This window comes from Ralstonia sp. UBA689 (assembly GCF_002298975.1).
Classification (GTDB): domain Bacteria; phylum Pseudomonadota; class Gammaproteobacteria; order Burkholderiales; family Burkholderiaceae; genus Ralstonia.
In genome coordinates this window covers 1-83,581 of the sequence record NZ_DBMV01000038.1, presented here as the reverse complement: position 1 = coordinate 83,581, position 83,581 = coordinate 1, and the positions used below count along the sequence as shown (strand labels likewise).

76 protein-coding genes and 1 pseudogene are annotated in these 83,581 nt (G+C 64.7%); 28 read left to right on the top strand and 49 right to left on the bottom strand.

Annotated features, from left to right (window positions below; translation table 11 throughout):
• Nucleotides 1-182: 182 nt before the first annotated feature.
• From mdcE to mdcA, 5 genes are read right to left on the bottom strand one after another with little or no spacing between them, the layout of a single operon-like run.
• Entirely contained in the window at nucleotides 183-1,013 is an 831-nt protein-coding gene (gene mdcE / locus B4F51_RS18130) for a biotin-independent malonate decarboxylase subunit gamma (protein WP_296227828.1), read from the bottom strand.
• Nucleotides 1,010-1,858, bottom strand: coding sequence for a biotin-independent malonate decarboxylase subunit beta (locus B4F51_RS18125; RefSeq protein WP_296227827.1), 849 nt, complete (start codon nucleotides 1,856-1,858; stop codon nucleotides 1,010-1,012). Before B4F51_RS18125 ends, mdcE begins: the two co-directional genes overlap by 4 nt.
• Nucleotides 1,859-1,868: 10 nt before the next feature.
• On the bottom strand, nucleotides 1,869-2,168 hold the full coding sequence (locus B4F51_RS18120) for a malonate decarboxylase subunit delta (RefSeq protein WP_296227826.1): 300 nt from the start codon (nucleotides 2,166-2,168) through the stop codon (nucleotides 1,869-1,871).
• Nucleotides 2,155-3,072 (bottom strand): triphosphoribosyl-dephospho-CoA synthase, encoded by a 918-nt coding sequence (locus B4F51_RS18115; RefSeq protein ID WP_296227825.1) that lies wholly within the window; start codon nucleotides 3,070-3,072, stop codon nucleotides 2,155-2,157. The genes B4F51_RS18120 and B4F51_RS18115 overlap by 14 nt, the downstream gene beginning before the upstream one ends.
• Nucleotides 3,072-4,733 carry a malonate decarboxylase subunit alpha gene (mdcA, locus tag B4F51_RS18110; RefSeq protein ID WP_414706787.1) on the bottom strand — a complete coding sequence of 554 codons (1,662 nt, stop codon included), beginning with the start codon at nucleotides 4,731-4,733 and terminating at the stop codon, nucleotides 3,072-3,074. The genes B4F51_RS18115 and mdcA overlap by 1 nt, the downstream gene beginning before the upstream one ends.
• A 176-nt stretch (nucleotides 4,734-4,909) precedes the next feature.
• On the opposite strand from mdcA, the gene B4F51_RS18105 reads away from it, so the two are divergent.
• The gene (locus B4F51_RS18105; RefSeq protein WP_296227823.1) at nucleotides 4,910-5,815 is read left to right on the top strand and encodes a LysR substrate-binding domain-containing protein; all 906 of its coding nucleotides are present in this window, start codon (nucleotides 4,910-4,912) and stop codon (nucleotides 5,813-5,815) included.
• A gap of 153 nt (nucleotides 5,816-5,968) precedes the next feature.
• The gene (locus B4F51_RS18095) at nucleotides 5,969-6,406 is read left to right on the top strand and encodes a hypothetical protein (protein WP_296227822.1); all 438 of its coding nucleotides are present in this window, start codon (nucleotides 5,969-5,971) and stop codon (nucleotides 6,404-6,406) included.
• Nucleotides 6,407-6,857: 451 nt separating this feature from the next.
• Here B4F51_RS18095 and B4F51_RS18090 read toward each other — a convergent pair whose 3' ends face one another.
• Genes B4F51_RS18090 through B4F51_RS18080 form a run of 3 tightly spaced genes read right to left on the bottom strand, consistent with a single transcriptional unit; the run spans nucleotide 6,858 to nucleotide 14,986 of the window.
• Nucleotides 6,858-7,253: an immunity 50 family protein gene (locus tag B4F51_RS18090; protein WP_296227821.1), complete on the bottom strand. Its 396-nt coding sequence runs from the start codon at nucleotides 7,251-7,253 to the stop codon at nucleotides 6,858-6,860.
• Nucleotides 7,250-12,028: an RHS repeat-associated core domain-containing protein gene (locus B4F51_RS18085; RefSeq protein WP_296227819.1), complete on the bottom strand. Its 4,779-nt coding sequence runs from the start codon at nucleotides 12,026-12,028 to the stop codon at nucleotides 7,250-7,252. The genes B4F51_RS18090 and B4F51_RS18085 overlap by 4 nt, the downstream gene beginning before the upstream one ends.
• Nucleotides 12,029-12,079: 51 nt before the next feature.
• Nucleotides 12,080-14,986: a type VI secretion system Vgr family protein gene (locus B4F51_RS18080; RefSeq protein WP_296227818.1), complete on the bottom strand. Its 2,907-nt coding sequence runs from the start codon at nucleotides 14,984-14,986 to the stop codon at nucleotides 12,080-12,082.
• Between the two features lie 624 nt (nucleotides 14,987-15,610).
• On the opposite strand from B4F51_RS18080, the gene B4F51_RS18075 reads away from it, so the two are divergent.
• Nucleotides 15,611-15,919 (top strand): hypothetical protein, encoded by a 309-nt coding sequence (locus B4F51_RS18075; protein WP_296227815.1) that lies wholly within the window; start codon nucleotides 15,611-15,613, stop codon nucleotides 15,917-15,919.
• 93 nt (nucleotides 15,920-16,012) lie between these two features.
• Here B4F51_RS18075 and B4F51_RS18070 read toward each other — a convergent pair whose 3' ends face one another.
• The 3 genes from B4F51_RS18070 to B4F51_RS18060 all read right to left on the bottom strand — a co-directional run bounded on the left by B4F51_RS18070 (nucleotide 16,013) and on the right by B4F51_RS18060 (nucleotide 18,111).
• The gene (locus tag B4F51_RS18070) at nucleotides 16,013-16,612 is read right to left on the bottom strand and encodes a J domain-containing protein (RefSeq protein WP_296227813.1); all 600 of its coding nucleotides are present in this window, start codon (nucleotides 16,610-16,612) and stop codon (nucleotides 16,013-16,015) included.
• 159 nt (nucleotides 16,613-16,771) lie between these two features.
• Complete coding sequence (locus B4F51_RS18065; protein WP_296227809.1) at nucleotides 16,772-17,149, bottom strand: cupredoxin domain-containing protein; 378 nt, start codon at nucleotides 17,147-17,149, stop codon at nucleotides 16,772-16,774.
• 2 nt (nucleotides 17,150-17,151) lie between these two features.
• Nucleotides 17,152-18,111, bottom strand: coding sequence for a metallophosphoesterase family protein (locus B4F51_RS18060; RefSeq protein ID WP_296227807.1), 960 nt, complete (start codon nucleotides 18,109-18,111; stop codon nucleotides 17,152-17,154).
• A 208-nt stretch (nucleotides 18,112-18,319) separates the two neighbouring features.
• Between B4F51_RS18060 and B4F51_RS18055 the strand changes: the two genes are divergently transcribed.
• The 9 genes from B4F51_RS18055 to B4F51_RS18015 all read left to right on the top strand — a co-directional run bounded on the left by B4F51_RS18055 (nucleotide 18,320) and on the right by B4F51_RS18015 (nucleotide 28,896).
• Nucleotides 18,320-18,964, top strand: a complete 645-nt coding sequence (locus tag B4F51_RS18055; protein ID WP_296227804.1) for an RNA polymerase sigma factor — start codon at nucleotides 18,320-18,322, stop codon at nucleotides 18,962-18,964.
• Complete coding sequence (locus B4F51_RS18050) at nucleotides 18,954-19,799, top strand: anti-sigma factor family protein (protein WP_296227802.1); 846 nt, start codon at nucleotides 18,954-18,956, stop codon at nucleotides 19,797-19,799. The genes B4F51_RS18055 and B4F51_RS18050 overlap by 11 nt, the downstream gene beginning before the upstream one ends.
• Before the next feature lie 285 nt (nucleotides 19,800-20,084).
• Nucleotides 20,085-21,761 carry a methyl-accepting chemotaxis protein gene (locus tag B4F51_RS18045; RefSeq protein ID WP_296227800.1) on the top strand — a complete coding sequence of 559 codons (1,677 nt, stop codon included), beginning with the start codon at nucleotides 20,085-20,087 and terminating at the stop codon, nucleotides 21,759-21,761.
• A 36-nt stretch (nucleotides 21,762-21,797) separates the two neighbouring features.
• Nucleotides 21,798-22,289 (top strand): chemotaxis protein CheW, encoded by a 492-nt coding sequence (locus B4F51_RS18040; protein WP_296227797.1) that lies wholly within the window; start codon nucleotides 21,798-21,800, stop codon nucleotides 22,287-22,289.
• Between the two features lie 5 nt (nucleotides 22,290-22,294).
• Nucleotides 22,295-23,707: a CheR family methyltransferase gene (locus tag B4F51_RS18035; protein ID WP_296227796.1), complete on the top strand. Its 1,413-nt coding sequence runs from the start codon at nucleotides 22,295-22,297 to the stop codon at nucleotides 23,705-23,707.
• Complete coding sequence (locus B4F51_RS18030) at nucleotides 23,688-24,392, top strand: chemotaxis protein CheW (protein WP_296227794.1); 705 nt, start codon at nucleotides 23,688-23,690, stop codon at nucleotides 24,390-24,392. Before B4F51_RS18035 ends, B4F51_RS18030 begins: the two co-directional genes overlap by 20 nt.
• Complete coding sequence (locus B4F51_RS18025; RefSeq protein WP_296227792.1) at nucleotides 24,389-26,752, top strand: hybrid sensor histidine kinase/response regulator; 2,364 nt, start codon at nucleotides 24,389-24,391, stop codon at nucleotides 26,750-26,752. The genes B4F51_RS18030 and B4F51_RS18025 overlap by 4 nt, the downstream gene beginning before the upstream one ends.
• The gene (locus B4F51_RS18020; RefSeq protein ID WP_296227790.1) at nucleotides 26,749-27,774 is read left to right on the top strand and encodes a chemotaxis response regulator protein-glutamate methylesterase; all 1,026 of its coding nucleotides are present in this window, start codon (nucleotides 26,749-26,751) and stop codon (nucleotides 27,772-27,774) included. The genes B4F51_RS18025 and B4F51_RS18020 overlap by 4 nt, the downstream gene beginning before the upstream one ends.
• 30 nt (nucleotides 27,775-27,804) lie before the next feature.
• Entirely contained in the window at nucleotides 27,805-28,896 is a 1,092-nt protein-coding gene (locus B4F51_RS18015; protein WP_296227789.1) for a diguanylate cyclase domain-containing protein, read from the top strand.
• Between the two features lie 6 nt (nucleotides 28,897-28,902).
• Here B4F51_RS18015 and B4F51_RS18010 read toward each other — a convergent pair whose 3' ends face one another.
• From B4F51_RS18010 to B4F51_RS17985, 6 genes are all read right to left on the bottom strand, one after another.
• Nucleotides 28,903-31,527 (bottom strand): bifunctional diguanylate cyclase/phosphodiesterase, encoded by a 2,625-nt coding sequence (locus B4F51_RS18010; protein WP_296227832.1) that lies wholly within the window; start codon nucleotides 31,525-31,527, stop codon nucleotides 28,903-28,905.
• Between the two features lie 223 nt (nucleotides 31,528-31,750).
• A complete protein-coding gene (locus B4F51_RS18005; RefSeq protein WP_296227788.1) occupies nucleotides 31,751-32,077 on the bottom strand; it encodes a fatty acid desaturase in 327 nt (108 codons plus the stop codon).
• Nucleotides 32,040-32,240, bottom strand: coding sequence for a hypothetical protein (locus B4F51_RS18000; RefSeq protein WP_296227787.1), 201 nt, complete (start codon nucleotides 32,238-32,240; stop codon nucleotides 32,040-32,042). The genes B4F51_RS18005 and B4F51_RS18000 overlap by 38 nt, the downstream gene beginning before the upstream one ends.
• 30 nt (nucleotides 32,241-32,270) lie before the next feature.
• Nucleotides 32,271-34,397, bottom strand: a complete 2,127-nt coding sequence (locus tag B4F51_RS17995) for a 3-hydroxyacyl-CoA dehydrogenase NAD-binding domain-containing protein (RefSeq protein ID WP_296227786.1) — start codon at nucleotides 34,395-34,397, stop codon at nucleotides 32,271-32,273.
• A 13-nt stretch (nucleotides 34,398-34,410) separates the two neighbouring features.
• Nucleotides 34,411-35,616, bottom strand: a complete 1,206-nt coding sequence (locus B4F51_RS17990; protein WP_296227785.1) for an acetyl-CoA C-acetyltransferase — start codon at nucleotides 35,614-35,616, stop codon at nucleotides 34,411-34,413.
• A 25-nt stretch (nucleotides 35,617-35,641) separates the two neighbouring features.
• On the bottom strand, nucleotides 35,642-36,784 hold the full coding sequence (locus B4F51_RS17985) for an acyl-CoA dehydrogenase family protein (protein WP_296227784.1): 1,143 nt from the start codon (nucleotides 36,782-36,784) through the stop codon (nucleotides 35,642-35,644).
• Between the two features lie 88 nt (nucleotides 36,785-36,872).
• On the opposite strand from B4F51_RS17985, the gene B4F51_RS17980 reads away from it, so the two are divergent.
• Nucleotides 36,873-37,895 (top strand): GlxA family transcriptional regulator, encoded by a 1,023-nt coding sequence (locus tag B4F51_RS17980; RefSeq protein ID WP_296227783.1) that lies wholly within the window; start codon nucleotides 36,873-36,875, stop codon nucleotides 37,893-37,895.
• A 5-nt stretch (nucleotides 37,896-37,900) separates the two neighbouring features.
• Here the strand turns inward: B4F51_RS17980 and B4F51_RS17975 are convergent, their stop codons facing one another.
• The 7 genes from B4F51_RS17975 to B4F51_RS17945 form a co-directional block, all read right to left on the bottom strand.
• On the bottom strand, nucleotides 37,901-38,041 hold the full coding sequence (locus tag B4F51_RS17975) for a hypothetical protein (protein WP_296227835.1): 141 nt from the start codon (nucleotides 38,039-38,041) through the stop codon (nucleotides 37,901-37,903).
• A gap of 48 nt (nucleotides 38,042-38,089) precedes the next feature.
• Nucleotides 38,090-38,482, bottom strand: a complete 393-nt coding sequence (locus B4F51_RS17970; protein WP_296227782.1) for a tautomerase family protein — start codon at nucleotides 38,480-38,482, stop codon at nucleotides 38,090-38,092.
• Between the two features lie 53 nt (nucleotides 38,483-38,535).
• Entirely contained in the window at nucleotides 38,536-38,952 is a 417-nt protein-coding gene (locus B4F51_RS17965; protein ID WP_296227781.1) for a MarR family winged helix-turn-helix transcriptional regulator, read from the bottom strand.
• A 132-nt stretch (nucleotides 38,953-39,084) separates the two neighbouring features.
• Nucleotides 39,085-40,209 carry a porin gene (locus B4F51_RS17960; RefSeq protein ID WP_296227780.1) on the bottom strand — a complete coding sequence of 375 codons (1,125 nt, stop codon included), beginning with the start codon at nucleotides 40,207-40,209 and terminating at the stop codon, nucleotides 39,085-39,087.
• Between the two features lie 263 nt (nucleotides 40,210-40,472).
• Nucleotides 40,473-41,441: an MBL fold metallo-hydrolase gene (locus tag B4F51_RS17955; protein ID WP_296227779.1), complete on the bottom strand. Its 969-nt coding sequence runs from the start codon at nucleotides 41,439-41,441 to the stop codon at nucleotides 40,473-40,475.
• 1 nt (nucleotide 41,442) lies between these two features.
• The gene (locus B4F51_RS17950; RefSeq protein WP_296227778.1) at nucleotides 41,443-42,387 is read right to left on the bottom strand and encodes a quinoprotein relay system zinc metallohydrolase 1; all 945 of its coding nucleotides are present in this window, start codon (nucleotides 42,385-42,387) and stop codon (nucleotides 41,443-41,445) included.
• A complete protein-coding gene (locus B4F51_RS17945; RefSeq protein ID WP_296227777.1) occupies nucleotides 42,384-43,172 on the bottom strand; it encodes a quinoprotein dehydrogenase-associated SoxYZ-like carrier in 789 nt (262 codons plus the stop codon). Before B4F51_RS17945 ends, B4F51_RS17950 begins: the two co-directional genes overlap by 4 nt.
• Before the next feature lie 280 nt (nucleotides 43,173-43,452).
• On the opposite strand from B4F51_RS17945, the gene B4F51_RS17940 reads away from it, so the two are divergent.
• The 4 genes from B4F51_RS17940 to B4F51_RS17925 all read left to right on the top strand — a co-directional run bounded on the left by B4F51_RS17940 (nucleotide 43,453) and on the right by B4F51_RS17925 (nucleotide 49,756).
• Complete coding sequence (locus tag B4F51_RS17940) at nucleotides 43,453-44,973, top strand: aldehyde dehydrogenase family protein (RefSeq protein WP_296227776.1); 1,521 nt, start codon at nucleotides 43,453-43,455, stop codon at nucleotides 44,971-44,973.
• Between the two features lie 113 nt (nucleotides 44,974-45,086).
• Complete coding sequence (locus B4F51_RS17935; RefSeq protein WP_296227775.1) at nucleotides 45,087-47,378, top strand: TonB-dependent receptor; 2,292 nt, start codon at nucleotides 45,087-45,089, stop codon at nucleotides 47,376-47,378.
• A gap of 203 nt (nucleotides 47,379-47,581) precedes the next feature.
• The gene (locus tag B4F51_RS17930; protein WP_296227773.1) at nucleotides 47,582-49,336 is read left to right on the top strand and encodes a PQQ-dependent methanol/ethanol family dehydrogenase; all 1,755 of its coding nucleotides are present in this window, start codon (nucleotides 47,582-47,584) and stop codon (nucleotides 49,334-49,336) included.
• 87 nt (nucleotides 49,337-49,423) lie between these two features.
• Entirely contained in the window at nucleotides 49,424-49,756 is a 333-nt protein-coding gene (locus tag B4F51_RS17925) for a c-type cytochrome (RefSeq protein ID WP_296227831.1), read from the top strand.
• Nucleotides 49,757-49,833: 77 nt separating this feature from the next.
• On the opposite strand, the gene pqqE is transcribed toward B4F51_RS17925, so the two are convergent.
• The 5 genes from pqqE to pqqA form a co-directional block, all read right to left on the bottom strand.
• Entirely contained in the window at nucleotides 49,834-51,015 is a 1,182-nt protein-coding gene (gene pqqE, locus B4F51_RS17920; protein WP_296227771.1) for a pyrroloquinoline quinone biosynthesis protein PqqE, read from the bottom strand.
• Complete coding sequence (gene pqqD / locus B4F51_RS17915; RefSeq protein WP_296227770.1) at nucleotides 50,987-51,259, bottom strand: pyrroloquinoline quinone biosynthesis peptide chaperone PqqD; 273 nt, start codon at nucleotides 51,257-51,259, stop codon at nucleotides 50,987-50,989. The genes pqqE and pqqD overlap by 29 nt, the downstream gene beginning before the upstream one ends.
• Complete coding sequence (gene pqqC / locus B4F51_RS17910) at nucleotides 51,240-51,947, bottom strand: pyrroloquinoline-quinone synthase PqqC (RefSeq protein WP_296227769.1); 708 nt, start codon at nucleotides 51,945-51,947, stop codon at nucleotides 51,240-51,242. Before pqqC ends, pqqD begins: the two co-directional genes overlap by 20 nt.
• Nucleotides 51,944-52,861 carry a pyrroloquinoline quinone biosynthesis protein PqqB gene (gene pqqB, locus B4F51_RS17905; protein WP_296227768.1) on the bottom strand — a complete coding sequence of 306 codons (918 nt, stop codon included), beginning with the start codon at nucleotides 52,859-52,861 and terminating at the stop codon, nucleotides 51,944-51,946. The genes pqqC and pqqB overlap by 4 nt, the downstream gene beginning before the upstream one ends.
• A gap of 142 nt (nucleotides 52,862-53,003) precedes the next feature.
• Entirely contained in the window at nucleotides 53,004-53,078 is a 75-nt protein-coding gene (gene pqqA, locus B4F51_RS17900) for a pyrroloquinoline quinone precursor peptide PqqA (RefSeq protein ID WP_012355514.1), read from the bottom strand.
• Nucleotides 53,079-53,183: 105 nt separating this feature from the next.
• On the opposite strand from pqqA, the gene B4F51_RS17895 reads away from it, so the two are divergent.
• Complete coding sequence (locus B4F51_RS17895) at nucleotides 53,184-54,185, top strand: alpha/beta fold hydrolase (RefSeq protein WP_296227767.1); 1,002 nt, start codon at nucleotides 53,184-53,186, stop codon at nucleotides 54,183-54,185.
• Here B4F51_RS17895 and B4F51_RS17890 read toward each other — a convergent pair.
• A complete protein-coding gene (locus B4F51_RS17890; protein WP_296227766.1) occupies nucleotides 54,117-56,141 on the bottom strand; it encodes a sigma-54-dependent Fis family transcriptional regulator in 2,025 nt (674 codons plus the stop codon). The two genes, B4F51_RS17895 and B4F51_RS17890, sit on opposite strands and share 69 nt — an antisense overlap.
• A 282-nt stretch (nucleotides 56,142-56,423) precedes the next feature.
• Here B4F51_RS17890 and pedF point away from each other — a divergent pair, with 282 nt between their 5' ends.
• Nucleotides 56,424-56,909, top strand: a complete 486-nt coding sequence (pedF, locus tag B4F51_RS17885) for a cytochrome c-550 PedF (RefSeq protein WP_296227765.1) — start codon at nucleotides 56,424-56,426, stop codon at nucleotides 56,907-56,909.
• A gap of 4 nt (nucleotides 56,910-56,913) precedes the next feature.
• The gene (locus B4F51_RS17880; RefSeq protein WP_296227762.1) at nucleotides 56,914-57,795 is read left to right on the top strand and encodes a substrate-binding periplasmic protein; all 882 of its coding nucleotides are present in this window, start codon (nucleotides 56,914-56,916) and stop codon (nucleotides 57,793-57,795) included.
• A 57-nt stretch (nucleotides 57,796-57,852) separates the two neighbouring features.
• Here the strand turns inward: B4F51_RS17880 and B4F51_RS17875 are convergent, their stop codons facing one another.
• The 8 genes from B4F51_RS17875 to B4F51_RS17840 all read right to left on the bottom strand — a co-directional run bounded on the left by B4F51_RS17875 (nucleotide 57,853) and on the right by B4F51_RS17840 (nucleotide 63,187).
• Nucleotides 57,853-59,472 (bottom strand): PepSY-associated TM helix domain-containing protein, encoded by a 1,620-nt coding sequence (locus tag B4F51_RS17875; RefSeq protein WP_296227760.1) that lies wholly within the window; start codon nucleotides 59,470-59,472, stop codon nucleotides 57,853-57,855.
• An 18-nt stretch (nucleotides 59,473-59,490) separates the two neighbouring features.
• Nucleotides 59,491-59,766 (bottom strand): hypothetical protein, encoded by a 276-nt coding sequence (locus tag B4F51_RS17870; RefSeq protein ID WP_296227758.1) that lies wholly within the window; start codon nucleotides 59,764-59,766, stop codon nucleotides 59,491-59,493.
• A 5-nt stretch (nucleotides 59,767-59,771) separates the two neighbouring features.
• Nucleotides 59,772-60,056: a hypothetical protein gene (locus B4F51_RS17865; protein WP_296227756.1), complete on the bottom strand. Its 285-nt coding sequence runs from the start codon at nucleotides 60,054-60,056 to the stop codon at nucleotides 59,772-59,774.
• Between the two features lie 167 nt (nucleotides 60,057-60,223).
• The gene (locus B4F51_RS17860; protein ID WP_296227755.1) at nucleotides 60,224-60,742 is read right to left on the bottom strand and encodes a hypothetical protein; all 519 of its coding nucleotides are present in this window, start codon (nucleotides 60,740-60,742) and stop codon (nucleotides 60,224-60,226) included.
• Nucleotides 60,724-61,248, bottom strand: coding sequence for a hypothetical protein (locus tag B4F51_RS17855; protein WP_414706786.1), 525 nt, complete (start codon nucleotides 61,246-61,248; stop codon nucleotides 60,724-60,726). Before B4F51_RS17855 ends, B4F51_RS17860 begins: the two co-directional genes overlap by 19 nt.
• A 127-nt stretch (nucleotides 61,249-61,375) precedes the next feature.
• Nucleotides 61,376-61,693, bottom strand: coding sequence for a putative quinol monooxygenase (locus B4F51_RS17850; RefSeq protein ID WP_296227754.1), 318 nt, complete (start codon nucleotides 61,691-61,693; stop codon nucleotides 61,376-61,378).
• A 43-nt stretch (nucleotides 61,694-61,736) separates the two neighbouring features.
• Nucleotides 61,737-62,540, bottom strand: coding sequence for a helix-turn-helix transcriptional regulator (locus B4F51_RS17845; RefSeq protein ID WP_296227753.1), 804 nt, complete (start codon nucleotides 62,538-62,540; stop codon nucleotides 61,737-61,739).
• A 71-nt stretch (nucleotides 62,541-62,611) separates the two neighbouring features.
• The gene (locus B4F51_RS17840; protein ID WP_296227752.1) at nucleotides 62,612-63,187 is read right to left on the bottom strand and encodes a substrate binding domain-containing protein; all 576 of its coding nucleotides are present in this window, start codon (nucleotides 63,185-63,187) and stop codon (nucleotides 62,612-62,614) included.
• Here B4F51_RS17840 and B4F51_RS17835 point away from each other — a divergent pair.
• Complete coding sequence (locus tag B4F51_RS17835; RefSeq protein WP_296227751.1) at nucleotides 63,186-63,449, top strand: SDR family NAD(P)-dependent oxidoreductase; 264 nt, start codon at nucleotides 63,186-63,188, stop codon at nucleotides 63,447-63,449. The genes B4F51_RS17840 and B4F51_RS17835 overlap by 2 nt on opposite strands.
• A gap of 16 nt (nucleotides 63,450-63,465) precedes the next feature.
• On the opposite strand, the gene B4F51_RS17830 is transcribed toward B4F51_RS17835, so the two are convergent.
• Complete coding sequence (locus B4F51_RS17830) at nucleotides 63,466-64,269, bottom strand: AraC family transcriptional regulator (RefSeq protein ID WP_296227750.1); 804 nt, start codon at nucleotides 64,267-64,269, stop codon at nucleotides 63,466-63,468.
• A gap of 98 nt (nucleotides 64,270-64,367) precedes the next feature.
• On the opposite strand from B4F51_RS17830, the gene B4F51_RS17825 reads away from it, so the two are divergent.
• From B4F51_RS17825 to B4F51_RS17815, 3 genes are all read left to right on the top strand, one after another.
• Nucleotides 64,368-65,261, top strand: coding sequence for a DMT family transporter (locus B4F51_RS17825; protein ID WP_296227749.1), 894 nt, complete (start codon nucleotides 64,368-64,370; stop codon nucleotides 65,259-65,261).
• 99 nt (nucleotides 65,262-65,360) lie between these two features.
• On the top strand, nucleotides 65,361-66,401 hold the full coding sequence (locus tag B4F51_RS17820; RefSeq protein WP_296227747.1) for a LacI family DNA-binding transcriptional regulator: 1,041 nt from the start codon (nucleotides 65,361-65,363) through the stop codon (nucleotides 66,399-66,401).
• A 442-nt stretch (nucleotides 66,402-66,843) separates the two neighbouring features.
• A complete protein-coding gene (locus B4F51_RS17815; RefSeq protein WP_296227746.1) occupies nucleotides 66,844-68,085 on the top strand; it encodes a hypothetical protein in 1,242 nt (413 codons plus the stop codon).
• 60 nt (nucleotides 68,086-68,145) lie between these two features.
• Here B4F51_RS17815 and B4F51_RS17810 read toward each other — a convergent pair whose 3' ends face one another.
• The 5 genes from B4F51_RS17810 to B4F51_RS17790 all read right to left on the bottom strand — a co-directional run bounded on the left by B4F51_RS17810 (nucleotide 68,146) and on the right by B4F51_RS17790 (nucleotide 73,314).
• Complete coding sequence (locus tag B4F51_RS17810; protein WP_296227745.1) at nucleotides 68,146-69,072, bottom strand: NAD-dependent epimerase/dehydratase family protein; 927 nt, start codon at nucleotides 69,070-69,072, stop codon at nucleotides 68,146-68,148.
• 313 nt (nucleotides 69,073-69,385) lie between these two features.
• Nucleotides 69,386-70,585 carry a sugar ABC transporter permease gene (locus B4F51_RS17805; RefSeq protein WP_296227744.1) on the bottom strand — a complete coding sequence of 400 codons (1,200 nt, stop codon included), beginning with the start codon at nucleotides 70,583-70,585 and terminating at the stop codon, nucleotides 69,386-69,388.
• Between the two features lie 6 nt (nucleotides 70,586-70,591).
• Nucleotides 70,592-72,139 carry a xylose ABC transporter ATP-binding protein gene (locus tag B4F51_RS17800; RefSeq protein WP_296227743.1) on the bottom strand — a complete coding sequence of 516 codons (1,548 nt, stop codon included), beginning with the start codon at nucleotides 72,137-72,139 and terminating at the stop codon, nucleotides 70,592-70,594.
• Between the two features lie 35 nt (nucleotides 72,140-72,174).
• Nucleotides 72,175-73,182, bottom strand: coding sequence for a D-xylose ABC transporter substrate-binding protein (gene xylF / locus B4F51_RS17795; protein WP_296227742.1), 1,008 nt, complete (start codon nucleotides 73,180-73,182; stop codon nucleotides 72,175-72,177).
• A gap of 30 nt (nucleotides 73,183-73,212) precedes the next feature.
• Nucleotides 73,213-73,314 (bottom strand): carbohydrate porin, encoded by a 102-nt coding sequence (locus B4F51_RS17790; RefSeq protein ID WP_296227741.1) that lies wholly within the window; start codon nucleotides 73,312-73,314, stop codon nucleotides 73,213-73,215.
• 339 nt (nucleotides 73,315-73,653) lie between these two features.
• Between B4F51_RS17790 and B4F51_RS17785 the strand changes: the two genes are divergently transcribed.
• Nucleotides 73,654-74,733, top strand: coding sequence for a porin (locus B4F51_RS17785; protein WP_296227740.1), 1,080 nt, complete (start codon nucleotides 73,654-73,656; stop codon nucleotides 74,731-74,733).
• A gap of 184 nt (nucleotides 74,734-74,917) precedes the next feature.
• Here the strand turns inward: B4F51_RS17785 and B4F51_RS17780 are convergent, their stop codons facing one another.
• Nucleotides 74,918-75,196, bottom strand: a complete 279-nt coding sequence (locus B4F51_RS17780) for a hypothetical protein (protein ID WP_296227833.1) — start codon at nucleotides 75,194-75,196, stop codon at nucleotides 74,918-74,920.
• Nucleotides 75,185-75,478, bottom strand: a pseudogene (locus tag B4F51_RS17775) (ATP-binding protein); the annotation flags it as partial. The gene B4F51_RS17780 and the pseudogene B4F51_RS17775, both read right to left, overlap by 12 nt.
• Nucleotides 75,479-75,866: 388 nt before the next feature.
• Between B4F51_RS17775 and B4F51_RS17770 the strand changes: the two are divergent.
• Nucleotides 75,867-76,271, top strand: coding sequence for a hypothetical protein (locus tag B4F51_RS17770; protein ID WP_296227738.1), 405 nt, complete (start codon nucleotides 75,867-75,869; stop codon nucleotides 76,269-76,271).
• Between the two features lie 66 nt (nucleotides 76,272-76,337).
• Complete coding sequence (locus tag B4F51_RS17765; protein WP_296227736.1) at nucleotides 76,338-76,841, top strand: YMGG-like glycine zipper-containing protein; 504 nt, start codon at nucleotides 76,338-76,340, stop codon at nucleotides 76,839-76,841.
• 246 nt (nucleotides 76,842-77,087) lie between these two features.
• Here B4F51_RS17765 and B4F51_RS17760 read toward each other — a convergent pair whose 3' ends face one another.
• On the bottom strand, nucleotides 77,088-79,949 hold the full coding sequence (locus B4F51_RS17760) for an AMP-binding protein (RefSeq protein WP_296227734.1): 2,862 nt from the start codon (nucleotides 79,947-79,949) through the stop codon (nucleotides 77,088-77,090).
• A 106-nt stretch (nucleotides 79,950-80,055) separates the two neighbouring features.
• Nucleotides 80,056-80,592, bottom strand: coding sequence for a hypothetical protein (locus tag B4F51_RS17755; protein WP_296227733.1), 537 nt, complete (start codon nucleotides 80,590-80,592; stop codon nucleotides 80,056-80,058).
• A 284-nt stretch (nucleotides 80,593-80,876) separates the two neighbouring features.
• Here B4F51_RS17755 and B4F51_RS17750 point away from each other — a divergent pair, with 284 nt between their 5' ends.
• Nucleotides 80,877-82,379 carry a sigma-70 family RNA polymerase sigma factor gene (locus B4F51_RS17750; protein ID WP_296227730.1) on the top strand — a complete coding sequence of 501 codons (1,503 nt, stop codon included), beginning with the start codon at nucleotides 80,877-80,879 and terminating at the stop codon, nucleotides 82,377-82,379.
• Between the two features lie 177 nt (nucleotides 82,380-82,556).
• On the opposite strand, the gene B4F51_RS17745 is transcribed toward B4F51_RS17750, so the two are convergent.
• The gene (locus tag B4F51_RS17745; RefSeq protein WP_296227728.1) at nucleotides 82,557-83,348 is read right to left on the bottom strand and encodes an Hsp20/alpha crystallin family protein; all 792 of its coding nucleotides are present in this window, start codon (nucleotides 83,346-83,348) and stop codon (nucleotides 82,557-82,559) included.
• Nucleotides 83,349-83,581 lie beyond the last annotated feature (233 nt).

The window sequence follows — 83,581 nt, the reverse complement described above, 5'->3', positions numbered from 1 at the left end:
CCGAGATGGCGACTTCCCCTTGAATTTCTGTCGCAGGGAGGGGAAGGAGGCAAACTCGCTGCGCTCAGACAGGCCTCCTTCCTTTTTCCTCCCTGCAACAGAAATTCAAGGCGCCATCTAGGGCAGGTGGGGCCAAACCATCGGGGCGCATGTGTTTGCGCTGCGACGGAATCCTCTGAGTGTTAAGCCCCCTCCGTCTGTGTGTTCCATTGCGCGCGCAGGCGTTCGCGCACCTGCGACGAGGCTTGCCGCAGCGGCGCTCCGAGCCGGCTTTCCAGCCCGCGCGACGGGTCGGCTGCAATGTCGGCCAGCGCGGCGGCCAACGCGGTCTGCACGATGTCGATATCGCCCGCGTCTGGCACTTGCGCGGATTTGACCTTCAGCAGGCGCCACAGCAGACCAAGCGACGCAAAGCTGCCGATGTCATAAGCCATGGGCGGAATCTCCTGCGCGAGGCGTTCCAGGTCGGCCACCGAGCGCAGCGTGACGCGTGCGGCGGCGGCCTTGCCCATCGCATGCACCATCACTTCGGCATCGTCCAGTGCGAGCAGGCGGTTGGCCTGATAGCCGTGCGCCAGCAGCGCGCCTGACATGGCCCGTCCCACGATCAATCCGATGACGGGGTGGCCTGCCAAGCGTGCAGCGGCATAGGCATCGGCTGCTGCAGCCAGCGCGAGGTGAATGCCATAGGCTTCTTCACGGCGCCCGTAGGCCTGGCTTGCCACGTCAATGACGGCGACGATGGCGCGCTTGTTCTCGCGCCCGGCGTCTCCCGCCATGGCATCGCGTACCGCGCGTGCGAGTTGCCAGCCTTCGATGAGGCCGACCTCACCGCTGCGTGCACGCGGAAAGCGGTTGTCGGCATCCGGCACGACGGCGATGTAGCGGGCAGGGCGGTCGGCCAATGTGGCGTCAATGACTTGCACCGTGCCGCTGTAGCCCGCAACGGGTGTGCCGTTGGCGAGCGCGCGCAGCCATGTCGCGCCTCGCATGGAAAGTTCGTTCTGGCTCATGCTCGATCCTTTGCTACGTAGTGCGTGCGCACATCTTCGGCGGTTGCCTGGCGTGTGGTGTCGACGGCGGCGAGGCATGCGAGGTAGTGGTCGACCTGCTCGCTGCGCTGGTGCTTGGGCGCGCCCGTGCACAGCCATTCGATTACCTGCGCGCGGATGGCGACGGAGTCGTCTTCGATGCAGGCATCGGCCAGGCCGGTGGCTGCGCGCTGTTCGCCGCCGGTCAGGCTCCAGATGAAGGGGCGGTCGCGCGAGTCGTATTCCTCAATGCCGGCTTCCTGTTCGATCACCTGCGGGCCGTTCAGGCCGAGGCGCGCCTCGCGCGTCATCAGCAGGTAGCTGCACAGCCCGGCCGCGATGCTCATGCCGCCAAAGCAGCCGACCACGCCCGCCGTGATGCCGATCACCGGCCCATACGCCCGCAGCGCGCAGATGGCAGCGTGGATCTCGGCAATGGCGGCCAGCCCAAGGTTGGCCTCCTGCAGCCGCACGCCGCCGGTCTCGAAGACGATCACGGCGCGCGTGGGGATGCCGTTGCGGTTGTCTTCCGCCGCCAGCTCCAGCGCCCCGGCAATCTTGGCGCCGGACACCTCGCCCATGCTGCCGCCCTGGAACGCGCCTTCAATGGCGAGCACCACGGCGGGTTGCCCGCCCAGCGTGCCGCGCGCCACCACCGCGCCGTCGTCGGCCTGCGTGACGATGCCCTGGCGCGGCAGCCACGGCGAGGTCAATTGCTCGAACGGGTCGAGCAGCTCTCGGAAGGTACCGGGGTCGAGCAGGGCGATGGCGCGTCGGCGCGCATCGCGTTCGATAAAGCTGTCTCGTTCAATCGGGTTGCGCGACATGCTCGTCTCCTTACGGTTGGGCAATCGCTTCGAGCGCTTGCTCGAGCCGCAACCGCACCACGGCCGGTGTCGCGCCGAAGTCGTTGATGGTGATGTTGGCCGCGGGCCATGCATGCGAGCCGAACACGCGCGCAAGCTGCGCCTGCCACGTCGCCGCCATGCCGTTGACCGACGTCGTGATGGCCACGTCGATGCGGCCGGCGCTGCCCGGGGTCAGCAGCACTTCCAGGTCGCCCGAGCCGACCACGCCGGCATATGCGCGCCGGCTGGCGGGTGCGCCGCCGCTGAACTGAAAATCAAGACGCTCCATGTTCGGTTTCCTGATGGATGGATTCGTGATCGGGCGCGGTGCGCGCGTGAGCGGGCAGCCGGTCGAGAAACAGCGCGGCGGCCAGCAGGTCGGCCGCGCCGCCCGGGGATACGTGTCGCGCCAGCATGTCTTTTTCGAGCAGGCGCAACGCGCGGCGGCCTTGCGCGGTGGCGAGGCCGCCTTCTGCGCGCACGGTGGCCGCGCCCGTCTGCACGACGCGCAGCGCATCGGCGCCGCCGCGTGCGAGTACGCAGGTGTCATCCAGCGTGGCCATGACGGCGAGCAGCGCGTCGACACGCGCGTGGTCTTCGCGGATGCCGGCCGCGCGTGCCTGGCGCAACGCCGGCAGTGCCACCTTGGTCACATGCGGGAAACCGGCGCACGCCTGGCCTTTCGCGCCGCCCACGCCGTAGTCGTTGCACGCGCGCTCGCCTTTGTGGCCGGTCGACACGGGGGCGAAGCGGTCCGGAATCGTGGCCAGGCGCGCGGCGCGGCTGGCGACAGGCGCTGCGCTCAATGCATGCGGCGCCTGCGCAGCGGCGGTCACGAGCAGGCCCAGTGCCCAGATGGCACCGCGATGCGTGTTGATGCCGCCGGTGGCATCCAGCATGGCCGCTTCGCCCTCGCGGCCCAGGCGGCCGATGCGTTCGCGCAGGGCCAGCGGCGCGTCGATCTGCGCGCCGGCCAGTGCCATGGCTTCGAATGCCGGGCGCAGGCTTTGCGCCGAGTGCACCATCAGCGCCCAGTCGAGATCGTGATGCGCGCCGTTGCCGCGCACGTCCACGAGGCCGGGTTTGGGGGAGAGCGTCACCTCGTCGATGAGCGCGGACTCCACCAGCGCCGCGAGCTTGCGGGCGCGCGCCTTGGGGCTTGCTGGCAGGGGGCGGGTCAATGTTTTTTCCATTACCAGCTCCGGAAGCGTGCGGGCGGGTCGTACAGGCCGCCGGACCATTCGACCAGATCGGCGATGCTCTTGGCGGCGAGCAGATCGCGGCTGGCGTCGCTGCGGCGCACGTCGAGGTCTTCGGGCAACGCGATCAGGCCGTCGCGACGCATCTGCTCGGTCTTGGACGGATCGTGGCGCAGGCCGATCGACGTCACGCCCGCCACGGCGGCAATCATGGCGCGCCGCTCTTCCAGCGAGCGCGCCTTGTAGAGATACGCGATGCCGTCTTCGGTCAGCAGGTGCGTGACGTCGTCGCCGTAGATCATGATGGGCGCGAGCGGCATGCCGCTTTGCTTGGCAACGGCCACCGCGTCCAGCGTGTCGACGAAGGTCGGCTTGCCGCCTTCTTGGAACGTCTCGACCATCTGCACGACGAGTTTCTTGCCGCGTTCGAGCATCGTCACCGGCTCGGTCATGTCGAGCCACGCAGGCGTGACGTGGCGGCGGCCGCGCGGGTCGTGGCCCATGTTGGGCGCGCCGCCAAAGCCGGCCAGGCGCCCGCGCGTGACGGTGGAGGAATGCCCATCGCCATCGACCTGCAGCGTCGCACCGATGAAGAGGTCGACCGCATATTGGCCGGCTAACTGGCACAGCATGCGGTTCGAGCGCAGCGAGCCATCATGGCCCGTGAAGAACACGTCGGGGCGTGCAGCCACGTAGCGCTCCATGCCGAGTTCCGTACCGAAGCAATGCACGCTTTCCACCCAGCCCGATTCAATGGCGGGGATCAGCGTCGGGTGCGGGTTGAGTGTCCAGTTGCGGCAGATCTTGCCCTTGAGGCCCAGGCGCTCGCCGTACGTCGGCAGGATCAGCTCGATGGCCGCCGTGTTGAAGCCGATGCCGTGGTTGAGTGACTGCACGTTGTGCCGCTGGTAGATGCCGCGAATGGCCATCATCGCCATCAGCACGTGCACAGGCTTGACGAGGCGCGGGTCGCGCGTGAACAGCGGCTCGATGTAGAAGGGCTTGTCGGCCTGCACGATGAAATCCACCCACGAGCCGGGAATGTCCACGCGCGGCAGGTCGGCCGGGTCATCGACGATCTCGTTGACCTGCACGATGACGATGCCGTCGGAAAATGCGGCGGGCTCGACCAGCGCGGGCGTGTCTTCCGTGCTCGGGCCGGTGTAGATGTTGCCGTTGCGGTCAGCCTTGAAGCCGGCCACCAATGCAACGTTGGGAATCAGATCCACCACCAGCCGCGCATACAGCTCGATGTAGGTGTGGATGGCGCCCACCTCGAGCAGCCCATCGGCCAGCAACTGGCTGATGCGCAGGCTCTGCGGGCCGGCAAACGAGAAATCGAGCTTGTGGGCGATGCCAGCTTCGAACAGGTCGAGGTGCTCGGCGCGACTCACGCTCGGCATGATCATGTGCAGGTCGTGCAGCCGCTCGGAGTTGACCTTGGCGAGCGAGCGCGAGAGGAAATCCGCCTGTTTCTGGTTGTCGCCTTCCAGCACCACGCGGTCACCCGGGGCGAGCAGCGCTTCCAGCGCGGCGACGATATCGGCGGTGGGAATGACCTTGCCGCTGGCAATGCGGCGGGCCGCGGCCAGGCGGCGTTCTTTTTCATCGCGCCGCCGGCGCCACTGGGCGGGGATGGCGGGGGTGGAGGACATCGCTTGCATCGTGGGCAGCTCCAGCCGTAATTGGGTCGTGCCCTGTAACGTAGGCGGGAACAACATGCGCTTCAATCAACTTAGACGCAGTTTCATTAACTTGAGGTTAATGAAACAATGGGCAAATCCGGGCAAGAATGCCGCCCAGCAAGCCCGCGCGGCGCAAAGGCACAACCATGGCAATCGATGAAGACATCACCCTGAAGAAGCTGGAGGTGTTCCAGTCCTTCATGACGCTGGGCAACATGGCGCGCGTGTCGGAAGCGCTTGGGCAGAGCACGGTGAGCGTGCACCGTGCGCTCCATTCGTTGGAAGAGGGGCTGCGCTGCCCGCTGTTCAAGCGCGACGGGCGCAAGCTGATTCCGCTGTCCACCGCCTACGTGTTTGCTGAGCACGTCGAGCGCGTTCTGGCCGAATGCGAGGCCGGTGTGCGCCGCACGCGCGAAGCGGCCGGGTTCTCGTCGACAACCCTGAAGATCGGCGGCCTCTACTCGATGACGGTGGGCACGTTGCCGCGCATCTTCGCCGGACTCAAGACGCGGCGCTCCGCACTCGACATCGAACTCACGCTGGGCTCGAACCGCAGCCTGCTGGCCAAGCTGGAAGACGGCCAGCTGGACGCCATCGTCATCGCGCTGGGCGAGCCGCTGCGCAACCCCGATCTGCTGACCGTGCCGATGTTCGACGATGAGATTCTGTTTGCCGCGCCGCTCGGCTCGCCGTATGCGGCGTCAGCGGAGATCGACTTGCAAACCGTGCGCAGCGAAAAGTTCGTCGCGCTCGGCGACGACTTTGCGACGTACCACGACTTCATGGCTGCCTTTGACAAGGCCGGGTTTGCGCCGCAAATTGCGCTGCGCGTAGGCGACATCTTCTCGCTCATGAACCTCGTGAGCGGCGGGATCGGCTACGCGCTGCTGCCGCGTCGCGTGGCGGATTTCAGCCCCAAGGTGCAACTCATTCCGCTGGCAGCACGTTACGCCATCAGCCAGCACATCATGCTGGTCATGCAGCGCAATCGGGAGCGCGATCCGAACCTGCTGGCGCTGTCGGCAGAGTGTCGGCTGCTGGGCGCGAGATAGCTCGCGCGCTCCCGGCTCACGTGTGGCGCACCACGTGGAAGCCTTCCACCGCCGAGGGCGCGACGAAGTAGCACGTGATCTCATCGAACTCTGCATCGCTCGGTGTGAACGGATGCGTGCCGGCCGCATTGCGGTCATGCAGGCGTAGTGCGCTTGCGAGCGCTTGACGGTGCGCCGGCCCAGGGCGTCGTATTGGTAGTGGACTTTGAATCGGGGGTTGATGTATTCGATCAGCCGGTTAAAGACATCCCAATGGAAGTATTCGTTCTGGCCGTTGACGATGCGCTTGGTGAGGTTGCCCCTGGCGTCCCACTCGTAGTGGGTCCCGGCGTATTGCTTGAGCAGGTTGTCGACCAGGGCGTTTCGGCCGTGCAGGCGGCTGCTGAACTCGGGCCTGGCTGCGCCCCGTCATCGACGAAATTCGGCAAACGCCAGACTATCAAACGGTTTGGGCTTGATTTCGTACTGCCACAGCGGGTCCTCATCAATATCGTATTCAGCCTCGGCATAGGCGGGCTGGCTGTGCAGGGGCAGCACCCGTGCGTGACGCCCTGGGCGATAGGAACGAAGCTGTTGGGTTCGTACAGGTAGTGCGTGGTGCGGGTGCTGCCGGGTGACGGGTGGTAGGCGCCCTGGCGCATGACGTCGGCGTCGCGCCGGGCTTCCCAGGCGAGGGTGTCGCCGTCCCAGCCGTAGAGCGTGAACCCACACCCCACTTCTTTGTTGACCCGGGCGCGTTCGTTGTGGATGTAGACGCTGCCTGCGCTATAGGGCTCGTGGTAGATGGCCTGTGCGTGTTTGGTGATACGCCGCCCGAGGGCGTCATATTGGTATGCCACGCTCAGGCGGTGGTCGCTGTAGCGGGTCAGGCGGTTGAAGGCATCCTGTCAACGCCGACTGAATCGGGCGGTCTGGCTGTTTCTTCCTTGCGCCAGCCTCCCTCGATGTGAATGGCATCTTCCGGTGACGAGGAAACAGGTTCAGGCGTTACGGCCTTGCGTCAGCCACTAACCTGCGTGCGTGGATTCTCCCGTTCGTCTACTTATGGGGTACCTATGAGCCCATAGTTAACGCTCTCAATTCGCATCCAATCGCACAAAAACTCCAATGCAGCCCCACTTTCGCACGAAATCCTCACAGAGGCGCGGTTGCCCGCGAAATCCAATTCGAATCTATCGATTGTGTTTTTATAGTCCCACTCCCGAAACAACAAGCGACGAACGCCTATGAAGGATAGTTCAATGATGACTTCATCATAGTGTTGAGGCCAACGTTTCGGACTCGCCCTGGGTTTTTCTCTGGTAACGAATTTGGCGGTTAACAGGGGTTCATTGCATTGAAAATTGGCATCAATAAGCTCGGCTCCATTGAGCGATGGGAAATCCCCGTAGAGAGACGTCAAAGCTTGCGGGTTCATCACCCTGTCGTGCGTGTTCATTTTTTGTTCCGGCAATCAAAGTAGTAATGATCGCTCATCCCATCTACTGAGCCTGTTCGAGGCCTGTCTTCCGGCCGAACGTTATGGTGTGATGGCTGATCGCCAACACCCCCTTCTCCAAACGAATGTCCGGCAGAGTGGTCCTGAATGATGACATTCTTGCCATTGACCCGATAGGTCAACTCCCTAGTCATAATTGGCCGTTTGTCATCGCCAAGGATCCGGGCGCCGGTCGAGTCAGTCAGTGGAACCATTTTTTGACTGATTGGCTGTTGCGACATCGGAATGGCGAGCTGACGACGAATGTCTCTCAGACTTGCTCTGCGGAACTTACTACATGGATCGCAGGGACAGCGCGCCAGCCCAAGTGGATCGACCCACCCGATCGGGTTTGGCGCGTACTGATATACGTTGAGCCCACCCGTCAGCCCAATTGGGTCCTTGCTGATAAACCGCCCGCTGGCCGGATCATAGTACCGATGCCGGTTGTAATGCAGCCCGGTCTCGTGGTCGAAGTACTGGCCCTGGAAGCGGATTGGGTTCTGGATACCGGCCTTTCTGGCTGCGTCGGTAATGACCTCCTGCGCTTGCCCCCACGCCTTGTAGTGCGCACTCCAGGCGATGTCTCCCTGTTCGTCGGTCAGCTCCTGCGGTGTTCCCAGGTGGTCACACTGGTACCACGCCAGGCTATCGAACGGTTTGGGTTCGATGGTCGTTGTCCACAATGGGTCGTCGTCAAGGTCGTATTCCGCCTCTGCGTATTCTGGCTGTTGGTGTAGCTGCATCGGGCCGTGACGCACGGCCTGCGCCAGCGGCACGAAGCTATTGGGCTCGTACAGGTAATGTGTGGTGCGGCTCGGGCCTTCCTCGGGCCAGATTCTGCCCTGCACTTCAACCTCGGCTTCCTGCCGGCACTCCCACGCCAGGGTGTCGCCATCCCAGCCATAGCGGGTGGTGCTGCAGCCTTCCTCGCGGTTGCGCCTGGCCTGACGTGCGGCATCAAAGCCATCCGCGTATTCCAGGTTTTGCTGGAAGTAGTGCGCCTGCGAGCGCTTGACGGTCCGCCGGCCCAGGGCGTCGTATTGGTAGTGGACTTTGAACCGGGGGTTGGTGTATTCGATCAGCCGGTTGAAGACATCCCAATGGAAGTATTCGTCTTGGCCGTTGACGGTGCGCTTGGTGAGGTTGCCCCGGGCGTCCCACTCGTAGTGGGTCCCGGCGTATTGCTTGAGCAGGTTGTCGACCAGGGCGTTTCGGCCGTGCAGGCGGCTGCTGAACTCGGGCCTGCCCGTGGCGGGGTCGGCCGGGAAGGTGCGCAGCGTCGGGTCTTCGAGCAGGTTGCCAGCGGGGTCGAAGTCGAAGGTTTCCTGGCCGAGCGCGCTGTTGGCTTGCAGCAGACGTCCCACTGGGTCGTAGCGGTAACTGAGTCCACCACGGCGGATGTCGTCGATGGCGGTGAGTTGCCCGGCTGTGTCGTAGCGGTACTTGCGGCGGTTCACATAGGCAGTGGTCCGGTCTAGGTGCGAGAGCGTTTGCTCTAGCAGTCTTCCTGCGGTGTCGTACTTCTGTGTCTGGGTAAGGCGGTTGCCTTGGGTGCGTTGGGTTTCGCGGTGCAGGTCGTCACGCTCGAAGCCGACGAGCTCTTGGCCGTCGAGGTGGATGCCGTGCACGTGGCCGCTGCCGTAGGTCAGCAGGTCAACGCGATGGCCGTCGGGACGAATGGTAGCGATGCGTCGGTTGAGTGCGTCGTATTCGTGACGCCAGACGGCGACGGTCTTATCTGCGGTGTAGTGCTGGTGCTCGCGCGTGACGTTGCCTGCGGCATCGTGGAACCACTGCAGGCTGCTGTGCTCATTCTTGGCCAGGGCCAAATTGCCGTTACCGTCATAGGCAAAGGTTTCTGTCTGCGTGACTTCGTATTTGTTGGTCTTGGGGTCGAGGATGCCGGCGCCGCGCTGGGTCAAGCGCCCCAGGGCATCAAACGCGTAGCCGGTGGCAAGTGTGTCGGCGTCTACGGTGGTTTTGAGGATGCCACTCGCGGCGTCGTAGTAATACTGGGTAGCGCGGCCGTCGAAGCCGGTTTGTTTGAGCAACCTGCCGACCGGGTCGTACTGGAAACTGATCTGGCGGGCGTTCTCGTTGGTGAGCCCCGTGAGGCGACCAAGCTTGTCCCACTGGTATTCGATGACACCGTTGGCGGCGTCGGTGCGACGGCTGATGAGACCGCCTTCGCTGTAGTCCCAGGTCGTGCGGCGGTGCAGCGCGTCGATGTGGGTGAGCAGGCGGCCTTCCGCATCCCGCTCAAAACGTTCCACTGTGTCGTCCGGGTGAATCAGGCGGGCTAGCTGGCCGGCGTCGTATTCGTATCGCGTGACACCGCCCGCCGCATCGGTAAATTTCTCCAATCGACCGCGCTCGCCGTACTTCCAGGCCGTCGTCTTGCCGGGGCAGTCTGTATAGGCGGTGAGCTGGCCGGCTGTGTTGTAGGCAAGCTGCTTCTTGCCGGCCTTGGCATCCGTGATTTCGGTAAGCAAGCCGGCCTTGTTGTAGCTGTATTCGGTCTTGTTGCCCAGCGGGTCGGATTCTTCGGTGAGGTTGCCACGGGTGTCGTAGTCGCGCTGCCAGAGGCCGCCTTCGGTGTCGCGGATCTTGATGAGCTGGTCGCGGTCGTCGTAGGCGTAGTGGATGGCGCTGCCATCGGCACGGGTGTGCTGAAGCAGGTTGCTTCTATCGTCGTAGATGAAGCGGTCGATGCTGCCATCAGTATGGATATGCTGGACGACGTTCTTTGCGTCATCGCGGAAGAGCCATTCGGAGCGGCCGTCCGGGTGCTGAATGCGGTAGGTGTAACCGAGGATGTCGTAGTAGTGCCAGGTTTCGTTTCCGAGTGCGTCCGTTACGTAGGTCAGGCGAATGTTGTCGTCCCAGCGCAGGCGGGTGTCGAAGCTGCCGTCGTCGGCCCATTCGCGGATGGCGTGGGCACTAGGGCTGTCACCATTCCATTGCAGGTTCATACCGCGACCGGTGCGATCGGTGTAACGCGTGACGAGGTGGTGCTGGTACGTGTAGTCCCAATGGGCGGCGTTCTCGTCCTGGGCGAGAGTGAGGTCGCCAGTTTCGTCGTACTGATAGCGGCTCAATTGCCGCAGCGGTTCGCCATCGGCCAGTTGCCACAACTCGGTGATGCGCCCGGCTTTGTCCACGCGTGTGGTGATGTGGCTGTGCGGGGTGTCGCCCTGCAATGTGACCAAATCCGAGAGGACAGTGCTGTCGCCCACGCGATGCTCGTAATGAAGCATGAGGCCAGCGCCGCTGCGCAGCCGGATGCCGGCTAAGCGGAAGGTCTGCCCATGCCGGCGGTAAATCTCGGTGTGGGCCTGGCCGCGGCTCAGTACAAGCTCGGTGTCGGTACGACGGACCAGGAGCAGTTCTTCAATCGCGTCCCGGTGGAACTGGCCCACGTCCGGCAGGGGATAGGCGTGGCTGCGGCCGTCTGCGTCGTGGTAGAGCAGGCTTGACTTGCCACCTTCCTGCACCAGGTCGAAGCGCATGGTGTAAGGCGTAATCCAGCGCGCGCCTTGTTCGCTTTTGTCGTAGGCCCCCAGACTGGAGCGGTAGGTGCGCGTCCACTCGATGGGGAACAGGCCGGGCAGGATGAAGTCGGTGTGCGAGAGGGTTTCGTCGCCGGTGGCGAAGCTGATGCTCGGCCCAGTGCCGGTGGGGGCAGGGCAGTTCTTGCAGCCGGCGCTGCCGGTGGCGTGGTGCTCCTTGTTGCGGCTCTCTATCGGCTGACCGGGCTGGGTCCTATGGGCACGGCCAGCTTGTTTGGCGGGGACATTGGTCGCCTGATGTGCGCGTGCAGCCTTCCACGTTTTGATAGCGGAGGCGAGCAGCACCAGCATGGCCATGATGCCTTGCTGCGTTTGGGGGGCGGCCAGCGTCTGCATGGCTTGGCGCACTTGGGGAGCGTACGCGCGCAGCTTGGCCAGCGTCGCCGTGAAGCGTGCGTGCGTGTCCTGCGTGAGGCCGATTCTGGCGGCCAAGTTGAGCACTTCTTTGCCGCCCGCCTTGTACGCCTCGTATTCGGCCTGCAGGAAGTTGACGATGGCCGTCTTGGGGTCGTGCAGCAGCGTCTCGCCGGCCACAGCCATGTGCTGGTTGGCATTGCGCACGTTGACCGAGCTGTCGAGCTTGCCGGAGACGGCCCGCTCCAGGCCGTTGGCGAGTTCCAGCAACATCTTCTCGCCTTGCTCGCCGGCGTCGTTGAGCAATTCGGTGAGCTTGGCCTGGCTCTGCGTGACGAAGTTCTCGATGTCACCGACGATGGTGGCGTTCAGGCTCGTGGCCAGCGCAGAGACGACGGCATGGCCCAGCTCGGCCTTGAGCCCCTGGCTGGCCTGGCGAATCATCTCCTCGCGAACCAGGGCCAGCATCGGCCGCAGGCTCATGCGCGCGGCGGCGGTGCCAGCGGGCAGTGGGACGACGCCAATCAGATTGATGCCCAAGCTTGCCCACATCAGCACGTCGGGTGCTTTGGGCGAGCGCATCATGGTGATGATGTCGTCCAGTACATCGGCCAGGGCGATGATGTTGCCCACCACAGGCAGGCCGCCTGCGACTGTCCGAATACGTTCCAGGGTCACAGCTCCACCAGTTTGCTCTTGCAGCCAGGCATCAAAACCTGCGGCTGAGGTGGCGAGGTCCTTCGGGTGGATGGTGTTGACCGGACCGATAGCGACTTGGGTCAGGTTGGCGTTCGATTGGGTAGCGGCCATGAAGCGAGAGGCGTGAGCAAACGGGATGGCTTGGCGGGAGCGACGCGGGCGTCAGGCAAAGCCGGGGGTGCGCAAGGCGGTCGACGCGTTGGCCGCGGCGGCGGGTGCCGGCAAAGCCAGTGCGCTCAGTTTCTGGCGGGCTGTACCGGCCATGGCCGTAGGTCCGGCATGCACGGCGTTACTGGCCTGCTGTACGACTTGCGCGAAGCGCATGGCTTCGTCGACGGCAGACTGAAGGTCGGCCAGAGTACCGGACCCGCCTTGTAGGGTGGGCTGGGTATCGGGCAGTGCATGGGTAGCAACGTGGCTGGACGGCGCCCAGGTGTCGACCTTGTCAGCGCCAAAGGTGACCTTGGCCGGGCCCGGAGAAATCCCAGCGACGGCTGCGAAGCCCTTGGCGTTGAGTACGCCCTTGACCACTTTGCCCAATGCGTCTTCGACGGTGAAGTCACCTTGCACGCCGTGTTGGTTGGTGTAGCTGTGCGTCAGCTCCAGGTTGCCCTGCGCAGGTTTGGGGTCCCCCGGGAACTGGGCAGCCTGCCTGGTGCCGGTCGTGACGGTGTAACTGCCGGTGTGAATCGTGTACGCCGCCGGTGTCTTGTGGGTAATGCCGCCCGCGTTATACGTGGTGCCGCTGCCGCCACCGCTGATGACCAACTCTTCCTTGGCCGAGATGGTGATGCGATTGGCCGTGGCATTGATGCTGAGTTTGGCCAGCAGATTGATGCTGGTCCGTAGCGCGCGCAGGTCGATGTCACCGCTGAAAGCGACCAGGCGCCAGCCCAGGCTCTGGATGAAGATACGCACACCACGGCTGGCGCTGACCAGCAGTTTCTGTCCGACCGCAAGGCTGGCATGGCCGGTACTGGAGACGGCGAAATGCTCTCCGGTCGCCAGGTGGATTGACTTGGGCGTGGTGGCTTCGATGCCCGCAGGGCTGGCCAGGACCAGATGCGGGGCAGATAGCTCGGGGAAGTTGCCGGTCTCGGGGTTGGCGGCGCCATTGCCGCGAATGTCGTCGTTCTGCGCCTTGATGGCGCGGGCGACATCAGCTTGATCGCCGGCTTCCTGGGCTTCGTGCTCTTGCGCGAGTTCGGCGAAGGTTTCCTGCTGGTCGCGGGCAACGGTGAGGCGTTGGACGGTTTCGGCCAAGTCCTTGTGGTGGGCTTGGGCGTTGGGCCGGGCTTCGGTGGTGAGCAGAAGGCCATTGGCGCGCACGACGCCCTGGGCGTCGGTGCGCAACTCGAAGCCTTCGCCGCGCTTGTCTTTGCGGCCGATACCTCGTGCGATGCGGGTGATGAAGCCCAAGCTCAGCCAGGAGCTTTGATGGTCGCTCTGGAGCTGCGTTTGTATCTGGCCCTCTGTGTCATCCTGGACGAAGGTGTTGGTGCGCCCTCCGTGCAGCTCCTTGCTGACAAGGCCAGAGAGTGCATGGTGCGCGGGCAGTGGCCACTGGGGCATGTTGTCCCGGTTGGGAACACGGCCAGTGATGATGGGACAGTCCGGGTCACCGTTCAGAAAGTCGACGATGACTTCCTGCCCGATGCGGGGAATCTGAATGGCGCCAAAGCGTTCGCCCTGCCAAGGAGACGATGCACGTACCCAGCAGGAGCTATTGGCATTGCGTCGGCCGATGCGGTCCCAGTGGAATTGCACCTTGACGCGGCCGTATTCGTCGGTCCAGGTTTCCTGATTGTCTGGCCCGACGACGGTCGCGGTCTGTGGCCCCGTCGTGTGGGGCTTGGGTTGGGTGTGCTCGGGGCGGAAGAGTTCGTTGCTGGGTTGGGCGGTAAAACTGACTTCGCAATGCCATGGCTGATTCGGTCCCGACGCTTCTGGCACGTCTTCGATGAGGAGTTGCGTGCCGAGAATCAGGTATTCGCGGTTGGCCTCATCGTGAAGAAAGTGTGTGAGCTTGAAAGTGCAGCCGGACACCATGGCGCGTACGTTGCCTGCACCACTGGCGCGCCGACCGTGCTGGCGCAGGGCTTCCATGCGCAGGCGCGCTATCTGGTTGCCTTCGGCCCACGGGTCATTGCCCGTGGTGGGCTGGCTGTGGTCGCCAGGCCATTCGCGCACTTCGGCGTTGGCGTGGGCCGTCTCCAATGGATCGGATGACTGTACCGTGAGGTCTGCGGTGGGCTTCACGAAGTCGTAGTCGGTGGCGGTCCATCGGCCGGACACGACTTTGTCGTGCAGCTCGAAGGCGTGCAGGTGCTCTTCGTCGATGCGGTCCGCTGACGGCTGCCAGCGGATGACTTGATACGCCGGGCTGGCGAACGGCGCGAAGGCGCCGTTGCCGTCGGTCAATACCAAGCGGTGCTTGCCGTTACTGTGCTCAATGTGCCAGGAGATGCCCCACTCTTGCGTGAGACGCTGGAAGAACTCGAAATCACTCTCGTTGTATTGGGCTTGGTACTCGCGCCTGGGGTAGCGCACAGCGTCCAGGCGACGCTCGACGGGAAAAACGTAAGCGTCAAGTAGGGTGTCGAGAATCTCGACGACGGTTTGTTGCTGAAAGATGCGCGTATCACGGTTCAGCGTTGCCAGCCAGAGCCAGGGGCGCAGGGTGAGGCGGTACTTGATTTGGCGGCCTTCTGGAATCGGGCCATGTATATCCGTGACGATACCGGTGATTTCGCGCTTGCCGGCGCCCATCCCTCCATCCAGCCCCGTGCCATTGCCGTCAAGCGCGATGGCAATCGTGAGTTCTTGGCCGCGCAGTGCGTTCGTGTCGAGATTGGCGGCCGGACCGTATAGTGCGTTGCGGTCGTCCGGGGTCTTGAGTTCGAGTTGGTACTCGAACAACTCGCACAAGCGCTCGGCGCCCGTCAGCTTGGAGAACACCAGGGCGGGCTCGCCCATGATGTCGGGCAGACCACTGCCCGTGACGGATACCGTGCGGGCGCTCGGGAGGGAGGGAAGGTTGCCCATGGGCGGCGTTCCAGCGAGAGTCATGGAATCCGCGCATGGCAACAACCTAACCGGCAGCCAACGCGGGGGAGCCAATAAGGCTAGCTTGCACGGTCCCCGCTTTCTATCGACCCAACAAGAGTTCACATATTGGCTGCGAGCCGACCGAACACCACCGAATGCGCTCGCATTGCATGTCCCGATGCAATGTTGGTTTACAGGCGGTTCTACGCCACGGGCGATTTCGATGAGATGGAAATCTGTTCTCTCTGGAAAGAGATTGTCGGCGCATCGCAGCGCGGCATGGAGGGCGATCTCGCCTTACTCCTCACTGTTGATGACTACATCAAGACATTCGCAACAACGAGTGCATAGAGACACGGGCAAGCGCATCGCAAATTAAGAATCTGCCGATTTCTCCATGCGCAGGCCGCCGATAGAATCGATGCTCCTTCGCACCTGCGAAGGTCTGGGTTTAGCGACCCTGTCGGGACAGTGAACATCCGTTCATTGTGTACACTCACGTCCGTTTTCAATGGCGGGCCGGGTGAGGAGACCGCAAGGTCTACTGGGTCCTGACACCAGTCGCTAACCTCGCCGTCGGGCCCGCCACCCTCGTTTAGCGACGAGGCGTGCGAGTCAATGATCGATGTGTCGTCAGGAGACGTCATGGCCATCCAGCAAAGCGGGCTTCGCCCCGCGTCGTTCCCCTCTCCTCCGCCAACCTCGCCCGTGTACCAAGCCGGCGCTCTGCGCGCGAAGCGGTTTCTGCGGATCACGCAGCGCACGCTGTCTCGGCATCGCACGTTTCAGCCAGTGCTTTTGCGCGAGACGCTGGATTACGTGCTCTGCGCGCATCCATTGGAATATCGGGCGGGTTTTCTCGATGCCATTGGCGCGTATGTCCTACTCGCGCTGGAGGGGTGCCAGTTGAGCCCAGATACATGGGACGTGCTGGCAGACGTTGAGCGCCGGTAGGCTCAACTGCAAAGAAAACGCCCTGACTCGTGCAGGGCGTCCAAGGTTTTGTCGGCGGCTTCAGTCCACCGTCGCCGTCCGGCATATCGGCAGCTACGGGCGCAGCCCGAACAAACCATGCCAGAACGACTCGAAGGCGCTGGGGTGCCGCCGGGGCGACGCCGCCTCGTCAGGCTTTGAATCCGGTGCTTCGTCGGGCGTCGGGACAGCCTCGGTGTCAGGCGCGTCTGCAGCGGTCTCATTCGCCCGCCGCGCTTCCTGCAACGCCCATGCGCTGTTCGCGATGCGCAGCTCTGTTTCGCAGTCCCGGCCGAGCAGCACGCCGAAGAGGATGTCCCGGTTGTGGCCGTCGTTGGCAAAGCGCATCGCGATGGCGACCATCTTTTCGTAGTGTTCCTGCGCAATGCGCTCACGCTCGCGTTGCGCTGCTTGCTCCTGTGCTTCCTGCGCCTCGCGCTCGGCCTGCCAGCGCTGCATCTCCTGCGCGAATACCTCGTCGTAGACCCGGCACTGTTCGGCATCGGAGAGGATGGCGTAGGCCTCGCGGATCTCCTGGAACGCCGTGTATGCCTCGGCCTCGCGGCCAGGATTGCGGTCGGGGTGCCACTTCATCGCGGCGCGGCGGTAGGTGCGCTCGATTTCGTCCAGGGTGGCGTCCGGTTGCACGCCGAGGGTCGCGTAGATGGTCGTCATGAGCGGTGGGGCGGCTGCCGGGGGAGCGGCCATCCTAGCATGTGGTCGTTTCTCCCTTGAGGCGGGTTTTCCGGTCATGGCCGTTTTGGGGCATGTCGGCCAACAACCAAGCAAAACGCCCTGAGCAGGTCAGGGCGTCCAAGGCTATCGCTGGCAGCTTCATACCACCGTCAACGTCCCATTCATCGTCTCGTGCCCTGAGCCGCAGAAGATGTCGCACAGGAAGTCGAATGTGCCGGTGCGGTCTGGCGTAAGCGCCAGTCGTGCCGTCTGGCCCGGCACTACGTCGGCGCGCACATGAAAATCCGGAATCGAGAAGCCCATCAGGATGTCCTGCCCGGTCAGCTCGAACACCACGGGCACGCCGCGCTTGAGCGTGATCTGATCCGGCGTGAAGGTAAATTTGCGCGCGTGCACGCGAATGACCTGTGGCCCTTCGCCGTGCGCAACGCAGGCCAGCGCGGCGCCGGCCGCGAGCACGGTGAACTGACGCAGCGCCAGGCGCCGCTCGCGGTCGTGAGCAATGGTCAGGTTCATGATCAGGTGGTCTCCGGGGTTGTTGCGGGGGCGGGGGCATCGGCACCGCTGTTGACCTGGATGGGCTGTTCGGCCAGCGCCCAGGTGGCGGTGTCCTGCATGCCGTGTTCGGTGATGCTGCGCCAGCCCAGGCCGCGATAAGGCTGTGCGGCATCCCACGGGAGCGGGTCGCGCTTCGGTTGCGAGCCCGGCGCTGGCAGCGGGAACATCAGCGAGCGCGCGGAGTGGTGCGCAATGTGCCCAGTCATGTGGTGATGTTCCTGATGGATGTGCCCGTAGAACACCGTGACGTTGGGGTGCGGCATGAGCAGGTCGACGACCTGCTGGCCGTCGCGCGTGGCCCAGTCCCATTGCGGGTACAGGTCGAACAGCGGCCGATGCGTGAACACCACGATGGGCGTGTGCGCCGGCACCGAGCGGATGTCCGCCGCCAGCCATGCCAGTTGCGCTTCGCCCACTTGCGCGCGCGGGTCCGAGACGTTGTCGATGGCGATGAAGTGCACGCCCTTGTGATCGAACGCGTAGTGCGTGCGGCCAAACAGCTCGCTGTAGACGGCACCGTTGTCGAGCGATGCATCGTGCTCGCCCGGGATGTAATGCACCACCGGCACCTTGAGCTGCGCGGCAATGTCGCGGAATTCCGCCAGGCGGCGCCGCCGTTCGTCGACGTTCTCGGTGATGTGGGTCAGGTCGCCCGTGAACACCACAAAATCCGGCGCTGGCGACAGGGCGTTCACCGCCGCAATCGCCTTGGGCAGCGTGCCGCGCGCATCCGGATTGGGCGCACCCTTGAAGCCCCAGTGACAGTCCGAGAGCTGAACGAAATAGAAGTCATCAGGCGCGCCGCCCGCTGCACGCGCGGTGGCCGCCATCGCTTGCCAGCCGCGCAGGCCGGAGGCGTACACCAGCCCGCCCACCGCTGCCAGTTGCATAAACTGGCGTCGCCCGGGTTGCTTGATCATGGGAATCCCCTGCAGTCAGGTTTGTGATTCCGCCTGGGCGCAATGTCGCAATATGCGCGCGTGGGGCGGTCCTGCCTGTCATACCGGGTGGGCGGCCCGGTTATTCCATGAAATTCGCGCAACTTCGCATGCGGGCGATTTTTTCTTGCGGACGGGAATAAACTGGATTGCCTCGCGGTATACGAGGCAACCCCACCTTCCGGCTGCCATGGCAGACCCCTCCGATTCGACCACCGACCTGCCCGACGATGCGCAGCGCTTTGCGCAGGCCGTGCTGCCGCATGTCGATGCCGCCTACAACCTGGCGCGCTGGCTTTCGGGCGACGCGCAGGACGCCGACGACATCGTCCAGGAAGCCTGCCTGCGCGCGTTCCGGTTGTTCGGCGGGTTTCGCGGCGGCGATGGGCGGCCGTGGTTGCTGGCCATCGTGCGCAACACGTGGTTTTCGGAATGCGCGCGCCGCAAGCAGGCACCTGCCCAGCCGTGGCAGGACGACGCCGAAACCGCTGCCGACACGCGTGGCGACGACGGGGCCGCCTATGGCGTCGATCCGGCCGCCTTGCTTGCCCGCATCGACGACGTGCGCCGCGTGCAGGCGGCGCTGGCGCAACTGCCGGTGCCGTATCGCGAGGTGATCGTGCTGCGTGAACTAGAAGACCTGCCGTACCGCGACATTGCCGACATCGTCGACATCCCGGTCGGCACGGTCATGTCGCGGCTGGCGCGCGCCCGGCAGCAGCTTGCGCGCCTGCTGGCAGAAGACACTGCGCCGCCGCGCACCAACGTCACGCCGATTCGCTCGTCGGCGGGTGCGTCAGGCGGCGTCACCAAGGAGCACCGCGATGAACTGTGACGACATCCGCGCCTTGCTGGCCGCGCGCGCCGATGGCGAACTCGGTGCGGCCGACAGCTTGCGCATGGAGGCGCATCTGACCACCTGTGCCGCCTGCGCTGACGTTGCCGCCCGCCACGATGCCGTGGTGCGCGTGCTGCGCCAGGGTTTGCGTGCACCGGCGCTATACATGAAGGCGCCGGTTGGCCTGGCTGAACGTGTACTGCACACTGTGAAGATCGAAGCTGAGGCGCAAGCCGCTGGTGCGAGGCCCGTCCTGACGCCGGCGCCGGCAGGCCCGCAGCGCAAAGGCACGCCATCTTTCTGGCAGCGGTGGGTAGGCTGGCTGGTCACGCCCGGCCGGGGCATTGGGCTGGGCCTCGGGGCGGGTGCTCTGGCGGCCTTGGCACTTGGCGTGGGCGTGCTGGTCGGCCGGCCCGATACCGCCGGGCTTACCGCGCACGACATCACCGCCAGCCACGTGCGGGCGCTGCTGGGGGCGCGCGAGACCGATGTACTGTCGTCGGATCGCCACACGGTCAAGCCTTGGTTTAACGGCCGCATCGATTACGCGCCGCCCGTGACCGACCTGGCCGCGCAGGGCTTTCCGCTCGTCGGCGGGCGGCTGGACTACGTCGACGGCCGCCCGGTGGCGGTGCTGGTCTACCGGTCCGCACAGCATCCGGTAGACCTGTACGTGCGCCCCGAGGCGGACGGCGATACCGAGCCCGCCCTGCGCACCGAGCGCGGCTACCAACTCCTGCACTGGCGCAATGCCGGCATGGGTTACTGGGCCATCACCGACGCCTCCGCCGACGTGGTGCAAGCGTTTGCGCGTGCTGTGCGCAGCGGCTGAAACGCGTCATTTCATTCGGGCGTTTGCCGGTTGCACCGGCGCGCTGCCACACTGCCACACGCTTGCTGCTCCTTGATTGCGGTTTCCTTGGCGGGCTGGTCTAAACCCACGCCGCACGCGTGCCATTTCATTTGTCGTGGAGCAAGGACTCACCCGCATCCACGCGCAATTGCAAAGGTTTCGGTTCCGGCGGCCGTTACCTTCCTTTACTATTCATCGCAGCCTGGAAGCGTGCTTTGCGAGTCGCTTCCATGTCTTTTTTTGTTCGTTCTATAGGCTTCAAACATGGTTTCTGCGACGCCACGCATCAGCAACGCAACCCTGGCAGGCATGCTTCGCGGCGGCCGGTCCACGCTCGGCAGCCGCATCGTCTTCAGCTTTGGCGTGCTGTTCGTGCTGATGGTGATCATGGCGGCGGTCTCGTACACCCGCCTGCACGTGATCGACGAAGAAGCCCTGAGCCTGGGGCATGACTCCGTGCCAGGCTTGTATCTGTCGACGGCGCTGCGCGCGTCGACACGCAACGCCCAAGCGACGCTTGAGCGTGCCCTGTTTGTCGACGCTGACGCAGATAGCGCCCGCCGTGATCTCGATCGTGCCGCCCAGACCGTGCGCGAGCTTGACCGGCACTCGACCGCCTACGAAGCCACCATCTATCGCAACGACGACCGCCAGCGCTTCCGCATCTACCGTGCTGCCATCGACAAGTACCTGCCGATGTTCAACGAGGCCATGCAACTGGCTCGCACATCCAGGCCGGCCGCACAGGCCGTCGTGCAGCGCGCCGTGCCGGTCTGGGAGGAAGCCACGGAGTTGGCCGACAAGCTCGTCGCCGATAACCGCACTGTGGCGGACGAGTCGGCCAAGCAGATCCGCACCTCCGTGCAGAGCACCGAGGTGACGCTGGCCGTGGCGCTGGGCGTCGTATTGCTGGCCGCGCTGATGCTGGGCTACGCGCTGTACAGGGCGGTTACCGTGCCGATGGCGCGGCTGGTGGAGGTGCACGACAACATGCGCACCGGCAATTTGTCCGGGCGCCTGGACCTGGACCGCACCGACGAGTTCGGCACGCTGGAAGAGGGCTTCAACCGCATGGCCGAAGAGTTGGCGAGCCTGGTGTCGCAGGCGCAGAAGTCTTCGTTGCAGGTGACCACGTCGGTGGCCGAGATTGCCGCCACCTCCAAGGAGCAGCAGGCCACCGCCGCCGAGACCGCCGCCACCACCACCGAGATCGGCGCGACCTCGCGCGAGATCTTCGCCACCTCGCGTGACCTGCTGCGCACCATGAACGAGGTGTCCACCGTGGCTGAGCAGTCCGCCACGCTGGCCGGTGCCAGCCAGAGTGGCCTTACGCGCATGGAAGACACCATGCGCGGCGTGATGGAAGCCGCCGGCTCGGTCAACGCCAAGCTGGCGATCCTCAACGAGAAGGCGACCAACATCAACCAGGTGGTGTCGACCATTACCAAGGTGGCCGACCAGACCAACCTGCTGTCGCTCAACGCCGCCATCGAGGCCGAGAAGGCCGGCGAATACGGCCGCGGCTTTGCGGTGGTGGCCACCGAGATCCGCCGCCTGGCTGACCAGACGGCCGTCGCCACTTATGACATCGAGCAGACGGTCAAGGAGATCCAGTCCGCCGTGTCGGCCGGTGTGATGGGCATGGACAAGTTCTCGGAAGAGGTGCGGCGCGGCATGCGCGACGTGCAGCAGGTCGGCACGCAGCTCTCGCAAATCATTATGGAAGTGCAAACGCTGGCGCCGCGCTTCCAGATGGTCAACGAAGGCATGCAGACGCAGGCGACCGGTGCGGAGCAGATCACGCAGGCGCTGTCGCAGCTCTCGGAGGCCGCGCAGCAGACGGCGGAATCGCTGCGGCAGTCGTCACAGGCCATCGACGATCTGACGCTGGTCGCCAACCAACTGCGTACTGGCGTTTCGCGCTTCAAGATCGAAGCCTGACGCCCATCGGATGTTTTTGCCGTAGCGAGAATCGCCATGCTTTACCTTCTGTTCGAGCTCGATAGCGACCGCTACGCGCTCGACGTGGCGCAGATTGCCGAGGTGCTGCCGCTGATGCCGGCCAAGACGATCCCCGGCGCGCCGGCGTGGATTGCCGGCGTGGTCGAGCGGCATGGCACGCCGGTGCCCGTGATCGACGTGTCGCAACTCGCGCTCGGGCGTCCGGCGCGGCTGCTGCGGTCCACGCGCCTGGTGCTGGTGCGCTATGCCGCAGACGGACGTGACGTGCTTGATGACAATCAGGCGCCGTTGCTTGGCCTGATTGTTGAGCGCGCCACGCACACGCGCCGTATCCAGGACACACAGTTTGCCGACAGTGGCGTTGCCACGCCCAACGCACGGTGGCTTGGTCCCGTGGCCAGCCTGGACGACGGCCTGGTCCAGCGCATCGAGGTGCTGGCGATGCTCGATGCCGAGGCCCGTGCGCTGCTGTTCCCGGCCAAGGCCGCGGCCGGGCAGGCGGCCTGATCATCATGGTGGCAGTGGACCCGCGCTTCGAAGCCTGGCTCTCGCACGAGACCGGCATCGATGCGCCTTCGCTCGGCGCCAATACGCTGGAGCGCGTCGTGCTGGATCGCACGCGCACGATGCTTGCCACGCAAGGCGCGCAGACTCTGCCGGATGCGGCGTCGCTCGATGCGTACTGGCTACGCCTGAATACCTCGCCCGAAGAGCGCCAGGCGCTGATCGAAGCACTGGTGGTGCCCGAGACCTGGTTCTTTCGCGATCGCGAGGCCTTCGTCACGCTCGCGCGCCTGGCTGGCGAGAGGCTCGCGCGTGAGCCGAAGCGCGTGCTGCGTATCCTCAGCCTGCCGTGCTCCACCGGCGAGGAGCCGTATTCGGCGGCCATGGCGTTGCTCGACGCGGGTATCGACCCGGCACGCTTCACCATCGACGCCATCGACATCAGCGCGCGCGCCATCGAACTCGCCAAGCGCGCGACATACGGGCGCAATGCCTTTCGCGGACACCCGCTGGCTTTCCGTGAGCGGCATTTCACCGAGACCGAGGGCGGCTGGCAATTGCACGAGGCCGTGCGCGAGGCCGTGCGCTTCACCCAGGCCAACCTGTTCGACGCAGCGGCCGACGACGCCCCTTACGACTTCATCTTCTGCCGCAACGTGCTGATCTACTTCCACCGCGACGCGCAAGACCAGGCCATCCGCCGGCTCGATGCGCAATTGGCGGAGGACGGCATGATCTTTGTCGGCCCGGCCGAGACCGGCCTGATGATGCGCCACGCGATGAGCTCCGCGCGCATTCCGCTGGCCTTTGCCTTCCAGCGCACGCCAGCGGGCGACGCGACCGTGCGGACGGCGTTGCCGTTTCGCCTGCCGTTGCCCCCGGAGCCGACCGGCGATGCGCTGATGGGGCTACCCGGCGTTACGCTGCCCACTGTGCCGGCCCGCCCGGTTGCCGCGCGTATGCCCGCACCGAAGCTCGCACCCGCTGGCGCGGCACGCCCGCTGATCAAGCCCGCGCCGTTGATCGCCTCGTCCGAGTCCGCCGTATTGCCCGATCTGGCGGACGCGCGCCGCCTGGCCGACGCCGGCTACTTTGACGAAGCCGAGCGCGTGGCGCTGGAGATCGCCAACCTGCGCGCGCCCGAGGCGGATACGTTCTACCTGCTCGGCCTGATTGCCGACGCGCGCGGCCGGCACACCGATGCCGGCGATTTCTACCGCAAGACGCTGTACCTGGAGCCGACGCATTACGAAGCCCTGACCCACCTGGCCGCGCTGCTCGACGTGGCCGGCGATACGGTGGGCGCGCGCCAGCTCATGCTGCGCGCGGAGCGGGCGATGGCCCGCCAGGGCAGGGCGCGGCCAGCACCATCCGACACACCGGAGCACACACGAGGAACGCATGGGGCACGCCGTCCATGACCACGCGGGCGTGATCACGCTCGTCGACGACTGCTGGAACCGCATCGGCACGCGGGGAGATCAGTCCTGCCCGCGCCTGCCCAATTACACGCGCTGCCTGAACTGCCCCGTCTACGAGCAAGGCGCCGCCGCGCTGCTGGATCGCGCGCTGGACCAGGCCGATCTGGAGGCTGCCGCACAGGTCCACCGCACGGCCACGCCGCTGCGCGCGCAGGAGCACGCCGGCACGGAGCTGGCCGTGCTCGTCTTCCGCATTGCCGACGAATGGCTGGCGCTGCCTGCCACCGCGTTGCGGCAGATCGACACGCCGCGTGCCATCCATTCGCTGCCGCACCGGCGCAACCGGGTAGTGCTGGGGCTCGTCAACATTCGTGGCGCGTTGACGGTGGCCGTATCGCTTGGCGAGCTGCTGAAGCTCGACCGCTCGGGCGGCGGCAAGCACGGCGTCCGCCATGGCTACGTGCGCCTGCTGGTAGCCGCGCACCGCGATGAGCCAGCGGCCTTCCCGGTGGACGAGGTGGAGGGCGTGCTGCGCTTTCCGGCGTCCGCCCTGCTGCCGGTGCCGTCCACGCTGACCTACGCGGCTACCGCGCACGCGCGTGGTGTGCTGCCGTGGCGGGAGACCACCATCGGCTTGCTCGATGCCGACCGTGTCTTCGATTCGATTGCCCGGAGCCTGCGATGAGCACGGGTGACGACCTGGGCCGCCAATCGCTGCTCGCGCTGTTCCACGAAGAGGCGCAGACGCAGACGCGCGTGTTGTCGACCGGCCTGCTGACGCTGGAGCGTACGCCCACCGATGCCGCCGCACTGGAAGCCTGCATGCGCGCGGCCCATTCGCTCAAGGGCGCGGCGCGCATCATCGGCCTGCAGGATGGCGTGGACGTTGCGCACCGCATGGAAGAGTGGTTCGTGGCCGCCCAGCGCGGCGAACTGCTGCTGACCGCCGCGCACGTCGACGTGCTGCTGCGCGGGACTGACCTGCTGCTGCGTGTTGGCCAGCCGGACGCCGCAGGGCTCGTGCCGCGTGGCGAGATCGACGCGGTGCTGGCCGCTTTCTCCGCGCCCGGTGCCGCCGTGGCTGCGCCGGTGGCGACCATGTTTGTCGACCCGGAGCCCGCCGCCGAAGATGCAACGCTGAAGGCGGCCATGGCCTTGCTGAATGCCGAGGTGGCGGCGCTGTCAGCGCCGGTTCCGGCATCGGCCCCGACCTTGGCTGTAGCGCCGGAACCGCAACCCGAACCCATTGCTCCGGTGCCGCATCGCGCGCCCATCGGCGCCACGCGCGATCCGCACCGCATGCTGCGCGTGCGCGCCGACAACCTTGATCGCCTGTTGAGCTTGTCGGGGGAATCGTTGGTGGAATCGCGTTGGCTCAAGCCGTTCGGCGAGTCGATGCTGCGCGTCAAGCGCAGCCACCGCACGGCCACGCTGGCGCTCGATGCCTTTTACGAAACGCTGGTCGAGCGGCTCGACCCGCATGCCGACGCCGACATGTACGCCGCGCTCAACGACGTGCGCCAGATGCTCGGCCAGATGCAGCAGACGCTGGGCGAGCACATCGACGAGCTGGACCGCTTCGACCGCCGCAGCACCAACCTCGCCCAGCAGCTTTATGACGAGGCCCTGCAATGCCGCATGCGCCCGTTTGGTGATGCCACGCACGCCTACCCGCGTGTGGTGCGTGACCTGGCGCGCTCGCTGGGCAAGCGTGTGCGTTTTGCAATCGTTGGCGAGGCCACGCAGGTTGACCGCGACATCCTCGACATGCTCGACGCGCCGCTGGGCCACCTGCTGCGCAACGCCATCGACCACGGTGTGGAAGCGCCCGAGGCGCGTGAGGCACAGGGCAAGCCGGCCGAGGCCAGCGTCACGCTGGAGGCACGCCACAGCGCCGGCAAGCTGCTGATTACGGTGGCCGACGACGGCGCGGGCATCGATCTGGAAGCCGTGCGCGCAGCGGTGGTGCGGCGCGGGCTGTCGGATGCCGACACGGCCAGCCGCCTTTCCGACCATGAACTACTCGACTTCCTGCTGCTGCCGGGCTTCTCGATGCGCGAGCAGGTGACCGATCTGTCGGGCCGTGGGGTGGGGCTCGATGCCGTGCACGAGATGGTCAAGGCCGTGCGTGGCACGGTGCGCATTCATACCGAGTCCGGCCGCGGCACGCGCTTCGTGCTGCAGTTGCCGCTCACGCTGTCGGTCATCCGCAGCCTGCTGGTGGATGTGGGCGGCGAGGCGTATGCGTTTCCGCTGGCCTACGTGCGGCGCACGCTGGAGCTCGACCGCACCGGAATCGACATGCTCGAAGGGCAGCAGCACTTCGCGTTCGAGGGCCGGCCTGTGGGTCTGGTGACGGCGCATCAGTTGTTGAGTACCCAGCCGCCGGGCGCGGCGCGCGAGAGCGTGCCGGTGGTCGTCATCGGCGATGATCCGGACACCTACGGCATTGCCGTCGACCGCTTCCTGGGCGAGCGCATGCTGGTCGTGCAGCCGCTGGACGCGCGCCTGGGCAAGGTGCGCGACATTGCCGCCGGCGCGCTCATGGAGAACGGCGACGTGGTGCTGATCGTCGATGTGGACGATCTGCTGCGCTCGGTCGACAAGCTCGTGCGCGGTGGCCAGCTCGACAAGGTGCAGCGCGGCCAGGGCGCGGCCGTGCAGCACCAGAAGCACGTGCTGGTGGTGGACGACTCGCTCACCGTGCGGGAACTGGAGCGCAAGCTGCTGGAGAAACGCGGTTACGCCGTCACCGTGGCGGTGGACGGCATGGACGGCTGGAACGCCTTGCGTGGCGCGGAGTTCGATCTCGTCGTCACCGACATCGACATGCCGCGCATGGACGGTATCGAGCTGGTCACGCTCATCAAGCGCGATGCGGTGCTCAGGTCGCTGCCGGTGATGGTCGTGTCTTATAAGGATCGGGAGGAAGACCGTCGGCGTGGCCTGGAAGCCGGTGCCGACTACTACCTCGCCAAGGGCAGTTTCCACGATGAAGCGCTGCTCGACGCGGTGCGCGATCTGATTGGAGAAGCGCGGACATGAACATCGGCATCGTCAACGATATGCCGCTGGCGGTGGAAGCCATGCGCCGCACCATTGCACGCCGTCCTGAGCACCGTGTGCTGTGGGTGGCGACCGATGGAGCGCAGGCGGTGGACTTCTGCGCCGCGCAGCCGCCCGACGTGGTGCTGATGGACCTGATCATGCCGCGCTTTGACGGCGTGGAGGCGACCCGCCGCATCATGGCTTCGCGCAACCCGTGCGCCATCCTGGTGGTGACCGGCAGCGTGGGCGCCAACGCCTGGCGCGTGTACGAGGCGATGGGTGCGGGCGCGCTCGATGCCGTTGACACACCCACGCTTGGCACCGGCACCGATACCGACTGCAACCACCCGCTGCTGACCAAGATCGACCAGATCGGCCGCTTGCTGGAAAAGCCCGTCGCGCACAAGCCGCGCGAGAGCACGCCGGTGCGTGACAGCGCCGTGCCGCTGGTGGCCATCGGTGCATCTGCCGGCGGTCCGACCGCGCTGGCCACGGTACTGGGCAAGCTGCCGCCGGAGTTTGCTGCCGGTATTGCCGTGGTCCAGCACGTCGACCAGGCTTTCGCGGCCGGCATGGCCGAATGGCTGGACGGCCAGACCGCGCTCAAGGTGCGCGTGGCCGTGGAGGGCGATCGCCCGCGTGCCGGCGAAGTGCTGCTGGCGGCAACCAACGACCACATGCACGTGCTGCCTGGTGGCGCGTTCGGCTATACGCGCGAGCCTGCAAGCACGCCGTACCGGCCCTCGGTGGACGTGTTCTTTCACAGCGTGGTCGAGCACTGGCAGGGGCCGGCCATCGGCGTGCTGCTGACCGGCATGGGACGCGACGGCGCCATCGGCCTGAAGGCGATGCGCGCCAAGGGCTATCACACCATCGCGCAGGACCATGCGACCAGCGCGGTATATGGCATGCCCAAGGCTGCTGCGGCGCTGGACGCGGCGCGCGCCATCCTGCCGCTGGACCGCATTGCCGACGAATTGATGGCGCTCGTACGTACGAGCCCGCGTCAACAGACATAACCACAACATCACCACAAAACGGGGAGCGTCATGACCAACCAACCGCCCGAGATACCTGACGACGACAAGCCTTCACTCGTCGCTGAAGCTGCACTGGAAGCCGCGCGCGCCCTGCTGCGCACGCCGGCCGCTGCTGACGTACCCGTGATGGTGCTGCTGGTGGACGACCAGGCCATCGTGGCCGAGGCCGTGCGTCAGGCGCTGGCCAGCGAGGAGCGCATCGACTTTCACTACTGCGCGCGCTCCGACGAGGCGATGGTCGCCGCCATCCAGACGCGCCCGACCGTCATCCTGCAAGACCTCGTGATGCCGGGCACCGACGGCCTGACGCTGGTGCGTGACTATCGCGCCAACCCGGTGCTGCGCGACGTGCCCATCATCGTGCTGTCGACCAAGGAGGAGCCCGTCATCAAGAGCGCCGCCTTTGCCGCCGGGGCCAACGACTACCTCGTCAAGCTGCCGGACCGCATCGAGCTGCTGGCGCGCATCCGCTACCACTCGCGCTCCTATGTCAACCTGCTGCAGCGCGACGCGGCTTACCGCGCGCTGCGCCAGTCGCAGCAGCAGTTGCTGGAGGCCAACCTGGAGCTGCGCCGCCTGACCAACTCCGATGGCCTGACGGGCCTGGCCAACCGCCGCTATCTCGACGAATACCTGAACGCTGAATGGCGGCGCGGCGCGCGAGAGGGTACGACGCTGTCGCTCCTGATGATCGACGTCGACAACTTCAAGCTCTACAACGACAACTACGGCCACGTGGCCGGTGACGAGGTCCTGAAGCGCATCGGCAGCACGGTCGAGGGGTGCCTGGGCCGGCCAGGCGACCTGGCAGCGCGCTTTGGCGGCGAGGAGTTTGCCGTGGTGCTGCCCGGCACCAGCCCCGAGGGGCTGAAGGTGCTGGCAGAGAAGATTCGCAGTGCCATCGAAGCGCTGCAGGTGCCGCATGCGCATTCGCCCACGGCTGCCCACGTGACGGCCAGCATCGGGGGCGCGGTGCTGGCGCCGCAGCCGGATATGCCGACCACCTCCCTGATCGAAGCGGCCGACCTGGCGCTGTACCGGGCCAAGCACGAGGGCAAGAACCGGACGGTGGTCGGTGCGGGGGCCAGCCGGGGCGCTTAAGTCTTCTTAGGTTTCTGCGAGCTGATTCTCGAGGGCAAAGGCTTCGAACGCCTCCGGCGGCACCGCAGGACAGAACAGGTGGCCCTGTCCGTAGTCGCAGCCCGCAGCCATCAGGATCGCCTTCTGTTCCTCGGTTTCGATGCCTTCGGCAATGACCTTGATGTGCAGCGCGTGCGCCATGCTGACGATGGCGCTGCACAGGGCGATGTCCTTCGGGTCGTGCGCCAGGCTGCGTACAAACGATTTGTCGATCTTGATGTAGTCGATCTCGAAGCGCTTGAGATACGACAGCGACGAATACCCCGTGCCGAAGTCGTCGAGCGCAATCTCGATGCCGGCCCGCCGGAAATCGTTGAGGTGCTCGACCACTTCCATGCTCTCTTCTATCAATGCGCCTTCGGTGATCTCGACCACGAGGCTGTGCGGCGGAATCCCACGGCGCTCCACGACCTTGGACCATGATTCGTCGCCGGCTTGATTGGCACGAAACTCCACCGGCGACTTGTTGACCGAGACCTGCAGCGCGCTGTCGAGCACGGCGTGCCAGCGTGTGATCTGGTTCAGCGCGTCGTGCAGGACCCAGTTGCCGATCTCGACGATCAGGCCAGTCTCTTCAGCCACCGGAATGAAATCGGCCGGATCGATCTCGCCGCGCAGCGGATGCGTCCAGCGGATCAGGGCCTCGGCCTTGCGCACCTTGCCGCTGCGCAGGTCGATGATCGGCTGGTAGTGCACCGCGAGTTGCCCTTGCTCGATCGCCACGCGCAGGTCGCTCGTCACGCGCAGACGCTCCTGTTCCGCGCGCTGCAGCGCGGGGGTGAAGACGGCCCATTGATTGCGCCCCGCGCTCTTGGCCGAGAACATCGCCTGATCGGCGCGCACCAGCAATGACTCCGCGCTGTCGGCGTCGCGCGGGTACAGCGCCAACCCGATGCTGGCCGATACTTCAACGCTTTCTTCGCCAAGCCGCAGCGGCGCCGCAATACGCGCCAGCAGGCTGCGGATGATGGGCGCGGCCGCGCCAGGGTCCGGCAGGTTCGGCAGGATGACGGTGAACTCGTCGCCGCCCAGCCGCGCGACCGTGTCGGTGCCGCGCACGACGGCCGAGATACGGCGCGCGATCTCCTTGAGCAGCACGTCGCCATGGTCGTGGCCGAGCGTGTCGTTGACTTCCTTGAAGCGGTCCAGATCGATGAACAGCAGCGCCAGTTGCGCGGACGACTGCCTGGCCCGCTCAATCTCCTGACGCAGGCGGTCGTAGAACAGGTGCCGGTTGGGCAGATCGGTGAGCGCGTCGAAGTTGGCCTGTCGCCAGATGACCTCTTCGGCGCGCTTCTTTTCGGTCATGTCATGGATGAGCGCGACGCGACGGGGTTTGCCGTCCGTCAGCCCGCCAAACGTATCGATGGTAAGCAGCGCGGGAAACTCGCTGCCGTCCTTGCGGCGGATGAGGTATTCGCCGCTCCACGTGCCCTTGTCGGCGACGGCTGCGCGCATGGCGTCGACCACGGCTTCGTCATTGCACTCGGAGCGGATGACCTCGCTGGACTGCCCCTTGAGCTCCTGCGTGGTGTAGCCGGTCGTGACGGTGAAGGCCGGGTTGACGTCGACGATGTTGCCGTCGAGCGTCGTCACCATCATCGCTTCACTGCTGGAGGCATACACGAGCGAGGCCAGGCGCATGTCCTCCACGTGCCGCTTGCGTTCAGCGATGGACCTGCGCAGCGTGAGATATAGCAGCGCGATCAGCAGCGTCGAGGCAACAGCCTCGGCCAACGCGGTCTGGCGGTAGGACTGATAGGGCGCCAGGACCGACGCTACCGATTCGCCAATCAGGAAGTAAAGCCCGATCTCGGGCACATGGTGGTAGCCCACGATGCGCTCGACGCCATCGGTGCCCGAGATCACACGGTAGCTGCCCGATTCCGGTGAGCCCGCCTGGTTGAAGTGACGCACGCGCGGTGGCTTCTCGATGCCCATGTCCGGGTTGGGCACGCGCGCGATGACCTGACCGGACTCCTTGATGATGGTGGCGGCGCCATCCTTGCCGATGGCAAGCGAGTTGGAAAAGCTCGCGAATTGTTCTGGGCTGACGGAAACCACCATGACGCCCGCAAACCGCCCGGCGTCCAGGATCGGCCGCGTGAACTGGATCGACCATTTCTTCGAGACCTTGCCCTGCACCGGGTCGCTGATGAACAGCGAGTCGCGCCCGCCCGCCTCCTTGTGCACGCGGAAGTGCTCGCGCTGGCTCAGGTCGACGCGTTCGGTGACGGGCGCGATGCTGGAGTAGAGCAGCAGCCCATCCTTGTCGATGACGGCCACCTGGAAGGTCAGGTCGCGCACCACGTCCTGCCGCTCGTGGATGACACGCTTGAACACCTCGCGCCCGGCCAGCCAACTGGTGCGCAGGTCGAGCAGGAATTCCGACAGGCGCCGTGCGCTACCGAGCGAGTATTCGCCAAAGGCCTGGGCTTCGAGTTGCGTGCGGGTTTCGGCGTCGTGGGTCAGGCGGTTCCGCTCCTTGCCGAGCTGAGACGACGTGAACGACCAGATGGCAACGAGACATGCCACCGCCCCAAGGTTCAGCGGCGACAGGAGCCCCCGCAGGCCCCCCAGCCGCCGCAACATCGTATTGTCTGAGGTATTCGATTGCTCCAAGACCACCCCAACTCCAGCGTTTCTTATGCCCAGTCGTTTTGGGCGCGCAGGACTGTCCGCGATGTCGGCAACGCCACCCACCCACTATATATATCGGCACGGGCTGTGTGTGCCTTAGCCGTAGTGTTGGGACGCGTGATAAGTGCGCGACCGTGTACTTGGAGTGTTTGCCTATTTCAGGCGGGAGAAGGTGTCAACGCATATTGTCCAGGATGCCGCGTGCTCGGGCGCGGGTGCCGGGGGTTGCGGCTTCGGCGGCGTGCGCTGCTGTGCATCGGCGGATCACCGCCAAGCACGACGATGCGATGCAGAGGGCCTGCGCGTAGTAGCCGCGCCGGGCCAGCAGCCGGTGCAGGGCCGGCAACCGGTACGACGGCACGCTCGCGGCCAGATGGTGCTCGACGTGGAAATTCACCCGGTTGGGCCCGATCAGCAGACGCCCGAGTGGCCCGGCCAGCGTGGTGCCTGTGTTCTGGCGCGGGTCACGTGCGAGGTGGTCCGGCACGGCGACTACGTGCACGCCCGGCCAGCACGACGGAGGCCAAGACCCACGCAACCGGATGCGGCCACACCGCCGGCAGCGCAAAGGCCGCCGCAATCAGTGCGAAGTTGACCGCCGTGACCCACCACGCGTGCAGGTCGGACGGCGTGGCCAGCGTCTTGAGTTCAGCCTTGTCGATCACGCGCAGGACAGACGTCGTGCGGCCTCCGCATCAACGCGAGTAGAACGCTTCCTCTCGTGCCGCCATCTCGCGCAGCAGCTTTGGCGGCGTAAAGCGGCGGCCATGCTCGGCGGCCAGGCGTTCGCACAGTTCGACAAACGGGCCGATCCCCACGCGATGGATGTGCGACACCGGGCCGCCCCGGAACGCCGGGAAGCCCCAGCCGAGCAGCGCACCCACATCGGCATCGCGCGCGTCGTTCAGCACGCCTTCATCCAGGCAGCGCGCTGTTTCGACCGCCTGCACGGTGATCAAGCGGTCGATCAGCGTCTGCACGTCGGGCTGTGTGGCTGCTTGGTGGTACTCCGCGGCCAAGCCTGGCCACAGCGCCTTCTTGCCGTCGGCCGGATAGTCGTAGAAGCCCCGGCCCGACTTGCGGCCGATGCGGCCCAGCGCCACCATGCGCTCGGCAACGGCCTCGCCTGGGCGCTCGATGTAGGCGACGCCCAGGTCCGCTCGGGTTTGCTGATTGACCTTGTGGATCAGCTCGCTCGACACCTCGTCGATCAGCGCCAGCGGGCCGACCGGCATGCCGGCCAGCAGCCCGGCGTTCTCGATCAGCGCGGGGGCCACGCCTTCAGCCAGCATCGCCAGCCCTTCGAGCACGTAGGTCGAGAACACGCGGCTCGTATAAAAGCCCCGGCTGTCGTTGACGACGATGGGCGTCATGCCGACCGCCTTGACGTAGTCGAGCGCTTGCGCCAGCGTGGCCTGCGTGGTCTGCCGGCCGACGATCACCTCCACCAGCGGCATCTTGTCGACGGGTGAGAAGAAATGCAGGCCGATGAAGTTGCCCGGCCGGCTGCTGGCTTCCGCCAGCCCGGTGATCGGCAGCGTGGAGGTGTTGGACGCGAAGATGGCGTCTGGCGACAGCACAGCCTCCGCCTTGCGCGTGACGTCGGCCTTGATATCGCGCTGCTCGAACACGGCCTCGATGACGAGATCGGCGCCGTCCAGATCGGCATACGACGTGGTCGGCTTGATGCGCGCAAGCAGCGCCTCGGCTTGCTCTGCATGCAGGCGGCCGCGCTGTACCTGTTTCTCGACCAGCTTGCGGGAGCAATCCTTGCCGCGCTCGGCTGCGTCTTGCGTGGCGTCGAGCAGCACGACGGACACCCCGGCCTTGGCTGTGACGTAGGCAATGCCGGCGCCCATCATGCCGGCACCCAGCACGCCCACTCTTGCATACCGGCGTACCGGAACGTCGGCCGGGCGTGCCGCCAGCTTGTTGGCTGCGTTCAGGCTGAAGAAAAGGGTACGGATCATCGCGCGCGCCTCAGGCGACAGCACGGCCTGCACGAAGTAGCGCGCCTCGGTCTTCAGGCCCGTATCGATGTCGGTGATCAGCCCTTCGTACACGCACGACAGGATGCTGGCGGCCGCCGGATAGTTGCCGACCGTCTTCTGCCGCAGCATGGCATTGGCCGCAGTGAAGAGCTGCTGCACAGCGGGGCTCGCAATGGCGCCACCGGGCACCTTGTAGCCCTTGATGTCCCAGGGTTGCTGCGCGCGGGTTTGCCCTTCGCCCAGCAGCCACGCGCGGGCAGCGTTGATTTCATCCCCGGCATTGACCACCGCATCGAGGATGCCGAGCTTGAGCGCATCCGCCGCCTTGAGCCGCTTGCCTTCAAGTAGCAGCGGCAGCGCCTTCTGTACGCCAATCAAACGTGGCAGCCGCTGCGTGCCGCCGCCGCCTGGCAGCAGGCCCAGCGTGACTTCGGGCAAGCCGAAGCGTGCGCGGGCGTTGTCGGCGGCCACGCGGTAGTGGCACGCCAGCGCAATCTCCAGCCCGCCGCCCAGTGTGGAGCCGGGCAGCGCGGCGGCCACCGGTTTGCCACACGTTTCCAGCTTGCGCAGCGCGCGGTGCAGCTGGCACGTGCGCTCGAACAGCGTGGCCGCATCGTCGCTGGCCTGCAGCCATTCGAGGTCGCCGCCGGCAATAAAGTCAGGCTTGGCGGAGGTGATGAGGATGCCCTTGACGTTGGCATCTGCGGATACCTGGTCGATGGCGGAGAAGAAGGCGGCGCAGGTTTCGCCGTTGAGCACGTTTTGCGCACGGCCGGGTTGGTTCCACGTGAGCGTGGCGATGCCGTCGGCGTCGATGGTGATGTCGATCATGTCAGCACGCTCCTTAAACGCGTTCGATGATGGTGGCAATGCCCATGCCCGCGCCCACGCACAGCGTGGCCAGGCCGGTGCTGGCACCGCGCCGCTCCAGCTCGTCGAGCAGCGTGCCGAGGATCATGGCGCCCGTGGCGCCCAGCGGATGCCCCATGGCGATGGCGCCGCCGTTGACGTTCATCTTGTCGTGCGGCACGTTCATGGCTTCCATGAAGCGCAGCACCACTGCGGCGAAGGCTTCGTTCAGCTCGTACAGATCGATGTCCGACGCGCGCATGCCCGCGCGCTTGAGCGCTTTCTCTGCCGCATACGACGGGCCCGTCAGCATGATCGACGGCTCCGAGCCGATGCTGGTAAAGCTGCGGATACGCGCACGCGGCTTGAGGCCAGCGCGCTGGCCGGCTTCGCGGCTGCCGATCAGCACGGCGGCCGCGCCATCGACGATGCCCGAGCTGTTGCCGGCGTGATGCACGTGCTCGATGCGTTCCAGTTCCGGATAGCGCTGGCGGATCACGGCGTCGAAGCCGTATTGCTCGCCGAGTTCGGCGAACGACGGCTTGAGCTGCGCGAGCGTGTCGACGGTGGTCTGCGGGCGGATCATCTCGTCGCGGTCGAGGATGGTCAGGCCGTTCTGATCGCGCACCGGCACGATCGAGTGCTTGAACCAACCGGCGCCGGCCGCGGCATGTGCGCGGCGATGGCTCTCGGCGGCATAGGCGTCGACATCGCGGCGGCTGTAGCCCCACTTGGTGGCGATGGTGTCGGCCGACACGCCCTGCGGCACGAAGTACGACGGAATGGCGATGGCCGGGTCGACCGCCCACGCGCCGCCGCTGGCGCCCATCGGCACGCGCGACATGCTCTCCACCCCGCCGCCGATGGCGAAGTCGCTCTGCCCGGCCATGACCTGTGCGGCGGCCATGTTGCACGCTTCCAGGCCCGAGGCGCAGAAGCGGTTGACCTGCACGCCGGCGGTCGTTTCCGCATAGCCGGCGGCCAGCACCGCCACGCGGCCGATGCAGGCGCCTTGCTCGCCCACCGGCTCCACGCAGCCGAGCACCACGTCGTCGACGAGCGCGGTGTCGAGCTGGTTGCGGTCACGGATGGCGCGCAGCGCGGTTGCGGCCAGACGCAGCGGCGTCACGCCGTGCAGGCTGCCGTCTTTCTTGCCCTTGCCGCGCGGCGTGCGCACGGCGTCGTAGATATAGGCTTCCATGGGATTCGATCCTCGGGTTTTCGGGTCAGAGGGTACGGGCGATCAGCTCTTTCATGATCTCGTTGGTGCCGCCGTAGATCTGCTGCACGCGGGAGTCCGCCCAGGCGCGGGCGATCGGGTATTCCCACATGTAGCCGTAGCCGCCGTGCAGTTGCACGCAGCGATCCATCACCTTGAACTGCAGGTCGGTGGTCCAGTACTTGGCCATGGATGCCGTGGCGGCATCGAGCTTGCCGGCCAGCTTGAGCGCGATGCACTGGTCGACAAACACGCGGCCGATTTGTATCTCAGTCTTGAGTTCGGCCAGCGCGTGGCGCGCGGTCTGGAAATCGATGACGGGTTTGCCGAAGGCCTGGCGTTCGCGCACGTAGCGCAGCGTCCAGTCGAGCGCGCCCTCGGCCGAGGCGATGGCACCGATGGCGATTTGCAGGCGCTCCCACGGCAGTTCCTGCATCAGGTAGGAAAAGCCGCGGTGCTCTTCGCCGAGCAGGTTTGCAGCGGGCACGCGCACGTTGTCGAAGAACAGCTCGGCGGTGTCCTGTGCTTTCATGCCGACCTTCTTCAGGCGCTTGCCCTTGCTGAAGCCGTCCATGCTCGTGTCGACCACAAAGAGGCTCGTGCCCTTGGCGCCGCCCTCCGGCGTGGTGCGCGCCACGACGATCACCACGTCGGCGTGCCAGCCATTGGTAATGAAGATCTTCGAGCCGTTGAGCACGTAGTGGCTGCCGTCGCTGCTACGTGTCGCGGTGGTGCGCACGCCTTGCAGGTCGGAACCGGCGCCGGGTTCGGTCATGGCAATCGCGCCAATCATCTCCGCGCTCGCCAGCTTGGGCAGGTAGTGCTGCTTGAGCGATTCGCTGCCGTAGTGCAGCAGATAGGGCGCGACGATTTCCGAGTGCAGGCCGAAGCCCAGGCCCGTGGCGCCCGCGCGGTAGATCTCTTCGATCAGCACGGTGCTGTAGCGGATATCGGCCCCGGCGCCGCCGTACGCTTCGGGCATGCTGGCGCAGTGGTAGCCGGCGGCGGCGGCTTTTTCCCAGATGGCGCGGTCGACATAGCCTTGGTCTTCCCAGCGTTCGTGGTGAGGCAGGACCTCGGCTTCGACGAAGCGGCGGACGGATTCGCGAAAGGTGTCGTGTTCGTCTTCGAACAGCGTGCGGGCAATCATGACGGCTCCGGATGGCAATGGCGGATGGTTGCCGTATTTCAGCAAGCGGACGACAATTTCGGTTGATCTGAACCGCCACGTTCTTGATATGAGAAGACAGTCGAAACCGTCCTCCAAACTCCCCGACCGAGCCCGCATCGCCATCCTGCTGCCGCCGCGCCTGTTTGCGGGCTACGTATTCCTCACGCAGGAGATGCTGCTGATTGCCGGCACCATGCAGGCGCGCAGCGTGGATGTGATGGGCAGCCGCCTGTTCGAGGTCGATCTGCTGTCGGCCGACGGCAATCCGGCCACCAGTTTTGCCGACATGGCGGTGCCCGCGAGTGGCGCGTTGGAGTCGGCCGGCCAGCACGATGTGGTGATCGTGCCCGGCCAGTTTGCGCCGCAGGCGGCGCTGGAAGGGGAGGAGCAGGCGTTTGCCGGTTGGCTGCGCGCGCAGTACGACGCGGGCGCGCTGGTGGTTGGCCTGAACGCGGCGCCGCTGTTTGCCAAGGCCGGGCTGCTGGATGGCCGCCGCGCCACGGGGCTCGCGAGCGAGCGCGCCTGGTTTGCGCGGCACTTTCCGGCCGTGCGCTACACGCCCGACAAGTCCCTGGTAGTGGATGGCCGCCTGATTACCGTCAGCGGCATCAACCCGGCGGTGGACGCCTGCGCGTATGTCATCGATCACTGCCGGGGCGCGGGCGCCTCGCGGCGGATGTTGCGCACGGCGCTCACGCAGTCGTTGCCGTCTTATGAGCACATGGCCGTGTGGACGGCGCAGTTCAAGCGCCACGGCGATGCGGCCGTGCTGGCCATCCAGGAGATCGTGGAACGGGAGTTGGCCGCGCCGCCCGCGCTGGCAGAGCTCGCCGCCCAGGCGGCGATGAGCGAGCGGACCCTGACACGCCGCTTTGCCACCGCCACCGGCAGTAACCTGCGGCGCTATGTGGCGGCGTTAAGGCTGGAGTTGGCGGCGTTCCTGTTGCGCACGCGGCGGCAGTCGCTTGACCACATCGCGGACGAATGCGGCTTCGGCAGCGTCAGCGCACTGAGCCGCGCGTTTGCAGCGGGCCACGGATGCAGCCCGCTGCGCTATCGGGCACAGCAGCGCGGCCAGCGCGGCGCTTGAGCACATCATGGCCGCAGCAGATCGAAGCCGGCGAGCAGAACAATGCCCGCGAGCGCGGTCAGCGGCAGCGAATGCTGCCCGAAATACAGCAGCGCGGCGGCCAGCCAACTGGCCGCGAAGAAAGCACTTGTGCGGTTCATGATCACACCTGGTTGTTCTGCGATGGGAGCGGCGCTGCCGGCACATCACGTCCATCACGTGTGCTGAAAGCGGTACTCCTGGGTCTTGCCGCCGTAGCCGTAAGCCGCGGCGCGTACGTCCTGTATATAGATATACGACTCTTCGTGCAGGTTGCCGAGCAACTCGACAAAAGCCGCAAACGCCTCGGCGATGTACTGCGCCTTCTCCGCCTTGGTGTTGGTTTCGTCCGTCACCTTGATGTCGAAATAGACGCTGTGCTTGCCCTGCGCGGCCAGCGTTTGTCCGCCGACGATCCAATCCGCCGGGTCGACGTAGTCGATGGTGATGGCGGTGACTTTCGGGTCCTTGCCGAGGATGCGGGAGGTGAGTTCGAGCAGCGTGGCGGAAATCTTCTGCGTCATCTGCGCAGAACGCTGGGCACTGACTTTGACGTTGAGGATCGGCATGATGGTTCTTCCTTATTGGTTAGCAATGCAACTATAAGAGGTTAAAAAAACGCTCAGGTCAGGGTCGAGCGCACGCCCCGGATCTTCGTTACCGTGTCGGTGAACTCCGCGCTGCCCAGTACGCGCTTCAGACGTGCGGTGACTGCGCCGCTGGCCTCGTTCAACGCCACACCAATCTTCATTGCCTCGCGCGTTGGGAAGATGGCGGATTCGCGGCCATCGGCTTCTGTCTTGCGGCGTTCGATCAGGCCCTTGGCTTCCAGGCCGTCCAAGGCCCGCGTGGCGGTCGGGCGCGTGACCGACATCGTTTCCGACAACTCGCTTTGCAGCATGCCGGGGTGGTCTACGACAGCGCGCAGCATGAAGCCTTGCGGCGGTGTCAGATCGAAAGGTGCAAACGCTTCTGCCCAGACTCGGTCGAGCTTGCGGGCCAGGGCGGTGGTGTTGAAGTAGAGGCAGTGGTCGAACATGGTGAAGTGGATGATAGGTTCATATTGTTAGATATGCAACTTGTTTTTGATGATGAGGATTGCGATTCTTCGGAAGGGGCACGCATGCCCCTTCCCATCAGCCACGTAAGACGTGACGTGCGTTTGTGCGGGTCAGAACGAGTGCTTCAGGCCCACGCCCGCCAGGACGGTCTTCGCGCCCGGCGCGGTGCCGCCCGCAACGATCGAGGTCTTGAGGCTCTCAAGCGGATCGGCTGTTCCCACGGCACCGGCATCCACGTAGACCAACTGCACATACAGCGTGGTGCGCTTGGAAAACGCATAGTCGTTGCTCAACACCACCGACTTGGTGGAGCTGTTGTGCGCGCTGCTTTCGTACTTGCTGTAATAGCCGGCAAGCGTTGCGGTATTGCTGGCGCTCCACTTGTAGTCCAGCCCGGCACCGATCGATTTGACGTCGGAAACCCGTGCCCCGCTGGGCGCATTGTTGGTGGCGTCAATGTAGTTGAGCTTCCCGGTGAAAGCGCCAAACGGAACGGCGACGCCCGCGCTCCACAACTTGCTGAGGGTTTCGCCCGAGCCGCTGTCGGCAATCGTCTGATAGCCGAGGCCGACAGTCACCGGGCCTGTGTACGTGGCGCCGAGCGAGACTTCGTTGCCCTTCTTCAGCCCGCCCGCGACTTCACCCAGCGAGTAGGCCACGCCCATCCAGACCGGGCCAAAGCTGTTCGAATACTGCACGGTGTTGGCGGTGAACACGCCCACATCGTTGCCGGGGTTCGTGCCGGCGCCCATGGCGTTTGCGGGCGCCGCCAACTGGTTGTAGGCCCAGCCGTAGAGATTGGAAAACTGCTCCTTGAAGCCGCGTGCTTCGGTGCCGATGGTGCCGATCAGGGCCGGGCTGTATTGACGGCCGAGCGTGATCGCTCCCCAATCGCTGCTGATGCCGACGTTGGCCTGCCGGCGGAAGATCTCTGAACTGAAGCCGGGGCCGGTCGTCAGCGTGCCCGTATCGCTGCTGTAATGCCCTTCCAGGTTGAAGGTGGCCTTCAGTCCGTTGCCAAGGTTCTCGACTCCCCTGAGCCCCCAGATGCTGGGGCTGATGCCGCCGGACATCAACTCCGTGACGCTGCCCGAATTGTTTGCGCTCCGATTGCGGTATTGCAGCCCGGCGTCGACCGTGCCGTAGATCGTGACTGACGATTGCGCCATGGCTGCGCTTGCAGCACAGCCCAGGGTTGCTGCGAGGGCGTAGATTCGAAGGCGTTGGTTCTGCATGTTGTCTCCGTATTGTCTTTGTTGGATCTGTGGTGTGCGCCGATTGCCAGAAGCGCGTTCGGCGCGGGGCGGGGCTTTGCAATACGCGTACCAAGATTCGGGCGTTGTGCGGCGCCAGCGTTTGCGTGGCGCAGCTTGGCGCTGTGATATTCGGGATGCGGTGTCTGTACGCGCGGTCCAGCGCGCAGCGCGCTGTGGCAAGGCGGGACAGTGAACACAACATGCAGCACACGTCTGCTCACGGATTGAACAGGGCGCAGCCTCTATCTCAATGGTGCGTTCTGCATCCAGCGGTCTTCCAGTTCCCGCCAGGCGCGCAACACGTTCAGGGCGTGTCGAGGGGTGAAGTTGCGCCAGTCGCGATAGGCCTGACCAGAGGCGTAATCGAGCGCGTGTGCCGCGTCTGCGCCGGTCTCAATGGCGTCGGCAATCGCGGTGTCGAGCATGTCGAGATACGCCAGTGTCGGGCGCAGCGTCTGTGCCGGGGTGCCGACGGCCGTGCCGATCACGATGTCGGCGGGCAGTGGTGTGAGCGAACGCAGCGCCTGCCGCCACCCGAGCAGTGAGCCTTCCTGCAAGTCGGGCACCCGTTGTCGATATGCCAGGCCGCCGACGCAGAGTACGCGTCGCTGCGGCGCATACAGCACGGTATCCGAGGCGCTGTGCGCTGCGGCATGGATGCGGACTTGCCACGCGGTCTTGCCGGTGTGCAGCCAGTCGCCGTCGCGCAAGGCTGGCTCGGGATAGACGATCGGCGTGCCGCGTATGGCGCGCTCGCCCAGCATGCGGGTCAGCCTTTCCAGGCATGTTTCGCAACGCAGCCGCATCAGGCTGGCGGTGGCAGCCGAAGCCAGGAAGGCGGGGCGCGGCTGCAACTGGGCAAAGGCCGCGTTGGCCAGCACATGCTCGGGGTGGGCGTGCGTGTTGACCACCCAGCGGATGGGTTCGGCGGTGAGATTCCGAATGGCGGCGATCAGGCGGTTGCCCCAGTGCAGATGCGGTCCGGGGTCCACCACCAGCACGCCGTTGCCCGTGACGTGGATCAGCGTCGGGACCACTTCACCGGCATTGGCGCGTGCCGCCTCGGCATTGTCTGCGCGTGCTGCGTACAGGCCGTCCTGCAGACGCAGCAACGAGACGCGCGCGGGTTGCGCGAGAGCAGGCGGGGCCGGGTTGAGCATCACGGCAAGCATCAGGCGCATCCAGCGGCGCCGCGTGTGCGCGGGCGCCATGTCAGCGGGCCAGAACGGCGCTCTCATAGGTTGGATAGAAGCGGGTCACGTTGCGCACGTACTCGGCAGGCATCCCGCCCCACCGTGCGTAGTCGGGCGCCACCGGCATGGCGAGCACCTCGGCCAGGTCGCGTCCTTCTTCGGCCGCGCGGCGCATGCGCGCATCCAGCCAACGCAGATATCCGCGTGTCTGGGCAATGGCGTCGGCCTTGCCGAGCGCCGGCCCATGGCTGGGAATCAGCACGCGGGCGCCGCTCGCGCTCACGATGGCCTGAAGCTGATCCAGGCTGGCAAGCCAGCGCTGGATGTCGGCATGCGGGGTGGTGGGAATGCGGTCCCGAAATGCCAGGCCGCCTGCAAAGACCACGCCGCTGGACTGGTCCACCAGGACGAGGTCGTCGCTGGTGTGTCCATCGAGCCGGATGAGCTCGATGCGATGGTGGCCAAACGTGCGTTGACCGGGCGCCAACGGCTGGCTGGGCGGTGTCGGCTCGGTGTTCTCCATCCAGTTGCCGCAGAGTCGGTAGAGGTTGTCGGCGTAGGCTGCGCCTTCGCGTTGTGCGCCGGCGATGGTGCCCGGCAGCGCCTGGGCGCCGACGTCGGCATAGGCTTGGTTGCCGAAAAAGTAGTCGGGGTGCAGGTTCAGGTTGAACACCCAGCGCACCGGCGCCGACGTGACGGAGCGGATGGCCTGGCGCTGCTGCGCGCCGTAGAGGGCCGAGGGTCCGGTGTTGATCACGAGCACACCGTCGCCGGTATCGATGAACCCTGTATTGATGATGTTGCAGCCGTTGGCCGGTGCGAAATCGGCGTTGGCGCCTTCCAGCACCCAGACATCGGGCGCAACCTTGCGCGGTGCGAGATGGTAGTCAAGACCCTGTGCCCGCTCTTGCGCCATCGCCGCCTGCATTGCACAAGACAGCACGATGCCAAGCCATCGGTTCATGGTGTCACCTGTGCGCGGATGCGGTTGCCGTTGTTGTCGACGCCGGCCACCGAGATGCCCCGTTCTGCGGGGCCGTTCAGGTCGAAGGAGAAGATCGGGTTTTCCGCCACCGGCTCATACAGCGCCAGCCGGAGCATGGGCTGATGCCGGCTGTCGAGCAGATCCAGCCGCTCAATATGAAACGCGGGGATGCCCGCGACGAGGCCTGTGTCCATCGGATGCATCACGCGCAGGCGGATGCGCGCCCCCGACCCGCCAAAGCCGGGAAACACGCGCGACTCCACCTGGTTCAACGTGGCGCTCCAGGTGGCGTTCTGACGGGTTGCGCCCGGCAGCGTGCATCCACCCCCGGTTGCGTCCACCAGCAAGGTGCCGACATGCCACACGCCATCCTGCGCCAGCGCCGCCACACGCACCGGCGAGGCCTCCTGCAGCTTGAACCGGAACGACAGGGCAGGGCGCGCCTTCAACGGCTCGAACTCCAGCACTTTGCGGATCGGGTTGCGGTCGACCATGACGACGATGCGATCGACCTTGCCAAGCGCCGAGGCATCGAAGGCAATCGGAACCTGCATCGCGTCTTCTGCAAATGCGGGCCCGGTGATCTTGATGCGGTTGTCGAACGCCGTGGGTGCGGCACCTAGAAATTCCTGTCGGATCAACGGCCACAGCGGCGAACCGGCGGGGTCGGCGGCATCGGCCCATGCGGGCGGGGGCACGCAGGCGAAGGCCAATGCGGCAACGGCACAGCCGCGCACGATGGCTGCGGCAACGGGTTGGGCCATGTTCATCGCGGTCTTTGTCGTTTTGATGGCCCGCGAGCACTGCGAAATGCGTGCCATCGGCGAGGCGGCCTGTGTGGATGGCTGGCCTGCGATTGGCGTTGCGCTTTGCAACAGTGGGTGTTGCATTCTGGAGCAGTCGCACGAGCGTGGAGGGCGGGCAGCCGATTCCTGAAGGGGCGAACCGTCAAAAAACCAGGGTGGCCCGGGTTTTGCAGATTACGCACGGACCCAGCGCAGACCAGAACGCTGACGTCACCACTCATACATCAGGAGACAACCCATGCGTTACGCCCATCCCGGCACTCCCGGCGCCATCGTTTCGTTCAAGCCGCGCTACGGCAACTTCATCGGCGGCGAGTTCGTCGCGCCGGTCAAGGGCCAGTACTTCACCAACACCACGCCGGTGACGGGCGAGGTGATTGCCGAATTCCCGCGCTCGACCGCCGAGGACATCGACCGCGCCCTCGACGCCGCGCACGCAGCCGCCGACGCCTGGGGCCGCACTTCCGTGCAAGACCGCTCGCTGATCCTGCTCAAGATTGCCGACCGCATCGAGCAGAACCTCGAACTGCTGGCCGTGACAGAAACGTGGGACAACGGCAAGCCGGTGCGCGAAACGCTCAACGCTGACATCCCGCTGGCGGCAGACCATTTCCGCTACTTCGCCGGTTGCATTCGTGCGCAGGAAGGTTCGGCGGCGGAGATCAACGAGCACACCGTCGCGTATCACATCCACGAACCGCTGGGCGTGGTCGGGCAGATCATCCCGTGGAACTTTCCGCTGCTGATGGCCGCGTGGAAACTGGCGCCCGCACTGGCCGCCGGTAACTGCATCGTGCTCAAGCCGGCCGAGCAGACGCCGCTGGGCATCAATGTGCTGATGGAGCTGATTGGCGACCTGCTGCCGGCGGGCGTGCTGAACGTCGTGCATGGCTATGGCAAGGAAGCCGGCGAAGCGCTGGCCACGAGCAAGCGCATCGCCAAGATCGCCTTTACGGGTTCGACGCCGGTGGGCTCGCACATCCTCAAGTGCGCTGCCGAAAGCATTATTCCGTCGACGGTGGAGCTGGGCGGCAAATCGCCCAACATCTACTTTGAAGACATCATGCAGGCCGAGCCGAGCTTCATCGAAAAGGCGGCAGAGGGTCTCGTGCTGGGCTTCTTCAACCAGGGCGAGGTGTGCACGTGCCCGTCGCGCGCGCTGGTGCAGGAATCGATCTACAGCCGCTTCATGGATGCGGTGATGACCAAGGTGGCCGCCATCAAGCGCGGCGACCCGCTCGATACCGACACGATGGTCGGCGCGCAGGCCTCGGAGCAGCAGTTCTACAAGATCCGCAGCTACCTGGAATTGGCCCAGGAAGAAGGCGCCGAATGCCTGATCGGTGGCGATGTTGAAGTGCTGCCCGGCAATTTGTCGAAGGGCTACTACATCAAGCCGACGCTGCTCAAGGGCAACAACAGCATGCGCGTGTTCCAGGAAGAGATCTTCGGCCCCGTGATTGCCGTGACGACGTTCAAGGACGAAGCACAGGCCATCCACATCGCCAACGACACCGAGTACGGGCTGGGCGCTGGCGTGTGGACGCGCGACATCAACCGCGCTTACCGCGTGGGCCGCGCCATCAAGGCCGGGCGCGTGTGGACCAACTGCTACCACCTGTATCCGGCGCACGCGGCATTCGGTGGCTACAAGAAGTCGGGCGTGGGCCGCGAGACCCACAAGATGATGCTCGACCACTACCAGCAGACCAAGAACCTGCTGGTGAGCTACGACACGCAGCCGCTGGGCTTCTTCTGATGGTGCGGGCGTAGTACGACGCGGCATGCGCGTAGCCATCGGCATGCGCGCCTGCCGCCGACCTGCGGGGCAAAGACTCCGCAGGCGAACATAAAAGCTTCGGAGACACGGCTATGAGCCGCCCCAACGTGCCGCCGCGCCGGACGTATCAGGCCGTGCTGCGCCTGTGTTATGCGAGCGCGCTTGCGTGTGGCCCGCATTTCGCATCGGCGCAAACGACGCCATCGGCCGATGAAGCGCGATTGATGCTCGCTACCACCACGGTGATCGGCACCACGCCGCTGCTCGGCATCGGCACGCCCCTGACCGAGGTGCCGGCCAACGTGCAGACCCTGCGCGGGAGCGACTTGCGCCGCCAGCACCGGACCGCCCTGACCGACGATTTCGAAAAGAACCTGCCCAGCGTCGACCTCAACGAAGTGCAGGGCAATCCGTATCAGACGGATCTTCACTATCGCGGCTTTACGGCTTCGCCGGTGTTGGGCACGCCGCAAGGCCTGTCAGTGTTCGTGGATGGCGTGCGAGCCAACGAGCCGTTCGGTGACGTGGTGAACTGGGATCTGATCCCGCGCTGGGCCATCGACACCATCCAGTTGATTCCGGGCTCCAACCCGACCTACGGCCTGAACACGCTCGGCGGGGCGATCACGATTGCAACGAAGAACGGCAAGCAGAGCCCGGGCGGTTCAGCCGAGGTGGCTGACGGCTCTTGGGGCCGCAAATCCGCCCAGGTGGAGCAGGGCGGCACCATTGGCGACAACCTCGACTACTACGTCGGCGCCCTTGCGTTGAACGACAACGGCTGGGCAGACCACAACGCCAGCCGTGTGCGCCAGGCGCTCGGCAAGCTGCGCTACACCAGCGCCGAGACCACGCTGTCGTTGGCCATGGGTGGGGCCGACAACACGCTGCAGGGGGCGCAGACCATCCCGCGCTCGTTTCTCGACAACCCGAGTCAGGCCTACACCTTTCCTGACACGAACAAGAACAGCACCGCATACATCACGCTGTCGGGCGATCACGCCTTCAACGACGATCTGCAACTCAGCGGCAACCTTTATTACCGCCACTTCCGGAACACCAACCTGAGCAGCAACGTCAATGAGGACTTTGGCAGCGTCGGCGTGAATGGCAACGTCGACACAGTGCAATCCAATAACGCGCAGTCGGTCATCTCTACGGACAGTTACGGCGCCAGCCTGCAACTGACCCGCATGGGCAGCATCGCCGGGATGGAGAACCAAATCGTGGTGGGCGCTGCGGGAGATTTTGCCAACTCCACGTTCACACAGTTCTCGCAAGATGCCTTCTTTACCGATACGCGCGCGTCGGTTGGCATTGGTGATTTCACGCAAACCACCAATGCGAAGACGCGCAACGCCAATCTGGGTGTGTACTTCAACGACACGCTCTCGCTCAGCAAGCAATGGACGTTCACGCTCGCCGGCCGCTACAACTGGGCGCGCGCCGTCATCAACGACGCCAGCGGCACACAGCCGCTGCTTGACGGCAATCACACGTTCTCGCGTTTCAACCCGGCCGTTGGCATCAACTGGAACCCGACCCCCAGCCTGACCGCCTACGCGACCTACAACGAGGGCATGCGAGCACCCACCGCCATCGAGCTGGCGTGCGCAGACCCCGCCGCGCCGTGTTCGTTGCCGAACAACTTCATCGCCGATCCTCCACTCAAGCCGGTCATCTCCAAGACCTTCGAGGTAGGCATGCGCGGCCGCGTGGGCCAAGGCACCACATGGAGTGCCGCCGTCTACAGCACTACGCTCAACGACGACATCCAGTTCATCAGCGCTGGCGCGGCGAGCACGCTGGGCTTCTTCCAGAACGTGGGTCGCACGCGCCGGCAGGGGTTTGAGCTGGCCAGCCATACGCAGATCGGGCCGTTGGGCATCGGTGCGAGCTACAGCTATGTCGACGCCACGTACCGCTCTGGGTGGACGGAGCACAGCCCCAGCAACTCCAGCGCAGACGCCAGCGGCAATATCAACATCAAGCCCGGCGATCGCATTCCCGGCATTCCCGAGAGCACCGTCAAACTCAGGTTCGATTACGCCGCCACCCCAAAGTGGAAGATCGGTGCCAACCTCGTCTGGCGCGGCAGCATCTACGCGCGCGACGACGAAAACAACTCAGATGCCAACGGCAAGCTCTCCGGCTACCTCCTGGCTGACCTGGACACCACCTACCAGGTGACCAAGCAACTGCAGGTCTTCACCACCGTAACGAACCTGTTCAACCACCGCTACCAGAGTTTTGCAGTGCTCGGCAGCAACGCCTTCACGGGGCTGGGCCATGCGTTTGACGGCGCGAATTCGGTCAACGAGCCATTTGTTGCGCCGGGCGCGCCGCGCAGCGTGTGGATCGGTTTGCGATATGCGTGGCGATAGCGTGGCCCCGCGCGTGCTGCCTGTTCCATTTCTCAACAGGGCAGGCGATGTGTTCCGGCGTGGCGCACAACGGGGCCCGCCAGCGTGCGTCGGACCACGGTTTTGCGGTGTTTTCTTGATGGCATGGGATTTGCCAAAACGCGTCCGGTGTGACTGTCGCACCGGCGGATATTGACCACAACGAGAAGTAGAGGAGACAAACGATGAGGACACTACGAGTGATCTCGCTTGCGGCGGCATGCATGGCCGCAAGCCTCGCCGCCCACGCGGCAACGCCCCCTGTGACGGACGCCATGATCGAAGGTGACGCAAAGTCGCCGGGTGACGTGCTGACCTGGGGCATGGGCACGCAGGGGCAGCGCTACTCCGGGCTCACCAAGGTCAACACGAAGAACGTCAGCCAACTGGTGCCGGCGTGGTCGTTTTCCTTTGGCGGAGAGAAGCAGCGCGGTCAGGAGGCCCAGCCGCTGGTCTACAACGGCAAGATGTTTGTCACGGCTTCGTATTCGCGCATCTACGCGATCGACCTGAAGACCGGCGCCAAGCTCTGGAAGTACGAGCAGCGTCTGCCGGATAACATCATGCCGTGCTGCGATGTCGTCAACCGCGGTGCGGCGCTGTACGACAACCTGGTCATCTTCGGCACGCTCGATGCGCAACTGGTCGCGCTCAACCAGGACACCGGCAAGGTGGTCTGGAAAGAGAAGATCGCCGACTACGCGGCCGGCTACTCGTACACCGCCGCGCCGCTGATCGTCAAAGGCATGGTGCTGACTGGCGTGTCGGGCGGCGAGTTTGGCGTGGTGGGGCGCGTGGAGGCACGGGATGCCAAGACCGGCAACCTGATCTGGACCCGCCCGACCGTCGAAGGCCACATGGGCTACAAGTACGACAAGGACGGCAACAAGACCGAGAACGGCATGACCGGCACGCTGAACGCCAGTTGGCCCGGCGAGACCTGGAAGACCGGCGGCGCATCGACGTGGCTCGGTGGCACCTATGACGCGCAGACCGGCCTGGTGTACTTCGGCACCGGCAACCCTGGGCCGTGGAACAGCCACATCCGCAAGGGCGACAACCTGTATTCCTCCTCCACGCTGGCCATCGACCCGGAGACGGGCAAGATCGTCTGGCACTACCAGAACACGCCCAACGACGGTTGGGATTTCGACGGCGTCAACGAGTTCGTGACGTTCGACCTGGACGGCAAGCGCGTGGGCGGCAAGGCGGATCGAAACGGCTTCTTCTACGTCAACGATGCGAAGACCGGCAAGCTGCTCAACGCATTTCCGTTTGTGAAGGTCAACTGGGCCACGAGCATCGATCTCAAGACCGGCCGCCCGAACTACGCACCGGACCACCGCCCGGGCGATCCGTCTGCGGCCACCGGCGAAGACAAGAAGGGCAAGTCCGTCTTTGCTGCTCCTGGCTTCCTGGGCGGCAAGAACCAGATGCCGATGGCATACAGCCCGCAGACCGGCCTGTTCTACGTGCCCGCCAATGAATGGGGCATGGACATCTGGAACGAGCCCGTCAGCTACAAGAAGGGCGCGGCCTACCTGGGTGCCGGCTTCACCATCAAGCCGCTCAATGACGACTACATCGGTGCGCTGCGCGCGATCAATCCGAAGACCGGCAAGGTCGAGTGGGAGATCAAGAACAACGCGCCGTTGTGGGGCGGGGTGATGACCACCGCCGGCGGCCTGGTGTTCTGGGGCACGCCCGAAGGCTACCTGAAGGCCGCCGATGCCAAGACCGGCAAGGAACTCTGGAAATTCCAGACCGGCAGCGGCATCGTCGCGCCTCCCATCACCTGGGAAGACGGCGGCGAGCAGTTCGTGGCCGTGGTGTCGGGCTGGGGCGGCGCCGTGCCGCTGTGGGGCGGCGAAGTGGCCAAGCGCGTGAACTTCCTGGAGCAGGGTGGTTCAGTCTGGGTGTTCAAGCTGCACAAGAACTAAGCACCAAACGGGTCTGTACCGGCCTGGGCGCTCCCAACGGCGCACAGCCCGGTATGGCCGATTCACAGCGTCATGGAGTGTTGGAAAGTGATGATGCGCAATGGAGTTTTCTCGCTGCTGGCGTTGGCGTCGACAGCATTCGGCGTGGCTTCCGCGCACGCGGCGCCCGATATGCAGGCCATGGCTGAAAAGAACGGTTGCTTCTCATGCCACAGCGTGCAGAACAAGATCGTCGGGCCCGCCTTTGTTGATGTTGCCGCCAAGTACAAGGGCGATACGGAGGCCCCGGCTCGGCTCGCAAACAAGGTTCGCGAGGGTGGCAAAGGCGTGTGGGGTCGGATTCCGATGCCACCGCATCCCAACCTCAGGGAAGACGAGGCGACGCAGTTGGTGAGGTGGGTACTGAGCACCGGCGCTTGAAGCGCGGCATGCCATTGGCTGCGGAACGGGCGGGGCACGGCTCCCGCCCGTTCTTTTTGTTTGTCGATGGTGTTGGTTTATTGCCCCAGCCGGCGTGAATTTGCGTCGGTGCGGAACACGATGGAAACCTCGTCGGTGCGGTGGTCGCGCATCCGCCCGAAGCCATTCATCGAGGCCATCCTGCCTTGCAGCACAACCTTCTGCAGGGCCGCATGATCGGGCGACTTTCCACACACCGGATCCGTGCGCTCGGCGTCGCCCGTGAGCAGATAGGCCTGGCACCGGCAGCCACCGAAATCCGCTTCGCGCGAGTCGCATGACTGACACGGTTCCGGCATCCAATGCGTGCCGCGAAAGTGCTGGAACGCGGGGCTGGATTGCCAGATGTCCCGCAGGGGCTGGTCCAGGACGTTGGGCAGGTCCAACCCAGGCAGCATGCGCGCCGAGTGGCACGGCAGCGCAACGCCGTCGGGCGCCACGCCCAGAAACGTGGTGCCCCAGCCATTCATGCATTTCTTCGGACGCTGCTCGAAGTAATCGGGCACGACGTACAGCACCTGGCACCGCTTGCCGATACGTGCACGATATTCGTTGACCACCGCCTCGGCTTCGCGCAGTTGCTCCAGCGTCGGCATCAGCGCCAGGCGGTTTTCCCAGGCCCAGCCGTAGTACTGCGTGTTGGCCAGCTCCAGGTATTCGGCGCCGATCTCCAGCGCCATGTCGATGATGGCGCCCACGTGCAGCAGGTTGTGCCGGTGCATCACGCAGTTCATCACCATCGGGTAGCCGTGAGCCTTGATCAGGCCGGCCACGCGGCGTTTCAGGTCGAAGGTGCGCGTGCTCGACAGAAAGTCGTTGAGTTCACGCGTGGAATCCTGGAACGACAGTTGGATGTGGTCGAGCCCCGCAGCGCGCAACGCGCCGAGCCGCGCGTCCGTCAGGCCAACACCCGACGTCACCAAGTTCACGTAAAACCCAAGCCCATGCGCATGTGCGACCAGCGCTTCGAGATCCTTGCGCAGCAGCGGCTCACCGCCGGACAGGCCGAGCTGGACCGCACCCAGTGCGCGCGCCTGCGTGAAGACTTCACACCATTGCTCGGTGCTCAGTTCCCGATCGTGCTGCGTGTAGTCCACCGGGTTGGAGCAGAACGGGCAATGCAGCGGGCAGCGATACGTCAGCTCGGCCAGCAGCCACAGCGGCGGGCCGGCGGTCGATGCCGACTGGCCCTCAGGCGAGCCAGCCACGTTCGAGTGCATGTTTGACAAAGGCGTGGACCTCCGGAGCGATGCCTTGCACGCCGAAGGCCGACTGCAAGTCGTCGATCAGCATGTCGAGGGTGTGGGCACCGTCGCAGCGCTGCAGGATTGCGGCGGCGCTGTCGTTGAGCGTGACCATCCCTTCGGGGTACAGCAGCACCCAACTCTGCTGCACCTCTTCCCACTGCAGCCGGAAGGTCCGCTGCAGCGTGGGGTGGACCGGGTCAGAGAGCGACGGTGTCATGGTGGGCCTGTTGGATGGCATCGAGCATCGACCAGAGGATGTCGAGCTTGAATTGCAGAATGTCGAGCGCGCGCTGTTGCTGCTCGGGCGTGCGGAAATAGTCGAGCGTGACACGCAGGCCATGCTCGACATCGCGCGAGGCCAGCGGAATGCGCGAGCGGAAATACGCCAATCCTTCAGGCTCGACCCACGGATAGTGCTCGGGCCAGCCGGCCAGCCGCTGCTTGTGAATGTCCGGCGCGAACATCTCCGTGAGCGAGGAGCACACCGCTTCCTGCCATGGCGCGCGGCGCGCGAAATTGACATAGGCGTCCACGGCAAAGCGCACGCCGGGCAGCAGGTGCTGGTGAGACCAAAGTTCAGCGCGCGTGAGTCCGACAGCCTCGCCCAAACGCACCCAGCTCTCGATGCCGCCCGGCTGCGCCTCGTCGCCGTCGTGGTCATGAATGCGCACGATCCACTCGCGGCGCGTGTCACGCTCAGGGCAGTTGGACAGGATGGCCGCATCCTTGAGCGGGATGTTGATCTGGTAGTAGAAGCGGTTGGCGACCCAGGTGCGGATCTCCTCCGGCGTGCACCGCCCGGCGGCCATGCGCCGATTGAACGGGTGATGAATGTGGTAACCGGCTTCTTTCGCGCGCAACTGCGTCTCGAAGGCTTCTGCGGTCCACGCAACAGGATGTGTCATAGCGAAATTTCCATGCCGTCGTAGGCAACCTCGATGCCATGCGCTTCAAGCTCGCGGCGTTGCGGCGAGTCTTCGTCGAGGATCGGGTTGGTGTTGTTGATGTGGATGAGGATCTTGCGTGCCGCGGGCAACCGGTCGAGCGTCTCGATCATGCCGCCGGGGCCGGACTGGGCGAGGTGGCCCATGTCGGCGGCGGTCTTGGTGGAGAAGCCGAGGGTGAGCATTTCGTCGTTTTGCCAGCAGGTGCCATCCACCAGCACGACGTCGGCCGCGTGCAGCTCGTCAAACACATGCGGCTCAATGCGGGCGAGCCCGGGCGCATAGAAGGCTCGCCGGCCGCTTTCGTGATCGACGATGCGCAGGCCAATGTTGTCGCCGATGCGGCGCGCATTGCGGCTCGGCGAGTACGGCGGCGCCTTGCTCTCCAGCGGTACCGCCGTCAGCGATACATCGGAGAGCGACGGCACCGCGAACGCCGAGCCATCGAGCGGAAGGACACGCGTATCGAGCCCGCAGTAATGCGACAGCATGCGCGTGAGCGGAAACGCCGTGGACAGATCACCGAGCACGGCCGCCGATGCATACACCGGCAAGGCCTGCCGGTGCTCGCGCAGCATCAGCAGGCCCGTCACGTGGTCGATCTGCGCGTCGATCAGCACGACGCCGACAATGCCGGTATCGCGCGGATGCCGCGCCGGCTGCAAGGCCGGTGCGCTGCGTAACTGAGCGAGGATGTCGGGCGAGGCGTTCACGACGATCCAGTTCTGGCCACCATCGCCGAGCGCGACGGAAGACTGCGTGCGCGGCGTGGCGCGAATCGTGCCGCGCCGCACGCCGTCGCAGTTGCGGCAGTTGCAGTTCCACTGTGGGAAGCCGCCGCCGGCTGCCGAGCCGAGAACCCTGAGTGTGGTCATGATGCAAGGTCAACTGTTTGGGGCAGATTGAGCAAGAACCCCGCCAGGTGACAGTCAAAGAAACCGAGCAGAAGAAAAAAAAGAAGCCCGCTGTGAGGAAACAAGCGGGCTTGGGGAGTGCTGCAAGTTCAGTCGCTCGAACTCAGCGATTGGCGATGTACATGGTGATCTCGAACCCCAGGCGCAGTTCGGTATAAGCGGGCGTTGTCCAGGTCATGTCTCCTCCTTGAGGGTTGGCATAGTTAGTGTGTGCATTGCGTCATTGCGCGGTGGGTCCGAGCGTTTTGCCGAACGCAGCCGCGTCACCAAGGAGGCAACATCCATGCCCGCAGCAGCCTGGCCGGAAACATCGGCGTGCTTCCATCTGCGCACGCCGGATGCCCAGCGTCTGCACGTGCGGCAGTGCGGGCCGGAGGATGGCGAGCCGTGGCTGGTGCTGCACGGCGGGCCAGGCAGCGGCTGCCAGCCGTCGATGGCCGCGTGGTTTGATCCGCTGCGCCATCGGGTGGTGCTGCCTGACCAGCGCGGCGCAGGACGTTCGCGGCCAGCCGGCACGCGCCGCCGCAATTCGGTGACCGCGCTGCTGGCCGATCTGGAGCAACTGCGTACAGCGCTTGGCATTGAACGCTGGGGCGTGGTCGGCGGATCCTGGGGCGCGGCGCTCGCACTGGCCTATGCGGATCGGTTTCCCGATGCGGTGGCGGCGCTGGTATTGCGCGGCAGCTTCCTGACCGGCTTCGATGACGTGCAGGCATTGTTCAACGCGCGGGGTGTCGGCCGCAGCTTGTTGCGCGGAGTCGATCAACGACGGGAAGGTTTTGCCGGTGCGCGGGGGCGCCTTCTTGCCGTAGCACGGGTGTTGCAGGATGGGACAACTGTTCAGAAACTGAACACTGCAGCGCAGTGGCAACTTGCTGAGCGCCGCTTGTTAGGGCTGCCGCCTGGGCGGCGCCAAACATTGCCGCAACGGATGGAGTCGCTACGCAAGTACCAGCTCCAGGCGCACTACCTGGTTTGCCGCGCCGGGTTGGGAAAGCCTGCGCTGCTTGCCGCCGCCGCGCGCATTGGCGTGCGCAGGGTGCCGGTGGCGCTGCTGCATGGTCGGGTGGATAACGTTTGCCGACCACGCAATGCGTTGCGTTTGCAGGCGGTCATGCCGCGGGCCCGGTTGGTCTGGGTGCCGGGCGGGCACTTGGCGGTTGGCGAGATGGCGCGTGCGATTGGCACGGCCATCCGCGCATTGGGTGGGGCAGTCTCAGTCGGTGTCAGCAGCAGGTCCCAGGCCACCGGCTTCGTCGATCTTGCGGTAGACGGTATTGCGTGAAATGCCGAGCGCCTTGGCTGCGGCAGAAATATTGCCGTTGTGCGCTTTGACCGCCGCCAGGATGGTCATGCTTTCGATGTCGGCAAGCCGCTGCGGTTGAGCGGCGCTGGCGTTTGCTGCGGGGGCGGGATTTGCGCCTGCGGTGTTGGCACCCGATGCCGCACCCTGGGCGCCATGCCGCGCATGCCAGTCTTCGAGGAAGTCGTCGGGCAGGTGGTCTTCGGTGATCTCTGGCGCGTCTTCGGCCATCAGGCTGGCCGTGCGCAGCAGATTGCCGAGCTGGCGGATGTTGCCTGGCCAATGGTAGCTGCGGAACATCTGCGCCACGGGCTCGCTGATCGGCGGTGCATCGGCCTGTTCCTGCCGCAGCAGCTTGCCGGCCACCGCATCCAGGTCGCTACGCTCGCGCAATGCCGGCAGGCGTACGACGAGGCCGTTGAGGCGGTAATAGAGGTCTTCGCGAAACTGGCCGCTGGCCACCATCTCGCGCATGTTGCGGTGGGTAGCGCACACCACGGCCACATCCACCTGGATCAGCTTGTTGCTGCCCAGCGGCGACACCGCGCGCTCCTGCAGCGCGCGCAGCAGGCGGGCCTGCAGGTGCAGGGGCATGTCGCCGATCTCGTCGAGGAAGAGCGTACCGCCGTTGGCCAGCACCATCTTGCCGATGCCGCCCTTCTTCCGGGCGCCGGTAAAGGCGCCTTCTTCATAGCCGAACAGTTCCGACTCAATCAGGGCTTCGGGAATCGACGCGCAATTGACGGCGATGAACGGTCCGGCATGGCGCGGGCTGTCGGCGTGAATGGCGCGCGCCAGCAATTCCTTGCCGGTACCGGTCTCGCCCAGCACCATGATCGTGATGTCCTTGCCGATGACCTTGCGCAGCTTGCCGACGACGCTCTTGATCTGGGCGTCGCCGGTATCGAGCGCATCCAGGCTCGCCGGCTCGGCCGGTGCGACGCTGAGCCGGCGTGCCGGTGGCTGATCGCGCGAGATGGCAGCGTCGGTGTCGATGGCGCTGCCTGCAATCGGGCTGGCGGGGCGCTTCCACTCGACGCGTGCGCACACCTTGACCCCGCTGGGGAGCTGCAATCGGATGATGCCGCCTGCCGCGCCGCGCCCCGCGTCGATCAACTGCGACATCGACAGGCCGAACAGCGACGAAAAGGTATGCGCCTGCAACGCGCGGCTCGACAGCCCCAACTGGAATTCACCGCTGCGGTTGGCCGACAGAAAACGTCCGGCTGGCGTGAAGGCAGCGATGCCCTCGACGAGCGTGCCAATGAACTCCGGCCGCGAGTGAAAGTGGATGCACACCACGTCCTGGAATGTGTTGGCGAACAACTGGTTCTCGATCATCTGCGCCGACATGCGCACCAGGGCCATGGTGTGCTTGTGGAAGCCGCGATGATCGCCCGTCACATCGAGCGCGCCGACCGTCTTGCCATACGGATCGAAGATGGGCGCACAGGAGCACGTGAGGAACCGGTTGGCTTCCAGGTAGTGCTCTGACCCATGGACCAGCGTGGGCTTGCCGTCGGCCAGCGCCGTGCCGATGGCGTTGGTGCCCCGACTCGCCTCCGACCAGAGCGCGCCCGGTTGCAGGGCCACCTTGCTGGCCCTGGCCAGGAAATCGTCGTCGCCCAGCGAATGCAGGATCAAGCCCGCCGTGTCGGTCAGGATCACCATGCTTTGCGTGTTGATGATCTGGCTGTAGAGCGTTTCCATGACCGGCAACGCATGCGTGAACAGCGATTGGCTGCGCTCGATCTGCGTTTTCAGCTCGCTGTGCTGCACCGGGCTGAAATCGGGCGACTCATACGGCCGCAGGCCATAGGACTTTGAACGCTCGTGCGACTGGGCGATCAGGTCCGGCTGGTCGTTGTCGGGCGCTTCACTGGAAGTAGCGAGGGCGCCACCGGGAGCGCGCTGGGCGGCTGCCGCGTGGGGAATCATGGTTGTCTCCTTTCAGTCGCCCGCGATCTATGCGCGGGTCGCCCGGATCGCCCTTGTGCGATGTGCGAGCCGGAACTGTTGCGCCATGAAGCAAGACCCTTGCCAGGGTGTTGCATTCCTGAGCACCGCGCCGACCATGTTCCGGTTCTCGGCACCGCTCCATGTCAACAGAGCCCAGGGATATCGCTTTGATCTGTCGCAGTTTGTCGCGGGGTTCGTTCTTGGTATGGCTCTTGCAGAAATGCCGTCAAAAGACATTTCAACGACACACAGGAGACACCCGTGAATACGCCCCGCAACCTCTTTGCACTGCTTTCCGTCTGCACGCTCTTGGCCGGCGGACTGCCTGCAACCGCAACCGCCCACGGCGATGTGACCCCGCAGGCCGTGGACACGCACACCTTACCGCAACTCGGGCCGGAATGGCGTCAGGACAATCCATACCGGACGGGCCCCGCTCATGACGAAGCGCTGCGCATCGGCTCCTCGGCGTTCAATCAGAACTGCGCGCGCTGCCATGGGCTGGAGGCCATCTCCGGCGGGATCGCGCCCGACCTGCGCAAGCTTGATACCGACTGCATGTCGATGCCCGCTGGCAAGAAGCAGGATGCGTGCTTTGCCGAAATCTCCGAATACATGACCGCCACCGTTCGCAAGGGCCGCACGCGTGACGGCCGTGTCTATATGCCGCCGTTCGAAGGCGTTCTGAGCCAGGAAGCGGTCTGGGCCATCAAGACTTATCTTGAGTCGCGCCGCGTGCAGGAGTGAGTCCATGAACGCTCGCTCCTTCCTGGGCACCATGCGTATTCGCCGTGGTCTTGCCGGCTTTCTGTTTGCTGCGGCCGCTGTTCTGGTTGCTGCCGCACCCGCGCGCGCCGATCTGGCGAAAGTCCGCGAGAGCGGCAGCTTGAAGATCGCGCTGTACAAGGGTCTGCCGCCGTTCTCCGGCAACGCTGGCGGGCAGTTCACGGGGATCGATGTTGCGCTGGCCAACGCGTTGAGCAGGCAGATGGGGCTGTCGCCCTCGCTGATGCCGTTTGACGCCGACGACGACAGCGTGTCGGATGACCTGCGCAACATGGTCTGGCGTGGCCACTACCTCGGGTATGGTCCGGCGGACGTGATGCTGCACGTGCCGGTCGACCCCGCCTTCATGCGCCAAAACCGGGAGGTGCTGATCTTCGCGCCGTACCATCGCGAGACGTTCGTGCTGGTCTATGACCGCGAGCGTCTCCACCAAGTCAGCCGCTTTGCAGATCTGGCAGGCCAGGCAACCGGAGCGGAAAGCGGCTCAGCCGGCGCCAATGCCTTGCTTTCAAGCGCGGGAGGCGTGCTGCGCGACAAGGTGAAGATCTATACCGAGGCCGACGATGCGCTGCGTGCGCTGTTCTCCGGCGCAATCGCCGCAGCCATGGTGACGCGTTCGCAGTACGAAAGCGCGCTCAAGGCACAGGGGCAGTCCGCTGAACGCTTTGCGGCCTCCGAACTCACGTCGCCGCTGTTGCCCGGGCGCGGCTGGGCCATCGGCATGGCGGTCAAGGCTGATCAGCGTGCGTTGGCAGAAGCGCTGGAGCATGCGCTCGACGCCCTGCGTGCCAGCGGCGAACTGCAGCGGATCTTTGCGCAGTACGGTGTGTCGATCGTTGCACCGTGAGCCTGCACGCGCGGAGACTCGTGCGGGTGCTCGTGGTTTCTGGTTTCTTGTGAGGCGCTAAGGCTTGTTGGCCCCGCTCGGACGCAGGCCGTTACCGGCACGCACTGCACGCGGCGGCATGGCCCAGACGGAATCGGGCACTCCATGGCGTGCGCGGCGCAGCGTGGCACGCGCGAGGCCGGCAAAGCCGCATGCGAGCACCAGCGCGCCCAGGTCAAAGCCGGCCACGTTCCAGTCGCCGTGCGCGAGCGTGCGCAGCAGGTGGTCGCCGGTCACGACCGCATTGGTGGCGGGGGCAAGCACTGCCATGACGGCGGCGGTGCTCAGCAGCTCAACGGCGCCACGCGCGGGCGGTCGCAGGAGCGCCCACGCAATCGCCGCGAAGAACACCGTGTAATAGGTCACGCCTGCTGGGCGTTCCGGCCACAGCAGTGCAGCCGGGAACATCGCCATCACGCCCACGCAACCGCCAATGCACACGCCCACCGTGGCGCGTGCCAACAGTTGGTGCGCGCGCGGCTGCTCGGTCTTGCGCTGCTTGCGGCGTGACTCGATCCACAGCAGGTTGCCTGAATAGAAGACGAACGCGCCGGCCATGCCCATCACCAGATAGGCCAGACGCAAGGCGATGTCGCCGTAGGTGCCGAAGTGGAGGCCGTAGACAAGGCTGTAGAGGCTGTGGTTGGTGTCGCGTGCGTTGGCGGTCTGGTTGCCGATCAGCCGGCCGCTGTCGGGCTGGCCGGCCGCCGCGCGGATCGCCACCGCGCCGAAGTCGCCCACTGCCCGCGTGCTGCTGCCACGTATCTCGGCCACGGCGTTGGCATCGCCGATGTGCTGGTAGCGGATCGACTTGACGGTGAAGTCGGGGCCGGCCGCCTCGCGCGTTTGCATGAGCAATGGCTCGGCCGGCAGCATCGGTGCTGCACGATTGGCAGCCATCACGGTGCCGGCGGCGGTAGTGACGCGCGGCACGGCGTCGAACAGCTTGCCGTCGAATGCCACTACGTTGAATACAGTCATCAGTACTGCGCTCAGACACAGCACTGGCGCGGTGATCGCAAAAATCAGATGGAAGGGCAGGCTGAACAGGCCGAGCACGTTGTGCACGTCCATCCAGAAACGCTTGAGGTTGCGCCCGGGGCGTACGGCCAGCAGGTCCTTTTTCAGGCGTGGCAGATGCAGCAGCACGCCCGAGATGAGCGCAACGCCATACAGCACCGAGATCGCGCCCATGAAGTACATGCCCGGCTCTTCCAGCCCCAGCGAGTAGTGCAGCCGGTTGATGAAATTGGCGAGCTCTCCTTTGGACGGTTCGATCGACAGATCCTTTGGTGCGGTCTTGCCGGCGGCCAGCTTGGCGCCGGTGGTCATCTGCCATTCGCCCTTGTCCTGCCAATAAGCCGTGAAATCGGGCTCGCCGTCATTGGGGAGGATGACGTAGGTGTCGGCCGCCGCCGCTGGGTGCGTACGTACCAGCGTCGTCACGAAGCGGTCGATGTCGGCAGGCGTGGTGGCAATGGCAGCGTGGTCAGAGCGCAGCGGGTTCTGCCATGCGTGCAGCTCTTCATGGAAGACCGTGAGCGCGCCGGCAAAGAACGCGATGAACAGCGCCCAGCCGGCCATCAGGCCCACCCAGGTGTGCAGCGTCTGGTACAGACGTAGGGTGGCGGATTTCATTCCAGGCGCCTGGCGTGATCAGGTAGACAGCGGGAGCAGGCGCGGCAGCCACAGCACGCCGAACGACAGCGCGTTGGCAGCCACCAGCACGGTCCACGCGCGGGCACTCGTCGGGAACAGCACGCTCATGCTGATGATGACCGCCCACACCGGCAGGCAGGCCAGCAGCGCGCCGATGACGCCGCTCTCCCAGCCACCCGGTAGCCACACGATCGCCAGCGCGCACAGTGCGATCGACAAGGGCAGGCCCAGCACGGCGCTAGCCAGCCATCGGGTACCGATTCCAGTGCCCATGCCTTTCACGAGGGAGCCTTAGCGTCGGCGCGCAGGTGTTGCACCCATGCGCCCGCCATCGGCCACAGCGACAGACCGCCCGCCACCACCAGTACCACGGCGATGGTCGCGCCGGTCCAGCCGAGCACGTCGTTCCACAGCACGACGGCAATCGCCGCCTGCATCAGCGCGACTGCGCACAGCCCGCTTGCTGGCGCGCGCGATGCGGGCGCCAGCAGCGCCTGGTTAGGCGCGGCGGTGTAAAGGCAACCTGCGGCCAGTAGCCCGAGCAGGAGGGCGACGCCGTGCATGGCAGTCCTCAATGGAATCTGAAACACAAATGATAATGATTTGCATTGAATGCAACAAGCTACGCGGCGTGTCTCGTAAGGTTGGGAGGAATCGTCGGCACGGGCCGATGTGCCCCATTGGCGGATGCGGGATGGCGCGGTGGATTGGCGGCCACGCCGTTACGGCACTATTGCAGACTGCCCCAGCGCGGTACGGCAGGCTCGGCGTTGGCCCATTGCCAAGTGTTGCCGTTCTGGCAGGCGTAGATGGCATAGCCGGGCGCCGTCTTGGGCGCATCGGCGTCTTGCACCGTGAGAATGGCTTCGCGGCATGTGGCCAACGGAGTGGTGAACGTGCGCACAAGCACCACCGTGCCGCGCGCTTTCGTGATGCCCATCAGGCGTTCCAATGACCAGTTGAGCGAGGGCGTGCGGTCGCTCAAGCGGCCCACGGCGGTGGCCAGTGCGTCTTGCTCGCTGGCCGCCCACTTGCGGGTGGCGTATTTGACGGAGGCGTCGGTGGCAGCGTTGACCGATACAGCGACGCCGTAGGCAATCGCCGGGTTGGCCGTGGCCGTGCCCGTGGCGACGCCCGCCACCGCGCCGGTCAACGGCCCGACCGACGAGCATCCGGCCATCAGACCGGCAACCGCGCCCGCGCATACCGCCGCAAGCCAGCGCATGCCGCTCATTGCAGCGACCCCCATCGCGCGGTGGCCGGTTCTGCGGTGGCCCATTTCCACTGCTTGCCGTCATGGCAGATCGACGCGATGAAGAAGTCCACCTGCGCGGCTTCGCCATCGACGGTGAAGAGGATCTCCTTGCAGTTGATGAGCGGCCCGTTGATCGAGTGGGTGACGACGACGCGCCCGCGCTCGTCGGGCTCAAGGGGAATGCGGTGCTTGATCTGCCAGTTGCCGACGACGTTGTCCGGCAACGCACCGGCCACCTGCGCGATCTGATCCTGCGTTTCGGTATGCACGACGCGCTGGCTGTGCTGCAAGGCGGCGCGCGCCCCGGCCTGCACGCCCAGGCCGATGCCGGTGGCCACGGCCGCGTTGTCGGTCACCTTCGCGGCGAGAGCCGCGCCGCCGATACCGGCCGCGGTCGTGGTGCCTTCCGACATCAGTGAACTGCAGCCGCTGAGCACGGGCGCGATCAGGGCGAGGGCGCAGCCCAGCATCCGGGCAGATGCGAACCAAGGTGTGCGCATGGGCGGACTTCCGAATCAGCAACAAGGCGGATTCTACGGGAGCCTGCTGCCCGGAAACGCTGATGTGGCGCGGATTCCTACAATTGTTTTCAGTTGGCGCGGGGCATCCGAGCCTTTCCGCAACGGCCTATTCTGCTGCGCTGAGGCTCAACCCGTGTCCGTCCACCCAGTCTCCGGTCGTGACCGCCGGCGGTGCCGCCAGCAGCGTATCGAACGTCGCCAGTGCGCGCTGCACGGGCTCGGATGCCATGTGCGCCTCCCACGCCGCCCGATCCCGATAGACCTCGTGCAGGAGGAAATGCCCTGCGTCGTCATGCATGCGGTAGAACGAATAGGCCAAGGTGCCGGGTTCCTCGCGCGCCAATGCCACCAGCGTTGAAAGTTGCCGGCATAGCGCGTCAGCGGTATCGGGCCGGGCCTGCACGTGTACGAGCAGCAGATACATGTTTCACCTCTGGATAGGAAAGATCGGCCACCATCTTTCCCGTTCAGGCCAGCGAGGTCTTGTAGAAATGCGTCTTCGCCTGTGCGTCCTGCCGATAGCGCTGCGGCGATTGCCCGGTGAGCGAGCGAAACTCGTGGTTGAACTGCGGCTGATCGTAGTAGCCGTGGGCGAGCGCGGTGTCGAGTAACGGCAGTTGCGGTTGCAGATGCAATGCCCGTGCCGTGTGCTGGAACCGCGCCAGCCGCCGGAATGCGACCGGTGGCAACCCTTCTGCGGCCAGGAAGCGGCGTTCCAACTGGCGCCGGCTCAGGTGCAAGTGAGCGGCCAGCATATCGATGGAGGCCGCGTGAGGCGCGGCATACAGGCTGGCAACGGCCGCCGCCACCTGGGCATCCACGCGGGCTGGCACCAGCCGCGCCAGCAGGAAGGCGTCGATCAACGCCACGCGTTGCCGGAAATCGGCTGCCAGCGCCACCTGTTCGTGCCAGTCGCGCACGTCGCGGCCCCATAGCGCGTCGAGCGGCGCCTGCGTATCCAGCAGCCGGCCGATCGATTCACGCGCCAGTGCGCTCCAGCGGCCCGCGCGAATCCGGATCGCCGTGAAGGCGACGCCCGCGGCGGATGCCAGTGCGTACGGTTGCAGCCGCACGCACAGCAGATGGGCCGGGGGCAGCGCGGCCCCATCCTCGCTCCGGAAGGGTTGGCCGTGATGCAGAAACAGCTCGGCACCGGTGCCCGGCAGCAGGCGCGGCAGGGCGATGGTCTCGCCGTGCTCGGCTTCCCAGCTCCAGTAGCGGTCGATGTAAGGGCGCAGTGCGGGATGCGGGCGCGCTGTGTGCGTGCGCACGGGCTCTCCTCGGGGCGGTCGGTCTTCCATTGTGCCGCAGGGCTGGCTGAACAATGGCCTGAGTGCGCGCTCTACCCGCGACACACGTCCTGCAACCCGACCATCAGCGCGTCGAAGACCACCCGCACACGCTGCGGTACGGGCCCTCGCTGCGGGCGATAGACATATAGCGTCCACGGCGCCGGCTCGAAGCGGCGCAGCACACGTACCAGTTCGCCGCGTTCGACATGTGGGCGCAGCATGTACTCCGATATCTGCGTAAAGCCGAGACCCGCGCAGGCGGCCTGCACCTCGGTCTCGGGGTCGTCGGTGACGAAGGTTGCGTTGCGGTGCTGAATCTGCGAGTCGTTGCGGAACGTCCATGGCCACGCGCGTCCGTCGGTGCGGTTGATGAGCGCGGTGAGCGGCAGGGCATGCAATGCGTCGAGCGTTTTCGGTTCGCCCACACGTTCGAGCAGCGTGGGCGAGGCCACCACCCACAGCGGCAGAGGCCCAAGCGCGCGGGCCACGAAGCGGTTGTCACCGATGAAGCCGATGCGCACGCCCACGTCGATCTGCTCGTCGACCACGGCGGAGGGCGTGTCGGACAAGCGCAGATCGGCGACGAGGCCGGGGTGCTGCTGCATCAGGGCGGTCAGCACCGGCATGACGAAGACGGCATCGATCGAATGGTTCCGCCGTGGCGTGCGCGTCAACGCGCTGGCGCCGGGGCTGATCGAGACACCGTTCCATCATCGCGGCATCTGGCCGTCGGACGAGGCCATGCATGACTTTGCCGCCAACACGCCGGCCGGCCGCTTTGGCGGCGCGCAGGAGATGGCGACCATCGTGGCTTTTCTCGCGTCGGACGATGCGAGCTATGTGTCAGTCCACGCACTGGTGGCCGACGGGGGCTATTCGATTGCTTGAGTTTGGGTTTGGCAACCTACGCAGCGGGGCGCTCGGCCTCGCTGCGCATCTGCCGCCGGTAGCGCGCGGGCGAAAAACCGATCTGCTTGCGGAACATTGCGATGAAGGCTGACGGCGTGCCGTAGCCGAGCGACAGGGCGATGTCCTGGATGGAGCAATCCTCCTTGAGCCACACCACTGCGCGCAGCAGGCGTACGCGGTTGCGCCATTGCAAGAAGCTCATGCCGAGCTCGCTCTGGAAGCGGCGTGCGAGTGTGCGTTCGGTGCTGTGCACGCGCTCGGCCCAGGTCTGCAGTGTGGTGTTGTCGGCTGGGTCCAGGCGGATGGCGTGCAGGATCGGTTCCAGTTGGCGGTCGGTGCTGTCGGGCAGATAGCTGTTGGTGTGGCCGGCGCGGACGAGGGTTTCGACGAGCAGTTCGAATTGACGGAGGTCCCAGTCGTCCGCCATGGCGGTGACACGGCGTGCGGCAAAGTCTTCGAACAGCGCGCGCACCAGTGGCGTCTGCGGGATCAGGCAGGCCGAGTGCGGCAGCCGTTGTGCGAGCGGCTCGGCGACGTACACCGACAGGAAATCCGTCGCCTGCCGGATCGACGCCGAGTGCGGCTGGTTGGCCGGCACCCAGATCAAATATTCGGCCGGCGCCGTCAGCCGGCGACCATCGACCACCACCTCCATCAGGCCCAGACTGATGCGGTTGATCTGGCCCCACGCATGCGTGTGTGGCTCGATATTGGTTTCGGGTGCGAAATGGTCGTAGCGGAAGTAGAACGGGGCGCCTTTGGGCACCCGGAGGTCCGCTTCGCGGTAGGCGGTGTACACAGTGTCGCTTTCGAGCGGTGGGATTGTCTGATTTGCAGTATATGTTCTGAACCAGACATTACTACACTGCCATCCTCGATTGTTCGACGGAGGCCGTCGTGTCTGTGCTGTATCCGCTTCTGGCCGTGCTTATCTGGGCCGCCAATACCATCGTCTCGAAGGCCGCGGCCGGCGTGCTGGACCCGGCTGCCATTTCGCTGTACCGCTGGCTGCTGGCAGCGCTTGTGCTGACGCCATTCTGCGCGCGGCCGCTCTGGCGCCAGCGCCAGGCCGTGCTGGCGCAGTGGAAGCGCTTTGCGGTGCTGGCGCTGCTGGGCATGGTGATGTACCAATGCCTGGCGTACTACGCGGCGCACAGCACGAGCGCCACCAACATGGGTGTGATCGGCGCGCTGATCCCGATGCTGGGGCTGATCCTCAACGTGGTGGTGTTCCGCCAGCCGGTAGGCGCGCAGGCGGTGATCGGCGTGGTGGTGTCGCTGGCAGGCGTGCTGTACCTGCTCGGGCGTGGGCACCCGGGCGCGCTGCTCGACGGCGGCGTCAATCGTGGTGACGTGCTGATCCTTATTGGTGCGACGTCGTACGCGCTGTACAACATTCTCTACCGCCGCTGGGCGCAGCCGTTCGGGCAATGGCTCAACCTCTACGTGCAGGTGCTGCTGGCCGTCGTGATGCTCGTGCCGCTGGCGCTCACCGCGCAAAGCCTGGCGATTCCACCCCAAGGCATCGGGCTGGTGGTGTTCGCGGGCATTGCCTCGTCGATCGTCGCATCGTATCTGTGGATGCTCGGCCTCAAGCGCATCGGCAGCGAGCGCACGGCGGTGCTGATGAATCTGATGCCGGTCTTTACGGCGGCAATGGCCGCGTTGATCCTGGGCGAGACCGTGCACGGTTATCACTGGATCGGTGGGGGGTTCGTGTTACTGGGCGTGAGCCTTGCACAGGGCATCGTGCGCTTGCCGCTGAGGCGTTCTGGTTTGAGCCCGCGCTGATTTCACCCCGCGTGGTGCGGTGGTTGGCGGTAAAATTGAATCGTTGACGGGCGCGCTTGCAGCGCCCGTCCTGTGTTCGAGAACCCACTTCACCAAGCCATGAAACGGGGCGCCGGAGCTGTAACCGTCGATGATGTTGCCGCGCATGCGGGCGTGTCGATCAAGACCGTCTCGCGCGTGCTGAACCACGAGCCAAACATCAGCGAGAAGACGCGCGCCAAGGTGGTCGAGGCGATGCAGGCGCTCGACTATCGGCCCAATCCCGCCGCCCGGCGCCTGGCCAGCAAGCGCGCCGACATCATTGCGCTGGTCTACGACAACCCTTCTGACAACTACATCGTCAACATCCAGCACGGCGCACTCGAGGCCTGTCAGGCGCTCGACTACAGCCTGCTGCTGACGCCCTGCAACTACCGCGATCCGAATCTGGCCGAACAGATCCTCCAGAGCGTGCGCCAGCGCGCGCTGGCGGGGCTGATCCTGACGCCGCCGGTGTCTGACGTGGCCTCGCTGATCCGTGCGCTGGATGAGGCTGGCGTCGACTACGTGCGTCTTGCACCGGCCGATCGCGAGCACAAGGGCCTGTCCGTCAACACCGAAGACCGTGCCGCCGCGCGGGACATGACATTGCACCTGATTGGCCTGGGGCACCGCCGCATTGGTTTCGTGGTCTGCGACCCGGATCACGGCGCCGCCTACCAGCGTGTATTCGGCTACCGTGATGCAATGGCGCAGGCCGGCATCGAAGTCGACGAACATCTCGTCGAGCAGGGCGAGCACTCGTTCGAATCGGGCGTGGCGTGCGCGGAGCGGCTGCTGTCATGCGAGCCGCGCCCGACCGCCATCTTTGCCGGCAACGACGACATGGCCGCTGGTGTGCTGCGCGTGGCGCAGGCGCGCGGCATCAAGGTGCCGGAAGAACTTTCCATTTGCGGCTACGACGACACGCCGCTCTCGCGCCAGCTCTGGCCGGCGCTCACCACGGTGCGCCAGCCGATCCAGGCGATGGCGCATGCGGCAGTGGAGCAGCTTGTTGCCATCCACCGGCCGCATCTGCCGGGTTTGAAGCCGCACTCGGTGCACGAGAACCTGCAATACGAACTTGTGATTCGTGAGTCGACCTGCCCGCCCGCGTGCTGAAACACAGTCGGTAGCACCCAAATGAGGCCAGGGTCGCTTTGTGGGCCGGTGTGGTAGTCACATTGCAAATGATGCTGATTGGTCAACCCACCTGTCGAAGGGGGGTGGGGCGGGCATATGAATCGTTATGTTGGCGCGCCGACATTTTCGCGCGGCTAAACTGGCATCGCCCTTGAGGTTTCGCGCAAGGCTATTAAAAGTTTCCTGTCGTTGGTTTGACAAGCCTTGAAATTATGACGGAATGGTAAACGTGCGGGATTCCGCCGATTTCTTCCGTTTGCATGGATTGTCACAAAACTGCAATGTCTCGTCGATTAGATGGGGCGGGGCGTGATTGATGCCCTGGCCAGAAAGAAGTGAACGCGGTGGAATAAAAAATCATAAAGAACTTCGGGTGCGGTCGTTTGTCGGTTGTCGACAGTTTTCAGGATGGAAAGAAGTGATGAAGAACGGTAATCCAGTGGCACATGTAGAAGGCGACCTATTCGATTTTGATTTGAGAGGTTTGCTGTCGCGCTGCTGGGAATTGCGGCAGCAGGTGATTCTGCTTGCTGTCGTGTTTTCTGTGCTGTTTTTTGCGCTTTCTTTTTGGGGCGGGCGTCAGTATTCCAGCGAAGGGTTCCTGCGCGCCCCGCGCAAGTTTGCAGAGTACAACGCGCAAAGGGCGGCATTCTGGGATCGCGAGACGCTGCGTCGCTACCTCGAAGAGAACAAGAAACTCGACAATGAAAATGGACGCTATCTGCTGGGGGCGCTGAGCGAACGTTTCGTGCAGACCCATGTGCAAACGATCCTGCCCTTGTCGAAAGACGATTTGCGCTACATCACCGACCCAAAAAGTGCGCTCGATGCGGCTGGCATCTTGGGCTTTTCGATCTCGTTCAAGGACCAGTCGGCGCAGAACGCGCAAGCGCGTGTCCAACTGATGGGCGATTTCGTCAAGGACACCATGCTGAGCGAAGATCTGCAGGATACGATCAACACCAAGCTCGGTGAGACCAAGGCGAAGAAGCAGCAGATCGACAACCAGATCATCCAGAAGCGGGTGACCCTGACCCAGGCCGCCAGCCGGCTCGAAGCAGCCCGAGCCATCGCGAGCAAGTACCCCGAGGCGTCGAAGATGGAGGCACGCCAGCTCCTTTCGACCGGTAGCGACAACGAGTCGTCGCGCTACTTGTCTCCTGTTGCGCAGCTTGTGGGGATTGAAACCGAGATTGCCAACCTGAAGGCACAGCTTATGCTGCTGGAGCGCGATGCCGCCCAGAACGCGTTGCGCAATGCATTCTATGAGCGCATTGATCAACGTAGCCGGCAGGTACTGACCGGTAACGCGCTACTGGTCGAGTTCGTCAAGATTGGCCAGGGCGTTTTCAAGAACAAGGACCTGCGCGACGACGAGACCCGTGAGGTCTACAACCAGATCATGCTGATCGCCGAGCAGATGCGGACCAAGCACCTGTCGGAGGCGCGGTTTGTTTCCGGGCCGACGCTGCCGGACAGCCGCTCGGGACCGAGTCCGCTGTTGTTGGTCGTCCTGTCCGTGATCGGCGGGGGCGCACTGGCGGGGATGATCGTGTTACTGCTCGACAAGGTACGCAGGCCCAAGGCTGGTACCGAAAATGCCGCACGCGACGATGAGAAGGTTGAGCGGCAGAATGAATTGAGGCCGATCCGCGCAGCCTGATCTTCCTGCACATGACCCCAAAAAGGCCCGGCCATCATGCCGGGCCTTTGTCATTGGATGTTACTGCGCGACCTTGAGCAGCGCGTACAGATCGTCCTGCGGGTCGTAGCCAATCAGCTTGCGGCCAGTTTCCAACCCCCAGTCCATGCCGCGGTTGTTCGAGACGCCATTGACGACGATGGCTGGCGCCGGCCAACTCGCCGGATCGGCCGTGACCGCACACAGGAACAGCCGGCGCAGGTCATCGTTCGACAGCCACATATTGCGGAACCAGCGCAGCGCGATGCGGCTTTGTTCATCGGCCACCGCGCCGGGCACGGGAGTGCCGGCCGTACCGGAGTGGTTGATATCGTTCGGGTCGTTCTCATCGGGCAGTGCCCAGCCGATGCGCAGCGATACGGTGGACAGCTTGCCGCCCGACGCCGCCGATACGGCCGCCACGGTCTTGCACAGCCGCTCGCCCATCGCCTTGGACGTGCCGTAGGCCAGCGAATAGACCTCTTCGATGCCGTTGTGCCAGCGTGTGCCGGGGGCCGGGTCCAGCTCGGCGACGAGTTTGCCGGGGCCGATAGCGCCGGCAAGCGGCTGGTCCTTGTAGGCGCCCATGGCATGGTTGGACGAGGCGAACACGAAACGGCGCGCGCCGCGCGTGGCAGCGGCCTTGAGCACGTTGAGCGTCATGCCATAGGAGGCCAGTGCCTGCTCCCACGTTGCATCGGGCGTGGAGTGGATGGCGGCCAGGTGGATGACGGCATCGACGCCGTCGAGCAAATTCGTCCATGCGCCGTCGGCCCGCGTGAGATCGGCAATGACCCACTGGAAACGTTCGGCCGCTTGCGGCGAGAACTCGACGTTCTGTTCGACCCAGTCGACGCCGATGATGGACGTGCACCACGGGGTGGACGCGAGCGCCTCGACGACCTTGTGGCCCAGGTTGCCGGCCACGCCGGTGACAAGAACGCGAGCAGGGGTTTGGTAGTCAGCCACGATGTCGGAATTTGTTTGGGGTGAGATGTGTCGGGTTGGGGGGCATCCCCCGTTTCGTGCCCTGCCGGGCCCGACTCACTTTCTTTGTCTTGCCAAAGAAAGTAAGCAAAGAAAGGCGCGCCCGAGATGGCGACCCATCCCTTGAATTTCTGTCGCAGGGAGGGGAAGGGGAAAACTCGCTGCGCTCAGACAGCTCCCCTTCCTTTTTCCTCCCTGCAACACAAATTCAAGGCGCCATCTAGGGCAGGGAGGGCCAAACCGTCTGGCAGCTTGTGTTGGTGCAGGGGCGCGCGCTGGTTTCGTGCACGAGTGCTTACCCTCGGTTGGAACCGGATAGCACGTCGATCCACACCGCCAGCACGAGCACCACGCCCTTGACGATCATCTGCCACGAGGCATCGACGTTCATCTGCTGCATGCCATTGTCGAGGCTGGCCATGACCAGTGCGCCGATCAGCGCGCCATACACGGTGCCCGAGCCGCCGCGCATCGACGTACCGCCGATGAAGCAGGCGGAGATGGCATCGAGTTCACCGCCCACACCGGCCGAAGGCGAACCCGCCGCCGACCGCGCCGTGGTGATGATGCCCGCGAACGCACACATCAAACCCATCAGCACGAACACCAGCAGCTTGACGCGGCTCACGTTCACGCCGGACAGGCGTGTTGCTTCCATGTTGCCGCCCACCGCATAGACGTGACGGCCGAATACGGTTTGTGTGGCGACGTATGAGAACACGGCCAGCAGCATCAGCAGGATCAGCACGGGCAGGGGTACACCGTTGGCCTGGTTGAGCACCGCGACGAAGCCGAACGATGCCGCAGCGATGGCCAGCAGCTTGAGACCGTCGGCCCAGATGGGCGTGAGCGCCAGTTGCAGGCGGGCGCGCTCGCTGCGACGGCGCACGGTCAGCACGACGGACATGGCGACGATGACGGCCGCCAGCGACCACGCCAACCATGCCGGCACAAAGCTCTGCGCAATGTTCACGAGATCATCGGGCACCGGGGCGATGGTCACGCTGTCGGTGCTCCACTGCAGCAGGCCGCGGAAGGCCAGCATGCCGCCCAGGCCGACGATGAACGACGGCACACGCAGCTTGGTCGTGATGAAGCCGTTGACCACGCCGATGGCCGCACCGGCGACGAGCACCGTGCCCACGGCCAGCCACGTGTTCCATCCGAGGTTGACGGTCAGGATGGCGACGAGCCCGCCCAGCAAGCCGAGCAGTGAGCCAACCGACAGGTCAATTTCTCCCGCGATGATGACGAAGACCATGCCGCAGGCCAGCATGCCTGTTACCGACATCTGCAGGAACAGGTTGGAGATGCTGTTGGGCTTGAGGAACGTGCCGCTGGTCTGGAAGTAGAAGAAGATCCAGATGAGCGCCACCGCCAGCAGCAGGGCCAGCACCTTGTAGCGCACGAATAGTTGCTGGATGGCGCGGCTGTCCAGCCGGTGGCCGCCGGTACTGCTCTGGCGGGCGAGTTGGGATTGCAGGATGTTCGACATGGCAATTCAGGCAGCTTGCGGCTGGGGTTCGGCATTGATGGCGGCAGCCAGGATGCGCTCCTGGGTCAGGCCTTGATTGACGAAGTCGCCACGTAACTGGCCTTCGCCCATGACCAGGACACGATCGCTCATGCCCAGGATTTCCGGCATCTCGGAAGAGACCATGATGATCGCCACGCCGGTTGCGGCCAGATCGGCAATCATCTTGTAGATGTCGTACTTGGAGCCGACGTCCACCCCGCGCGTGGGTTCGTCGAGGATCAGCACTTTCGGCGCGGCCAGCACCATCTTCGTGACCACGGCCTTCTGCTGGTTGCCGCCCGAGAGGCTGGCAATCGACAGCGCCGGGCTGGCGGTCTTGATGCGCAGGCGCTTGATTTCACGATCGACGGTAGCCAGCTCCGCGCCCTTGTCGACACGCACGCCGCGTGCGTATTGCGCCAGCGTGGCGAGCGTGATGTTTTCGCCCACACCCATCAGCGGCACGATGCCGTGGCGCTTGCGGTCTTCGGGCACCAGGCAGATGCCGTTGGCGATGGCGTCAGCCGGCGAGCCCACCTTGACCGCCTTGCCCTCCATGACGATTTCTGCGCTGGAGCGGCCCGGGTAGGCGCCGAACAGCGCCGACACCATCTCCGTGCGCCCCGCGCCAACCAGGCCGGCAATGCCGAGGATCTCGCCGCGGCGCACGGCAAAGCTCACGCTGTCTGTTCGCTTGCGGTTGGGGTTGGTGACGTCCCAGCAGGTGACGTTGCGCGCTTCCATCACCACCTCGCCCACGCTGTGTTCCACCTTGGGGAAGAGCGAGGTCATCTCGCGGCCGACCATCATCGTGATGATGTTGTCGATGGACATGTCGGCGGCGGGGCGCGTGCCGATGTGCTTGCCGTCGCGGATGACGGTGATGGTGTCGCACACGCGCTTGACCTCGTCGAGCTTGTGCGAGATGTAGACGCACGCCACGCCGCTGCGCTTGAGGTCTTCGATGATGGACAGCAGCACCTCGATTTCCTTGGCTGACAGCGACGAGGTCGGTTCGTCCAGGATCAGCAGGCGCGCGTTCTTGGCGAGTGCCTTGGCAATTTCGAAAAGCTGCTGGTGGCCGCTACCGTAGTTCATCACGGGCGCGGCCACGTTCACGTCGGTCAGACGCAGGCGGGCCAGGAGTTGCTCGGCCTTGGCGTGCATGGCGTCGTAATCCATGCGGCCCCCGGGCTTGGTGATTTCGTTGCCGAGGAAGATGTTCTCCGTCACGGAGAGCTGCTGCACCAGCATCAATTCCTGATGGATGATGACGATGCCTGCACGCTCGCTGTCGCGCACGGAATGCGCGCGCAGCGGCTGACCTTCCCATTCGATCTCGCCCTCGAAGGTGCCGTAGGGGTAGACCCCTGACAGCACCTTCATGAGGGTGGATTTTCCGGCGCCGTTCTCCCCACACAAACCGACGCACTCGCCCGGCCTGACGGCCAGGCTGACGCCGTCGAGCGCGCGCACACCGGAGAACGACTTCACGATGTTGCGCATCTCGAACAGGGTGCCGTTGCTGCTCATGGCGTCCTCCTACTGACTACGACTGAATCAACTGCTTATTTGCCAAAGACTTGTTCGCGCTTGAAGAACCCGTCCTTGACGACGAGATCCACGTTGTCCTTGGTTAGCAGCGTCGGCGTCAGCAGGATGGTATCGACATCCTTCTTGCCGTTGTTGAGCTTGGTCGTGTACTTCGGCTGCGTACCCTTGACCAGATCGACGGCCACCTCCGCCGCGGTGGAGGCAATGGCCCTGATCGGCTTGTAGACAGTCATGGCTTGCGTGCCTTCGACCACACGGCGCACGCCGGCCAGATCGGCATCCTGGCCCGACACCGGCACCTTTCCTGCCAGCTTTTGACCGGCCAGGGCCTGGATTGCGCCGCCCGCCGTGCCATCGTTCGAGGCGACGATGCCCTGGATATTGTTGTTGTTCGCCGTCAGCGCGTTTTCAACAATGCTCTGCGCCTTCAAAGGATCCCACTCCGGCGTCCACTGTTCGCCGACGATCTTGATGTCGCCCTTGTCGACCAGCGGCTTGAGCACCTTCATCTGGCCGTCACGGAACATGCGGGCGTTATTGTCGGTGGACGCCCCGCCGAGCAGGAAATAGTTGCCCTTGGGTGCCAGCTTGACCACACCCTGCGCTTGCATCTCGCCCACCTTCACGTTATCGAAGGTCACGTAGGCGTCCACATCGGCATTCAGGATCAGGCGGTCGTAGGACACGACCTTGATGCCCTTCTTCTTGGCGCTGGCAATGGCGTTGCCCAGCACCTTGGAATTGAACGGCACGATCACAAGCGCGTCGACGTTCTGCGCGATCAGGTTTTCGATCTGGGCGATCTGCTTGGCTTCGTTGGCGTTGGCCGACTGCACGTTGACGGTCGCACCCAGCTTCTTGGCCGATTCGACAAAGTAATCGCGGTCGCGCGTCCAGCGCTCGACGCGCAGGTCGTCGATCGAGAAGCCGATCACCGGCGCTTCCTTGCTGGCGTGAGCCGAGGTGGCGGCGAAAGTGAGGACCGCTGCAGCGGCAATGGTGTTCAGTCCGCGGGAAAGCATGAATGTCTCCTTCTTCATTGATGTTGTCGTTCAGAACGCTATGCCGGCTGCCAGCCCGATTACGAACGCGTTCTTGCTCTGGCTGGTGCCGTCCGGATACAAGATGTACTGCAGATTAGGACGGTAGTACATCGACGGCTCGTGTGGCTAGCCGCAGGACGGCTTGCGCACATTGATTCGTCGCCATCACGCACGATGACGCTTTGGCCGGCACAGGCATCCGGTTCACGGGCCGGTTGGGACTGCAGAATGGTCAAAATTGACAGCGCTGTCAATCTCGGGATTTGCCCTAGGGTCTGGGGCGCCACACGCAATGTCTCCAACGCCTCGCAATGACGCGCATTGGCTCAAAACTAGGGCAAGTCCCTACATTGACAGCGCTGTCAATTCTCCTCATTCTCCTGTCCGAGCTCGCCAAGAGACTCGGCTCGGAACGAACAAAGACAACGCCAAATTGAGGAGACGAAAGCTATGCGTACCAAGAACCCATCCCTGCGAATTGCCACTGCCGCCGCTGCAGCGCTGCTGGCAGCCACCAGCGGCCTGGCCGCGGCACAGAGCAGTGTCACGCTGTATGGCCGCGTTGGCGGCGGCATCGACTACACGAACAAGATTGCGACTGCAAACGGCACAGCCAGCAACCTGCAATACGGCGGCAATCAATGGGGGACCAGCATGTGGGGTCTGAAGGGCTCCGAGGATTTGGGTGGCGGGCTGTCTGCCGTGATGAACCTGGAGAATGGCTTCAATTCGGGTTCCGGTTCGTCGGATGCGCTGTTCAATCGTTACGCTGTCGTGGGGCTGTCGAGCACCACATACGGCACGCTGTTGCTCGGTCGGGCCATGGGCATCCCCGATGGCGAGACATGGTCGATCGATCCAATGGGTCTGCAGAACATGGGCGCCGAGACGCTGCAGGCCAATCGCACCTGGGGCTCGCGCCCGAAGGCGATCACCTACAACTCGCCGACCTGGGGCGGCTTCTCGTTCCGCGCGCAGGCCGGTCTGAACGGAACGGCGGGGAACTTCAACGCCGGTAGGCAGCTTGCTGGCGCCTTGGCCTACCAGAGTGGCCCGCTGATGCTCAAGGCCTTCTATGAAGAAATTCGCGATACCCACGGCGAGTTCACCAACCTCTATACGGCTTCCCGCTTGTTCACGGCCGGTGGCACCTATCAGATCGGCGACCTCAAGCTGTTTGGTGGCTACAGCCGTATTCAGTCGGGTGGCGCCACCACGGCGGACGCGGATAACCCGAGCGGCGCGACCCGCCAGCAAACCTACTGGCTGGGGGCCAACTATCAGGTCACACCGGCCTTGACGCTGATCGGCGGTGCATACAGGGCGAACCGCAACCAGGGCGGCGGAAACGGCACGCTGCTGACGGTGGGCGCCAACTACTACTTCTCGAAGCGCACGTTGCTGTACGGCACCATCGGCACCGTGATGAATGGCAGCAATGCGTCTTTCTCGGTTGAGGCAGGTGGCGGCAAGCCGGCCCCGGGTTCCGGCCAGCAAGGTGTGTACACCGGGATCATGCACTGGTTCTAACGCGCTTTGCGCCGTGTCCCCGAGCACGATGGCGGCATGGCCGCTATCGGCGCTGTCGCCAATCGGCCCCATTGCGCCCACTTCTGTTTTGCCGCCGACGCGGTTTCCGCAGCCGGGGCAGATGCAGCTTCGGCAGGCGGGTCTTCGCTCTTGATCGTGTGGGACGGGGCCGGCGCCCGGCGGCCTAGGTCTTTGCCAATGGCGGTGGCGCTGCGTTCCAGGATCGAGCGCGTCCCCTTGAAGCCGCCCCACGCGGCGCCGATCGTCCAGCGGTTGATCTTGGTCTGACCACGACCTTGCTGCCATAGAACAGTGGGGCCATCACCGTGATGGCCTTAGGGCCTATCCGCGCGCCGCCACCCACGTCCAGCACGTGCGAGATCTGCAGACGCAGGGCGTCGGCATCGCCCGCATCGGCCTCCGATGCCATGGTCACGTTGTCGATCTTATCGACCTTGTTCATGTTGCGCACACCTCTCTCTTCCAATCCAAAGAGCCGAACAGCCAGGTCGGCATACATGAGTCTCGTGGCCAGGTGGCCTGGCTTGCCGATGCCTTTTCCAGGCCCAACGCGTTGACCGGTTCCACGGTCGAGAAGAAGCCCAGCCGGCGGTGATGGCGCTCTGCCGCTCGCACGCTGATGGTGGTGTCGAGGTGGGTCCTGCTGGTACCCGGAGCGTCGACCAACACGATGTGCCGATGCGCGCGTCGACTCGAGAAACTCGTCGCGGTGAAGCTGCCGCACCGGCCCAGTGCATCGATCAGGCCGGGAACGGTGGCTGGCGGCGTGGAACCCAGTATCAACTCAGGGCAGGCCGGAAGGTCAGCAACGCGGGTACAGCGCGGTTGCCTATCCAAATACCGGCGCTCGGTGTTGGGCAGCGCGTGGCTGACGATGCACCGAGCCGGCCTTGACTGATACAGGATGTTGACCCCCATCAACGCCGCGTTGCTTGCGCCCACTACCCTCAAAAAGTACTGATCCTGGACAGGCGTTTGCAGCGAGACAGACCAGCCCATGGTCGAAGCGACATCCCTTGCATACAGGCCTATTAGGCTGCACACACGCGATATCGCGCACGTCCATTGCAAGCCTCAGCGCAGGCACGCCGATGTATCGCAGCGAGAACATCATGAACACACGAAACGTGGTGCGGCTCGGGTCGATCGTGACGATCGCAGCCTTGGCGGTGATCACCGCAGGCGGGCCAGCCCTGGCTGAGCGAGGCGGACATTCAAGAGGCCGTGGTCACGTGGGCGTAGGCATCTATTGGGGACCGCCAATCTTTGGCTATCCATATCCCTACCCGTACGCCTTTCCCTATCCGTACTATCCGGAGTACTACCCTCCCGCCGTGATCGCGGTGCCCTCAGAACCGCCGCAGTACATGGAGCAAGGTGACACGTCTGCAACGACTCCGCAGGCGCCCGAGCCCAGCTACTGGTACCACTGCGCGAAGCCAGCCGGCTACTACCCCTACGTGAAGAACTGCCCAGGTGGCTGGCAGAAGGTGCCCGCCGAACCTCCCGAGCGCTAGCGGGGCTCGGCCGCCTGCGCACCGGATGCGCAGGCAGTCCATCCACATTCGTGCTGGAGCGCAAACATGAAAAACGGTCTCTCTCTTGGCCTGTCGCTGGCAGCATTGACGCTCGCTGCCTGCACGGTCATGCCCACTGCACCCAGCGTCATGGTCTTGCCTGGCAGCGGCAAGACCTTCGACCAGTTCCGAGTCGATGATGCCAATTGCCGTCAATTTGCCTTTGCCCAGATCGGTGGTGTCAGTGCAGGCCAGGCCGCAGCCAACAGCGCGGTTGCCAGCGCTGCTGTCGGCACGGCGGTTGGGGCAGCGGCGGGTGCAGCCTTTGGCGGTGGGCGCGGAGCAGCAGTGGGTGCTGGCGCAGGCCTGTTGACGGGTTCGGCAATCGGCGCGGGCAACGCGCAATATGCCACCTATGGCACACAGCGCGGCTACGATGCGGCCTACATTCAATGTATGTACGCGACCGGCAACCGGGTCCCGGTGTACGGCAATATGATTTCCCGTCCAATGGGGCCTGCGCCCCGGTACTACTCCCCCTATCCGCCGCCGCCACCGCCGGGATACTGAAAGGGCACCACGACTCCGGAGTGTCTTGCTGAGTACTTGTGGCTAGGTGTGGCCATAGGGCAAACAGTCTTCGCCGGAGACCATCTGGAGGGGCTACCGCTCGCACCTTCAGCGTGCGGTGTCTCGGCAGTGCTGACGCTGGCCTGTTCACCTCTCATCAGCACAAAATCGAAATGCCTTTGCATTTGTTCTCCCATGGATTCTGCCGTCGAGGCAGAGCGCATCTGGCGCTGGACTTTCGACAGGTCAGGTCGCCGCATCGGGCTCCTCCAGCCTTGCCAGCATGACGTTGCGCGCTGCGTCGCGAAGCTGCAGGCCGGCCTGCCAGTCATCGCCGGATGCGCGCAAAGGCTTGCCGATCAGTACCTTGAGCTGGACGCGCCTCGGCCACCATTGCCCGTCGCGCAGCAGCGAGCGGGTACCAATCAACGTGATGGGCACAACTGGCGAGCCCGAGCGGGCAGCACACAGAAATGCCCCCAGCCTGAAAGGCATCAATCCGGGCTCGCGTCGAAATGTCCCTTCCGGAAAGAAAGCCAGGGATTGCCCCGACCGAACCTGCTGTTCCAGTTCGCTGGTTTCTTCGATGCCACGAACACTGTCGAACCGTTCGACAAACGCGCAGCCGAGTCGGCGCAGCAGGATTGATATCACCGGATTCCGCAATAGCTCCCGTTTGGCCACGTAGGTGAATCTGGCGGGCAACACGGCTGTGAGCAGAAGCGCGTCCACGTAGCTGGAATGATTGGCGACAACAACGATAGGTTCTTGGCTGTCGAGATTGCACGCCCCCTCTTGCTGGGGTGAAAGCCCGCACAGCGCGAACCCAATGCGTGCGCCCACCTTGGCGATTCGCCGGCGCATGGTCAGTCCGGGTGCCAGCGCAAACGCGAGCGAGACCAGCGGAGCGAGCATGACAAACACGGCCCACGCCCACGCGCTCCATAGCCACTCGCTGATGCGGTGTGCCAGCCGGGCAGAGCGAGTCGCGACTCCAGCAAATTCAAGACGGACAATCTGCCGCCACGGAGCCCGTTGGGTGCTGCCAAGCTCGCCACGCTCATACATCTCGCGGCATGCCGAGCGCCGGAGCTTGCCGCTGGAAGTCTTCAACACCGTGCGCGGCGGAACCAGCGCAATCTCATCGACCGGCATCCCCATGAGGTCGAGTGCCAAGTTGTTGAGCTCGGACAGTATCCGGCCGCGCTCGGTGGCTCCGGTTTCGCGCGTTTCAGCAAGCATCACCAGCCGCTCAGTGCCCGAACGCGCGTCGGCTGTGGCGAATACCGCAACGCCGCCCTTGCGCACGCCGGGAACCCGGCTGGCCGCTTCCTCCAGTTCCTGTGGGAAAAGGTGATGCCCGGCGCGAATGATGATGTCCTTTGCGCGCCCGGTCAGATAGAGCTCTCCCGCGGCGATATAGCCCATATCCCCTGTGTCGAGCCAAGTGCCTTCGAACAGGCGTGAGGTTGCCTCAGGGTTGCGGTAGTAGCCGGTGGTTGCGGACGGGCCGCGGAATTGCACGTGTCCCTGCGCGCGTTCCGCAAGCTCACGACCGCTTGCGTCGCTGATGCGGATCTGGTGACCGGGCAGGGGCAGTCCGCACGAAACGATGCGCAATGCCTTGCTTCCGGATTCTTGTGTGGGGCGGGCGACCCCTTGATGCGATAGCACGTCGCGATCGATGTGCTCAATCAGAGGACCGCGTCCGGCCGGCGGAAAAGAGAGCCCCACGGAGGATTCCGCCAGTCCGTAGACCGGAGTCATGGCGGTTCGGCTGAAGCCATACGGTGCAAAGCGGGAGGCGAATTTCTCGATCGTGTCGGGACTGACCGGCTCGGCCCCGTTGTAGGCCAGCCGCCAGGAACTCAGGTCCAGGCCCGCGAGATCCTTTTCGTCAAGCTTGCTGGCGCACAATTCGTAGGCGAAGTTTGGGGCAGCTGAGACGGTGGCCCGATGCCGATGGATCGTCCATAACCAGAACGCCGGGCGCGCGAGAAAGGTGGTCGGTGACATCAGCACAAGCGGGAATCCGACCAGCAGGCTGCCCATCCAGGCGCCGATCAACCCCATGTCGTGATAGAGCGGCAGCCATGACACGAACGTGTCCGCAGCGCTCACGCCTGAGGCCTTCTCCATCGCACGCAGGTTGGCGAGCAGATTGGCATGCGTCAGAACCACGCCCTTGGGGTTGCCCGTGCTTCCGGAGGTGTATTGGAGAAAGGCGATGTCTTCCGGACCCTGGTTGGCGATCGATAGCGGCGTACCCCCGGTGTTCAGGTCGGCTGGCGTCAGTACCATGCGCAGTGATTCGCATTGCGCACGCAGCAGGTGGCCAAGTGGCTTGGCCGCAGCAACGGTGACCAGCATGGCGGCCTGCGCGTTTGCGATGATGCCGTTGCTACGCCGTATGTGGTCCTCGATCTGGGATGGTCGCGCAGGCGGATAAAGCGGCACCGGGATGCAACCGGCGTAGAGCGCACCGTAAAAGACCGCAAAGAACTCGCCTCCGGTCGGCAGCATGATCGCCACCCGATCACCCAGCTTGAGGCCCTTTTGCTGCAAGCCCATTGCAATCGACCTGGATTGCGCCTGCAGCACGCCGTAGCTGATGCGTTCCACGCGGTCACTTTCCGTGTACAGCGTGATATGGACCTGTTTGCCGTGCGCCTGCACGTGCCAGTCCAACAGGTCGATCAGGGTAGACGTGATGTCGGGCGGCTTTGCGGGCTCGGCAGCGTTTGCCCGAAGGTTCAGATCGGCATCTGGCCGCTCCGGAGGGCTGATCAGATCGCCAGCCGAAGGTTGGATGCCGGCAGCCTGCTCTGCGAGTCTTAGTAAGTCCCGTGGCGTCTCGGCATTGAGGATCGCTTGCTCGCCCAGTCTCACGGCGTATTCGCGTTCAATGCGGGTCAGCAACTCGGCGCGCGCCAGGCTATCCAGGCCAAAGTCACGCTCCAGAGATTGGTCGAGGCTCAATTGCCGGACGTCCGGCGCGTTTGGCCGGAGCTCCTGTGCCAAGTTTCGCACCAGGCCAAGCAATTGCTGCGCATCGATAGCGGCTTTGTATTTCGATTGCGGTTGGAAGAGGGAAGGCGAGGGACTCATCTTCGTTATCCGGAGCCGAAGCTCGCAACCGGCTGCGCGTTTCCCGTGCGTAGCGCGTGGTCAGCGCGCAAGGGCGACCTCGCGCATACGTATCGCAACCGGCAAGCTACGGCGCCAGCGCGTAGTCGAGGGGCCAGCGCCGGCGCAAGAACTCAACGATGTTCAGGTCCAGCCCCGGCGTGTGGTACGTCCAAATGAGATCGTCGCGATCGAGCTTGTTCAGCATCGTGTGCCGGATGCCTGCGTGGGCCAGCGGCAGATCTTGTGCGCGATACCACGCGGTCTCGGCGGCGGCGTCAGGGTCATCTCGATAGAAGAGCCATTCGGCCACGAAAGTATCCTGATATTGCTCCAGTGCGTGGTACATCGCCTCGGGCACCTGCAAGCGGTTGCCCACATCAATATCGACCGGCGGGTAAGCCATGACCCAACCGTCATACATGTCGTCTTGAACGCTGTGATAGAAGGCGGTCTCGTGTGTCGAGTAGTACCGCTCAAGCAAGAAGAATGCAGCAGGAAATTTTCCATTGGCCGGCCCTGTGTACCAGCCATAAACATTCTCTTCGTCGATGAGGATCATGACAGCGCACATCAAGCCGGGGCCCTTTGGCTCGTATGCCAGGAAAGCAAAAGGATCAGTCATCGCATCTCCTCCCGAAGCACCATGTAAGCATGCTGGACCGGCTACGGCAGAGGCGGTTGATCGCGATCAACCATTGCGCTTAGAAAAGGGCGCTCCCAGTCAGCCAGCTTGTCGGGTTGTGCGGCCGCTGTTTGGGCAAAGAGGCGCGATTGAAAATCATGCCCTGATCCCCACATGCGCAGACAAGAGGTCTACCGGCGCGGACGGGCGTTCGCGGTTTCCGGGAGCCTGAATCTGGGGTCGATAACCGGCCCTGTTGTATGGCGGGTGAACCCGCACTGCAGATGAGTACGCAAGACTGCGTTCAAGACGCGGACAGCTACACGCAAGCCATTAGCCGGCTGCTGGCACTTGCCACAGAGCGTGGCTTCCTGATCCATTCGGACATTGTCGACGAGCTACCTGCCGATCTGACCTCGCACGAGGCGCTCGAAGGTGTGCTGGATGCGCTCGCAAGGCTGGGCGTCACCGTGTTTGACGAGGCACCCGAGGTGACCGAGGCCGAGACATTCGCCAATGTCGATGAGGCTTGCCAGAACCATGGCGCGCTCGAGGAGGCTGGCAGATTTCTTGAAGAAGTCGTCTTTGACGCGGGTGTTTCGGCAGACCCGCTGGCCGTCTATGTGCAGCGCATGCACGCGGTTGCGCTGCTGACGAAGGACGAAGAGATTGTGCTCGCGAAAGAGATCGAGGCGGGTCGGCGTGCCGTCTTGTGGGCGTTTGCGGGGTGTCCCGATGCGCTTGAAGCGTGGACCCAAGGCAGCGATGTCAAGCGTGTTGCCGTCGATTCCGCCGCGATTGGCGAAATCCGGCAGGCGCTCGCAGCCATGCGGCGGGCGCTGCGTCGGTCGGGGCCGAAGGCGACTGCCTACCGGCGCGCCCGCGAAGCGATCTTCGCGATACTTGAGGCGAACGGACAACAGGCCCGGCTCGTGGAAGACGTGATCCGTGTCATGCACACGCTCAACAAGCTTCGCCTACAAGATGGCGAGGCGGCGGAGTCACAAGTCGATATCGAAACGCTCGTTGACGAGGCGCAGGCTGCCGAGGTTTGCGTTCGACGAGCGACGCGCAAGATGGTGGAAGCTAACCTGCGGCTCGTGCTCTCGATTGCAAAGCGCTATCAGAACCGTGGCCTCGACCTTGCAGATCTTGTGCAGGAGGGCACGATTGGCCTGATGCGCGCAATCGAGAAGTTTGAATGGCAGCAGGGTTTCAAGTTCTCGACCTACGCGACGTGGTGGATCCGGCAAGCCGTTTCACGCGCGGTCGCTGACCGCGCACGCACGATCCGTCTGCCTGTGCATGTTGGCGACAAACTCGGTCGTGTTCGTCGCACGGCGGAGCACATCCGCCAACGCACCGGACGTAAGGCCGAGTTGGCACAATTGGCGAGTGAGGCCGGTTTGCAGCAAGACAAGCTTCACGCGTTGCTGGCGGTGCCTGGTGAGCCGCTCTCGCTCAGTATGCCGGTGGCTGACGGCGACACGCATCTCGCGGATCTGATCGAAGACCACGCCTCGCGGGACCCATTCGGCATCGTGGCCGACGCGCGCATGCGCGCGTTCGTGCAGTCCCTGCTGGCGACGATGGCACCAAATGAGGCGGACGTGCTGCGTCGTCGCTTCGGCATCGGTGGCAATGCGCCGCGCAGCTACGACGAGATCGCCAAGGAGACGGGAATGCCGCGCGCGCATGTCCAGCGCGTCGAAAAGCATGCGCTGGAAACCTTGCGGGCGTCGGCGCAAGCGCAGGCGGCCCGAACATTCCTTGCGCCTGAAGCGTAAGCGCTACACACCTACGGCATCAGTCATGCGCGGCGTCGCCTATCGTCGCCTTGGCAACCATTCGAAGGCCGCGTGCGTGGAAACAAAACGCCGATCAGGTAGATGAAATCGGCGGAGGATGGAGCGGCGACCGCCGCAATCCGTCCCCCGCCGCAGCAAGACCAGCGACCAGGCCAATCAGGCCCCCTTGACCGGAATCTGCTTCGCGGCACTTTGTGCTTGCGCGGTCTTCGGAAGCATCACGGTCAGGACACCCTTCTTGAAGCTCGCCTCGATCTTGTCGGCGTCGATACCGTCTGGCATGCGGAAGGTGCGTTCGAAGGCGCCGTAGTGGCGTTCATGAAGGTAATAGTCCTTCTCTTTTTCTTCCTTCTCTTCGTGCTTCTCACCCTTGATCGTCAGACCGCCGTTGACCAGCTTCACCTCAATGTCCTTCTCGTCCATGCCCGGCAACTCGGCGGTGATCTCGTAAGACTTGTCGGTCTCCACGACATCCACGGCGGGTGCGGAGGTCAGGGCCCACTCCCGCCGCCAGAACGGTTCGATGTCGAACGTGGAACGGCGGAAGGGGAAGAGATGGAACCCGCGGTCGAAGTCATCGAATACGCGATCGATTTCATGTCGCAGGTTCTCGAAAGGGCGCCATTGCTGCAACGCCCATGGACGTTTGGGAGCACCTTGTTCGCCCGTCTTCACGGGAACCTTGGTTTCAGACTCAGCCATGTTGAACCCTCCATTTGGGACATTGGAGAATTTATTCTCGACGCGAACGCAGGCTTTGCGTTGACTGAGATCAACCTTGTACGCGCGTTGTACCGAGTGCGCTGCCACAAGACGGTCTGCGACGCGGAGGGCGGAAACGGAACCCAGAGGTTCTCGTCGCTGCTCGGCAGCGGCGGCTGCCGGAACAGTGGTGGGAGCGCCGGCTTCGATCAAGGCCGGAAACATTCCGCCGGCTTGTTGATACACGTCAAGCGATACCGGGCTCACACGTCGAACATCTAGAAAGGCAGTGACCGCGCCGCAATTGGCGAGCCCAAAGGAATCGGTCCTCTCGTTGTGCGGCGCTTATGGAATCGCAGTGGAGAACCTCATGAGCCTGCTCGAAGTTCGACATCTCACCAAGCGCCTTGGCGATCGCGTCGTGCTGGACGATGTGAGCCTATCGGTCGATGCTGGCGGGAGTGTCAGGATTTCCGTGT

Bases quoted from the DNA above. Each gene is read 5' to 3' on its own strand.
- B4F51_RS18115 (WP_296227825.1), bottom strand. From the start codon at position 3,072: ATGGAAAAAACATTGACCCGCCCCCTGCCAGCAAGCCCCAAGGCGCGC.
- B4F51_RS17990 (WP_296227785.1), bottom strand. From the start codon at position 35,616: ATGGAAGCCTATATCTACGACGCCGTGCGCACGCCGCGCGGCAAGGGC.
- B4F51_RS17815 (WP_296227746.1), top strand. From the start codon at position 66,844: ATGAAGAACGGTAATCCAGTGGCACATGTAGAAGGCGACCTATTCGAT.
- B4F51_RS18120 (WP_296227826.1), bottom strand. From the start codon at position 2,168: ATGGAGCGTCTTGATTTTCAGTTCAGCGGCGGCGCACCCGCCAGCCGG.
- B4F51_RS17880 (WP_296227762.1), top strand. From the start codon at position 56,914: ATGAACGCTCGCTCCTTCCTGGGCACCATGCGTATTCGCCGTGGTCTT.
- pqqD (WP_296227770.1), bottom strand. From the start codon at position 51,259: ATGACACCGTCGCTCTCTGACCCGGTCCACCCCACGCTGCAGCGGACC.
- B4F51_RS17800 (WP_296227743.1), bottom strand. From the start codon at position 72,139: ATGAGCAGCAACGGCACCCTGTTCGAGATGCGCAACATCGTGAAGTCG.
- B4F51_RS18065 (WP_296227809.1), bottom strand. From the start codon at position 17,149: ATGAACCTGACCATTGCTCACGACCGCGAGCGGCGCCTGGCGCTGCGT.
- B4F51_RS17895 (WP_296227767.1), top strand. From the start codon at position 53,184: ATGCCCGCAGCAGCCTGGCCGGAAACATCGGCGTGCTTCCATCTGCGC.
- B4F51_RS18060 (WP_296227807.1), bottom strand. From the start codon at position 18,111: ATGATCAAGCAACCCGGGCGACGCCAGTTTATGCAACTGGCAGCGGTG.
- B4F51_RS18030 (WP_296227794.1), top strand. From the start codon at position 23,688: ATGGGGCACGCCGTCCATGACCACGCGGGCGTGATCACGCTCGTCGAC.
- B4F51_RS17750 (WP_296227730.1), top strand. From the start codon at position 80,877: ATGAGTACGCAAGACTGCGTTCAAGACGCGGACAGCTACACGCAAGCC.
- B4F51_RS17855 (WP_414706786.1), bottom strand. From the start codon at position 61,248: ATGCGCACACCTTGGTTCGCATCTGCCCGGATGCTGGGCTGCGCCCTC.
- B4F51_RS17930 (WP_296227773.1), top strand. From the start codon at position 47,582: ATGAGGACACTACGAGTGATCTCGCTTGCGGCGGCATGCATGGCCGCA.
- B4F51_RS17955 (WP_296227779.1), bottom strand. From the start codon at position 41,441: ATGGCGCCCGCGCACACGCGGCGCCGCTGGATGCGCCTGATGCTTGCC.
- B4F51_RS17835 (WP_296227751.1), top strand. From the start codon at position 63,186: ATGACGAAGACGGCATCGATCGAATGGTTCCGCCGTGGCGTGCGCGTC.
- B4F51_RS17965 (WP_296227781.1), bottom strand. From the start codon at position 38,952: ATGTTCGACCACTGCCTCTACTTCAACACCACCGCCCTGGCCCGCAAG.
- B4F51_RS17760 (WP_296227734.1), bottom strand. From the start codon at position 79,949: ATGAGTCCCTCGCCTTCCCTCTTCCAACCGCAATCGAAATACAAAGCC.
- B4F51_RS17970 (WP_296227782.1), bottom strand. From the start codon at position 38,482: ATGCCGATCCTCAACGTCAAAGTCAGTGCCCAGCGTTCTGCGCAGATG.
- B4F51_RS17980 (WP_296227783.1), top strand. From the start codon at position 36,873: ATGAGAAGACAGTCGAAACCGTCCTCCAAACTCCCCGACCGAGCCCGC.
- B4F51_RS17870 (WP_296227758.1), bottom strand. From the start codon at position 59,766: ATGGGCACTGGAATCGGTACCCGATGGCTGGCTAGCGCCGTGCTGGGC.
- B4F51_RS18010 (WP_296227832.1), bottom strand. From the start codon at position 31,527: ATGTTGCGGCGGCTGGGGGGCCTGCGGGGGCTCCTGTCGCCGCTGAAC.
- B4F51_RS17805 (WP_296227744.1), bottom strand. From the start codon at position 70,585: ATGTCGAACATCCTGCAATCCCAACTCGCCCGCCAGAGCAGTACCGGC.
- B4F51_RS17960 (WP_296227780.1), bottom strand. From the start codon at position 40,209: ATGCAGAACCAACGCCTTCGAATCTACGCCCTCGCAGCAACCCTGGGC.
- B4F51_RS17935 (WP_296227775.1), top strand. From the start codon at position 45,087: ATGAGCCGCCCCAACGTGCCGCCGCGCCGGACGTATCAGGCCGTGCTG.
- B4F51_RS17875 (WP_296227760.1), bottom strand. From the start codon at position 59,472: ATGAAATCCGCCACCCTACGTCTGTACCAGACGCTGCACACCTGGGTG.
- B4F51_RS18125 (WP_296227827.1), bottom strand. From the start codon at position 1,858: ATGTCGCGCAACCCGATTGAACGAGACAGCTTTATCGAACGCGATGCG.
- pqqB (WP_296227768.1), bottom strand. From the start codon at position 52,861: ATGACCACACTCAGGGTTCTCGGCTCGGCAGCCGGCGGCGGCTTCCCA.
- xylF (WP_296227742.1), bottom strand. From the start codon at position 73,182: ATGCTTTCCCGCGGACTGAACACCATTGCCGCTGCAGCGGTCCTCACT.
- B4F51_RS17995 (WP_296227786.1), bottom strand. From the start codon at position 34,397: ATGATCGACATCACCATCGACGCCGACGGCATCGCCACGCTCACGTGG.
- B4F51_RS17755 (WP_296227733.1), bottom strand. From the start codon at position 80,592: ATGACTGATCCTTTTGCTTTCCTGGCATACGAGCCAAAGGGCCCCGGC.
- B4F51_RS18035 (WP_296227796.1), top strand. From the start codon at position 22,295: ATGGTGGCAGTGGACCCGCGCTTCGAAGCCTGGCTCTCGCACGAGACC.
- pqqC (WP_296227769.1), bottom strand. From the start codon at position 51,947: ATGACACATCCTGTTGCGTGGACCGCAGAAGCCTTCGAGACGCAGTTG.
- B4F51_RS17785 (WP_296227740.1), top strand. From the start codon at position 73,654: ATGCGTACCAAGAACCCATCCCTGCGAATTGCCACTGCCGCCGCTGCA.
- B4F51_RS17890 (WP_296227766.1), bottom strand. From the start codon at position 56,141: ATGATTCCCCACGCGGCAGCCGCCCAGCGCGCTCCCGGTGGCGCCCTC.
- B4F51_RS18040 (WP_296227797.1), top strand. From the start codon at position 21,798: ATGCTTTACCTTCTGTTCGAGCTCGATAGCGACCGCTACGCGCTCGAC.
- B4F51_RS17865 (WP_296227756.1), bottom strand. From the start codon at position 60,056: ATGCACGGCGTCGCCCTCCTGCTCGGGCTACTGGCCGCAGGTTGCCTT.
- B4F51_RS18015 (WP_296227789.1), top strand. From the start codon at position 27,805: ATGACCAACCAACCGCCCGAGATACCTGACGACGACAAGCCTTCACTC.
- B4F51_RS17820 (WP_296227747.1), top strand. From the start codon at position 65,361: ATGAAACGGGGCGCCGGAGCTGTAACCGTCGATGATGTTGCCGCGCAT.
- B4F51_RS17985 (WP_296227784.1), bottom strand. From the start codon at position 36,784: ATGATTGCCCGCACGCTGTTCGAAGACGAACACGACACCTTTCGCGAA.
- mdcA (WP_414706787.1), bottom strand. From the start codon at position 4,733: ATGTCCTCCACCCCCGCCATCCCCGCCCAGTGGCGCCGGCGGCGCGAT.
- B4F51_RS17780 (WP_296227833.1), bottom strand. From the start codon at position 75,196: ATGAACAAGGTCGATAAGATCGACAACGTGACCATGGCATCGGAGGCC.
- B4F51_RS17765 (WP_296227736.1), top strand. From the start codon at position 76,338: ATGAAAAACGGTCTCTCTCTTGGCCTGTCGCTGGCAGCATTGACGCTC.
- B4F51_RS18045 (WP_296227800.1), top strand. From the start codon at position 20,085: ATGGTTTCTGCGACGCCACGCATCAGCAACGCAACCCTGGCAGGCATG.
- B4F51_RS18080 (WP_296227818.1), bottom strand. From the start codon at position 14,986: ATGACTCTCGCTGGAACGCCGCCCATGGGCAACCTTCCCTCCCTCCCG.
- B4F51_RS18020 (WP_296227790.1), top strand. From the start codon at position 26,749: ATGAACATCGGCATCGTCAACGATATGCCGCTGGCGGTGGAAGCCATG.
- pqqE (WP_296227771.1), bottom strand. From the start codon at position 51,015: ATGCACTCGAACGTGGCTGGCTCGCCTGAGGGCCAGTCGGCATCGACC.
- B4F51_RS17860 (WP_296227755.1), bottom strand. From the start codon at position 60,742: ATGGGGGTCGCTGCAATGAGCGGCATGCGCTGGCTTGCGGCGGTATGC.
- B4F51_RS18090 (WP_296227821.1), bottom strand. From the start codon at position 7,253: ATGAACACGCACGACAGGGTGATGAACCCGCAAGCTTTGACGTCTCTC.
- B4F51_RS18055 (WP_296227804.1), top strand. From the start codon at position 18,320: ATGGCAGACCCCTCCGATTCGACCACCGACCTGCCCGACGATGCGCAG.
- B4F51_RS17850 (WP_296227754.1), bottom strand. From the start codon at position 61,693: ATGTATCTGCTGCTCGTACACGTGCAGGCCCGGCCCGATACCGCTGAC.
- B4F51_RS17945 (WP_296227777.1), bottom strand. From the start codon at position 43,172: ATGGCCCAACCCGTTGCCGCAGCCATCGTGCGCGGCTGTGCCGTTGCC.
- B4F51_RS17790 (WP_296227741.1), bottom strand. From the start codon at position 73,314: ATGTACTACCGTCCTAATCTGCAGTACATCTTGTATCCGGACGGCACC.
- B4F51_RS18105 (WP_296227823.1), top strand. From the start codon at position 4,910: ATGGCAATCGATGAAGACATCACCCTGAAGAAGCTGGAGGTGTTCCAG.
- B4F51_RS17770 (WP_296227738.1), top strand. From the start codon at position 75,867: ATGAACACACGAAACGTGGTGCGGCTCGGGTCGATCGTGACGATCGCA.
- B4F51_RS17840 (WP_296227752.1), bottom strand. From the start codon at position 63,187: ATGCCGGTGCTGACCGCCCTGATGCAGCAGCACCCCGGCCTCGTCGCC.
- B4F51_RS17950 (WP_296227778.1), bottom strand. From the start codon at position 42,387: ATGAACCGATGGCTTGGCATCGTGCTGTCTTGTGCAATGCAGGCGGCG.
- B4F51_RS17940 (WP_296227776.1), top strand. From the start codon at position 43,453: ATGCGTTACGCCCATCCCGGCACTCCCGGCGCCATCGTTTCGTTCAAG.
- B4F51_RS18085 (WP_296227819.1), bottom strand. From the start codon at position 12,028: ATGGCCGCTACCCAATCGAACGCCAACCTGACCCAAGTCGCTATCGGT.
- B4F51_RS18070 (WP_296227813.1), bottom strand. From the start codon at position 16,612: ATGACGACCATCTACGCGACCCTCGGCGTGCAACCGGACGCCACCCTG.
- B4F51_RS18025 (WP_296227792.1), top strand. From the start codon at position 24,389: ATGAGCACGGGTGACGACCTGGGCCGCCAATCGCTGCTCGCGCTGTTC.
- B4F51_RS18075 (WP_296227815.1), top strand. From the start codon at position 15,611: ATGGCCATCCAGCAAAGCGGGCTTCGCCCCGCGTCGTTCCCCTCTCCT.
- mdcE (WP_296227828.1), bottom strand. From the start codon at position 1,013: ATGAGCCAGAACGAACTTTCCATGCGAGGCGCGACATGGCTGCGCGCG.
- B4F51_RS18050 (WP_296227802.1), top strand. From the start codon at position 18,954: ATGAACTGTGACGACATCCGCGCCTTGCTGGCCGCGCGCGCCGATGGC.